Genomic DNA, 92,807 nt, shown 5'->3' on the forward strand with positions numbered 1-92,807 from the left:
TACAAAATATATTTATCTTTGGCGAGACTTGTGCAACAGGCACAATGGCTATAAGCAATTGCTTGTTCTCCCCTACTTGATAAACCCGTAGATTTTCTGTTTGGTCTGTGTATGCTAGATTGGTTTAAAAACAATATCCCACAAATGAAAAAAATACATTTACTACTATTTATATTTTTGGGTTTTAATTTAATGCAAGCTCAAGATTTTGATCAAAAAGACCTTCTTGAAAAAAGAGAAACTGCCAATTGGCTTTTAAATTATGATTTGGCCGCTTGGTATTCTACCGATATGCTAATCACAAAAGACAAAGAACGATTAGGAGAACTAGGAAGAGAATGGTTTTGTTTTCAAGACGCAACAAATACTTGGCATTCTGTATATGGTAAATATGAAAATGGAAAATACAATCAAGTTTTTCATTTTATTATAAAATCTCAAACAGAAATAATCGAAACAGATGCACAAATTGATCAGAAGTTTCTTAATAAACACGGCCAAGCATTGTCGAAAGCTTTTAATGAAATGAAGTCGGTTAGAGACTCGACATCAATACGATTTAACCACTACATAAAGGAAAATGAAAAAGGAAATTTAGATGTTTTTGTTTTTCCAGCCTTTCAACCAGACGGCACAGCAATTTATGGTGGAGAATTTGTTTACGAAATATCACCAGAAAACGAAATAGTAAATGACAAAAGCTATTATCAAGGCAAATTCTTAGGATTTAAAACGGACAAACCAGGAGAGATTTGGCTAAATTATAGAGAAAAAGAAAAACCGACTTTGGGCAGCGTTTTCTTCGTATGGTATTATAAAGACTATTTTACTAATATCTATATTGACAACAAAACAAGCTTTACAACCCTCATAAATGATGAAACGAGCTTACATTGGACAACTGTTATAAAAGACCCAAAAGAAGAAGCTAAAAAGAAAAGGCAGAAAGAACGTGAAGAAAGAAAAAAGGAAGATTAGATAGGTGTGATAAAGATGGGAAAACTAATAAATCTACATAACCTACCCTCAAAAACATCTCCTATTATATATGTGAAGTTAAAAATAATTTGTCCATTTAAAAGAAACCTGTATATTGACAAGCGTTAGTATGTAAGCTTTCATGTTCAGGAAACCGTTTTCATTTAAAGGCCGAATACGCCGTACCGAATTTGCAGTAAGTTATCTACTGCTTATGGTAGCAGTCTTCTTTATTTCTCTTTTAAATGAAATTGTTGATATTGGTACCTTAAACGTTTTTATATACTTTATAGCTTTATACTGGTTTTTCTTTTCACAAAGTCCCCGCCGTTGTCACGATTTGGGACAAAATGGGTTTTACCAATTAATCCCTTTTTACTTTTTTGTTTTATTGTTCAGTGAGGGTGAAAAACGAAAGAACAAATACGGTCAAGACCCTAAATTAACCGAACTGGAGGAGCAACAAAAATCACAATTTTCTATAAAAGAAAAAACTGTCCTTCCTGAAAAAAAGACGCTCCAAATAATAGGAAGTGAATTGCTCGCAGGAATTTTACTTACTACCTTGTTAATTGCCTTAACCGATGTATATATTAATGAAGGTATTTTAATTTTTATATATCTTGCCGAAGTTGTTGCAATTATCACTGGCTATTTTCTGCTTTTATACTTTTCTAACAGTGGAAAACCACAACCCAACCTCCCCTACTACAATTTAATTTACAGAGGACTGTTCTCTTTAGCATTAATGATTTTTATAGGATTGTTCCGGTACTTTTTCCTTAACAATATAGAAGTAAATGCTCTTGAAATAGTACAACAAGTGTTTTATGCTGGGTCTATTTTCTGTTGTACATATATTTCCTCATTAATCTATTCAGCTTCCCGAAAGCGTGTCGTATCGTATGTTAAAGCTTAAATACAATTTATTAATATCGCTTGTTTTGTTGGGCATTTTAATAGCCTTTGGTTGGTCATTTAAAACAGAAGCAAAAGAATTTATCAACTGGAATGACCGTGCCTTAACTTGGGATGACTTTCCTGAAGTTACAAGCATAGAAGGTGGTTATGATGCATCTGTCTATTCTAACTTTATATATGATGTTGATATAGACAACAAGTATTTTAAAGTATATGCGTATATGAACCCCAATAAATCGGGATATAAAAAGATTGATACTATTGGGAGTGAGCAATTATTAATACACGAACAGTATCATTTTAATATAACAGAATATTGCGCTCGCCGGTTAAGAAAAGACCTTATAAAACTTGGAGAAGATCAATTAACACAAGAAAAGCTTGAAAATCTAGTTGATAAATACAGCACGCTTCGCGATAGCTTGCAATATGTTTATGATACCGAATCTGATCACAACGTAATTCAAGATAAACAACGTTATTGGGAGTTATACGTTGATGGTCTACTACGCGAAACCGCCTATTATGAAAATGACGACATCTATAGCTATCAAGTTTTTACAGGAAAAGAAGAAGATTATTATAGATCACTTAATTATACGATTACTTGTAAGCTACAATCTGCAATTCCTGAATCTAAAGCTAAAAGCAAGTATGGCGCTGTTTATCATATAGAAAACAAAAATGACAGTACGATTATTTCATATTATAACAATGGAAAGCTTACCGAAGGAGGGTATTTTGAATCTCCTATTACAATACTCGTTAAAAAAGACAAACATCATTTTGAATCTCATTTCTATAATGAAGATATGGTGTATAGAAATAGTAAGGAACATTGCATTGTTAAAACAACTTTTGATGAAAAAGGAAACATACTTACAAAATACTATAATGATCAAGGAAAATCTGTAGAAAGAGATGGCATAGCTATAATAAAGCGTGAATTTAATACAGAAACAAACAGTTATTTTTCTTCATATTACAATGCTCAAAATAATCAGATAAAAAGAGAAGAAGGTTTTTATTACGAAAAACGAATATTAGATAATCTAGAACGTACTAAAAAAATATCGTATTTCAATTTTCACAAAAAACCAACCTACAACACCGATTTTGTTTCTACATATGAATATGAATTCAATGAAAACCATAACATTAGCAAAATAACATGTTATGATACAAAGGGAGAGTTGGCTTTCCATATTGATGGATATCAAACTGAATATCTTTATGATGAAAGAGGATACTTGCGAGAAACAAAGTTTTTAAATAAGTTCTCTCAACCAACTTCCGATATGTATGGAATAGCCCGATATCAATATACCTACGATATCTATGGAAATGTTACAGATACGAGAAATTTCAATATAAAAAACAATGCAGCAATAGGCTCGTATGAAGCTTTTCAAAACGTACAATTATTTAATAGCGATGGGCAAATAACCTTTGAAGCTGACTATTTACCAAACTACGTGCTTCAGTTTAATGAAAACAAATGGGGTGCTACCAAATACACGCACATAAACGATACTAAACGTATTCGGCATAATGTAGATGCCTTCGGCGATGAGTTCAATAGCACTATGGGCATTGGTTATGTAGAAGAATCGATGGACAGTAAGGGCAATCTACTCGAAGAAACGTATAGAGATATTGATGGAAGTTACGCAATAACACAGGATAGTATTATACAGTATCGATACAAATATGATGACCACGGAAATAATATTGAAACAACATCATATAGTTCACGTTTAGAAAAACACCCTTTTGAAAACGATGTAGCTACTACCAAATGGGAATACGATAAAAACAACAACAAAATAAAAACAACCTATTACACAACCGACAACAAGTTGGCCAATGCACTTCAAAATGTAACATACAATATATTTAAATACGATAATACCAACACTCTTATCGAACGGACAAATTATGATCGGGATATGCAACCTGCTTTATGGGATGGTGTATTTAAAACTCATTTCCAAGTAAACCGTTTTGGAAAAGATTCTTTAGTAACATACTATAATCAAGATAATAATTTACAAGGGATAGCTAGTAAGGTTTTATCTAAATACAATGAGTTTGGCACCTTAATTTCCGAACAATTTTACGATAAGCACAATCGCCCAACTTACAATGATTTTAATGCCCACCAGATAGTATATCTGTATGATAAATATCAACGTGAGATAGGATACGAATACTACGGAAAACGCGGAGAGAGAATAAATAATACGTATGGATATTTTAAAGAAGAAAAAGAGCTCACGAGTGCTGGCTTTGTAAAAAATATATCTTACAAAGATAAAAACGATAGAGCTGTATTAGGACCCGATGGGTATCACAGTATAGAATATCTGTGGAATAAAGCTGATGAAGTAGTGCGAATAAGCACTTTTGACACTCTTAAAAATTTAATAAACAACAGTGATGGTATTGCCGATATCGTTTTTCAAAAGAATAAATCTGGAATGAGTACCCGCATTTCTTATTACAATGCAGACAGAGTCTTAACAGAAGACGTTGATGGTGTCGCAGAATACTTTTACACCCCATCTCGCAATGGATTATATTATCTAGAAGAAATGAGAGATGCGTCTGGCAATCTTGTTAAAGAAGCCATTACCGAAGATGAGTTTTTAGAATAAACACTTAAAGAACGGCTAATATCGCTAGTCTTTATTTTGAGAGAGAGAATTCAAGCTTCTCAATAAAAAAGAGCCAAGTACAATTGTAGACACTATATTTTGAGCTAATTGGAATCACACTACGAAAAATACTGTGGGCAAAAATGTTGCCTTAAGAAAAGCATTGGTTTAGTTCTTTAACGGTACTACACAAATAAATAAAACACTTTTACTATTACACTATTGGTAGTAGTTTCCCGTGCTTAATAACATGTAATTTACAAAAAGAGGCAACACAAAATACAATCATCACCTTCCCTCCTTACCCGAAAAAATTCATATTATCGCTGTGATATTATATATAGTTAATGTTTTCCTTTATAAATGATCAAAAAAAGGAAAGTTTCCCTAAAAATTTGTGACTATCATAAATATTTCTATTTTTGGTAAACCAATCTGGTAAACCAGTTTTATATACTGCACATTATCAAAAAACTACACCATATATGTCTTTAAAATCCCTTATTGTTATTTATTCATCACTTGTTCTTTCTTTTGTTTCTTGCAATATTGAGTCGGAAAAAGGAATCTATGTAAAAGACTTAGCAGAATTTAATGAAGCAACTGCTAATGCGGTTCCTGGTGATCTTATTGTTCTAAAAAATGGAGTTTGGAAAGATGTTGAACTACTTTTTGAAGCAGAAGGAACTGCAAAAAACCCCATAACATTAACTGTAGAAGAAAAAGGAGAAGTAACTTTAGAAGGATCTTCAAACTTACGAATCGCTGGAAATCATCTTGTAATTGATGGACTTGTTTTTAAAAATGGGTTTACCCCAACTAACGAGGTTATTACATTTAAAAAAGACAACGAAACACTTTCAAATAACTGTCGGTTAACCTCATGTGTGATCGATAATTATAGCAATCCTGAACGCCACGAAGCTGATACTTGGGTTGCCATATATGGTAAAAATAATCGCATTGATCATAATCATTTGGCAGGTAAGAAAAATAGAGGTGTAACGATGACGGTTAGGTTAAACACCGAGGAAAGCCGTGAGAATAATCACCAGATTGATCATAATTACTTTGGTCCTCGTCAAAATTTAGGTTCTAATGGTGGTGAAACTTTACGTATTGGTACAAGCCATTATTCTCGAACCAATTCAAATACTGTGGTTGAATCTAACTATTTTGATCGGTGTAATGGAGAACATGAGATTATTTCGAACAAGTCTGGACAAAATACCTACAAAAACAATGTGTTTTATGAATGTACAGGTACATTGACAATGAGACACGGAGAAGAGACACTTGTAGATGGGAATGTTTTTATAGGAAACGGTAAACCATCAACAGGTGGAATACGCGTAATAAACGGAAAACAAACCGTTACAAACAACTACGGTATTGGTTTAACAGGGTATCGTTTTAGAGGTGCATTTGTAATAATGAATGGCATCTATAATTCGCCAATTAATCGTTATGATCAAGCTAAAGATGCGGTAGTTAAAAACAACACGTTTATTAATTGTGACCATATACAACTTTGTGCAGGTGCAGATGAAGAGCGGAGTGCGCCTCCCGTAAATTCGGTTATGGAAAATAATATTTTCTATAATGAAAGTAAGGACAGCATCTTTACTGTCTATGATGATATAAGCGGTATTGCATTTACTAATAATATTTTAAGCAAAAACATAGCACCAATAACTCCCTCTGGATTTAAAAAAAAGCAATTAAACTTGGTTAAAAATAATGCTGGATTATTAGTACCTGAGGATGCCCCTACAAATACAGGCGCTACGTTACCCGAAACAATTCTTACAAAAGAAAAAACAGGTGTTACTTGGTACTCAAAAGAAATAACAAATGCTACACTAGGTTCAGGAAAGACTATTTCTGTAGCTGCGGGATTAAATACTTTGTATGATGCCGTTAAAACCTCATCCCCTGGTGATATTATAGAGTTGAACGCATCAAAAACCTATTCGCTGTCAAAATCAATATCTATAAAACACGCATTAAGTTTTGTATCCTCTTCCGAAGAAAAACCAACTATTTTATTTGAAAAGAGATCACTTTTTGAAATTGAAAATGGTGGAAGCCTTTCACTTAAAGGTATTCGGGTAGATGGTGAAGCCTGTCCAGATAGAACGGGTAATTCGGTTATAACAACCAGTAAATATTCTATGAATAAAAATTACAAATTGTTTGTAGACGATTGTGACTTCGTTAATCTAGATGTTAATCATTCGTTTGATGTTCTTAAAGTCTATAAAAATACGTTTGCAGATACCATTAGTGTTAAAAACTCCAACTTTAACACAATTAGCGGCCATGTCATGGCACTAGATAGGGAAACAGACGATATTGGTATTTATAATGCCGAATATATTATTATGAAAAATAATAAATATGAAGACATTGGCGGAGCCGCACTTCGTTTGCACAGAGGCGGTAAAGATGAAAGTACTTTTGGCCCATTTTTAGAAGTAGATCATTGTACTTTTAATAATGTTGGTTTTAATGAAAGGAATAAATACAATTCGGCAGTTTCATTGTATGGTGTACAAGTAATACAGATTCAGAATAATATATTTAATAAAACTAAGGGAATTAATATGCACTTAGTTGTGGGCGAACCTATTGTAAATATTGTAAATAACAATTTTTATGATTCTGATAAAACTGAAATTACAGGCGATGAGAAATTCACCATTAAAAACCGATGGAATCTTAAACCAGAATTTAATGATGAAACACTCGTATTAGTTTCAAATTCAAAATTATCGGGTAAAGCAACAGATGGTTTAGACCTAGGTATTATTTCAAATAATCTTTAATGAAAAAGTTTAAAAGGTTTACAAATCCTGCCATTTTATGTACCCTATTGTTTGTTATTACTTCTTGCGATAATAAGGAGGAATCACGTCCAAATACGCTAGAAATAAACAACAGCACGCACCCTTCTCTTATTTTAACGCAAGATGGCGTTGCAAAAATAAAAGCTGAATTGGGAAACATGCCTATTTTTTCTAAAGAGTTGCAAACTGTAAAAAATGAAGTAGATGCCGAAATCGCTTTAGGGATCAATACTCCGGTGCCTAACGATTATTCTGGAGGCTATACTCATGAGCGCCATAAAACTAATTTCTTCATTATGAGAAAAGCGGGCGTGCTTTACCAATTATTAGAAGATGAAAAATATGCCAAGTACGTGCGCGATATGCTATTTCAATACGAAGATATGTACAAAAACCTACCTCCGCATCCGCAAACAAGATCGTATGCCAGAGGAAAACTATTTTGGCAATGTTTAAATGATTCAAATTGGTTAGTTTATGTTAGTCAAGCCTATGATTGTATTTATAATTACTTATCTGCGGAAGAACGTGAAAAATTAGAAACTAACCTTTTTAGACCTTTTGCAGATTATATTTCCATAGAAAATCCTCAATTCTTTAATCGTGTACACAACCATAGTACTTGGGGGAATGCTGCTGTAGGAATGATTGGTTTAGTAATGGATGATGAAGAGTTAGTAAACCGTGCTTTATACGGAATTAAAAATGACAAATTAGATGCAAGTGCAAAGGATAACGATGGAGGGTTTATAAAAAATGAAGATGGAAAAGCTGGATTTTTAGCAAATTTAGAAGAACCTTTTTCCCCAGATGGTTACTATACCGAAGGACCTTATTATCAACGATATGCTATGTATCCCTTTTTAGTTTTTGCTGAAGGACTTCAAAACTTAAAACCAGACCTGAAGATTTTTGAACATAAAGACAGTGTTTTAATCAAGTCGGTACATACTTTATTAAACCTTACCGATGCAGATGGCGAATTTTTTCCGCTAAATGATGCCCAAAAAGGTATGTCCTTTCACTCAAGGGAGTTAGTAACGGCAGTAGATATCGCTTACCACTACGGTGGAAGAGATCCAGAACTTTTAAGTATCGCCAGAAAACAAGGAAAAGTCCTTTTAGACGATACAGGGTTATCTGTGGCGCTTGGCATTAAAAACGGAAAAGACGAAGAGTTTAATAAAAAGTCAATAAAGTTAACAGACGGTTCTAACGGAAAAAAAGGAGGTCTCAGAGTTTTAAGATCTGGTAATCAAGATTTTTCTTTAGTCTTTAAATATTCTGCTCAAGGGCTTAGTCATGGGCATTATGACAAATTATCATTTTTACTTAATGAAGATGGTGATGAAGTAATTCAGGATTATGGTATGGGCCGTTTTGTGAATATAGAACAAAAAGGAGGCGGTAATTATTTAAAAGAAAATACTACTTGGGCAAAACAAACCATTGCCCATAACACAGTTACTGTAAATGAAAGTTCACATTTTAACGGGAAATATGAAATAGGAAGTAAACACCATTCAAACCTATATCTTTTTGATGCTAATAAAAAATCCATCCAGTTAGTGAGTGCTAAGGATACAGTTGCTTATCCAGGTACAGAAATGCATAGAACTATGGTGGTTATTACTGATGAAAACTTCGAAAAACCTTATGTTTTAGACATTATGAGGTTAACATCTAATGAAAATAACCAATATGACCTCCCCTACTATTTTATGGGTCAATTAATAGACACAAATTTTGAGTATAATGTTCCAAAAAGCTTAAAAGCACTTGGAACTAAGAATGGTTATCAGCATTTGTATTTAGAAGGCTTAGGATCCCCTTTTGAAGGTAACACGAAAATTTCATGGCTTAACAAAGGGCGCTTTTACACGCTTACTTCGGCACTTAAAAAAACAGATGAGCTTTTATTCACAAGAATAGGAGCTAATGATCCAGACTTTAATTTAAGAAGAGATGCCTCTATCCTATTTAGACGAAAAAATACCAAAAACACGCTGTTTGCATCTACAATAGAATCACACGGAGGCTATAGTCCCGTTTCTGAATTTGCTGTAAATACCAAAAGTACTATTTCAGAAATAAAGATCCTACTCGATACAGAAGACTATATAGCGATTCGCATTGTAGATGTGTACGACAATACTAAAGACTTTATTATGGCAATTAACAATGCCTCAGAAAACGAAAAACATATATTAATCATAGATAATAGAGAATACCAATGGACAGGTGCCTATTATTTTAAATAAGTAAAGAAAGATGAAAACATTTGGTTCAAGTAAAGAATTTTTATTGGTTGACGAAATCCCTTGGGAAACCGTTGGAGAAGGCGTTAAGCGAAAAATTATGGGATATGATGACAAAATCATGTTAGTCAATGTACATTTTGATCAAGGAGGAATTGGTCCAATGCACGAACATCACCACTCTCAAGTTACGTATGTAGTCAGCGGCGAATTTGAATTAACTATTGGTGAAGAAACTAAAATAATGAAAGGTGGAGATGCATTCTATATTCCTCCTCATGTAATGCATGGAGCTATTTGTAGAAAATCAGGGGTATTAATTGATGTATTTAGTCCTATTCGTGAAGATTTTATGGAATAACCTCATTTTTTTTGCCAATATTATTTGCACGTTAAGAAAAAGTTAATATATTTGGTAAACCAAACTGGTTAACCAATTTGGTTTACCAATAAAAAAAGGACGGGTGCACGCCCATCCTTTTTAACAAATTACTCCTTGGAGGGAAGTAATAATACACGTCGTAACTTAATAAAACATGTATTGTAAAAGTAATAAAACTATTTTTTACTAAGGCACTGAATGTTGTTTAAAGTTATCACTATTGAAAATTCGAGTAATAATCTAAACAGCTAACTTATGAACTTCAAAACAAAGCTTACTTTATCAATACTGCTTTTTAGTAGTATTATTATGGTAGCTCAAGACAAATACCTTTTAGAAGGTAAAGTGGTTTCTGCAGCAGATCAAATCCCCATTGTAGGTGCAAATGTTATCATTGAAGGAACCTCTACAGGAACCTCTACAGATTTTGATGGAAACTATCAAATTCAAGTAAAAAGTGGTGATGCGTTACAATTCTCATATGTAGGGTATGTTACCCAAACGGTAAACATTACTAATCAAACAACGCTTAACATTGGTCTAGACGAAGACGCTAATACCTTAGACCAAGTAATTGTAGTTGGTTACGGTACCCAGAAAAAGAGTCATGTTACAGGTTCTGTTGCTAGAGTTGGAGGTGAAGATGTGGCGGCGATTCAAGCTACCCGTGTGGACGAAGCATTGGCAGGTAAATTAGCCGGTGTTTTAATTCAAAACCAGGACGGATCACCAGGAGCAGATCCTAAAATCCAAGTAAGGGCAGCTTCGTCTATTAATGGTAATTCTAACCCGCTAATAGTTGTAGATGGCTACCCTATTTCGGGAAGCTTAGCAACCGTTAATCCAAACGACATTAAAAGTATAGAGGTGTTGAAAGACGCGGCTTCAGCTGCTATCTATGGCTCTAGAGGAGCAAATGGAGTTATTTTAGTTACAACCAAAAAAGGAAAAGAAGGCACTCCAAAATTCAGCTATAACACTTACACGAGTATCTCTAGTAAATATAAAAGTGACAGAATAAATATGACAGCTGGAGAATGGGCAAACACGTTAGAAGATGGTATTGCCAGTGGTAGATTTGATGTTTCTGAATTGGACCCAGAGTTTGTAAATTATAAAATAAGCGCCTACAGAAATTCTCCTGATGTTTTGGCTGTAGAAGATTGGCTTTATGGAAGTGGTTATAGCACAAACCATGATTTTAGCTATAGCGGAGGTACAGAAAAAGCAAAATATTTTGCTTCCATTGGTTATCAAAATACTGATGGTATCGTTAGGACGGAAGCTTATGAAAGACTTAATGCTAGGTTAAATATCGATGTTGACTTGGGAGACAAATTCAAAACAGGATTAAGTTTCAATGGTTTTGCATCGGATAGAGACATCATCGCTCATGACCAGAGAGACCTTTTAAGAGCTTATAATGTTAGCCCTATTTATCATACAGCAGCATCTATTGCATTTGTTCAGCAACTCGATCAACAAGCCCAGGCTTTAGGACTAGATCCTTTTGACGATGGTTATAGAGGAGGCAACGCACCATTTAACAGCAGCATTTATACATTAGAACCCGGCGATACCGCTCAAGACTGGCATTATGGTAGAAGTGGTAATGGTATTGGAGGAACTGGAGATGCAGGTCCCGCAACGAAGCTTGACAATACAGACCGATATCAAAAAACTTATTTCGCTAACTTAACTACTTTCTTTCAATACAACATCATCGATGATTTAAACATAAAGGCTGTTTTAGGAGCAGATATTCGAGATACTAAAGACTATTTTTGGAGAGGACTTGAATTTGATTCTCAAGCTCGTAGCAATCAAACTGCCTTAGATGAAACAAATGTAAAACAGAGTTCAACCTTAAGTGAAACTACGTTGAATTATGCAAAAGAAATAGGGAGTCATAATATATCTGCAGTAGCTGGAATTGAATTTCAAAAAATTCATTTTAAAGGTACAGCTCAAGCAGGTACAAATGTGCCTTTTAGCGATATTGTAAATTATAACCTATTAAAACCTGAAGATATCACAGTAACGGAAAGAGATGAAACTATTTCTAGATGGAGCTATTTTGGAAGAATTAATTATGCCTTTGACAATCGGTATTTGGTATCGGCATCACTGAGAAGGGATGGTGATTCTCGTTTCGGGGCTAATAATAAATACGCAACATTCCCTGCGTTCTCTATAGGGTGGAATGTGCATAACGAATCTTTTTTCAACATTGATTTTATAAGCTTATTAAAGCCAAGATTTAGTACTGGTTCTTTAGGGTCTACTTCAGATTTAGGAGCATACAATTCATTGAGTTTATTAAATCCTCAAGCTACAGTGTTAGGCACTGGGTTTTTAATCCCTTCAGATGTAGCAAATTCAAATTTAACTTGGCAAACTAATACAGAGACTAATTACGGTATCGATTTAGGATTTGTAAACAATCGTATTAGAATGGGAGTAGATTTCTACACCTCAGATATTGAAGATATCTTAATTAATCAAAGTGTATCTGAAGTCTTCGGAACCCCTTCAATAAGACTTAACTCTGGTGATGTAAGAAGTTCTGGTGTAGAAGTTGAGCTATCAGCAGGCATTATAAGAAAAGAAGATCTAAGTTGGGATTTTAGCGCAAACATATCTACAGTAAAAACAGAAATTACAGATCTAGGGGGGCTAGATGAATTACCTCAGGCTATATACGGTCAAAGTGGTAGAGGCCCCGTATTTAGAAACTATGTAGGTGGAGAAATTGGTGAGATGTGGGGTATAGAAACTATTGGAATGGTTGAAGATAGCTTTATAGAAGATCCAACAAGAGCCATCGATGTTAATAGTTCAGCATACTACGTGGTAGATCAAAATGGAGATGGTGTAATTGACAAGACAAAAACAGTTGAGGAAGGTGGCGATTTAGTAAAGATTGGTCAAAATACACCAGAATTTTACTACGGTTTTAATAGTACACTCAACTTTAAGGATTTTGATATGTCATTCCAATTTCAAGGAGCTCAGGGAGGCGATGTTTGGAACGTAGACCCCATTTATTATAATTCTGAATTTGGAGGAAGAGTACGTGATAGTTTTGATACTAATAGTGATGGTATTGCAGATCACAATGGTGAATTTTATTTAGACTCAAATAATCAACTAGATGCACAACTACAAGATGCCTCTTTTTTAGCCTTGAGAAACTTGACTATAGGCTATACTTTTAAACCAGAGTTGACTAATAAAATTGGTATTAATTCAGCAAGAGTATATGTTGCAGCTACCAATTTACTGTACCTATGGGGAGATGATTATACCTCATATAACCCAGAGGGTGTAGACACTACGCAAAGTGATTATCTAGGACCAACTACTTATGGGGTTCAAATAGGATCAAGTCCTATTGTTAGAAGCTTTACGTTTGGTTTTAATGTTAATTTTTAAAGTAAGAAAAAATGAAACATATATATATATTATTTTTAGGATCATTATTTTTAACACTATCATGTAGCACAGATTTAGATGAATCTCCACCAAATATTGCTAGTTCAGATTCATTGACAGATTTTGAGGGAGTTTTAAGTGCCGCATATTATTATCAACTTGGTGCTGTTACACCAATGGCAGTGATGGGCGACTTTAGAGCAGATAATGCTTTAATGTTAGAATCTCCCTATACTGAATTTGATACGTACGGACCTGGTTTAACAGCAATGGAAGATCAATATTTTGGCCCCTTCTACACGGCTTTATATAGATCAGTATTAAGTGCCAATAACGTAATTGAAAATTCAACAAATACTAGTCAAATAGGTGAAGCTAAATTTTTAAGAGCGCTATCCTACTTTAAACTAGTACAAGTATTTGGTGATGTTACTATAATTCTAACTTCACCAGATATTGGCGACATCCCTACGTTTGATTTAACAAGACAACCAGCTGCAGAAGTATATAACAATGTAATCATTCCAGATTTACAAGATGCAATTAGTCTTTTAAATATTACAAATACAAATGGTAGAGCATCAAAACTTGCGGCGCAAAGTTTATTAGGTAAAGTCTATGTGCATATGGGCAATTTTGGTAGTGCGCAACCACATCTAGCTGATGCTGTAAACGGAGCTGCGGCTGGAGACGTTAGTTTACTAGAAAACTATGCAGACATTTTTGTAACTGACTTAAATTCTGAAATTATTTTTGCCACCCAAATATCTAGTTCTTTAGAAGATGAGTATGGTTTTTCAGACTTTTGGTCGTGGTATTTAGGAAATGACACAAAATCTCCTAGACCATTAGATGCAAGTTTAATTACTGCTTTTGATGCAAGTCCTGGTGATTTAAGAAGAGCAGTAAATATAGATGAGGTAAACGCAAGATCTCCAAAATACCCTCAAGTGGGAGGTCCAGATCACGACTGGATAGAATTAAGATTAGCAGATGTTATCCTCTTATACGCAGAAACATTGAATGAAAATGGAGCCTCCCCTGAGAATGTACTTGATCTTTTAGATCCTATACGAACTAGGGCTGGATTAGCTCCATTGGATCACACTGTTATTAATACTCAAGCTTTAATTAGACAGGCTATTTATGACGAAAGAAGATTAGAGTTGGCCTTTGAAGGACAAAGATGGTTTGATTTGGTCAGAACAGGTACTGCTGAAGCTGAAATAGGAGAAACGATTAACCCTAATTACTATTTGTTTCCAATTCCAATTTCAGAAATCCTTGCTAGTGATGGAGTAATTACTCAAAATCCAGGCTATTAATAATACTTGGATAAATATGAATATTGTTGTGAGTTTTGATGTGAGTAAGTGAGTTTATATAGTATTATAACTAGATAATAACTAAAAGCATCAAAACATCCCAATTAGAATTAAAATTGTAGTAAGAATATAATTAACAGATATTTAGTTATATTTTAAATATTTAAAAAGAATGAATGTTAACCTTAGGATCGTATTGAATTATTTAACTTTAAATCATATTAGTCTGGTTAACCAATTATTGAATATATAGTTTTATGAAAGTAAAAATCCATACTACAAATGAAAATCACATACTTCAAAAGGAAGTGATTGTTAAAATAAGGGAGCTTATAAATCACAAAAATTTAGAACCTGGAGATAAGTTACCCTCTGAAAGAATGTTATCAGAGAAATTTGGAGTTACAAGAAGTATTATTCGTAACTCAATTCAAAAGTTAGAATTATATGGGTTATTAAAGTCTATTCCACAAAGTGGGACTTTTATTGCTAACATTGGTGTAATTGCAATGAACGGAATGATCGATGACATATTACGTTTAGAAGATCCCGACTTTAAATCGCTCGTTGAAACAAGAATACTTTTAGAATTGAAGACCTCAAGACTGGCTGCAATACGTAGAACCGAGGAAGACATAATAGCAATGAAAGAAACATTAGATGCATATGCAACTAAAGTTGAAAAAGGTGAAGATGCGGTTCAAGAAGATCTATTATTTCATTTAGCCATAGCCAAAGCTAGTGGAAACACTACCATGAATACTTTTATGTTAATTATTACCCCAGAAATTATAACCAATTTTAAAAAGTACCATGTCTGTGATAAAGAGCTTGCTTATCTAGGAATTGAAGAACATAGGCTAATTTATGAAGCAATAAAGGAAGGTAATCCTCAATTAGCTAAAAAAAGAATGAAAGAACATTTTGGAGAACTTTATAAATACTGCTACAATGTAGAAATGTAATGTTAGATACTATGTTGCACGCTTGTATCTAAAAATCAAAATATAAATTGGAGGGAGTTAATATTCATGTTAAAGATTATTTCTACACGATATTAAGCTTTTCTACTTATTAATTATAAAACCTTTTCAACCTACTTAAATAGGTTGGAATAGAAACTACACGCCTTATTCTAAGAATATGGATGTAACTGAAATAAAAAAGCATGAAAATAAAAGGACTTAGATGGTGGATTATTGGGCTTGTTTGCCTCGCCACAATTATAAATTATATAGACAGGTCGGCCTTAGGTATAATGTGGCCTAAAATGAGTAAAGATTTAGGTTTAACAGAAGCAGATTATGCGTGGGTTATAAACATATTTACAGCAACCTATGCCGCAGGTAAATTCATCTCAGGAAAAGTCTATGATAAAGTGGGTACAAAAATTGGATTTATATTATCCATTGCACTTTGGTCTCTTGCTTCTGCACTTCACTTCTTTGCTAAAAGTGCCGCTTCACTTGGTATATTTCGAGGACTTTTGGGATTAGGTGAAGCAGGAAATTGGCCTGGCGCCGTAAAAAATAACGCCGAATGGTTTCCTATACAAGAACGAGCTTTAGCTCAAGGTATTTTTAATGCTGGAGCAGGAATAGGATCTATTGTTGCTGCCCCTACAATTGCAGAACTATTTGGAGCCTATGGATGGAAATTAACCTTTGTAATCATTGGTTTACTTGGGTTTCTGTGGATAATCCCTTGGTCAATAATAAACAAAAAAATACCACTCCTCCACCCTTGGATTACAGATAAAGAACGAAACCATATTGTAGCTGGTAGGCATATAAGCAGACAAAACGAAGTAGCCGGAAAAGGACTAAGTGTGAGAAAAATTTTATCTAAAAGAGAATCCTGGGGGGTAATTATCTCAAGACTTTTCATTGAGCCTATCTGGTGGTTATTTGTATTCTGGATGCCTATCTATCTTTTTAAAGAGTTTAATTTCAATGTAAAGGAAATTGGCTATTACGCCTGGTTTCCTTATGTAGGAGCTATGATAGGAAGCCTCGCGGGTGGATGGTATGCACAAAGACTTATTAAAAGAAAGACGGTAGATTATAGCAGAAAAAAAACGATAACTATTGGGGCTATCATTATATTCATTTCAATCATTGGCGCTATCTTTTTCGCAGACACCCCATTAAAATTTGTGTCTTTTGTTTTTGTGGTCTTATTTGGCTTCCAATTTTCAATTAGTAATATCCAAACAATTCCAAGTGATCTCTTAAGTGGTAAATCTGTTGGAACTTTAGCCGGTTTAGCAGGAAGTATTGGAGCCGTATCAGTTATAATTATGAATTGGCTAATACCTATAATTACAACAGAATCATACACCCCAGCATTTATTATCCTTGCGGTGCTAGCCCCATTAGCAGTACTATCCATTTTAATATTGGTCAAAAAAATTGAGCCTATAGATATTGAAGAATAAAAAAGAAAAATTAATAAAAACTAAATTAATGTATTATGAGTAACTTAAAAGAAAAAATAGCAGTAGTAACAGGAGCCACAGGAGGTATTGGTTTTGCCGTAGCTAAAAGGTTAGGCAATGATGGTTACACAGTAGTAATAAATGGTATCGATAATGAAGCAGGTGACAAAAGAGTAAAAGAACTTAAAGAAGATGGAATCAATGCCGAATATTATGGATTCGACGTTACAAGCGAAGAATCTGTAACATCTAACATACATGCAATCGGAAAAAAGTACGGTAAAATTGATGTTCTTGTTAATAATGCAGGTGGTTTAGGAGGTAGATCCAGGTTTGAAGATATGACAACTGATTTTTACAGATCCGTAATGGCATTAAACCTCGATTCTGTATTTTTTGCTTCCAGGGCAGCAATACCATACCTTAAAAAAGGCGAACACGCTTCTATTATTAACTATACCTCAAATGCAGGATGGACCGCTGGAGGACCAGGAGCAGGAATTTACGGAACATCTAAAGCTGGTGTACACGCTATAACAAGAGCACTTGCAAAAGACCTAGCGGAATATAGTATTAGAGTAAATGCAGTATCTCCCGGCACGATTGATACTCCATTTCATGCTCAAATTAAAGCAACAAAACCAGAGGTTTTTGCTTCTTGGGCAAATAATATAATGTTGGGTCGTTTAGGTCAGCCAGAAGATGTAGCTTCTGTAGTTTCATTTCTTGCAAGTAAAGATGCTGCATTTTTAACAGCTGAAACCATTCAAGTTGGTGGTGGACAAGCGCTGGGGATTTAAAAAACAGGTTAAGTTATAAAACTATTCAACTAGTGTAAATTCAGTAATTAAATTCAAACGATGAATAAAGTTGTCACATTTGGTGAAATTATGTTAAGACTCTCAACAGAGCGTCATTTAAGGTTTTCTCAAGCAAAAACATTTGCAGCCTCCTATGGAGGTGGAGAGTTTAACGTTGCAGTATCCTTAGCAAACTATGGAGTTCCCGTTGAATTTGTTACTAGATTACCCGATAATGAAATTGGAGCTTGCGCCTTAAAAGAGATGCGCAAATTTAATGTGGAATCTAAAAATGTTTTATATGGAGGAGATAGACTAGGCATCTATTATTTTGAAACTGGTGCAGGAACTCGTAGTAGTAATGTAGTGTATGATAGAGCAAATAGTTCTATGGCAACAATTACAGTAGGATCTATTGACTGGGAGTCAGTATTAAAAGATGTAAAATGGTTTCATTGGAGCGGAATTACTCCCGCTATTTCAGAAACTGCTGCCGAAGTTTGTTTAGAAGCATTAAAAGTTGCACATAAATTAGGAATTACAATTTCTTCAGATCTAAATTATAGATCCAAATTATGGCAATATGGCAAGGAGCCAAGTGAAGTAATGCCAGAACTTTTAAAATATAGCAACATTATTTCAGGAGACATTGATACCGCGTTATTTATGTTAGGAAAAGAACAAGCAAGCCCTAACTATCAAAACGAAACAACATTACCTATTTTATACGATCAAATTTTTAAATTATGTCCTAATTTAAAAATTGTAGCTACCACAATAAGATATTCTGTGAGTGCTTCGCATCAAAGAATAGGAGGAGTTTTATACGATCGTAAAACCTTGTATAGTGCAGATGTAAAAGAAGTAACGCCTGTAGTTGACAGGGTTGGAAGTGGCGATGCATTTATGGGCGGATTAATCTACGGAATACTTAAAGACAGTAACGATAAACAAAAGGCATTAAACATTGCTGTTGCTGCTTGTTGTTTAAAACATACTATATCTGGCGATTGTAATTTAATTACCCTTAAAGAAATTGAAAAACTATTAAGCGGAGACGCTTTTGGGGAAGTTTCAAGATAAACGAAAATTTAATGGCACAATACTCAAGAATTGAAGTTGCAAATACCATGAATAAAACGGGGTTAGTCCCGCTGTTCTACAACAATGATATTTCAATTTGTAAAAAAATACTAGATGCTTTATATAGTGGTGGAGCAAGATTGTTCGAGTTTACCGCTAGAGGTGACTTTGCTGAAGATATTTTCAGTGAATTGAATAAATATGCAATAGCAAAGCTACCTGGAATGATTTTAGGCGTTGGCTCAATAACCGATGGCTCATCAGCATCACGGTACTTAGCATTAGGCGCAAACTTTATTGTAACACCAGTTTTAAGAGAAGATATAGCTTTAGTTTGCAACCGAAGAAAAGTATTGTGGTCCCCCGGTTGTGGTTCCTTAACCGAAATTGCAAAAGCTGAAGAGCTTGGCTGTGAAATTGTTAAGTTATTTCCTGGAAGCGTATATGGTCCCAAATTTGTAAAAGCGATTAAAGGTCCGTGTCAATGGACCAGTATTATGCCTACAGGAGGGGTCTCCCCTACTCGTGAGAACTTAGAAGGTTGGTTTAAAGCTGGCGCCACCTGTGTGGGGATGGGTTCAAAATTAATTAGTAAGGACGCTCAAGGAAATTATGATGTATCTCGTATTGAAAAACTCACTAAACTATCCTTAGAAATAATTTCAGATTTGAAAAAATAATACTAAGAAAAACAACTATTTATCTAGAAGAAATATCCTATTGAAGTGGGGGTTTTAGTAAATTTTACTTTAAAGTTCTTACAATTTTATAAAACTTAAGAATTAAACGAGTGTTATGCTTTCACAACTAGTTATTAAATAATCACATTGAAAACTATCTAAACAATTAAAAAATTAAAATAATGAAGAAAGTAGCAATAAATGGTTTTGGCAGAATAGGTCGAGCAGCATTTAAAGTAATCGGAAGTACTACAGATTTAGAAGTGATAGCTATAAACGATTTAATGAGCATCGAAAATGCAGCGTATGCTTTAAAATATGATAGTGTGTATGGCACCTATAATAAAACGATTACGCACGATACCGACCACCTCATTGTTGATGGGGTAAAAATTAAATACACATCAATTAAAGAACCTGAATTATTACCTTGGGCAGCCCTTAATGTGGATGTAACAATAGAAAGTACTGGCTTTTTCACAAATATGAAGGATGCACAAAAACATATTCAAGCAGGAGCCAAATTTGTTATAATTTCAGGCCCTACAAAAGATACCCCCATGGTTGTTCATGGAGTAAATAATAGTAAGGATAAAATGACTGTTTTTTCTTGCGCAAGTTGTACTACAAATAATACCAGTCCGATTATAGAAATTCTAGGACGCCGTGTTGGTATTAAAAAAGCAATTCTTAATACCATTCATGCATATACTACTTCTCAGTCACTTGTTGACGGACCTTCAAATAAGAATTTTAGAATGGGAAGAGCTGCTGGAGTAAACCTTGCTCCATCTACCACTGGAGCAGCAATTGCAACTACTAAAGTAATCCCTAAATATGAAGGTAAATTTGATGGTGTCGCCATTAGGGTTCCCGTTCCAGTGGGCTCAATCTCTGATATTACTTTTATAACGGAAAGACCAACATCACTTTCTGAAATAAATTCAATATTAAGGGAAGAGTCAAAAACGAAAAGGTATGATGAAGTAATTGCCGTTACTTCAGACCCTGTAGTGTCTAGTGATATTATTAAAAGTCCATTTGCCGCGACAGTAGACTTGCAAATGACCAAAGTGGTTGATGGAGACTTAGTTAAAGTTATGGCATGGTATGATAATGAATGGGGGTTTACTAATCAAATGATTCGTTTAGTTCAAGAAATATAATTTATTTAGTGCTTAAAGGTTAAACAGTATAGAAGCTCACTTTAAATTACTTCGATGTCAACTAAGTAGGGACATTTAAAAACAGAAGAGTTTGAGTCCTTTTTTAGTAGAATAAAAAAGAAATTCATTAAATAGTTTTTACGCCAAGAATAGAAAAAAAGAGATTATCATTATTAGACAATCTCTTTTGTCGGGATGAGAGGATTCAACCCTAATCTATAACACCTTGTTAACCAATAAATTGGACTTCACATTATTTCAAAGGTCACCGAATCGGACATATTTTACTAAACACAACAATAACTTTTGCAGTTCTCTACGCAATTTCAAATTTAATATTTTTTACTTATAAGTATATATAAAACCCCTATATTTTAAGATAGATTAAATTAAAAAAAATATTTATCATATTAATTACCTGTCAAAAACATTTAAAACCATCCCATTGTCGTCAGATTCCTTTCTTTTTTTGATAGCAAAACACCAATATTTTGGAATTGACCGGACTGCATAAAGCCGGTCACAAGTTCCCTTTTTATAAGTCCTCTTCAATCCAAAATATTGAATACGTATCAGCAACAAAAAAAGGTAACGTGAAGGCGCTACGGGAAGTAAATCTAAAATGGTGTATTATGAAGTCTTTACAAAAACATTTAAAAGGAAGCAGAACTAAACAAAAAAAGGCAAACGCTCTAGATACAATAAGTAAATCACTAAAAATACCTTCTACTTTTAAAAGAAAGAAAGCTATCTAAAATTTGATATTAATATTAATGCAATCAGTTGTACCAAAAATAAATAGATAGTCGTACAATTTTGACTTTCGCTGATTACTCCATCCATCTAAAAATTTATTTTTTAAAATGTAATATTTCAAAAAAAAGCAATTAATGCTTGGCAAAGTTGTACGAAATTTTTGTCCATTAGCCGGACAAAATGGTGTAGCAAGAGGGTAACACGCTACGCGATGTTACAAGTTTTACTTAATATTTATCATTCTGATTTTCAAATGTTTAAGAGTTAGATATGATATTTAATTTTATGTATTTGCGTCAAACAGCCTGTGAAGACCTGTTATTAGCAATGGATTTGCGTCAAAAACACTAAATCAAAATAAACTCTCCTTGGATAAATTATATAATATGATCCAAGTAAAGAATAAATACACCGTTAAATGGACTATTACAAGCTCAACTAATTTATGGCAATATAATTGAAGGTTAATTTTATAGCACACCTAAATGCAACTAATTGAACTATAGTTAAATAATTCTACTAAAAACTCCTAAAAGAATTTTTACTTGTGATTACCCCTATTAACGCATATTGAAATTTTATTTTTTATTAATAGTAAAAAAATCTCATATATTATTCAACTGATTATTATTATTTCCATTTTTATAAACAAAAATATTAACGTATTAAGTAAACGGTCTATAGTAATACGTTTAAAGATAATGAAATGTGTTATATGGTTAAATAATAATTTTTACTATGCCCATTTATAAAGAATTAGAAAAAAAATTCCTTTTTCTAAAAAGGATAATAACTAATAGAATCACCAATATTAATAGTAATGCCATAACTAAAATTGTTTGTGTCCAAAATGGCTCTGAAAAATGAATGGGAGCATTGTCTCCTGAAAGTACAAACCCTGCCCAATAGAAAGGATGTTGCAGTTTTTCGGTTTTCGTGTTTTTCAGGTAGCCTAATTTAGCTTGTTGAAGTGCTTGGGCCTTACTTTGTCCTTGCTTGAGGTTTTTATAAAAGGACACCATGATTTCTGGAGTTTCTCGATCGGGCGCAGGCCATAGGCTCATGACCGTACTTTTTACCCCAGCATATGTAAATGCTCTTGAAAGACTTTGTATTCCTTCACCTCTTTTTATTTCGCCAATGCCCGTGTTGCAAGCACTTAAAACAGCGAGTTGTGCGGGAATTTTCATCTTATAAAACTCAGGAAGGTAAAGCTTTTCATTGTCCTTAAAAATGAGGCTGGACTTGTCGGGATTGTTCTCGTCCAAGACTGCGTGCATCGCTAAATGTATTACATCATAGCTTGATGCATTTGATACAAAGTTGGTTTTTGTTGCTTCATCCGCCGAAAAAAGCGTTCCGTCAAAAAGCGCATTTATTGTTTTTGCTTCTCTTTCCGCGCCCAACAGCTCGTAATTTCCTTCTCGGACTAGTTCTTTGATGGTTTTGTCTTCAGTATTCGCAGCGAATGACATTTCATATTTTGGTGAAAAGGCTGTAAATTCGGTCGAGGAATCTTCATTGTTTTCGTTTTGGATGCTCCAAAGTTTCAGGGAAGAAGAATAACTTATTTGATAGTTTTCCAACAAAAAGCTTTTGTTTTCATTGATTAAGGTTTCAAAAGGAAGGTAGCCTAAAAACCCATCATTGATAATAGCTAGTTTTTCAAATTTTTCGACAGACATTGGCTCAATCAAAGACGCAAATAACTTTTTTGATTTTTCGAGATAGGAAATTTTACGGTTTTTGAGATCTGAAAGGTAATCGTCAATGGATTTTCGTAATTCTACTTTGTCAATTGGCAGGCGATGCAGTAATAGGTCGTTTTTTGTAATGCTATATCCAAAGACCATTGAATCTGTTACTATATAACGGAGAATCAATTCGTTTTCTCCAATTTGACTTTGTAGACTTTTTAAATCAAAACCCTTCTGTGAAAATTCATAAAAAGAGGGATGGTTTTTCTCTATTTTTGTTTGTCCTGCAGTAATTGCATCGGTGAGTTTCCCCAATTTTATTTCCAAAGAATCTACTGTTGCCCCCGAATTTTTTTCAGCTGCGAATTCGGTTTTTTTCTTTTCTGTGATTAGCGAATCTATTTTAGCCTGAAGCCTTGTACCTTCTATTCCTAAACCCTTTTGATTGTTTAAAAACCGTGACCAAAGCAAATCTGAGTTATTAATTTCCACCCGCTCGGCGGTTTCTTGAAAATGTTCATCCAGCATAGTAGCACATAAAAGCATACCTTCGTTTATTTGACCCTGATAAGTCGCCAATCGGTCATTAAATTTGCCTCCCCGATAGAGCCGTGAGAATATCACCGAAGAAAGATGATAGGCTTTGTAAGCCTCTTCCAAATATTTACTGTCCGATTGCTTTTGGTGCATTTTCAAATAAACCCCTGCAATTTCATTAAGGTTTTGAATGGCATGGAAATTGTTAATTTCTTCATCTTCAGAAAAATAATGCTTCAATACTTTGTTGAAAACAGCAAAAGCTTTGTCGTAATTTTCTTTCCCAAAATATGCATGCCCTAAGTTCTTGCGCATCGTCATAGATTGATTGAATTTTTCAATTTCAGGGTTTTCAAAAGCTAGATCTACATACTGAATAACATCATCCCATTTTTGATTGTCAGCTGCAGCCGTACTCAAAATCCAATAGGCTTGTAACACGCCGAAATTATAGTTGATGCTTTGGGAAAACTTTAGGGCATTAGAATAATATTTTTTCCCTTTCCTGTAATTCCCTGAACGGTGGAAAAGTGAGCCGGTTTCTAGACTGAATTTTGAAAGGGTATTTCGTTCTCTAGCAGAATAAGGTTGGAGCTCTTTCGGCATAACTTCCCTTTGAAAACGGGCATAGACCTGTTCGGCTTCATTAAAATCTTTCCGTGCGGTGGCATATTCCAATTTCCGGTATAAATAAATGCATTTGGCAGCGTTCAAGTTTGGAAAATCTTGATGCTCGTAATTAACAAGGTAGGTTTTATTCTTATTGAAATATGCTGTTAATTTCTCTAACAATTCTTCGGTCTTTTCCATGTCGCCATATTGCTTAAAACCAGATAAATTATTTGCATATTGCTGGAACAACAGAAATTTGTCTTCGGGTCGAACTTTCTCGTAAATTTCCTGTGCCTTAAGCCCGTAATCTAAACCGGTATTAAAATCGGAGGTGAAAGTGTATAAAGTAGAAAGCAACCTACAGTTTTTTGCAGTTTCTACCGAATAATAACCATAGACCTCTGTGGTTTTTTCAATAGCTTTTTTGAAATATGGAATTGCGGTTTCCCATTCTTGCATAAACCATTTAATATTTCCAAGGCCTTGAAAGATTTTGGCTAGTTGTGCTCCATATTTTTCGTCAATATGTTGAGTGAGTGTAAAATCATAGGCTTCTGAAGCCACTTGCCATGCTTTTTTCAAATTCCCAGTGGGTATCAGCACATTGAAATATTCAATATTTATTTCGATCTTTTCTAGGGCTGATGGTTTTTCTATGTCGTTAAACACTTCGATAGCCTCTTCCACCAAGCTCAACATCTCAGTATAATCGGAAGTAAGGTAGGATTCTGTGATTTTTATTTTATAAAGTTGTCTTTTATAGGCATCTGAATCTTTGTCGTCAATGGATTTCAGAATTTCTTTCCGAACAGATATAGTTTCGGCATAAGCTTCATTGGAAAAAAGCAGTTCTGCCTTCTTATTTTTGGGGTTTTGAGCAAATAACGACTGAAAAGAAAAGAAAAGTAAAAGGAGTAACGTAATTTTTTTCATAATGGGGCACCATAATTAGTATACCCAAAGGTAAAAAAAAGACGATGTTATTCTATTTTTTGTAGGATTTCTTTTGCTTGTTTAGCAAGGGGTTTACCCGAAACCTTTACATTTTTTAAATGTAATTTGGCTTTTTCCTTATTTTTCAGTTTCAAATAACCTAGGCCTACATACCATTGTGTAATGGTTTGGTAGTCTTTTGGCTCATTCCAGTTATGTTGCTCTAAGGTGGTTATAGCTTTGCTGGTTTTTCCTACTGCCATTAAACTTACCGACTGGTAAAAAAAAGCATAATCTTCACCAGTTTCTTTATATAATGTTTTAAACAGCTCGGCAGCTTTAGCATAGTTCTCGTTGTCATAATACTGAAAAGCCAAAGCCACCTTACTTTCTTTGGGAGCTTCAGTACCACGAACTGTAGGAGCTATTACATTGGGGTACGCTTCAAAGTTATTGGCGTACAAATCTTGATAATCCGGTTGCGAATTGTAAAAAAAAGAACCAATAACAATAAGGATGGTTATGGCCGCTGCATAAAGATACCACTTGGTTTTGGGGATAGACTTCTGGTTCAGCTGGTTAAATCGCTCTTTTAAGGGAGCGTTTTTTTCTTGGCCGATAGTTTGTTGAACTTCTAGCTGCGCGTAAAAATCTTTCTTAAACGCATTGTCTTCTTCCAGTAAGGTTTTTAACTGTAAAAAGCCCTCTTTTGAAATCTGTCCGTTAAAATAATGCGCTATTAATTCTTCCTTATTCATACCTCTTTTCCACAAGTTCTTTTAAATGTTTTAAACATCTTGATTTTTGGCTTTTCAATACATCTTTAGAGCTGTATTTCAAGTAATTTTGTATTTCATCCAGCGTCAAGCCTTCGTAAAAAAACAGCTCCAGTACTTTTTTACATTTCTTTCCTAAACTGTTAAATGCTTTTTTTAAAACCTTTTGGCGTTCATTACTTAGCGCTATTTCAAAGGTTTGTATTTCTTCGTCTGCATGAATAACTAATTCATCCTCGTAGCTTACCTTATTTTTTTTTGCTTGCTTGTAAATTTTAAACTTCCCGATAGCAAACAAGTACGTTTTTAAGGAGCTAGTCAATTGGTTCAACTTTCCTTTTTGGATGTTTTCATAAAAACTAATAACAGTTTCTTGATACACATCTTCTATATCTTCTTCTGAAATGGAAAACCCCTTGGCAAACAAGAAAAACTCTTCTTTATATGTAAGGTAAACCTTGTCTAAGGCTTTTAAGTCTTTTTGTTTGAGTTGCTTTATTAAATACTGGTCTTCAATCATTAATACTAAGTAGGTTGAAAAGTAAACAAAAACAAAGTTAAACTTTTTACATCTGATATAATGAGGCAACTTAGTAAAATGTATTTGCTACTATTTTTTTTTAAGTTCAACTTACTTATTAGTAGTGTTATAAGTCTTTATTCCAACAATTTTTACCAAAAATGTTTACTTCTCTTTTTTTGCTGTATTAATTGGTAGAGGGTTGAAAATCGAATAGGAAGTAGCCTATAGTTTAATGACTACAACACTAATTTTTAACAAACTAAATAATATGAAGCCTAAAAATTACCCAACACCAAATAAAACAAATCGAAATTATGACATACCCGTATAAACACAAAGCAAGGAAAAAGTCAATTCTCCTTTTCGCTATCTTACTATCTATTGTAGCGTGTAAAAATTCAGACAAATCTTCTTCTGAAGAGGTCGAAATGTCTTCACATAAAAGCACCGAACAGTCACCGTGCCAATTGTTGACTGACTCTGAAATAAAAATTGCATTGGATATCCCTGCTGATGTTGAAACAAACAAGATAAAAAAAAGCACCACATACCCTGTTTGTTATTACAAATGGGAATCCATAAGCTTTCCTCATAAAGTTTTTAATGACCGTATGGCTGATCGCCCTGCCGAAATGAGCATTGTTTGGGCCATAAACGTAAATAAGAAATTATACGAGCAATCCATCTCTGTCTATAAGGATGGCAAGACCATAAATAACGTGGGCGAAATGGCAACGTGGAGCCAAAAAATGGGTCAAATTACCTTTTTAAAAAATGGGAATTTAATTCATGTAAAAGCAAAAACCTCTGCCAATGTAGGTTCTAATAAAACTAAGTCTATAAAAGTGGCCAAACTTTTTGCCGAGAAACTATAACTCAATTTTTAAACTAAATAACAAACTATTATGAAAACAAAAAAATTAATTATCGCTACTGTATTATTTTTTGCAGGCTTTATGGTCTCACAAGCACAAATCGACACCCGTATTGGTGCTGAACTTGCCTACGGTACCGAAATTGAAAACCTAGGGATTGGCGCCAATGCAGAATTTGGTGTGCTTGACAACCTTAGTGTTTCACCAAGTTTTATCTATTACTTGCCTAAGGAAGAAAGCTTTATTACGGTAAACTGGTGGGAAGTGAATGGAAATGTAAATTATTATTTCATGCAGGACGAAGGCTTTCAGCTATATGGCTTGGGAGGGCTTAACTACACCAACGTTAGTGTAGATGCAGATATTGATTTTGGTGAATTTGGCAACTTTTCTAGTAATGCTTCAGATGGACGGTTTGGACTTAACGTCGGTGCTGGAGCTAACCTAGATTTAGGGAGTAGCATCATGCCATTCGCAGAATTGAAATATGTTATCATAGACGGGGGACAGCTTGTACTGTCAGCCGGTGTTAAATTCAGTATTTAATCAACAAAATTAGGATCGTTTAACTCCCCTAAAAACAATTAAAACTTTAAAATTATATTTATGAAAATCTTAAAATCAACACTTTTAGCCCTTTTGGTAATAAGTGTATTCTCGTGTAGTAAAGACGATGATAATCCAAACTCAGGTAATCAGTCGCCTGACAGTTTTAACCTAATAACAGTGCCTGATGGCGCCACCGATGTAGATTTAAACCCCACTTTTTCGTGGGAACCTGCAATAGATCCTGATGGTGATGCCGTGAGTTATGATGTATATCTTGATACTGAAAACCCGCCAACTACAGTGGTTGCTTCAGATTTAAGTGACATTACTTACACGCTACAGGATAATTTAAATGCTGGTGAGACCTACTATTGGGCGGTCAAGGCTAAAGATGGTAATCAAGGAGAGACATTGAGCAACGTAGCCTCATTTGTAACTTTGGACCAGCCAGCTCCTATTGTATTGAGTTGTGACTCATTTCAAAGGAACAATGCTGATGCTATTACTCTACTTGAGAATAGAAACAGCGATGTAGATTATATTATTGACTGCGTAACTTCGGTAGAATTAGACCTAGAAATTGAACCAGGAGTAGTTATTGAGTTTGCTGATGGAGCAGGAATGAAAATTAGAGACGATGGATCATTGAATGCTGTTGGAACCCAAAATGACCCCATAATATTAAGTGCAACTACAAAGATAAAAGGAGCTTGGAAAGGAATACTCTCTAGCAGTGAAAGTGTAAAAAATCAATTTGAGTATGTAAATATTGAATATGCAGGTGATGGTGGTTTGACCAGTAATAGTGAGCCAGCCAGTTTAATTTTAGCATCTGAAGCATATTTTAGATTAAATAATGTAAGCATAAAGAACGGATTAAATAATGGTATAGCGGCCACAGCTTATAATTATAATGTCGAAATTAATAATTGTACGATCACAAATACAGATATACCAATTTATACCATTCCTATTGTAGCCAGCAATATTTCCGGAGGCGATTTTACAGGAAATAATACTGATGTCATAAGATTAACTGGTACTGGTGTGCAATCTATTAACGAATCTCAAACTTGGAATAATTTAGGAGTACCCTATAGAATGGCAAGCGATCTAGTAATTATAGATGGCGCAAAATTTACCATCGAACCGGGGGTTATTATTGAATTTGAAGATACAAAAGGTATTGAAATTGATAAACTGTTTGATGAAGGAAGTGCCATCATTGCCGTGGGAACAGAAGCAAAACCGATAACTTTTACAGGAGTCACTAAAGTATCTGGTGCTTGGAGCACAATTTCCGTTCGCCGCACTACCTCTGTTCAAAATAAAATAGATAACGTTTTAATTGAGTATGCTGGCGGTGCAGGAGCTGGTGGTGCTATTGAAATGTGGGTAGATCCAGTGTTAAGTGTTACAAACACAACTTTTAAAGATATTGATGCTTGTGCATTATATAACCGGTATGGACCAACTAATCCAAACCTTACTGAAGGTGATAATACCTTAGTAAATGTAAACGGTGGCTATATGTGTCATGATTAAATAATTAAAATCATTACCTATAAAAATTCTCACTAAATTTTTACCCTGTGCCAATTTCAATTGGACTTGGCACAGGTTTTTATCTTAACTTTTGTTGCATAGTTAATTATACTTGATAACCAAGTGTTCATTATTAAAATGTGATGGAGGGGGTATAAGAAATTATAAATCAAAATTAAATTAATTATTATGAAAACAATATTTACATTTTTAAGTATGCTACTCTTTACAGTAGCAATGGCACAGGACAAAGTTTTTGTGCACACGGCAACAACAGGCAATATTAGTCTTGATGCCACCGAATTGGACCATCCCGACCTCAACGGTAATCCCAGTGCTATCATTATGGTTACGCATAACCTTAACTATGGTGGAGTACAGTACAACGACCATGTAACGGGTACCTTTTATAACAATGGTACATCTAGATGGATGGTGTACAATGAAAACAATGACCCTATGGTAGAAGGCTCGTCTTACAATATTTATATCATTGATGGTGGTGATGGGGATGGCGTAGTGGCATCTGGAACTGACTATAGAGTTAGAGTGAATAACCCGAGCATTAATGGTAACCCAGATGCCATAATTCTATATGCCAACTATTACAATACTTTTCAAGTACGCAACGATAATAATTACGGGGTGTATTACGATACTGGCGACGAGTATTGGTATGTATTTAATGAAGATACCGATGAAAATATTCCTGCTCAAGCTGCTTTCGATGTATTAATTGGTGAAGGCACTGGAGAGGCCACGGCTTTTAAACATACAGCTACAGCTGGGAATATATCTTCCAACTATACCGTAATAGACCATCCAAGCCTAAACGGAAAGCCGGAAGCCTATCCCGTTATTACCCACAATTGGGGAGTTGCTGGAGATCTTAGTAATGTATTATTAGATCATACTATAGGGGCCTGGTACGATGGTAGTAAATGGAACATATATACCGAAGACATCTCCGCAATGCCAGAAGATACCATGTTTAATATATATGTTGCCGATGAAGTATTAGGAGTTAGTGATAACGAAACCATCGCTGAAATAACCTCATACCCGAACCCAACAACAGAAGAAGTTACTTTCAGTTCAAAAGAAATAATTTCAAATATTATTATTTACAATTTATTAGGACAAGAAGTAAAACAAATAATTGGAGACAACAGTAACAGCTTTACTATAAATATATCTGAACTTTCAGCAGGCAACTATATTGCAAAGGTTCAAGCCGGAAAAGCAGTTAAATCTATAAAGCTAATCAAACAATAATTTGGTGTAATTTTTGGCCTGTGTCAACAACGTATGGGGTTGGCGCAGGTTTTTTAAATAAGAAAACATTTTACTTAGTGAAATGCTTTAATTATAGAGATATATTAATTAGGTCTAAAAATAAAAGTATAATTACCTAAAAACTCAGATTTAAATGAATTTAATGAATAATAATTGTCAAAATAACATACTAAAATAGCTAATATTAACTCTTCTTCTCTTGTAAATGGGATTATTTCATTTGAATATATTTTAAATACAAATTAATGTTATAATACTATTCTTATTTTACTTCTATATTAAATAATCGTTTTTTTTAAAATCTCCATATTATCACTTACCTTTCGTTCTACTACACACGCATAAATTTGAGTAGTAGATAGCTTTCTATGTCCCAAAAGTTTTGAAACCGTTTCTATTGGCACCCCGTTAGAAAGGGTTACCGTGGTTGCAAAAGTATGTCGGGCTATATGGAAGGTAAGTTTCTTTCGGATGTTTAATATTCTGGCAATCTCCTTCAAGTATTCATTGACTTTTGGTTGGAATAAGCAGGCAACAACAAACCAGTTATTTTTTCTTGTGATTTATATTTAAACAAAATCTCTTGTATTTTTGGGAGAATAGGCTTTTTCACAGGTGTTGCTCTTTTTTCTCTTGCAGTGTATATCCATTGATTTCATCTATGCCCCAAACAATATGATCTGTTGTAAAGTGTTTTACATCAATGTAGGAAAGACCGGTAAAACAAGAGAAAATAAATATATCACGCGTCTTGGATAAAGTGAACTTCTTGGAATCTAAATTAATAATCTGATCCAACTCACACTTGCCTAAAAATTCCCGCTCAACTCTGGTGAATTTCAGTCTGAATTTAGCAAAAGGATCTTTTTGAATCCATTCTAATCTCTGAGCTAGATTGAATAGTTTTTTTTAATCGCTCTAAATGTTTCATAAACCCTTATTAGATGGAGTAGGCCGGTGAAGTTTGTAAAAAATGTTCAAAACAAACTATAAAACGATAGTTGATTTGCTTTAGATAGATATCATCAGACTTTAAGCTGCTATTTAAAAAACTCATAGAGATACTTTTCAATAGTACATAACTCTTATGTGTTCCGGGTTTGAGAACTGTTTTCATGAAAGAGAGCAAACGATTGCTTTCGGCGACTGTAAATTCACGAGCTATTGCCGCTTCCAAGAGCCCGTCCGATATTTTTGTCGAACTTTACAAAGGCAACCCAATACAATTTTTCTTCTTCCTTAGAATAGCTTCCATGGTAGTCTCTCCAAGCTTTTGCTTTTAATTCGTAAAGTTGGGCCTTTTTAACTCAGCAAGTATTAAAATGGAAACGCCCAAAAGGGCCGATCAAAACACTTATTTTATAGACTATCAAGACACCCAAGCCGTGATTTTGGGCATAACCTATAATTTTGGAAACCAACAGGTAAAAAACAATCCAGGTAAATACAAATAGAGGAATAAGAACGGTTGTAACCTCCACACTTTCCAGAAGTAACTTGATTACTATAATTCAAAGGCTTTCAGCATTTCTCTAAAAAGTACATTTTTTTGTTAACTTTGACAACTGTCTTATTAGAATCTGATGCTTCTATCGAAAAATAGGGCAAGAATATTCTTTAAGTGTCTACATTAATAATTCCTAGATTAAACCTTAATTTTTTGAGAAAAACGGCGCATTATATTTTATTTTTAGTAGTAATATACGGGTGTTGCATGCCGTTATTTGCTCAAGAAAGGGTATCTCGTGTTTATACGCCAAACGACGGTTTGTCTGGAGCATACATAGGCCATATTGACCAAGATTCACAAGGGTATATTTGGTTTAGCGGTGATGCTAGTTTGAGCCGGTATGACGGGCATGAGTTTAAAAATTATATTGGCGGCAAAGACCTTACGGGAAAACGGATATTTGATAGTCACGAAATGCCTAATGGAGAACTCTATGTAATTGCAGTGCCTGCAATTGACGCTATTAAAAAAGACGGTAGGGTAAGAAAAGGTGTCATTCAGCTTGCCCCTCATATTTATGAATTTTACCCGCAAGAAGATGGTAGTGTTTATGCTACTTCCGCAGGAGACCTCGGCTTGTTTGAGCTTAAAAAAGATACTCTTGTCCGTTGGAGCCAAACAGGAAAAATACCAGAAGAGGAGGTTTATTTCCCCAATGCATACCTTAAGTTGTCCGATTCGCTCCACTTAGTGGGTGGGCAATTTTATATTAGCGAAAACAAAGCAAAACAATCCATCTACCCTAGTTTGCTGTTACTGAACAATAGGGGCGACACCTTGGCCTATGACGACAAAAACCAGTCTAAACTCGTACAACGTTTATACAAAGATCGACAAGACCGTATTTGGGTCTGTGGTCGTGAGGGGTTACACCTGTTTAACCCCAATGTAACCTTGGAAACTTCTCCAGAGGACATGTATTTACCTCTACCAGCCGAGTTTGATCGTTCGGAACTTACTGATGTTTATATTATCGATATGCTGCAAGACCGCAACGGCAATTATTGGTTTGCTACAAAAAAAGGCTTGGTAAAAGTAGGACCAAAAAATAACTTTTTTGTTTATGGACGTAAAGAAGGATTACCTTCTAGCGTAGTTATTGATTTGTGTGAAGACCGAGAAGGGAATATATGGGCCGCTACCTCTGATGGGGCCGCAAAAATATCTTTGGGCGGGAACCATTTCTATTTAACAAAAAAAGATGGCTTGTATAGCGACTTTATTATAGACCTGTTACCAGGGGGCAACGACGTGCTCTACGTTTCCACTACGAAGGGGGACAAAGGAGCGGTGCAACAACTGGAGTTGAGCTCTGGGGAACTCAAAACCTGTATAGAGGGTCAAGGGGCTTATAACTTGATAAAGCCGGGTGACGGAAAGGTCTATCTCTCCAAAGGAGAAGGAAGGACTATGCAGCAACAGCTTTTTGAATTTGATACCATAACAGGCCTTGTGGGACATAAAGTTTTTGATGTCAAAAAAGATTGGGTGTACAAAACAGCCATAGCGGCAGACGATAAAGGCTACTTCTTTACCGGATCCACCGAGCTGCAAGTGATACCTCCTCATAACGGAATGCAATATCCCCTTAAAGTACCTTCTTTACAAGGGCAAATAAGCCACGTTAAACTTGATTCACAAGGCCGTCTGTGGGTGGGAAACCTTCACAATCAGTTGTTCCGTCTTACGCTTTCTTATAAAGATGATGGCACCATTAAAGTGGAGAAGGTCGATAACTTAAGTCACCTTATAAAAGGCTATGTTATAGAAGAGCTTTTTTTTGACCAAAATAAAACACTTTGGGTAGGAACCGAATCAGGCGATTTGTTGCATATCGAGAAATCGAACAAGTATAATGAAGCTTTTGTCTATCCCAGGCTATCGGCTGCTTATGGAGAAACAAGCCAACTCAATGAGGATAGTAACGCCGTGATTTGGAACACCTCCTCCACCGGAATTTATAAATACACTCCCCAACAAAGTGAAACAGGAGAAAAAGGACAAACTACCTATCGGTCTTTTGATTTTGGAAAAGCAAACACACTTAGCAATTGGGTAAGCACCCCGGTATTTCAAACCGGAAATAATGAATATTACGCCGGCACCTCAAACGGTCTGCTCTTTTTTAAAGACAACCAAACAGATACCTTGCCCCCGCCACGAGTAATCCTTACCCAAGCTGCAGTAAACGACAGTTTGCTTTACGGTTTTGGTGAAGAAAAGCAGCGTTTAAAAGATCACCAAAACAACTTAAATTTTATGTTTTCGGCCCTTTCGTTTACAAATGAAGAAGCTGTGGAGTACAGTTACCGGTTGGTAAGTCGAAATGCCAAAAAAAACGCTTTGGGCTGGAGTACTCCGTCTGGTCAAAACATAGTAAACTTTGCCAACTTAAAGCCCGATAATTATATTTTTGAAGTACGTGCCTTAGGCCTTAACGGAAAATGGGGACGTCCTACCATAGCAACTTTTAGCATTGCTCCGCCTTGGTATCAAACGTGGTGGTTTACCCTGCTTTGGATTTTGGCAGTTGCTTTGGCCGTTTACAGTATTTTTAAAATGCGTTTACGGAGCATAACCCGCCGGAGAGCCAACCAAAAACTGAGGGAAATGGACTCCTTTAAGTCACATTTTTTCGCTAATATTTCACACGAGTTCCGCACGCCGCTTACTTTGATAACTGCCCCGGTGGAAAAATACTTGAGCCAACCTAACCTCCCAGTCGAACAGAAAAAGACTTAACTACCATAAACCAAAATGTAGACCGCCTTTTGGGCTTGGTCGACCAGTTGCTCGATTTATCGAAACTGGAGTCAGGACACAGAAAACTACAAGTCGAAAAAGGTGATTTGTACCGTTTGATGTGCCAGTTGGCCGGTGCGTTCCGGTATCAAGCAGAACAAAAACAGATTGATTACTCCGTGGAACTGGAAGAAACCGATGTGGTTTGGTTTGACCGTGACATTGTAGAAAAATCCATCATCAACCTTTTGGGCAATGCTTTTAAATATACCGTCAAGGGTGGAAGTATCATTTTTTCTTCGGAACGGAGAAACGGAACTTTTACACTCTCAGTAGAAAATACGGCCCTGCATTTTTCAGAAGAAAAAATGAAACAGCTTTTTAACCGTTTTCACCAAGAGGACGAGAATGTCGAGGGCACGGGCATAGGTTTGGCCTTAGTGAAGGAGTTAATCGCACTTTCTCACGGCACTATTTCTGTGACCAACACAGGAACGGACAAGGTGCGTTTTACCCTTGCTTTTCCTATTGAAGAAAAGGCTTACGCCCCTGAAGAACGTATTGAAAAAAGCACGGAAACACTTCCGAAATTAGAAGTGAAGAGCATTAAGGAGATATCGGTAGAAGAAAGAACGGCTGCTAAAAAACCGTCCCAAAAACTGAACGAAGACAGCCGTATCTTACTCGTGGTAGAAGACAATGCTGACCTGCGGGCTTATTTGTGCGATATTTTTTCAGACGCTTTTGCCGTGATTGAAGCTCAAGATGGGGAAGAAGGCTGGGAAAAGGCCTTGAAATGGGTGCCCGATATGGTTATTTCAGACGTGATGATGCCCAAAAAGACTGGATTGGAACTTTGTGATGACCTCAAGACCGACCCCCGCACTAGCCATATTCCCGTAGTGTTGCTCACGGCCAAAAGTGGTGAGGAAAATCAAAATACCGGACTGCAAACCGGAGCCGACGACTACATTGCCAAACCATTTAAGACCAAAAACCTAAAGCAGAAGGTGCAAAACATTATTGCCACGCGGCAACGTTTGCGCGAACGTTATCGCCAAGAAATAGTGCTGATGCCAAAAGACCTGGCCTTTTCTTCAACAGACGAGGATTTTCTCAAAAAGATACAGGACGTATTAGAAGAGGAACTTACCTCTCCCAATTTTGGCCCTGATGCATTTAGCAAGGAATTGGGAATGAGCCGTATGCAGTTGCACCGCAAACTCAAATCACTTACAGGGCAATCTACTTCGGTCTTTATCCGTAACCAACGATTAAAACTTGCCGCCAAGCTGTTGAAAAAGTCTGATACCAATATAGCGCAGGTAGGTTATGCTGTGGGATTTAGTTCGCCGTCCTACTTTTCACGCTCCTTTAAAAAAGCCTACGGGCAGAGCCCGAAAGAATTTTCTGGGCGGTAAATAACTTTATGGTTTGTCATTAATAAAGAGGTATGGGTTGTGGGTTTTGGTACTTCAAGTCTTACCTTCGGCGCTCTAAGCACCAATCACCACAGAGCATTTTTCTTCCATCTTAGTGTTCTGCATTTCCATTTTTATCCTTTTTGAGCCATTGACTTAGGGACAAAAGTTAAATACTCATACCGTCTTGATTGTTAATGTATTAATAGTTATTCTGTTACAATACTACACGTGTTTGTTACAATAGTGTAGGCGTTTAAAAAAAAGTGCAAGTATCTGTTACAATAGTGAAAGCCTTCTGCCTCGGCACACTACTACTTTTGGAGCAACAAAAACGCAAAGGGAATCCTGGATTTTGAAAAAATACAAGTGCAAAAGCGAATCAGAAACCTCCTTAGGTCACCTTCAGGAGCAGGACATTTATATCAATGTGGATTATATAGAACAAGGGAATCACACATTGAACATAGTACATAAAAACAAGGTGGTGGTGCAGGTATCTTTTCAAATAAAATAATTGATTTTTCCTATTGTACTAACCAACCATGGAAGAATGGTTTAAGAAGATTTAAAAAATAGAAGAACGAATAGAAAATTAAATAACTGAAAACCTAAATACAATGAAAACAACTACAATTTTAAAACAAGTAATCTTGCTTTGGGCTTTATGCTTCGGTATAGGCATCAATGCTCAAGATGTGTATATAGCCGGTTATGACAATGCTGGCTCATCTGAGGACGTTGCTCAAATCTGGGACGGAGATGGTGCCGAGCATCAGCTTACCGATGGAAACTATCGTGCTGGAGCCCTTGATATATTTGTCTATGAGGGCGATGAATACGTGGCAGGATATGAAGAAAACGGTTCAAGGTATGTTGCTAAATTATGGAAAAACGGGAATGAACAAATCCTTACCGATGGTAGTGACTTTGCTGGAGCCAGTTCAGTCTTTGTTTCCGATGGTGATGTATATGTGGCAGGACACGAGTTTATTGGTGAATATTATGTTGCTATCGTATGGAAAAACGGAATAGCTCAAAACTTGACCGATGGTTCAACTGAAGGTATAGCTTATTCGGTATTTGTATCCGGCAGCGATGTATATGTGGCGGGACATGAAGGCTACGAAACAAATGTTGCCATGCTATGGAAAAACGGAACGCCACAAGCCCTTAGCGATGGTTCAACCGACGCTGTGGCCAGATCCGTATTTGTTTCTGGTAGTGATGTCTATGTGGCCGGCTATGAAGACAACGGAACACATGATATCGCCAAACTATGGAAAAATGGCAATGCACAAAACCTGACCGATGGGTCTTCAACAGCTAAAGCCAATTCCGTATTTGTTAATAATGGTGATGTGTACGTGGCTGGCTATGATGGAGATGACCCCAAACTATGGAAAAATGGAGTGCCGGAACCATTAAGCATAAATAGTGCTTTTGACGGCGCAGAGGCTAAATCGGTGTATGTTACTGGCAATGATGTTTATGTAGCGGGCACTTCAACTGCAACTAATGGTAATGATGAATGTACGTTCGCTACGTTATGGAAAAATGGGACTATAGTTGTTACTAGCTTCGCTTGTCCAGAAAATAATGCCATGAATTCCGTATTTGTGGATGATGGGCAATTGGGCACCGAGAACCTAGAAAATCCGAAAAACCTGTTTAGCCTGTACCCCAATCCGGTAGAGGACGTATTGCATATCCAAATGCAAGAGCCCACTAAATTACAATTGTACAGCCTACAGGGACGGTTACTGAAAGAAATAGAAGGCGGTGGTCAAGATATCCAATTAGATATGAGCGGCTTAGCTTCCGGGGTGTATTTTCTGAACAATAAAAACGGGGATAGCCGTAAAGTGGTAAAAGAATAAGGATGAGGATTGGCCATTTTTGGGGAAAGATAGCAAATGGTAAATGAGCCTGCCTTACCAAACTATCAGGCAAGCAGACTCAAAATTACTATCGTTGCTGCTTTTCTCAATTTCCAATACTTAATACGCAATACGAATTTATAAAACCAATATCATGGCATTAGACAATTTAATAAGCATCAGCTTTACCGAAGCAGAACTGGAACAAATAAACCAAAACATTGCCCAGATCAAACAAGTGCTGGAAGGAAAGGTAGTGAACCTTACTCCTGAAGAGTGCCAACAATACGGCTCTGTGGCCGACCGAAATAAAATATTGGTCAACAAGTGCAAAGATTATATGGAGCAAGCCCCGGAGACCCTCCCCGGCACGGTGGAGAAAACCGAGTTTGATGCCGATTATGTGGCACGCAAGCAACTGGAAAGCCCCTTTCACGAACTCAACCGTATTGCAGAAAAATTGAACGATACCAAGATATTGTTAGATCACGACAATTTTCACAACGCCATAGCCTATAGGGGCAAAACAACCCGCCCTGGGAACGTTCCAGGCCCACCGATGCCCCGTCGGGGAAATGTGAAGGGACATTTACTTGAATTCCTTACAAGGAACATTGAATACCGGAAACAGAAAACAAATATCAATTATTGAACAGTAAAAAAAACCATAATTAAAACACCCCCTCCCCAAGCTTTGGCATTAAAAACAAACAACAATGAAACTAAGATTAACTAAAGAACAAGTAATTATGAAAAATGCAATTACCCTTTTACTGTGTTCCCTCTTTGTTTTTACGGGGATGGCACAAACAGCTTCCAGTGGAACGCAAATGGATGTTCCAGAAAGAACAACAGAACTAAAAGCGCTGTACCAACAGGCAAAACAACTTGAAAACAATGGTACGGCGGCAGAGATCAACGCCAACCGTCTTGCCATTAAAAATGCTTGGCAAGAGGTAAATCCTGCGATAGCCGCACTCTATAAACCAGTGGAAACCGGCAATTTGAACGGGCTAACAATTCTAGAAAATGAAATTAGCACAGAAGATGCCCAGCCCATTGCCCGATCCCCAGAAGATTGGGGCACCGATATCCTTATTCACGATGATTTTGTTGACGGATTGGATATGGACGTAACCGGCGATGGCGATATTTATATTACCAGCTATAAAAACTTAGTTGGTGGAGGTGTTGACGTTAACACATATCGATCGCTCAACGGCGGTATTAGCTTTTCTTTATGGAAATCCATCAGCTTTGGTAACATCAACCTCTTAAAACTACAAACAATTTTGATGGACGGAAACGGTGAGGAGTATTTGCTTCTTTATACATTGGGCGATAATGGCATACTTTCTCCCATTAGATTGAAAATAAGCAACGGCAATATTGAAGCTGGCCCTGCCATAGTAGGTAATTTAACCGATTTTAGCATGGACCGCAACTACCCCATCAATACCAGCAACCAGCGTATTTTTGCTATCTATTTAAAAGAAGATACGGCCTGTTCTGAAGGGGGGCGGCTATTTTCCGCAAGGAGTACGGCAGGCAGTTATGGGTTTGACTGGCTAGATGAAACAGAAATACCTGTATGTGCAAAACAGGTTGACTTTGCTTATGGTAGGGACGGCGGTTGCTACACCACGTTTATAGGGGGTAACTCTGGCAAATTGTATGCAAATTTTAACCCTAATTATAACGATCCGGGCTCATGGGCTGGAGATGAAGTGATAATTAATCCATCTTCAAACCAAGAACTTTCAGAACCTACCATTAGGGCAGCGAGAAAAATCCCTGCCAATGACCACGTTATTATTGGGGTGTCCCTTTTTTCACAATCAATCGGTAAGGTAAGTAACGAAACCCTTTTAAGAGAAAATGGCGGTTCTTATTCGTCCATAAGCACCATAACCCCCTCTAATGATGGTGATTTTTTACATATAGATGGTTGGGTGCGCCGGCAAAACACTGTAGATGTAATACAAACAGCCTATCTCAATACAGATAATACCGCAAACAATATAGCGGTATCCCGTACCTATGAAGGCGATGGTACTTTTGAAAGTTCTGAAATAGTTTCAGACCCTAATATCGATGTTTTTGAAGGCCTTCCCACTGTAGTTGCCGAAACAGCAGACGGAGAACCCTGTATGGCTTACGCCAGCACCAGTAGCGATGGCACCCGGGGCTATGGTCTTTATTTTGATAGTAGATCTACCTTAGGTGTAGGGAAAAACAAAATAGACCACATAACCATGTACCCAAACCCAGCAAAGGATATTGTAAACCTTAAAACAGAAAACACGATTGAAAACATTTCAATCTATTCGCAATTGGGGCAAAAAGTGATACAGGTTTCCCCTGGGCAAAAAAATACAGCCCTCAATGTTACATCACTTGCCACAGGAAGTTATTTTGTAGAAATCACCACGACCACACATCAAACCGTGGTCAAACAGATTGTCAAAAAGTAACAAAACAAACTGAAGCCATGACAAACCTTTATAAATCTAAAACCATGAAAAAGACGTTAGTCTTATTAGCTATTTTAACCTACACGTTCGCATGTAAAAACTCAGAAAAATCTTCTGCTGAAGAGATTGACGCTAACTCGCATACAAGCATAGAACAGTCACCGTGCGAAGTATTGAGCGATATTGAAATAAAAATTGCATTAGCCATTCCTGCAAATGCTGAGACGAGTAAGGTAAAAGAAAGCACCCAATACCCTGTCTGTTATTACAAATGGGAATCCATAACGTTTCCATACGAAGTTTTTAATGGCCGCATGGCCGATCACCCTGCTGAAATGAGCATTGTTTGGGCCATAAACGTAAATAAGAAACTATACCAGCAATCTATCGCTGTCTATAAGGATGGCGAAACGATAAATAACGTAGGTGAAATGGCAACTTGGAGCCAGAAAATGGGTCAGATTACCTTTTTAAAAGATGGGAATTTAATTCATATAAAAGCAGAAACCTCTGCCAATGCAGCTTCTAATAAAGCTAAGTCTTTAAAAGTGGCCAAACTTTTTGCCGAGAAACTCTAACTTAATTTTAAAATTAAATATTAAATCTATAATGAAAACAAAAAAATTATTTTTCGCCACAGTATTATTTTTTGCAGGCTTTATGGCCTCGCAGGCCCAGATTGATACCCGTATTGGTGCTGAACTTGCCTACGGTACCGAAATTGAAAACCTCGGGATTGGTGCCAATGCAGAATTTGGCGTGCTGGACAATCTTAGTATTTCGCCAAGCTTTATTTATTACCTGCCCAAAGAAGAAAGCTTTATCACGGTAAACTGGTGGGAAGTCAATGGAAATGTAAACTATTATTTCTTGCAGAATAAAAGCTTTCAACTCTATGGTCTGGGAGGGCTAAATTACACCAATGTTAGTGTGGATGCAGATATTGATTTTGGTGAATTTGGCAACTTCTCCAGTGATGAATCAGACGGGAGGTTTGGCCTTAACCTCGGTGCAGGCGCTAACTTAGACTTAGGAAGTAGCATCATGCCTTTCGCAGAGTTAAAGTATGTTATTATAGACGGCGGACAGCTCGTGCTAGCAGCCGGTGTTAAATTCAATATTTAAAGAATTATGACTGTTTAACTCCCCTAAAAACTTTTAAAAATTCAAAAAATATTATGAAAACTTTAAAATCAACACTTTTAGTCCTTTTGGTAGTAAGTGCATTCTCATGCAATAAAGATGATGGCGACCCAATCCCAGATAACCCTGATAATAATGGTGAAAGTTCCTACAGCATAACGTTAAACGGTACAGAATATTCCAATTTTTGGGATTCAGAGGGAGAACATGAAGGCCAAGCAATATTCAGCACCTATGTTGATAACAGTGCTGGAAATAAAGGATTGTCATTAAACCTTGCCGATGAAGATAATGTAGTGGTGATTGACGCTGGGTTAACGTTAAAAAATAATGGTCAACCCTTTCCCATGTCACACCCTTCCGAAGGATGGAACGAAAGTTCAGAATTTTCCTTGGTAACAATATCAGTAGGTGATAAAGATTATGTTGCGGAATCTGGTACGGCCACAATAGCTAATTTAGAAACGAAGGTGATAACCGGAGTCGCAGGAATAGCAGCTTACGATCTGGAAATAGAGGGCAGTTTTAACGATCTTGACATGGAAGAACAAGGGGTTCAAATTACGGCCACCGTTCATATTCAACCAAATTTTATTCAATAAGATATTTAAAAAATCGAGATTGTTTAACTCCCCCTAAAAACTTTTAAAAATTCAAAATCAAATTTATGAAAACATTAAAATCAACACTTTTAGCCCTTTTGGTAATAAGTGTATTCTCATGTAGTAAAGACGACGACAGTCCAAATCCGGGCAATCAAGCACCGAGCAGTTTTAACTTGATAACGGTGCCCGATGGTACTACCGATGTAGATTTAAAACCCACTTTTACCTGGGAACCCGCAATAGATCCTGATGGCGATGCCGTAAGTTATGATGTATATCTTGACACTGAAAATCCGCCTACCACAGCGGTTGCTTCAGGTTTAAGCGACATTACGTACATGCCACAGGATAATTTAAATCCTGACGACACCTATTATTGGGCGGTCATGGCCAAAGATGGTAATCAAGGAGAGACCTTGAGCAATGTAGCTTCATTTACAACGAAAGAAGAAATAGCTCCTATTGTACTGGATTGCAATTCTTTTCAAAGCAATAATAATGATGCTATACTTTTATTAGAAAACAGAATCGATGGCGTAGATTATATTATTGATTGTGTAATTCCTGTTGAAATTGACCTAACAATTGAACCAGGAGTGGTCATTGAGTTCGCTGATGCAGCAGGGATGAATGTTAAAGAATCAGGATCTGTAAGTGCAATTGGTTCTCAAAGTGCCCCAATAACCTTTACTGCTTTAACTAAAACAAAAGGAGCATGGAAGGGTATTATTTCTAGCAGTGAAAGTGTTAAAAATCAGTTTGATTATGTAACCATCGATTATGCCGGAGGTGGTACTTTAGGTGGAAATAATGAGTCTGGAAGTTTAATTTTTAGACCAGGTATTTATTTCAGACTAAATAATGTATCAATAACAAATGGAGCGACCAATGGTTTAAAAGCCACTTGGTATGATTATAATGTAGAAATTAATAACTGTACAATAACTGGCTGTGATACACCTATATACGCAGAAGCCAATGTTGCAAGCCATATTTCTGGCGGAGATTTTACTGGAAATACTATTGACGCCATTCGATTAATTGGCGATGCAGGATCCAGAAAAATTGGAAATTCTCAAACTTGGAAAAATTTAAGCGTCCCTTATAGGATTGCTGAAAGTTTATCCATAGAAGATGGTGCCAAGTTCACTATAGAACCGGGTGTTGTTGTCGAGTTTGAAGACGGCAAAGGGATAACATTAGACAAGACCTTTAACGATGGCAGTGCTCTAGTTGCTGAAGGAACACCAGAAAATCCAATTGTATTTACTGGGGTAACCAAAGCACCAGGAGCTTGGCATTCTATTTCTATTCGCCGGACTTCTTCCGTACAAAATAAAATAGATAATGTTTTAATTGAGTATGCTGGTGGTGCAGGAGCCGGTGGTGCTATTGAGATGTGGGTAGATCCAGTGTTAAGTGTTACGAACACAACTTTTAAAGATGTTGATGCTTGTGCATTATATAACCGTTATGGACCAGCCAATCCAAACCTTACAGAAGGTAATAATACTTTAGAAAATGTAAGTGGGGGTTATATGTGTTCAGAATAGTATTGAATCTAATTGTTAAGAAAAGTACCTCTGTGTGGTGGAGTAAAAACTACTCCTCAAAAATCCAGAGGTGCTTAATATAGGAAAGCATAAAAATATTTTTTTTGAAAAGTTGAATAACGAAATTATAGCATTTCTGAAAATATTTGAATGAAAATTATTATCAATAAAAAACTCCCCTTTGTTAAGTTAGTTTTTTATTCTTACCCTATGCCAATTTCAATTGGACTTGGCACAGGTTTTTTATTTTAACCTTTGTTGCACAGCTTATAACACCTGATAATTAAGTGTTTATAATTGTGGGGTGACGGGGGTAAAAAAATTATATCTCAAAAATTAAATTAATTATTATGAAAACAATATTTACATATTTAAGCTGCTTGCTTATAACAATGGTAGGCTTTTCACAGACCGATACCGCTACAAACGGTACAGCGTTTCAGGTGCCCGAACGTACCGCGGAGCTTCAACAATTGTACGACCAAGCAAAAACTCTGGAGACTACGGGGACTGCTGCAGAGATTAACGCCAACAGGTTGGCAATTAAAGCCGAGTGGCAGAAAATCAATCCAGAAATCGCCGCCTTGTACAAACCGGTGGCCAACAATGGGACTTTTATAGGAATAGGCGACGGTACACCCTATGTGCCATCCGTAATAAAAAAACGCCCAGAAATTACACCCACTCGAGATTGGGGCGACGATAATTTAATTCGTGAGGGTTTCATTGATGGTGTAGATATGGTAGTGACCCTAGATGGGGATATTTATATAGGCGTCTATGAAAATGAAATAGATTTTGGAGGGTCCGAAGACCATATCTATATTTATAAATCTACCGATGATGGTGCTTCTTTTAACTTATGGAAAGATGAGCCTGTTACCGTGCCTATTCGTGGGATGCAATTGATTTCCATTGATGGTAATGGTGATGGTTACCTAATTGCCTATACCCTATTTGATGATGAAGCATTTATAGCATTACGATGGGATTTTGCTACAGCAACCTTTGACGTATCACTCGTAGCTACCGATGTGAAAGATTTCTCTATTGATCGTAATTACCCAAGCGACACATCCCAACAAAGGGTTTTTGCTACGTACCTTAAAGACGATGGAGGTGGAGAACTTGTGTATTCTGCAAGAAGTACCGCCGGTAGTTATGGGTTCGACTGGGTGGACGAAACCAATGTCGATAATGTCTTTGGTGCACAAATAGACTTTGCCTACGGCTTAAATGGTGCTACCTATACCACCTATACTGGCGGAAGCAGCGGCAACCTGTATGTAAATGTAAACAACGACTACAACGATCCCGCTTCATGGACACCCCGCGAAACATTAGAAGATGGCAGCAACCAGGAAACCTTGAACCCCTCTATTGCAGCGGCTAGAAAAGGATTGACAGAAGACAAAGTAATTATATGGGCTTCGGACCGCGCCACGGGATCAAGCGATAATTTTAACGGGGTAGGTTACCTGCGCGAAAACGAGGGAACTTTTTCTATATTTAGTAATTTTGATTCAGGCGGTGCCGACTGGAACATAGCCCATACCGATGCTTGGGTACGTAAGGGGAATGGTGTCGAAACCATCCGCACTTCATATGTTCGAGACCGTATCGATGATATGGAAAACGACACAAACCGATCACTTACTTTCAATGGAACCGATTTTGATGCGTTTGAAGCAGTGGGCGATTCAGATATAGATGTTTGGGATGGCTTTGCCTCCGCTACTGCAGAAACCAATGATGAAAAACCTTGTTTTGCCTTTGCAGGAACATCGAGCGATGGACTTTATGGAGAAAATCTCTATTTTGATGCCAAAAGAGAAATATTGAGTACGCAGGATATTGAATTTGACCACCTGTCCGTTTATCCGGTTCCTGTAAAGGAAAACTTGTATATAGATGCGATTAACCCTATTGATACGGTACGTATATTTTCAATATTGGGCAAAAAGGTGCTGGAAACAGACCCAAGTCTTGCGAAAATACAGATCAATACTGCCTCATTAAAAAAAGGCGTGTATCTGATGCAAATTGAATTTGACGGAAAAATCAAAACTCAGAAAATCATAAAACAATAATTTTGGTTTGAATTTTTGTCCTGTGCCGACAACGCATGAAGTTGGCACAGGTTTTTTTAAATTAATACAAGTATATTGGTAAATTTGATAGGTTTTAAAAATAAAACAAGACATAAATTTCTTCAAATGGAAAAAAACAATTATCTGAAATTAAATAGGAATTCTAAAATAGCCAATGTAAATGATATTATTTCCTCTGAACTGTATTTTCCACAAGAATATAAATAGTAATATTATATTATCATTATAAATTTATTTTTCAATTCAACAACCGCTTTTTCAAAATATCCATATCATCACTTACCTTTCTCTCCACTACCCGCGCATAGATCTGTGTGGTAGATAACTTAGTATGCCCTAAAAGTTTTGATACCGTTTCTATAGGGACCCCATTAGAAAGTGTTACTGTGGTTGCGAACGTATGCCGTGCTATATGAAAGGTTAGTTTCTTTCGAATGTTTAATATTTTGGCAATCTCTTTTAAGTATTGATTGATTTTTTGATTAGAGTAAACAGGTAGCAATAAATCGGTTATTTTCTCTTGTTCTCTGTATTTAATTAAGATTTCTTTTGCTTTGGGAAGAATAGGAATTTTTACGGGGGTAGCTGTCTTTTCTCTTGCGGTATGTATCCATTGATTTCCATCTATTCCACGTACTATATCGTCTTTGGTAAGATGCTTTACATCAATATAGCATAAGCCTGTGAAACAGGAGAAAACAAATACATCACGAGTTTTGGCTAAAGTAGTTTTATTAGTTTCCAAATTGATAATTCTTTCTAACTCCAATTCATCTAAAAATTCACGCTCTACCTTTGTGAATTTTAATTTAAATTTGGCAAAAGGATCTTTTTGAATCCATTCTAGCCTTTGTGCCAAATTGAAGAGCTTCTTTAACCGCTCCAAATGTTTCATAACTCCGTTATTAGATGGTGTAGGACGGTGAGTTTTGGATTTGAAGGTGCGTAAGAAGTGCTCAAAGTCCACTATAAAACTGTAGTTAATTTGTTTTAGATAAATATCATCGGTCTTTAGTTTACTCTTTAAAAACTCATAGAGATATTTTTCTGTTGTAACATAATTCTTAAGTGTTCCAGGCTTAAGGACAGTACCCATATTTGCTTTATGATAATTGAGAATATCAGAAATTTTTTTCGACACATCGTCAATACCTAAGTATCTTGCTTTAATAGCCTGTGCACTTAATATTTTATTTTCATCTTGTAACTGGCGGAAAGACTCATAGATTTGATTATAAGTCCTATCAATAGACCTGTTTACTTGAATGCTTTCAGCACTGCTACCAATTAGGCGATTCTTTTGTTCGTCCCATAGATCACGGGTAATTCTACGTTGTAGACTTAATTCTATACGATCACCGTTTAAAGTGATTCGTGCATAAAGTGGTGCAGTTCCATTTTTTGTTTTGCTCGTTTTTAGGATAAAGGTAATCCCAAAGGTCACCGGATTGTTCATAATTTATTCGTTTTCAAGTTAGACAACATGCGTGAAAACGAAAGTCAAATCAGCGTTTAGACAATATACGAACTTTTTTTGGAGGTCACCGAATAGGTCACCGAATCGGACTCATATAGGGTGGTTTTACACCAAATCTTATGATATGCCAAAAAACATAAAAACCTGTAAATCATGATATTAACAGGTTTTTGACACCATTTGATAATGGCTTGGTCGGGATGAGAGGATTCGAACCTCCGATCTCACGGCCCCCAGCCGTGCACTTTAACCGGACTAAGCTACATCCCGTAGGGCTTGCAAAAATAAGTAATTCCTATACCTGCGCAAATCAAACAGAGGGTTTATTGTATAAAAAAAGGGATACTGTTACATATCCCTTCAATATATTTTATGTAAAAACTACTGCTTTTGTGTAGTATTTGCCATCATCATCTTTTGAAAACGCTGTTGTAAACTTTTATCTTGTTGCAACGCGGTACCAATAGCTTGATAACGTTCTATAGTAATTCCAGAATCTGCTACTGCTTTTTCCATTTTTGCTTCAATAGCAGGCTGCATTTTTTTAATTTCAGCCATAATTGCACCGTGCTTTTTCATCTCTGCATCGGTTGCATCTACATCTTGATTTGGATTAGCTGTCGCTTGCTGGATAGTAGAAAAACGCTCTACTTCCATTCCATTATCAGAAATCACAGTTGCCATTTTTTGTTGCGCCTTTTGGTTTTCCATCTGTACTACCTGAAAAGCTTTAGCAAACTTCCCTAATTCAGCATCAGTTACTTTTGATTGCGGCTGCGGCTGCATTGTATCTTGAGCTTGTGCGAAAGACAAACCGCCTAATAGAGTTACAAATAATACTAATGTTGTTGCTTTAAATCTTGACATTATTTCGTTTTTTAATTTATAATTAATGTATAAAGCACAATGGTAACCAAACATATTCCGAATTAAAAATAATGAATAGTCTATCTATCTGTTTTTAAAAAATATTTAACAAAACAAGTCGCTATTACTAGCTATTTACTAATAAAATTAACTACAAACTAAACTATTTTACAATGGAATATTACCGTGCTTGCGTTTCGGTCTTTCTACTGTTTTAGTTTCTAACATTGAAAAAGATTTTAAAAGCTTTCTTCTCGTCTCTTTTGGCTGAATTACTTCGTCTATAAATCCACGTTGTGCAGCTTTAAACGGATTGGCAAAAGTTTCGGCATATTCAGCTTCTTTTTCTGAAAGTTTCAACTCTGGATCATCGGCAGCAGCGATCTCTTTTCTAAAAATAATTTCACTGGCTCCTTTTGCTCCCATAACGGCAATTTCGGCCGTAGGCCAAGCATAGTTCATATCCGCTCCAATATGTTTACTGTTCATAACGTCATACGCACCTCCATAGGCCTTTCTTGTAATAACCGTAACTCTTGGCACCGTTGCTTCGCTTAACGCATACAATAGTTTAGCTCCGTTTAAAATGATACCGTTCCATTCTTGATCGGTTCCCGGTAAAAAGCCAGGTACATCCACCAATACTAACAACGGAATATTAAAGGCATCGCAAAAACGGGTAAAACGTGCTCCCTTTTTACTGCTATCCACATCGAGAACGCCGGCAAGGCTCATTGGCTGATTGGCAACAATACCAATACTTCTTCCACCTAATCTGGCAAAACCGACAATAATATTATCGGCATAATCTTTATGTACTTCAAAAAAGGAATCTTTATCTATGATACCGCCAATTACCGTATGCATATCGTACGGCTTGTTTGAAGAATCTGGCACAATGCTTTCTAATTCTTCTCGCACCTCATCCCCCATTTCATAGGGAAGAGATTCGGGTGCAGTTTGGTTATTTTGCGGCAAATAGCTTAGTAATTGTTTTATCTGCTCTAAGCATACAATATCGTTACTCGCTGTAAAGTGCGTTACCCCACTTTTTGTTGCGTGAGTATGAGCGCCACCTAATTCTTCTGAAGTTACATTTTCATTCGTAACAGTTTTCACTACGTTAGGTCCCGTTACAGACATATAACTACTGTCCTGCACCATCATCGTGAAATCGGTCATCGCTGGGGAATATACGGCTCCACCGGCGCAAGGCCCCATTATTGCTGAAATCTGCGGAATCACTCCGGAAGACTGCACGTTTCGGTAAAAAATATCGGCATAACCACCTAACGAACGTACCCCTTCTTGAATTCGGGCCCCACCTGAATCGTTAAGCCCAATTAAAGGGGCTCCTACTCGTAAGGCGTGATCCATAATTTTACAAATTTTCTCAGCGTGTGTTTCAGATAAAGCGCCGCCAAAAACAGTAAAATCTTGAGCAAACACGTAAATAAGTCGGTTGTCTATTGTTCCGTATCCTGTTACAACTCCGTCACCGTAATATTTTTGCTTGTCCATGTCAAAATCGGTGGTACGGTGAGTAACAAGAATGCCCATTTCTTCAAAAGAGCCTTCGTCTAATAGATATTCTATTCGCTCACGCGCTGTGAGTTTCTTCTTTTCGTGTTGTTTTTCTATTCTTTTTTCGCCTCCGCCTAATTTTGCTTCGGCTATCTTTTTCTGTAATTCTTTATTCGTATCGCTCATAAACTCTATCGCTATTAATGTTTTGGTACTCGTAATTGCTCCACTTCTTTCAGGTAGGTTTTCAAGGCAATTTTAGCTGCTATTTCGGCTTCTTCTTTAATTTCTTCCTTAAGCAAATCTTCAGAATAAAATTTCTTTACAAAATGCGTGTCAAAATTCCCACTTCGAAAAGCTTCATGCTCGCAAACAAATTTCCCGAAAGGCAAGGTAGTACTTACCCCTTCTACTTCATAATCAGCAATAGCTTCAATCATATGTTGAATGGCTTCGTTACGGGTTTTTCCGTAGGTAATCAGCTTGGCCAACATAGGATCGTATTGAATAGGAACTTCCATTCCTTCTTCAAAACCATCGTCCATTCTAATATGTTTTCCTTTTGGTGGTTGATACACATCTAATGTACCAACACTCGGCATAAAATTATCAAGGGAATCTTCTGCATACACACGCAACTCGAGAGCGTGACCGTTTATTTCTAAATCCTCTTGTGTAAACGATAGTTCTTGTCCGTCGGCTATTTTAATTTGCTCTTCTACCAAATCAATACCGGTGATAAACTCCGTTACGGGATGTTCCACTTGCAAGCGGGTGTTCATTTCTAAAAAGTAGAAGTTATGATTTTCATCGAGTAAAAACTCAACTGTTCCGGCACCCACATAATCACAAGCTTTAGCAACTTTTATCGCAGCTTCGCCCATTTTTTTTCGCAATTGAGGCGTTAAAACCGCCGAAGGTGCTTCTTCTACAACTTTTTGATGTCTTCGTTGTACACTACATTCACGTTCAAATAAATGCAACACATTACCATGTGTATCGGCTAATACTTGAATTTCAATATGTCGTGGCGATGCAACGTACTTTTCAATAAAAACGGCACCATTACCAAAAGCAGATTCCGCTTCACTAATAGCTCGTTTCATTTGTTCGGCCAGTTCTTTTTCCTCTTCTACAACACGCATCCCTTTTCCACCGCCACCGGCAGCGGCTTTTATTAAAATAGGGAAACCAATATCTTTTGCAATTTTTGTTGCTTTCTCTACATCTGTAATAGCTTCGTCTATTCCAGGTACCATCGGGATATCGTAATCTTTCACAGCATCTTTAGCCGCCAACTTGTCCCCCATTACTTTAATAGCGTACGATTTTGGACCCACGAAAATTAATCCTGCTTTTTCTATTGCTTCAGCAAAATCTGCATTTTCACTTAAAAATCCATAACCAGGATGTATCGCATCAGCTCCTAACTCTTTTGCTGTTTCAATAATTAAATCACCTTTTAGATAAGATTCTGAAGAAGGTGGCGGGCCAATACATACGGCTTCATCTCCAAATTTAACGTGTGGGGCATTGCGGTCTGCTTCCGAAAAAACAGCTACCGTTTTCAAGCCCATATTTCGAGCGGTTTTCATAACGCGAAGGGCAATTTCCCCTCGGTTAGCAACCAATATTTTTTTAATATCCATTAGTCTTCTAGTTCAATTAACAATGCATTTTTATCTACCGTTTCTCCGGTAGCAATGTGTACGGCTTTTACCACACCGTCTCTCGGTGCACCTAGAGCGTTTTCCATCTTCATAGCTTCTAGTACACAGAGCGAATCGCCTTCAGTCACCGAATCGCCTTCTTTTACGTTTACTTCTAAAATTAATCCCGGCATCGGGGCGTGAATTTCATTCTCAACGGAATCATTCCCAAGGGAAAGTCCTATTTCAGCAATAAGCGCATCGAGTTCGTTTTCAATTTTAACAGTATACCTATTTCCGTTTACTTTAATCGTATAGGTTCTATTAAGAAGGTCTTTGGAAATCACTTCGGCAGTGACCGATTTATTTTTTTGAAGTAGATGTACTTTGTTTTTAGTTTCAGAAACGCTATCTAACGTTTTTATAGCATCGCCAGGCATTGAAAACTCAAACGAGTCGTTAACCATGGCTTTATAAGTTGCACTCATAGAAAAGAATTTTCCGTAAATATACGGTTTTGAAAAATTGTTACAACAGAATGTAAAAAACCCATGTTTAAAAACTCATCTTTTCAGAAAACTTTAAGAGAATGTATTTTTAAGAAATTGAAAAAACAAGTAAGTTGTAAATTAACTCGGACTTCGGCTCACTTCGACTCCGCTCAGTGACCGCCACTCAGTCTCCATAAGAGAAATCTTTTTTTAAAGATTTAAAATTGATAAATAAACTTAATAACCTCAAAAATGGCAGGACATAGTAAATGGGCAAATATTAAACACCGAAAAGGCGCGCAAGATAAAAAACGAGCCAAGCAATTTACACGCGTTATTAAAGAAATTACTGTCGCAATAAAGGAAAACAATCAAAATGGCGACCCAGAAACCAATCCATCATTGCGTAATGCCATACAAAATGCAAAAGGTGTAAATATGCCTAAAGACACCATTGAACGAGCTATAAAAAAGGCTTCGGGCGCCGATGCTGATAGTTATGAAAAAATGACTTTTGAAGGCTACGGCCCTCACGGTATTGCAATTTATGTTGAGTGTACAACAGACAACACTAATCGTACAGTAGCATCGGTTCGTTCTATTTTCACCAAGCATAATGGTAGTTTGGGCACCAATGGTTCATTGGAGTTTCTCTTTGACCGAAAAGGTGTTTTTACTTTGAAAAAAGAAGGTTTAGACTGGAATTTTGAGGAACTACAGCTAGAGCTTATTGAAGCTGGCGCAACTAAGTTTGAAAATGAAGACGACTTTTTTGTAATCTATACGGATTTTACGGATTTCGGCAGCATGTCTGAAAAACTAGAATCTTTAAATATCGAAACTCATAATGCTGAATTACAACGCATCCCCTTAAATACAGAAACTTTACCCGTTGATGAAGCAAAGCAAATTGTTAACCTTATTGAAGCGTTTGAAGATGATGATGACGTACAAGATGTGTTTCATAACCTTGGAATGACAGATGAGTTGGAAGCCGCTTTAGAAGAGGATTAAAAAATAGTTTGTAAGATAAAACCGACCCTATAATTTTTCCGTATATATAATTGAAGTCAGAGATCCATCAATTAGAATGGTTAGGCTTTTAAAATAATGCCCCCCGCAGAGTCTCTTTGGTTAATTAACTAGGGGGACTTTTTTATTTTAAAAACCCCTTATAAGTTCCCTCTAAACTCATATGTTCTCATCTATTATTAAACCCATACTTTCAAATATCCTCAGTATTTTATAGTATCTTTTCAAAAAAAATTGGATTAGAAAAAACTACATGTCCGTAATGAATAAACTGAAATACTTTAAATAGGTTTATAAAAAATCACACGTAGTCAAAGTGCTTTTTCAAGTAAATAATCTACCTTACATTATTGATGCTAATTTAAAAACAACCTAACATTTCAGAAACTATGAAAAAAAGCGTACCCCATACTCTTGCAAAACGTTTTGTATATCTTTTAGCAGTAACTACCTGTTGTTTGACGCTTGTATTTTTGTACCAAAAATATGACTATGAGCAACAAAAACAAGAAGAGTTTGAGAGCCTTAAAAGTAACCTTATAACTGAACTAAAACTAAATTACACTCAACAGGTCCAGTTTGAGACCAATTATTGGCGTAAGTTTTATAAAAAATTTCAAAACCAAGATCGTTCTTTAAAGTATAGCATGACTAAGACTGAATTTAAGGAGCTATTTCTACACCAATCCCCACTTCCTGAGCCAGATCTTTTCTTTAAGGATTCCTATTGGAGGGTGGTCCAAAAAAAACCATATTTCATGAACCGTCTGACGGTAAATCAGTTAAAAAGTCTTCAACAGTTATATAGCGAACAAAGAGCTTGCATTCTGTATTACAACAGAGTAAATGACGCTATAAAAACAGTGTTTCATAACCGAGATAGTGAGCAAGCTTTTGAAGAAATATACCAAAGGTTAGGTTCTTTTAGGGATAACGCCTTTCAACTTGATCTTATTAAGTCCAATAACCTAATGTATATAGAAACCATCATTAAAAATGATTTTGACATACCGTTGCCTGACTATTTTGAGTCTAAAAAACAAGAGTTTTACAACTCCATAGACCAAAGCAAAGAAATAATAGATACCATAAAACCGCAATGAAAAACCTAAAAATTGTTTGCGTACTTATAAGTTTGTTTTGTCTTTCTGCCTTACAAGCACAAGAAACACTTTCTCAAGCTGCCATACAGCTTACCCAACAAGATGTAACCTATGACCCCAGTTATTTTTCAATTGATTATCCCAATGGAGATGTTCCCGCAGACAAAGGTGTATGCACCGATGTAGTGATACGTGCTTACCGTATATTAGATGTTGATCTACAACAATTAGTACACGAGGATATGAAAGCAAATTTTCACAAATACCCACAAAACTGGGGCTTGAATAATACCGATTCGAATATAGACCATCGTCGTGTTCCTAACTTGATGACTTTCTTCTCACGTTTTGGAACAATAAAAACAAATACCAAAGAACCAGAAAAATTTATCCCTGGGGATATTGTGGCTTGGAATCTTGGTCGTGGTCTTACGCATATTGGAGTTGTAATTAATAAAAAATCAATTGACAAAAAACGAAATCTCGTAGTACATAATATTGGTGGCGGGCAAGTTATAGAAGATGTTCTGTTCAATTGGAAAATAATAGGCCATTATTCATTTAAAAAAATAGAACTTTAAAATAGTTACAATTAAAAACAAGCCCTTTTAGGTTTCAGCGTATTTTAGTATCTTTTCAGAAAAGAAATCTACTATGAAAAAACTCCTAGTCCTCCTACTTTCATTTACGGTTATGGCTTCTTGTGCACAACGTAAAAAAGAAAATGACGTAGTTCTAAAAACACAAAACACCCGAGACTATTCTACAGAAAAAGTAGTTAACAACCTCGACAACCCATGGGGGATGACCTGGCTACCCGACGGAAGCATGCTAATTACCGAAAAAGCTGGACAGCTCATTCACTTTAATGACGGAAACAAAACAGAAATAAAAAATGTGCCAGAAGTTTACAATCGAGGACAAGGAGGTTTATTAGATATAGAACTACATCCTAGTTATTCTGAAAATGGCTGGATTTATATAACCTATGCTTCTACCGAAGGGGAAGGTGACGGCGGAAACACAAAATTAATACGCTGTAAATTGGAAAATGAAGCATTAACAAATATTGAAGAATTGTATAAAGCAGGTCCCAACACAACAAGAGGACAACACTTTGGTTCGCGCATTGAGTTTGATCGCGACGGCTATCTTTACTTCTCTGTTGGAGAACGTGGTAATCGTGATGTAAATCCGCAAGACATTACCCGCGATGGAGGCAAAATATATCGTTTAAATGACGACGGAAGCATCCCTGATGACAACCCTTTTGTAAATGAAAACAATGCAAAAAAAGCAATTTTCACCTACGGAAATAGAAATCCGCAAGGAATGGCAAAAAACCCTACAACTGGAAAAATTTGGATTCACGAACACGGTCCCAAAGGTGGAGACGAAATCAATATTGTAGAAAAAGGAGCTAATTACGGATGGCCAGTAGTTTCATACGGTATAAATTACAGCGGCACAAAATTTACCGATATCACATCAAAACCCGGAATGAAACAACCCGAATATTATTGGGTACCTTCCATAGCACCTTGCGGGATGGATTTTGTAACAGGAGATAAGTATCCCGACTGGAAAGGACATTTGTTAATAGGCTCCTTAAAATTCAATTATGTTGAATTAGTAAAATTAGATGGCGATAAAGTAATAGGTCGCGAAAAAATTGCACAAGATATTGGTCGAGTTCGTAATGTAAAAATGGGCCCAGATGATTATATTTACATCGCCGTAGAAGGACAAGGAATATTCAAAGTTGTTCCTCAATAATTCTTTTCAATTAAAACAAGTATCAATCAATATTTTATAATTTAAATTATGCAAAAAATTGCTGTTATCCTATTCACTTTGTTTTTTTTAACCGCTTGCAATAATTCAAAAAAAGAAAAGAAAGAAGCTTTAAAAATAGGAGATTACACTGCTGAATCATCACAAAAAGATCAAACTTCACAACAATCCAGCAAAGAACGAGGAGCATTAATCTACACAGATTTCTGTATGCAATGTCATTTAGGGAACGGTAAAGGTGTTCCAAATACATTTCCCCCATTGGCAGGCTCTAATTGGCTAAGCGATAAAAGAGAGGAAAGCATTCATGCTGTAAAATTTGGACAACGTGGAGAAATAGAAGTTAACGGTAAAAAATACGACGGTGTCATGGTACCCATGGGATTAAGCGACAAAGAAGTTGCCGATGTATTAAACTACGTCATGACCTCTTGGGGTAATACCCAAGAAAAACCCGTAACGGAAGAAGAGGTGGCAAATATTAAAAAGTAGATAAAGACTTTTCTTTATTCTGTCCGCTATATTCTATATTCTTATTTAATCCCTACTTTTGTAAAAACTAAAAAAACATGCTCATAATTGGCATTGCCGGCGGTACCGGAAGCGGAAAAACAACCGTTGTGCAACAAATTGTTGAAGAATTACCAGCAGATGAAGTTTGCATCATCTCACAAGATTCTTATTATAAAGACACATCTCACCTATCGTTAGATGAACGGGTGAAAATTAATTTTGATCATCCACAAGCCATCGATTTCGACTTGTTAGTGAGTCACTTAAAAGAGCTAAAAGAGGGAAATAGTTTTGAGCAACCTGTGTACAGTTTTGTAGATCATAACCGCACCGGAGAAACGCTTACCACACATCCTCGAAAAGTAGTTATTGTAGAAGGAATATTGATTTTAACCCACCCAGATATTAGGGAGTTATTTGATATTAAAATATTTGTCCATGCTGATAGTGATGAGCGCTTAATAAGAAGGTTAAAACGGGATATCGCAGAACGGGGCAGAGATTTGGACGAAGTGTTAACTCGTTACCAAACCACCTTAAAACCCATGCATCAGCAGTTCATTGAACCAACAAAAGAATTTGCTGATATTATTATACCAACGAATCGATATAACACTGTTGCCGTTAATTTAATACGCAGTATTATTAATCAAAAATTAGCAAAAACCGAATCGTGAAATTTTCAGAAATAAAACAAAAAAAATGGTTCAAAATACTGAGCAACAAATACATGCTCATTGTTTTGGTCTTTCTGGCTTGGATGGTTTTTTTTGATACTAATTCGTGGTTTATTCACGAAGAATTAGACGAAGATATTAAAGGGTTACAAGAAAATGCTGAGTTCTATCAATCTGAAATAGAAAAGGACAAAGCCTTTATCGAAAAAATGAAAGATAGTGACGAAGTAGAGAAGTTTGCGCGCGAAAAATACTATCTTAAAAGAGAAAACGAAGATATTTATATTATAGAACACGAAGACAGCCTTAAAAACAAGGAAGACGATGAGTGATTTATTTAAAGATTTTGATTCCGTTTCCGCTAAAGAGTGGAAACAAAAAATACAAGCCGACCTAAAAGGTGCCGATTATAACGAAACGCTCGTTTGGCAAAGTCGGGAAGGTATTCACGTAAAACCTTTTTACCATCCTGATGATTTTGAAGAAGCCTTCACCCCTATTCCCGGTCAGCCAACTACTTGGCATATTGCACAGCATATTTTTATCGATGATGAAGCAATTGCCAATAATTTAGCAATCGATGCCATAGAAAGAGGTGCAGAAGCGATTGTTTTTGAAGCAGAAAATGAATTTGATATTTATAAAGTATTTAAAAAATATCCTTTTGAAAAAGCCCCTATTTATTTCAACCTTACCTTTTTTTCAAAAGATTTTATAACCAAGTTGAAACAGTTTTTTTCAGAAAAAAAGACGACTGTTTTTTACAATATTGATTTAATAGGAAATCTTACTCGTTCCGGAAACTGGTTTCATAATTTAAAAGAAGACCATAAAATTTTAGAAAATATTCTTTCTGAAAATTCTTCCGAAGCAATTATAAGTGTTGATACAACCGGCTATCAAAATGGCGGAGCAACTATTGTACAACAATTGGCCTATGCGCTTGCCCACGCCAATGAATACTTAAATCATTTTGACAATGTCACCCTGAGTGCAGTCGAAGGGTCCAACTCACAGCAATCTCTTGAAATCACTTTCAAAGTCGCCGTAGGATCTAACTACTTCTTTGAAATTGCAAAGATTAGGGCGCTTCGCAAATTATACGCCGCATTAGCTTCAGAATATAAAATTTCTGAAACGTGCCATATTATCGCAATGCCTTCAAAACGTAATAAAACATTATATGATTATAATGTAAACCTGTTAAGAACTACCACCGAATGTATGAGTGCCATATTAGGAGGAGCCGATACTATATGTAATTTACCGTACGATGCTTTGTACCATAAAAGCAATGAATTTGGAGAGCGTATAAGCCGTAATCAATTATTGGTTTTGAAAGAAGAAAGCTATTTTGATACGGTTAGCAATGCAGCCGATGGAACATACTACATAGAAAGCTTAACCGACGAACTCGCCGAAAAAGCATTAGAGTTATTTAAAACCATTGAAAAAGGCGGCGGATTTCTACAACAGTTGAAAGAAGGGAAAGTTCAACAAAAAATTAAAGAAAGTGCTGAAAAAGAACAGCAACTTTACAACGAAGGGAAACTTAAATTGTTAGGTACAAATTATCATACCAATCCTGAAGACCGTATGAAGGATGATTTAGATTTATACCCTTTTGTAAAAACAAAGCCAAGAAAAACAATTATTGAGCCAATTATAGAAAAAAGATTGGCAGAGCAAACGGAACAAGAACGCTTAAAACAAGAGTAATGAGTAGAGAAGCACTTGAAATAATCTTAGGCATTGGGTTTGCTATTATAGGCCTTGCCTTATTTTTAAGAAGGGACACCTTAAGCAAATCGAAATATTATAGAGTTATAATGATTATTGCCGCTATATTGTTTGTAGCATTTGCGGTCTATTTAGGAGTTAGAAGTTTTAATAGTTATGAGTAGAAAAAATGTTCAACATATTAGCTTAAAAAAAACGGAATGTAAAAATCCGAAACCGAGTGTAGTGAATAAAACGTACACCACTGCTGAAAAAATCGATGTTAAAAATCGGTATTCGGCTAAAGATTTAAAAAATTTAGATCATTTGGAGTTTGCAGCTGGTATTTCACCGTATTTACGAGGCCCCTACTCTACTATGTACGTTCGCAGACCTTGGACCATCCGTCAATATGCAGGTTTTTCAACTGCGGAAGAGAGCAACGCCTTTTACCGTAGAAACTTAGCTGCTGGACAAAAAGGGCTTTCGGTAGCGTTTGATTTAGCAACCCACCGTGGATACGACAGTGATCACGAACGTGTTTTTGGCGATGTAGGAAAAGCAGGAGTTGCCATTGATTCAGTTGAAGATATGAAAATTCTTTTCGACCAAATTCCGTTGGACAAAATGAGTGTTTCTATGACTATGAATGGGGCTGTTTTACCTATTATGGCATTTTATATTGTCGCTGCCGAAGAACAAGGCGTTTCACCCGAAGCCTTGGCAGGAACCATCCAAAACGATATTTTAAAGGAATTTATGGTGCGGAACACTTACATCTATCCGCCTACGCCATCGATGAAAATAATCAGTGATATTTTTGAATTCACGTCCAAAAATATGCCGCGCTTTAATTCTATTTCCATTTCCGGCTACCATATGCAAGAAGCAGGAGCTACTTGTGACATTGAATTGGCATACACCTTAGCAGATGGATTGGACTACATTCGCACCGGTATCGATGCTGGGATGGACATTGACACCTTTGCCCCTCGCCTTTCTTTTTTCTGGGCAATCGGGATGAACCATTTTATGGAAATCGCAAAAATGCGAGCCGCTCGTATGTTGTGGGCAAAATTGGTAAAGCGATTCAATCCAAAAAACCCAAAATCATTATCCCTTCGAACACACTGTCAAACCAGTGGTTGGAGTTTAACCGAGCAAGATCCTTTTAACAACGTAGCTAGAACATGTGTTGAAGCTTCGGCTGCCGCTTTTGGTGGTACACAATCATTACATACGAACGCGTTGGACGAAGCAATCGCTTTACCTACAGACTTTTCAGCAAGAATTGCACGAAACACACAAATTTACCTTCAAGAAGAAACTGAAATCACTAAAACTGTCGATCCTTGGGCAGGGAGTTACTACGTAGAAAAATTGACCGACGACATCGCAAAAAGTGCTTGGGCGCTGATTGAGGAAGTGGAAGAATTAGGCGGGATGACAAAAGCGATTGAAAAAGGGATTCCGAAATTACGTATTGAAGAAGCTTCTGCAAGAAAACAAGCTCGTATTGATAGTGGTCAAGACGTTATCGTTGGGACTAACAAATACCGACTTGAAAAAGAAGATCCACTTCAAATTTTAGATGTGGACAACCAAAAGGTACTCACCTCTCAAGTAGAACGCTTAGAGCGCATTAAAAAAGAACGAAACACTCAAAAAGTAAAAGAGACACTTCAAAAATTAATCGAATGTGCTAAAACAGGTGACGGAAATTTATTAGCTTTAGCCGTAGATGCAGCTCGGGAACGCGCTACATTAGGTGAAATTTCAGATGCTCTAGAAGAAGTATTTGGAAGGTATAAAGCACAAATAAAATCATTTAGTGGCGTGTATAGTAAAGAAATAAAGAAAGACCCATCCTTTGCAAAGGCAAGAGAATTAGCAGATAATTTTGCCGAAATAGAAGGTCGACGTCCTCGAATTATGATTGCAAAAATGGGACAAGACGGTCACGATCGCGGCGCGAAAGTAGTCTCTACTGGTTATGCCGATGTAGGGTTTGATGTAGATATTGGCCCTTTATTTCAAACACCTGCAGAAGCAGCCAAACAAGCGGTTGAAAACGATGTACATATTTTAGGGGTTTCCTCATTAGCTGCAGGACACAAAACCTTGGTTCCGCAGGTTATTGAAGAATTAAAGAAACACGACCGTGAAGATATCATGGTAATTGTAGGAGGGGTAATCCCTTCGCAAGATTATCAATATTTATTTGATGCTGGGGCTACTGCTGTATATGGCCCAGGGACTAAAATAAGTGATGCGGCCATTGAAATACTTCAAATTTTAATTGATGCATTTTCAGAAGAATGAATAACTATATCCTGAAAACAGAGCGATTAGGATTACGAAATTGGAAAGCTTCAGATATAGAACCCTTCATTGAAATGGGAAAAGACCCTGAAGTAATGCAATATTTCCCTAGCCTACTTTCAGGAGAGGAATCACGTAATCTCATTCAGAAACTACAAAACCATTTTATTCTACAAAGATACTGTTATTTTGCTGTTGATATATTAGAAACCTCAGAATTTATCGGCTTTACTGGGTTTATGAATCAAACGTGGGAAAGTAAGTTTACACCTTGTGTAGATATGGGTTGGCGTTTAAAACGCAGCGCTTGGGGAAAAGGCTACGCAACAGAAGCCGCCAAAGCCTGTTTGGAAGCCGCTCTGCCAAAATTCAACCTAAAAGAAGTGTATGCTTTTACCCCAGATAAAAATATCCCATCACAAAAAGTAATGCAGAAAATTGGGATGAAATATACAGGTGATTTTCAGCATCCAAAATTAATTGGGGATGATCGGTTTAAATACTGTGTGGCTTATAAGAAAAGCTGGTAATTATTTTACTATGCACGCATACTAATTAAAACCGATTCCCTATTTTTACAAGACTAATAAAAAAAACAGCTATGGATACTTCAGCAAAAATGCTTCGTGACGATGCACTTAAAGGAAAAACAATAGTCGTTACCGGTGGTGGTAGCGGATTAGGAAAATCAATGACTACCTATTTTCTAGAATTAGGTGCCAATGTGGTAATCACTTCTAGAAATATTGAGAAACTAGAAACCGTTAAAAAAGAACTAGAAGAACAGACGGGCGGTACTGTTTTACCTGTACAATGTGATGTACGTAATTATGACGAAGTTGAAGCCATGGTACAAGCTTCGGTTAAAGAATTTGGAACAGTGGACGTTTTACTAAACAACGCCGCAGGAAACTTTATTTCCCCTACCGAGCGTCTTTCAGCCAATGCTTTTGATACGATTATCGATATCGTTTTAAAAGGAACAAAAAACTGTACGCTTGCCTTTGGAAAACATTGGATAGATAAAAAAGAAGAAAATAAAACCGTTTTAAACATTGTAACAACTTACGCGTTTACGGGATCTGCCTACGTAGTACCTAGCGCAACTGCAAAAGCTGGAGTTTTAGCCTTAACACGTTCGCTAGCGGTAGAATGGGCAAAATATGGTATTCGCTTTAATGCCATTGCGCCAGGCCCATTCCCTACAAAAGGTGCGTGGGATCGTTTATTACCAGGCGATTTAAAAGAGAAATTTGATTTAGCTAAAAAAGTACCTTTAAAGCGTGTGGGTGACCACCAAGAATTGGCAAACTTAGCAGCATACTTAGTTTCAGATTTTTCGGCTTATTTAAATGGCGAAGTAGTTGTAATTGATGGTGGTGAATGGCTAAAAGGTGCTGGACAAATGAATTTACTCGAAGATGTACCAGACGAAATGTGGGATATGCTTGAGATGATGATTCGTTCTAAAAAAAACAAATCTTAATCACTTACAATAAATAGCTTATCTATTAAAATCTCAAGTTTGTAATCTGGCAATCATTATAAAAACATAAAATGTTTACTTCCTGTTAACAAAAATGATTTTATGTCCGCATAATTAATCGTATTTTTAGCCTTTAAACCATAACTAACTTAATGGGTAAAATAATAGCAATTGCCAATCAAAAAGGAGGCGTGGGCAAAACCACTACCTCGGTAAATTTAGCTGCCTCTCTAGGCGTATTAGAAAAAAAAGTTTTACTTATTGATGCCGATCCCCAGGCCAATGCGACTTCGGGATTAGGTATTGATGTAGAAGAAGTTGAAAAAGGCACCTACCAAATTTTGGAACACACAATATCTGCTGCTGATGCCATTATGGAAACTTCTTCGCCAAATTTGCACCTTATTCCGGCGCATATAGACTTAGTGGCTATAGAAATTGAACTCGTAGATCAAGATAAGCGCGAATCAATGTTAAAAAATGCCATTATAGGCTTAAAAGAGCAATACGATTATATTTTAATAGACTGTGCGCCATCACTTGGACTGCTTACGCTTAACGCCTTAACAGCAGCTGATTCTGTTATTATTCCAATTCAATGTGAATATTTTGCATTGGAAGGACTAGGAAAGCTCTTAAATACGATTAAAAGTGTTCAAAAAATACACAACAACAATCTTGACATTGAAGGATTGTTATTGACCATGTATGATTCACGGTTACGTCTTTCCAACCAAGTGGTAGATGAAGTAAAAAAGCATTTTGACGAAATGGTATTTAAGACAATCATTATGCGAAATGTGCGTTTAAGTGAAGCACCAAGCTATGGCGAAAGCATAATTAGCTATGATGCTAGTAGTAAAGGCGCCAATAATTACTTAAGTTTGGCACAAGAGTTAATTGAGAAAAATTAGAAACGATCGATGGCGAAAGCAACTAAAAAACAAGCCTTAGGGCGAGGACTTTCAGCTTTACTGAATGACCCTTCGAAAGATATAAAATCTGCTGAAGATGAAAACGCAGACAAAGTTGTTGGTAATATTGTTGAGTTAGAATTGGAAACAATTGAAGTAAACCCATTTCAACCTCGTACCAGCTTTAACGAAGAAACCCTTCGAGAATTAGCTTCTTCTATTAAAGAACTAGGCGTTATTCAACCTATAACTGTTCGAAAATTAGGGTTTAACAAATACCAATTAGTTAGTGGGGAACGTCGTTATAGAGCTTCCAAACTAATAGGCTTAGAGCGTATTCCTGCATATATTCGAATTGCAAACGATCAAGAGTCATTAGAAATGGCTTTGGTTGAAAACATTCAACGCCAAGACTTAGATCCTATTGAAATTGCACTTTCATATCAACGGTTAATCGAAGAAATTGAAATTACTCAAGAAGAGTTAAGTGATCGCATAGGAAAAAATAGATCGACTATTGCTAATTATCTTCGCCTTCTCAAACTAGACCCAATAATCCAAACGGGAATGCGTGATGGTTTTATTTCTATGGGACATGGGCGAGCACTAATCAATGTTGATGATCCCGACCATCAATTAGATATTTACGAAAAAATACTTAGCAATAAATTATCCGTTCGAGACACCGAAGCTCTAGTGCGTTCGTACAAATCTGGTGATGAGAAACAAACAAAACCAGCTAAAAAAACTACACCTCAATTTGCCAATAAAGGCAGAAAGGAGTTGGAAGATCTCTTAGAAACTAAAGTTAATGTAAAAGTTTCAAAATCAGGCAAAGGACAATTGGTGGTTCCTTTTAAAAACAAAGAAGATTTTCAACGTATTCTCAAGGTTCTGAAAAGTGAACAATAAGCTTTTAAATATCCTATTTCTTATAATAGCAACAGCAGCTTTTGCACAAGAAGTTGATTCTACAGCTGTACAAAAAGATAGCGTGGTTCTTTCTGAAAAAAGGGAAGGTATTGTTATTAAAGACACCGTTGTAGACAAAAAACCTTATAATCCTCTAGCACCTTCAAAAGCTGCATTTTATTCTGCTGTAGTACCAGGTTTAGGACAAGCCTACAATAAAAAATACTGGAAAATTCCGATAATCTATGCTGGAATGGCCACAGGCGTATATTTTTATTTGAAAAATGACGATGATTATAATCAGTTTAGAGATGCTTATAAAAGAAGATTAGCTGGTTTTGAAGACGATGAATTTCAAGGCATTTCTACCGAACGGCTAATTGATGCCCAACGTAATGCGAAAACGAATAAAGATTACAGTATTATTGCCGTTGTTTTAGTTTATATGCTAAATATAATTGATGCCAATGTGGACGCTCACCTACAGCAGTATAACGTTACCGAAGATCTTTCAATTTCCCCCAATTTTGAAGTAAATTCAATTAATACACAAGCCAATTACGGTTTGTCATTTCGATTTAAATTATAATGAAATTAGCACTCTTAGGATATGGAAAAATGGGTAAAACCATTGAAAAGTTAGCCATTAAAAAAGGTCATGAGGTTGTTTATAAACTAGGCAGTGATTTTGAAGAAGGCACTTTAAAAGAAGCAGATGCTGCGATAGAATTCTCAATTCCTGAAGCTGCTGTTGAAAACATAACTCGATGCTTTAAAGAAGGAATTCCTGTAGTTTCTGGCACAACTGGATGGTTAGATGATTATAAAAAAGTGCTAAAAAAATGTGAAAACCGTAACGCACGTTTCATTTATGCGTCCAACTTCAGTGTAGGTGTTAATTTATTTTTCAGCATTAATGATTACGTTGCTAATTTAATGGCTCCGTGGAATGAATATGATGTTTCAGTAGAAGAGATTCATCATACTCAAAAAAAAGATGCCCCAAGTGGCACTGCCATTACCATTGCGGAAGGAATTATAAAACATACGAATAAAGAAAATTGGACGTTGGAGGAAACTTCAGAAAAAACAATACCTATCACTGCAAAACGAGAAGGTGATGTTAAAGGAACACATAGTGTGGAGTATAGTTCAAAAATTGATACTATTTCAATAAAGCATGAGGCACATACCCGCGATGGATTCGCTAAAGGTGCTATCCTTGCTGCTGAATGGCTTGCTAAAAAGGAAAGCGGTGTTTACACGATGAAAGATGTCTTGGGAATTTCGTAGTATTGCAAGATGTTTTTAAATTAAAAAGACTAAAAGAAGAAATACATTTCTTCAGAAAAATATAAAATATGAGTTGGACAGGTTGGTTATTATTTTTCCTATTAGTACAAGTAATCCACTTTTTGGGTACTTGGAAGTTATACGTTAAAGCTGGAAGACAAGCTTGGGAAGCGGCTGTTCCTGTATACAATGCAGTAGTTTTAATGAAAATTATTAATCGCCCTTGGTGGTGGACTATTCTACTCTTCATCCCCATTGTAAACTTAATTATGTTTCCAGTAGTTTGGGTAGAAACCTTACGTAGTTTTGGACGAAATAGCAATGCAGATACTTTTTTAGCTATCATCACATTAGGATTATACCTCTATTATATAAACTACACTCAAGATGTAACTTATATTGAAGAAAGAAGTTTAAAACCACGCACTGCTGCTGGAGAATGGGTTAGTTCTATTTTATTTGCAGTTGTTGCTGCAACCATTGTACACACCTATTTTATGCAGCCGTTTACCATTCCAACAGCATCTCTAGAGAAAACGTTGTTAGTTGGTGATTTTCTGTTTGTAAGTAAGTTCCATTATGGAGCTCGAGCGCCAATGACGCCACTTTCATTTCCTATGGTTCACGACACGATACCGGTAGTAAAAACAAAGTCATACATCCCAAAACCTCAAGTACCGTATTTTAGATTTCCAGGTTTTCAAGATATTGAACGCAATGACATTGTTGTATTCAACTGGCCAATTGATGAGTTTGAAGATATAGGTCCACCACCTAAAGGCCATGCCTATAAACCAATTGATAAAAAATCGAATTACGTAAAACGCTCTGTTGGTTTACCAGGTGATTCTTTAGAAGTTCGTGATGGTTACGTTTATATTGACGGAAAACTAAACGACTTACCCGATCGTTCTAAGATTCAGTTTTCTTATGCATTTAGAACCAAAGGTAAAATAAATCCGAACATATTTAGGGATCAATACGATATCACTGATGGCATTGGATATGACGAAGATTTAAAAGCATACATTTTACCCGCAGTTTCTGAAGAAGCGCTGAGCATGCTCAAGAAAAACCCAAATATTGCCGAGGTTTTTCGTTATAAATCTGATGCGGGAGAGTTTGACGCTGGGGTTTTTCCACAAGATGATCGTTACAAGTGGAATGCTGATAATTTTGGACCTATCTATATTCCGAAGAAAGGTGCAACAGTTGACATAAACCTTGAATCATTACCTTTTTACCGTCGTATTATCGAAGTATATGAAGGAAGCGAATTAGGGATTGACAATAAAATTACAACTTCTGGAAACCAAGTACTGCTCAATGGAAACCCTATAAGCAACTACACCTTTCAACAAGATTATTATTGGATGATGGGTGACAACCGTAACAACTCGCAAGATGCAAGAATGTGGGGTTACGTACCTTTTAACCACGTAGTTGGTAAACCTGTGTTTATCTGGATGAGCTGGGATGGAACCAAGCAAGGTATTATGAATAAAGTTCGGTGGGAACGTTTATTTACAACTGTTGGCGGTAGCGGAAAACCTGTTTCTTATCTTTCTTATTTCTTAGTTCTATTAGGTATTTGGTTTGCTTTTGATTTCTTCAGAAAAAGAAGAAAGAAGAGCGCTAAAAAATAAGTGAATAGAAAATTCTTCTGTATTTACAGTAGCTAATTTTGTTAAAATGGAATCCATTTTAGTACATCCTACTTACTTCCCTTCCATTGCACAGATGGTGGCTATAAGTCAAGCTGAAAAAGTAATTTTTGAAGTATCGGGCAATTACCAAAAACAATCGTACCGAACGCGGGCATACATTGCACATAGCAATGGAAAGTTGTTATTGAATGTTCCTATAAAACATACCGGCGAACGCCAAAAGTCTAAAGATATAATCGTTGAAAATGAATTCCCTTGGCAATCACAACATTGGAAATCTCTCGAAACCGCCTACCGTACTTCACCTTTCTTTGAGTTTTATGAAGATGAACTGTATCCATTATTCAACCAAAAAGTTTCAGGTCTTTTAGATCATAACCTTCAAATTTTTGACACTATTTGTGAATTAATAGAGTTAGAACCTTCTGTTTCTTACACAGAAGAATATAGTAAACAACCAGAGAACGTTAAAAACCTACGGTATTTGGCAAAGGCTAAAAAAGAAAAGCCATTTCAATTAGCCCCATATTATCAAGTTTTTGAAAGCAATCATGGGTTTCTACCCAATTTATCCATTTTAGATTTGCTTTTTAACGAAGGGCCTAATACACTTAATTATTTACAGCAACAGGAAATAAACCTTTAAAGCTCCTTTTCTTTTTATTTCTTCTAACGTTTGCAGTTAATTTTTTACTAAATACAATTTCATAAATCGTAGTTGAATGTTAATTGTAGTAAATTTAATTACTATGATTTCACAAAAGCTAATCAACACCATCTGCAAAAATCTTGAAGAAGAACTTCCAGTCAGTGAGACAATTGCTGAAGGAGGAGAATTACACATAGACAAACTCCTTCCCTACATATGCGTGTACAGGTATAAAGAAAAAGACACTAATTTTTCAGGCCTTTTAAAAACACAAGCCTCCTATCTTGTGGTAAAGGATACTGTTGATGTTACAAACTTGTTAGAATGTATCTCAAAAACCATTTCTAAACAATTAAATGCTTTTTTAATTATTGAAATGTGGCCCTTACGAAAGGATCACGATGCAGAGTTTGAAATTTTCTGTCCTGAAGCTAAAGCTCCAGCAACCATAGCCGCTTTTAAAGAAGGGTTTGATGAACTTCGTGTTATTTACCCAGAAATATCTGCTACTGTAAATGATACGCATTCTCGGCACCCAGAACACTTGAATGCACTTATTGAAATTGATGAAAGTAAAGAGTCTGGTGCACTTATAATTGGCTTAGGCATTCCAACTATTTATGAACGTCCAGAGGAAAACCAACTGTTTTCTATTTTTTATAGGAAATTCAGTTCTCGTTTTTCAGAGATAGTAAAACGTGCGGTCTATGAGTTTATTCGGGTACAAACCTCGAATCCCTTTAATCATTACCTAATGCTAGGCAAAACCAATTTAGATAGAATTACGTTACAAGCAGATCAAGAATTAGCTGAAATTAGCGAACGCATGTCTTTTTTACTTCGCACCACGCCAGTAAATGCTACGCACGAATGGGAACGATTTAAAGAGAATAAATTTCAAGAAAAACCTGCTTTTAATTACCGGCTTATTGCGTTAGACCCCGAACAAGAAAAGCGAAAATTATATCAGCTACCCATTGATAAAGTAGACGACCCTACACTGTCATTTATTTTACGGGATAAGCGTCTGGAAATTGAAAAGCAATTGACAATGCTTGAAGAACGAGGCACCGATAATTTTCGTTTTATAGGAGAAAGCCTGTATGGTACTATTAAACCTGAAGTACTAGAAGGTGCCGCAGCTATTTTGAAAAAATTCCCAAGGTCAGATGATCGAAGTGACATGAATCGATTTGATTGTCACGAATTTGCTAAACATGCGCAAGAAGAAATTGATTACTACCAAGAAAAGTTCCCAAAACTTGAATTAGGTCTTCAAATACGAAAAGACGTTGCAGGAATTATGGTTTCAAAAACCAAATTATTAATTAGTGATAAACTCTCTATGGATGCTAGTCGCTGTGATGCTTTGGTTCAACACGAGGTAGCTACACATATTCTGACCTATTGCAACGGAAAAAGACAACCTTTACAACAAATGTATGCAGGTTTTTCTGGGTATGATAAATTGCAAGAAGGATTAGCCGTTTTAGCCGAATATTTAGTAAATGGGCTTACCATTAATAGATTACGCCTGTTGGCCGGTCGTGTGGAAGCCGCCAATTCATTAGTTAATGGAGCTTCATTTATTGAAACATTTTCTATGCTTCACAACACTTACAACTTTACCGAATACACATCCTATTACATTACCATGCGAATTTACCGAGGCGGCGGTCTCATTAAAGACGCTGTTTACCTTGCCGGATTATTAAACATTATGGATTACATCAAAGACGGTGGAAATATAGAAACCTTATACACCGGTAAGTTTAATACCAATCACGTGAATTTAATTGAAGAGTTATTACACCGAAATATTATTAAAAAACCTGTTTTACCACGCTTTTTAGAGCGAGATATCGCCAAAGAACGCCTTCAAAAATTAAAAGACGGAATACACTTAACCGAATTGCTAAATTAGAAACCTATGAAAATTGCATTTATTATTAACGACCATAAAACCGAAAAGCCTAATTATACAACTCCAGCACTAGGCTATGCTGCCTATAAAAGAGACCACGATGTATTTTTTATTGGCGTAGGCGAATTGGCATATGCCAGTGATGGTCATCTTTCCGCTCGTTGTAAAACTATAACTGGAAAAAAATTCAATAACCAAGAAACGTATTTTAAAGCTGTTCAAAAAGAAGAGTTTACTAAAATTACCTCAGCAGAATTAGATGTTCTTTTTCTACGTAATGATCCTTCTGATGAAATTGATGAACGTGAATGGGCACAGAATGCAGCCTTTATTTTTGGAGAAATCGCTATGCAAGATAAGGTGTTGGTATTAAACCATCCTAGTACACTAGCCAGTGCCGTAAACAAAATGTATTTTCAGCATTTTCCTGAAATATTACGCCCGAAAACTATAATTACACGTGATCAACAAGAAATAAAAGATTTTTTTAAAGAACAAAAGCAAAAAATGATTTTAAAGCCTTTGCAAGGTTCGGGAGGGAAAAACGTATTTATGATGGATAGTAAAAGTGAAAAAAATCTTTCCCAAACTATTGATGCTATCTGTCGTGACGGATTTGTAATTGCTCAAGAATATCTTCCAGAAGCTAAAAATGGTGACACTCGGTTATTTTTAATGAACGGCGTTCCGTTACAATCTGAAGATGGAAAATACGCCATTATGCAACGTGTAAATGCTAGCGGTGATATTCGAAGTAATATTCATGCCGGCGGAAAACCACAAAAAGTGAAAATGACAGATCAAATTCTAGAATTAGCAGAAATTGTTCGTCCAAAATTGGTGCAAGATGGTATGTTTTTAGTCGGTATTGATATTGTGGGTGACAAATTGATGGAAATAAATGTGTTCAGTCCCGGTGGACTTAATGTAATGGGCGAAATGTACAAAACCGACTTTGCTGTGGAAGTTATAAAATCAATTGAGAAGAAAGTACACTATAACAATACTTATGAAGATTATCTCTTTAACAGTAGATTAGCAACTATGTAATTTCAACACTATTCTTTTAATTATCATTTCAATAAGATTGTATCGAAGCCCTACAATTCCAACACTGTAAACTCATTCACCAAAGGATCTAAGTTTTCTTTAATTTCTGAAAGTAATGCATCATCATATTCCAGATAAAATTCTGAAAAGTTCATAGTGCGTTCCTGCAAACTTTGTTTTGGGAATAAGGTATCTTGGATATTTGTTAACCGTTCTAACTCATCAGCAAGTTTGCGTTTTTGAGCTTTTAATAAGCGTTTTTCAAGATTATCTAAACCGTTTAATTGCTTTTTTTCTTGAGCACCCACGGCCCCTAAAAAGGAGACATCTGTTTTTTCAGCTATTGAATATAAATCTTTAAATTGTTGCTGAAGATGCTCGCGCTGTTTTGAAAAATCAATATTAATTTCTGAAAGGTATTTTGTATGATTTGTTTTCAATTCGTGTTGTTTCAAAAATAAATTTTCTACTGAAACATCCAACTTTTCTAATTTTTCTGAAAGCTTAGAAGACATTAGCAATACAGAATTCCGAAGTAACAACATGGGAAACGGCACTTCCATTGCTTCAAAATAATCTTTTAACTGAAACCAATAAGCCAATTCGCCTCCACCACCGACGTAACACAAATTAGGCAATACCACTTCTTGAAATAGCGGTCGTAATAACGCGTTTGGAGAAAACCGCTCAGGATAATTTTCCAACTCTTCAAGTAATTCTTCTTTTGAAAAAAATATTTCAGTTTCGTTAACATAGAAAGTTCCATCTCTTTCAATAATACGCTCACGGAGTTCTTCTTTTAAATAAAATAAATTGATTTCTCGTGGGTGTACTTGTTCGGAGTAGCCTAAATCGGTTAGTTTTTTGGTGGTTTCTGTTACTTTTCTAAAGGATAAATTTTCGGTTAGTTCTTTTTCAGCATACGGAACAAAAGCCTTTTTTAGCAAAGTATCATTTCCGTCTACAATTACTAACCCATATGTTTTAAATAACTCATTAGCCAGATAACGAGTTGCTTGAGTCAATGTTTTGTGCTTTGTATACGCCTCCGTAAAAAGATCTATAAGGTATTGAGCGCTTTCACTGTTTGCTAATTTAGCCTGCACTACTTCTAAAACTTCGTCTAGTCCTTGGGTTGACAACTCCCCTACCGCACCAGAAGCATCTTTATTCCATTGTATTTTTTTTCCTTTGAAATTGAAATAATTAATTTCTTCAAAATCGTGATCTTCGGTTGCCATCCAGTAAACGGGCACAAAATGGTTTTCAGGATGTTCTTTGTTTAATTTTTCTGAAAGGTTAATTACTGAAAATATCTTGTACAAAAAGTAAAGTGGGCCCGTAAATAAGTTAAGTTGATGTCCGGTAGTAATGGTGAACGTTTTCTCATTTGAAAGCGATTGAATGTTATCACGTGTTTCTTTTGAAATGGAAACGTTTATATATTGCTTTTTTAAGGCTTCAACTAACATCTCCCTAGATTCCTGTGTAAAACCTTGCTTTTTTTCAATCTGTTTACCGAAATTTTCCAGTTTTGGGAAATTTCCGAAGAACGGGTTTAACGCATCTTTTTCAGCAAGATAATCACAAATTAAACTTGAAAAATAATTGGTTTCTTGGTACGGGATAGTTTTTGTTGGCATACAGTCTGTAACGATTCACACAAATGTAACTACTTTACATGAGTTGTGATTTTAAAGATACGTTAATGTTAATTTGGTTTTAAGGTATTAGATCAAAAATATATATTTTCTTAATCTGAAAGTCAATCCCTCAAGAAACTACAAAACTTTTGTTGTTTAATACATATTGAAATTGTACATTTAGTTTATGACCGAAGCTGTTATAGAAGCCGAAAAGAAACAACTCGCCAAGGAGTATAAGAAACTGCTTAAAATTAGTTACCGCAACCTTACTGCGGATGATAAAAAACTAATTAGAAGTGCTTTTGATGTAGCTGTAGATGCTCACAAGGATCAACGACGTAAGAGTGGTGAGGCGTATGTATTCCACCCGATAGCCGTAGCGAAAATAGTAGCTGCCGAAATTGGACTGGACGCAACCTCTATTGCTGCAGCTTTACTTCATGATGTAGTAGAAGATACCCAATACACTTTAACAGACTTAGAACAACTGTTTGGAGAAACTGTGGCTCGTATTGTAGATGGTTTAACTAAAATCTCTAATATGCCGTACGATAAAGACGTATCGTTACAGGCTGAGAATTTTAGAAAAATGCTACTCACGCTTAATGAGGATATCCGGGTTATCATTATAAAGATTGCTGATCGTTTGCATAATATGCAGACAATGGATAGCATGCCAGCACACAAACAGGTTAAGATTGCTTCGGAAACATTATACATTTATGCTCCAATGGCTCACCGCATTGGATTATATAACATTAAAACTGAACTCGAGGATTTAGGCTTAAAATACACAGAGCCCGAAGTTTACAATGATATTCATAGTAAAATAAGGGATAGCAAGGAAGAACAAGATGCTTACATTGAAGCTTTTTCCAAAACTCTGAAAGATTCGTTTGATGCTGAAAATTTAAATTATGAAATAAAAGGGCGCCCAAAATCAATTTTTTCAATTCGCAGAAAAATGATTGCTCAAAACGTAAGCTTTGATGAAGTGTACGATAAGTTTGCTGTGCGTATTATCTATAAAAGTGATCTTGAAAATGAAAAATTCCTCGCTTGGAAAATATACTCAATTGTAACCGATCACTTTAGACCTAATCCCATGCGATTACGAGATTGGATTTCTTCCCCAAAGTCTACTGGTTATGAAGCACTTCATATTACCGTAATGGGACCAAAAGGCAGATGGGTAGAAGTACAGATTCGTAGTGAGCGTATGAATGAAATTGCTGAAAAAGGGTATGCTGCACATTATAAATACAAAAACAAAGAAAAAGAAGACGGCGGTCTTGATGATTGGCTAAATAAGTTACAAGAAACGCTTGAAAATTCTGAAATCAGTGCTGTAGATTTTGTAGAAGAGTTTAAACTAAATCTGTACGCGAAAGAAATATTTGTCTTTACACCTAAAGGAGACTTATTTTCTTTACCCAAAGGCTCCACAGCTTTAGATTTTGCTTTTCAAGTACATACCGAAGTAGGAATGCACACTAGAGGGACAAAAGTAAATGGAAAGTTAGTCCCTTTAAGCCACGTGTTAAAAAGTGGCGATCAAGTAGAAATTATTACTTCAGAAAAAAGCAACCCCTCTGCTAACTGGCTTGATTATGTAACCACGGGTAGGGCTCGCTCAAAAATAAAATCATCTTTAAAAGACGAGAAAAAGCAAATTGCCGAAGAAGGGAAAGCTGTATTAGCACGTAAATTAAAGTCGCTAAAAATTACTTTAGATGAAAAAACCATTAATCAATTAGTTGTTTTCTTTAAAGTAAAAACTAGTTTAGACCTCTTTTATCGCGTAGGCGCTGGTATTATTGATAATCAAAAGTTGAAAGATTTTGCTGCATCGCGAAGTAATGCTTTTGTAAATTTCTTTAAAAATAAAATACGAAAACCAGATAAACCTCAAGATGTAAACAAAGAGGAAATTACCGAAAAATATGATCAACTCGTCTTTGGCAAGGAAGAAGAAAGGTTGGATTATAAAATGGCAAATTGTTGTAACCCCATTCCTGGAGACGATGTATTTGGTTTCGTTACCGTAAACGAAGGCATAAAAGTACATAAACAAAACTGTCCCAATGCGCTGCAACTGCAAAGTAACTACAGTTACCGTATTATGAAAGCCAAATGGATTGACTCTACCCAACGCGAGTTCAAAGCTAAGTTGGTGATAACAGGAATCGATGCCGTTGGACTTGTTAATAACGTTACAAAGCTAATATCAAATAATATGAATATAGATATGAGGGGTGTCCATTTTGATAGTGATGACGGGGTTTTCAACGGAAAAATAACTGTCGTGGTAAAAAATAAAAATGTATTGGACAATCTAGTCTTGAAATTGAAAAAAATAAACGGAATAGATAAAGTTACACGAGTTTAAAATGAGTAACTTTGCATCTTTGATATGAGTACCAAAACTGAGAAAAATAACCAGGCAATAGTTAAAAATGTGTTTACGGCCTACCTTGAAGAAAAAGGTCACCGTAAAACACCAGAACGCTATGCCATACTTCAAGAAATATACGACCACAAAGAACATTTTGATATAGAATCCCTTTATATCAACATGAAAAATAAAAACTACCGCGTTAGTCGTGCAACATTATATAATACTATTGAGTTGTTACTAGAGTGTGGTTTAGTACGTAAACATCAGTTTGGTCAAAATCAGGCGCATTACGAAAAATCATATTTTGATAAACAACACGATCACGTAATTTTATCTGATGGTGAAGTGATTGAATTTTGCCATCCGCGTATACAAACTATTAAGAAAACAATCGAAGAGGTTTTTGATATTGAAATTACAAAGCATTCTCTTTATTTCTACGGAAACCGAAAACAGACCAATCAATAATACATTATGGCAGTAGACTTACTACTTGGATTACAATGGGGCGACGAAGGAAAAGGAAAAATCGTCGATGTTCTCACCAAAAACTATGATATAATTGCACGTTTTCAAGGTGGCCCAAATGCAGGTCACACACTTGAATTTGACGGCATAAAACATGTTTTACACACTATTCCCAGTGGTATTTTCCACAAAGATGCCGTAAACTTAGTTGGTAACGGAGTAGTTATAGATCCTGTTATTTTCAAAAAAGAATTAGACAACCTCTCTCAGTTTAATCTTGATATTAATAAGAAACTGCTTATTTCACGTAAAGCACATCTTATATTACCAACACACAGATTATTAGATGCTGCTAGTGAAACTTCAAAAGGAAAAGCAAAAATAGGTTCTACACTTAAAGGTATTGGTCCAACTTATATGGACAAAACTGGACGTAATGGAATTCGCGTAGGAGATTTAGAGTTAAGTGATTGGAAAGAAAGATATCGTACCCTTGCTAATAAGCACGAAGCGATGATTGATTTCTATAATGTAGACATACAATACAATTTAGCCGAATTAGAATCTGAATTTTTTGAAGCAATCGAAGTTTTAAAATCATTAACCTTCATTGATAGTGAAGAGTATCTACATAAAGCTCAAAAAGAAAATAAAACCATTTTAGCCGAAGGAGCCCAAGGGTCATTATTAGATATTGATTTTGGCACCTACCCGTTTGTAACCTCATCAAACACCACAGCTGCTGGAGCTTGTACAGGTTTAGGAGTTGCACCAGGTAAAATTAAGGAGGTTTATGGAATTTTTAAAGCCTACACCACGCGTGTCGGAAGTGGTCCCTTCCCTACCGAGCTTTTTGATGAAGACGGTGAGCGAATGGCCAAAGTAGGAAACGAATTTGGTGCTACAACTGGTCGTCCTAGACGATGTGGTTGGCTCGATTTAGTAGCGTTAAAGTACGCAGTGCAAGTAAACGGAGTCACCCAACTAATGATGATGAAAGGTGATGTGTTAAGTGGTTTCAAAAAACTAAAAGTATGTACTGCCTATAAATACAAAGGTGAAACGATTGAACATTTACCGTACAATATCGAAGCGGAAAATATAACTCCGGTTTATACCGAAATGAAAGGTTGGAAAGAAGATTTAACTAAAATGAACGATGCATCACAGCTTCCAAAAGAGCTAAATGACTACATCGAATTTTTAGAAAAAGAACTAGAAACTCCAATTAAAATTGTTTCCGTAGGCCCTGACAGAGTACAAACAATTGAGCGATAGTATACTTTTTCTAGGTTAAGGCACGTTACGTAAGCGTATAAAAGCAACTACATATTGAAAGTATCCATAAACATACTACTTTGTTTTTTCTTCGGAATGACACTATATGCGCAAGAGGAACCTGAGAAAACAAAAGTGGACATAGAGTCTGGCTACCTTGAAATCAGACCCGAACTACCCGATGCTGCTATTTACACAAAAGATGATACTGGACAAGTGTATATTGTTCATGAAGGAGTCGAAATGTGGTGTGACCAAGCGTATGTATACTTAAAAGATAATTTTGTAAAAGCTTATGGTAATGTAAAGATAAACCAAGCTGATACGGTTACACTAGACAGTAAATATGCTGAATACAATGGTAACACTCAGTTTGCTTTTGCCAGTGGAGATGTGCTCTTCAAAGACCCAAAAACAACATTAAAAACAGATACTCTTTATTTTGACCGTATAAAACAACAAGCGTATTACCGAACAGGTGGAACCGTTAGAGACACTTCAAGTACCTTAACAAGCCAAGTTGGACGTTATTATGCCGAAACTAAAAAATACCAATTCCTTTCAGATGTAGTAATCAATAATCCTGATTACACAGTAAACTCACCCCAACTAGATTTTTATTCTGAAACGGGAGGCGCTTATCTATATGGTCCTTCAACAATAAAGACTGAATCTAGTACCATATATTGCGATCGTGGCTATTATGACACCCGTGCAAAAACCGGTCATTTTGTAAAAAATTCTCGTGTAGATTACGAAAATAGAATTTTATACGGCGATAGTATTTATTTTGACCAAAACAAAAGTTTTGCTTCGGCAACCAACAATATTAAGGTGCTCGATACTGTAAACAAAAGTATTATTCGTGGGCATTATGCGGAAGTGTTTCGTGAAAAAGATTCCGTTTTCATTACAAAACGTGCTGTGGCGGTTACGCTACGGGATCAAGACTCCATTTACGTACACGCCGATACATTACAAGTTACAGGAAAACCCGAAAACCGAATTATAAAAGGATTTTACCGGGCGCGATTGTTTAAAAGAGGTGCAGAAGGAGAACAACCTACTAGTGGCAAAAGTGACTCGATCTATGTAAACCAAAAAAAAGGTATTACCAAATTACTTCGAAATCCAATTTTATGGAGTGGTGAAAATCAAATGACGGGTGATACAATTCATATACTTTCCAATAGTAAAACGGAGAAATTGGATACCCTAAAAGTTTTCAATAATGCGTTTTTAATTCAAAAAGACAGTGCGGGATACAACCAAGTAAAAGGCGAACGCCTTATAGGGTTATTTACAGATAATGAATTAGACACTGTCAATATTCATAAAAATGCCGAGGTAATCTTTTTCTCTAGAAATGAAAAGGATGAATTAGTAGGCATTAACAATACGCTTTCTAGTGATATACAAATGTATTTGGAAAGTCAGGAAATCACTGGGGTCCGTTTCTTAAAGAATGTTGACGGAAAATTATACCCTCCGTCTCAATTCCCAGAAAACGCACGTATTTTACCAGGTTTTAACTGGCGAGGTGAAGAGCGGTTACAAAAAGTAGAAGACCTTTTTAAAGACAAACCTGCTCCTATTCTACCAAAAATTAAAGGAATTCGTTTGCCTGAAGACGAAGGTGAATTTTTTGATGATGTTCCCGAAGATGGGATGGAGATCCCTGAACAATCTAAACTTAAAGCGAAAGACTTTCAAAATCGAGAAGACGGCCCGAAACCAATGACACGGGAGACAGATAGTATTCAAAACGATTTAATACGAAAACCTCCCGATCCTAAAAAGGATGCACAAGACAACTCTTCCGAAGAACAAGAGAATTAAAAAAGATGCAGAAAGACCATGAAAGAAGACTTTTTTAAATATCAAACCCAAACCACACCACATCCGTTGGCCGTCGAAATTTCCCATGCCGAAGGAAGTTATATTTTCGACAATGACGGCAACAAACACTTAGATTTTATTGCAGGGGTTTCAGCTTGTAGTTTAGGACACCGTCATCCACGCATTATAAAAGCTATAAAACACCAACTTGACAAGTATCTGCATGTAATGGTATATGGCGAGTATATACAACAACCAGCAGTAAAGTTAACCAAACTTTTAGCAAACCTATTACCCGTTCCTTTAGAGACTACTTATTTAGTTAACAGCGGCGCTGAAGCTATCGATGCTTCTTTAAAGTTAGCACGCCGAGTAACTGGGCGGTCTGAAATTTTATACGCCCATAATGCATACCATGGAAACACGTTTGGCGCGTTGAGCGTAATGGGCTACGAAGATCGAAAAACCCCATTTGCACCTTTAGTACCTGATTGCCTCCCGATACGTTTTAATAATATTGACGACCTTGATAAAATAACACAAAAAACTGCGGCGGTAATTCTGGAAACCATTCAAGGCGGTGCCGGGTTTATTTTCCCTGAGAATGGGTACCTACAGGAAGTCCGTGAGCGTTGTAATGAAACAGGAACGCTTTTAATTTTAGATGAAGTTCAACCAGGCTTTGGTCGTACGGGTAAACTTTTCGGATTTCAGTATTTTAATATAGTTCCCGATATTTTGGTCATGGGAAAAGGTATGGGCGGCGGATTGCCTATTGGTGCATTTACAGCTTCACAAAAACATATGGCTCTACTGAAGGATAACCCAAAATTGGGACACATTACCACATTTGGCGGAAATCCTGTTATTGCCTCTGCTGCTTTGGCAACCTTGCTAGAAATAACCGAAACTGATTTAATTCCGAAAACGCTTCGGAAGGAACAATTATTCAGAAAGTATTTAACACACTCTTCAATTAAAGAGATTCGCGGTAAAGGGTTAATGCTGTCTTTAATAATGGACTCTGCTGAAATCGCTTCCGAAGTTATTTTACGCTGTAAAGACAATAATTTGATTCTTTTTTGGCTCCTTTTTGAACCACGAGCTGTCAGAATCACCCCACCTCTAACCATTTCAGAAGAAGAAATTAAGCAAGGCTGTGACATTATAACAGGCATCCTTAATGAGATCTCAAAACAACAAATTAAACTCAAGTAGCTGTTTTTTAGACGTTTAAAAATAAAAACAACTGTTAATAAGCCTGTTAACAACAAACACGGCATAACTATTGAATAGCCTATTACATTAGTATCTTTAAAATAGAAGAAACTGTAAAACGTTCCGTATGCAATTACCTCCAAACGAGCACGACAACTTCTCCCTCTCCCGCTTTGAATCTATGTTGAAGACAAACAGTGTCTTTTTTTTCGATTCGGAAGAGTTTGAGGACATTATTCAATTTTATCTTGAAAATGGAAAAATAGCCCTTGCAAAAAAGGCTACCAAGTTAGGATTGGAACAACACCCTTCTGCGACCAATTTGAAGTTATTTCAGATTGAAATGCACATTTTTGAAAATGAACTGGACGTAGCAGAATCAATGTTAGACGAACTGTATTCCTTAGAACAGTCTAATCAAGAGGTCTATATACAAAAAGCGAACATCTTTTCGAGACGTGACGATCATAAAAATGCCATCCAATTATTGGAGCAAGCATTAGAAATCACGAATGATGAAAACGATGTTATGGCCCTCATTGGGATGGAATATTTGTTTTTGGAAGATTTTGAAAATGCCAAGCTATTTTTCATGAAATGTCTTGAAAACGACGAAGAAGATTACTCGGCTTTATACAATATTATTTACTGTTTTGAATTTTTAGAACAACATGAAGAAGCGATAGATTATTTAAACGATTTTCTAGATAAAAACCCTTACAGTGAAGTCGCTTGGCACCAAGTAGGAAAACAGTACTACATTTTAAAAGACTTTAAAAAAGCGTTGGCAGCTTTTGATTTTGCAATAATTAGCGATGATCGTTTTATCGGTGCTTATCTTGAAAAAGGAAAAGTTCAAGAAAAATTGAAGCAATATGAAGACGCCATTGAAAGCTACACCATAACATTAGGATTAGACGACCCTACTTCCTTTGCTTTATTACGAATTGGTAAATGTTATGAAAAACTAGGAAATAGCGAGTTAGCACTTCAGTTTTACACAAAATGTGTAGAAGAAGATGGGCTACTCGATAAAGGGTGGATAGCGATTACCGATCACTATTTTAAGAAGAAGAACTACAAAAAATCCCTTTATTATATTGAAAAAGCAATCAATATAGACAGTGAAAATGTACGATACTGGAAGCGGTATGCCCGTATTAATCTGAGGTTGCATTTATTTGAAGAGGCAGAACACGGGTATCGTAGAACTTTAGAACTTGGAAACTATGAGCTAAACACTTGGCTTAGTCGTTGTGACCTCTTGTTGAAATTAGGTGAGTTTGAAGCAGCTGTAAAAAATCTCTTGCAAGCTTCTGAGTTTTATCCAGAAAATGCCGAAATAGAGTTTAGGTTTGCAGGTTTGTACAATATTTTAACTGAAGAAAGAAAGGCGGTCTATCACTTAAAAAATGGACTGAAGTTCAACCGGGAATATGTAATCATCATAGAAGAGTTGTTCCCTAACTTTTTTCAGCGACCTTCCGTGCAGCAAATAATCGAAAAACACAAAAACCCTTCTTTGTAATTTACGTATTTTTGGCATTCAGTAAATTTTTGCTATGCCAAAACGTAATTTTATACAATATCTAGTTATCACTGCAAAAGGCCTAGCTATGGGAGCTGCCGATGTGGTGCCGGGAGTATCGGGCGGTACCATCGCTTTTATCTCGGGCATTTATGAAGAGTTAATTGAAACCATTCACAAACTCGACCTTGGTTTTTTCAAACTTTGGAAAAAAGAAAGCTTTTCAAAAGCTTGGAGAGCCTATAATCTTCCTTTTTTGGTTGCTTTGTTTGCAGGAGTTGCAATCAGTATTTTATCGCTGGCCAAAACAATTACTTGGTTATTGAGCAACCACCCTATTTTGGTCTGGTCCTTCTTTTTTGGTTTGGTAATAGCAAGTATTTTATATGTAGGGAAACAAGTTACAAAATGGAATGTAATCGTCAGTATCGCACTAATTATAGCCGCTGTTGCCGCCTACGCTATCACCTTGGCAGAACCTTTGGGAACAGCAGATAGTACCTGGTTTTTATTTTTTGCGGGTTTTGTAGCAATTATAGCTATGATTTTACCCGGAATTAGTGGTGCTTTTATACTGCTGTTATTAGGAGCCTATACGGCTATTATTGGAACTATTTCGCAATTGGGAGAAGGCATTGCCAATTTCAATTGGCAGCTTATTTCGCAAGCCTTATTGAAAATAGGAATATTTGCAGTAGGTGCCATTGCAGGCTTAAAAGTGTTCTCTCGTGTATTAAACTGGATGTTTAAAAACCATAAGAATTTAATTTTAGCTGTCTTAACAGGTTTTATGGTTGGAGCGCTAAATAAAATATGGCCCTGGAAAGAAGTTTTAAAATATCGATTAAACTCTCACGGGGAAGAAGTACCTTTTATTGAACGTAGCATTATACCCACACAGTATCCTGAAGATCCACAAATTCTATATGCTCTTATTTTTATGGTCTTAGGCTTTTTGAGTATTTTTATATTGGAGCGTGTAGCCGTTTCAAAAAACAAAAAATAAATGTACGAAGAAAGGTCGTTTAGCGATAAAATGTGGCTAATTCTTAAAGGACTAGCTATGGGTGCTGCCAATAAAGTTCCGGGTGTTTCTGGTGGGGTGGTCGCTTTTGTTGCAGGCTTTTACGAAGAGTTCATATATTCTCTTCAAAAAATAAACCGAAAAGCTATTGGTTTACTATTTGATGGTCGCTTTAGGAGTTTTTACCAATATATAAACGGACGTTTTTTAGGACTTCTTTTACTGGGGATGATAATCAGTTATTTCAGCATCTCTATACTGCTAGATATGTTATTATTACATTTCGAGCTATACGTTTGGAGCGCCTTTTTTGGTATGATTATCGGTTCTATTTATTATATAGCTAAGGATTTTGGTGACTGGAACCGAAAATACGTCGCCTACCTTTTATGCGGTATTATCGCTGGAATTAGCATTAGTTTTCTAGAACCTGCCAAGGAGAATAGCAATTTACTTTTTGTATTTTTTTGTGGTATTATAGGAGTTTCCGGTATGACTTTGCCCGGACTTTCGGGCTCTTTTATACTAATCCTCCTAGGTAATTATGTTTTATTATTAGTAGATTCGGTCAATGCTTTATACGATACGTTTATAGATTTGGCACAGTTAGATTTCAGCTTTGTAAACAACCCAGAGCGTATTGAGTTGCTTAAAGTCTTAGCTTCTTTTTCATTTGGTTCCTTAGTAGGTTTGGTATCGCTTTCACATCTCTTGGCGTATGTACTAAAACGTTTTAAAAAAGCCACCTACGCTGTTATCATTGGTTTTATTTCGGGCTCTTTAGGGGTAGTTTGGCCCTGGAAAGAAAAAATATATGCACTTGATGCCTTCGGAAAGATAAAATACGATGCCAATGACCGTGTAATAATCACTGGATACGACCGCTATTGGCCATCAGAATTTTCTTTCGATACCTTTTGGGCTATTTTCTTTATTTTCGCAGGCATACTAATCGTACTAAGTTTAGATTGGTACCATAAAGCAAGAACCAAAAATAATGGCTAAATACGGACTGATAGGAAAAAACATTTCCTATTCTTTTTCAAAAACTTTTTTTTCTGTAAAATTTGAACAAGAAAACAGAGCAGACACTTACCAAAATTTTGATATTGAAGACATTAATGAGTTTCCAAAATTAATTTCTAATACTAAAGATTTAAAAGGCTTAAATGTTACCATTCCGTATAAAGAAGCTATTATCCCTTTCTTAGATAGAATTGACAAAGAAGCTTCAGAAATAGGAGCCGTAAATACCATAAAATTTCAGAACGACGGAAGCCTTAAAGGCTTTAATACCGATCACTACGGCTTTGCAAAATCTCTTGCCAATTTTTTACCTATTGAAGAAAAAACAGCTTTAATACTAGGTACTGGCGGTGCTTCAAAAGCTATTAAATATGTCTTAGAGACTATGGGTTTTCAGTATAAAATCGTCTCCCGTAAAAAAACTGAAAATACTATTACATATCAAGAGTTAACAAGGGAAGTACTAAATAAATACTTTTTAATTATAAATTGCACCCCTCTTGGCACGTTCCCGAACGTATCAGAATACCCAAACATTCCCTATCACTACATCACTGACAATCACGTGCTTTTTGATTTAATCTACAACCCGTCGCAAACAGAATTTCTAAAATTAGGGCAAGCACAAGGTGCACGAACAAGTAACGGATTGAAAATGCTGGAACATCAAGCAAAAAAAGCTTGGAAAATTTGGCGATCGTAAGTTTCTACTAAATCTTTTCAAAAAAAAGACCGAACCTTTGTCGTTTGCTTAGTTGTTAGTATCTTGACCCTTTAAGGATAACGAACCTAAACATTGAAAGATATGTCTGACAAAAAAACGGCAAAAGAAGAAGAAACAGTTTCAGAAAACAACGAAACAATCAATTCTTCAAAAAAAGAAGTAGAAAAAGTTGAAAATACTGACAAAGCAGATTCTAAAGAGGATACCGAGGTATTAGAAAATGCACTAGTTGATGAATCTACTAAAACTAAAGCACCAACAGAAAAGCTTTCTGCAGAAGAAAATTCTTCCGAAGAACAAGTAGAAAAGCCATCCGAGGAAAGTTCAGAAAAAGAAATTGCACCTGAAGAAGAAGTCACTTCTGATAAAGCTGAAACTGAAAAGGTTTCAAATGAAAATACTGATGAGGAAGAGGAAGAAGAAATCACTTCTTCAGATGAGGAAGAAAAAGAAGATGAGGAAGAAGACGAGGGAAAAGACTACAGCGAACTTTCTAAAAAAGAGCTGATCAATGAGTTTAAGTCGTTACTCAAAAACAATCCGGTTCAAAAAATTAAAAATGAAGTTGAAGAGATAAGATCAGAATTCAACTCAAAATTTAATGAGCTTTTAGAGCAAAAAAAGGAAGAGTTTTTGGCCGATGGTGGAAACATAATCGACTTTCAATATACCACTCCACTAAAGAAAGATTTTAATTCACTTTACTTTGATTATAAAGAAAAACGCAATAAGCACTACAAAAACTTAAAGCGCGACCTCCACGCCAACCTTGAAAAAAGGCAAAATCTTATTGAGGAATTAAAAGGGTTGTTAAATGCTGAAGAAAGCATGGGCAAAACTTACAATCACTTTAAAGATATACAAAAACGTTGGCACGAAGCGGGAGCTATACCAAGGGATAAGTACAATTTAGTATGGAATAATTATCACCATCACGTTGAAAATTTTTACGATTTTCTACATTTAAATCGTGAGTTCAGAGATATGGATTTTAAACATAATCTGGAACAAAAACTTAAGCTAATAGGCAGGGCCGAAGAGTTAGCTCAAGAAAAAAACATTAATAAAGCATTTAGAGAATTACAAATGCTCCACAAAATGTGGAAAGAAGATGTGGGCCCTGTTGCTAAAGAATACCGGGAAGATGTTTGGGATAAATTTAGTGAAGCTACTAAAGTTATTCACGATAAACGCCACGCACACCTAGAAGAGCAAGAAAAGGAATATGAAGCTAATTATGAGGTAAAGAAAGACCTTATTAACCAGATAAAGCAAGTTACAGAAAATACCAAGCCTAGTCATCAAGCTTGGCAACATGCCATTAAAAAAGTACAAGAATTACGTGATGCCTATTTTGCCGCTGGAAAAGTACCAAGAGCTTTAAATAAAGGAATTTGGAATGCATTTAAAGACGCTACTCGTACTTTCAATAGGACTAAAAATGCTTATTATAAAGATCAGAAAAAAGAGCAATATGCTAATTTAGAAAAGAAACGTAAGTTAGTGAAAATTGCCGAAGACAATAAAGACAGCGACGACACAGAGACCACGACTCCGTTAATGAAAAAAGTCCAAGCAGATTGGAAAAAAATTGGTCACGTACCACGAAAATACAGTGATAAAATCTGGAAACAGTTTAAAGCAGCATGCAACCATTACTTTGATAGATTACACGCTCAAAAAGACGAAGAAAAGGAAGAAGAAAAAGAACATTTTGCAGCTAAAGAAAGTCTGCTAGAAAAAATGAACAACCTTGACCTTTCTGGAGATCATAAAAAAGATTTAAAAATCATTAAAGCAAATATAAGCGAATGGAAAAAAATTGGTCGTGTCCCTTATAAAAAGCGAAACATTGAACAAAAATTTAATAAAACCTTGGATGGTTTGTTCAATAAATTAGACCTGAGCAAAAAAGATGCTGAGCTTATTAAATTTGAAAATAAGCTTAACACCCTAAGTAACCGGGATGATGAGCGAAAACTTAAAAATGAACACTTCTTTATTTCGAAAAAGATAAATGAAACTAAAGATGAGATTAGACAATTAGAAAATAATTTGAGCTTCTTTAAACATGTTGATGACGATAATCCTTTGGTGAAAGAAGTACATAATAACATTGCCAAACACAAAGAGCAGTTAGAAGTTTGGAAAGCCAAACTTTCTAAAATAAAATCGGTTAGAGATGCCTAACCACCCAATTTGCCCATTATGTAAGCTTAATGATAATTTTGAATACCATAATGGCAATGAAGGTATATTTTACAGATGCAACACTTGTGATTTGGTTTTTAAAGCAAGTATCCATTACCCGTCTCAAAAAACTGAAAAGGAACGTTATTTAACGCATAATAACGATATAACGGATATTGGGTACCAAAACTTTGTTTCCCCTATTGTTGAAGCTGTAGCCACAGACTTTCCTACCAATGCTCTTGGGTTAGACTTTGGCGCCGGAACCGGCCCTGTTATTACCAAAATGCTATCCGATAAAGGGTATTCTTTAACCTTATACGATACTTTTTTTCATCCAAATCGAGAAGCATTAAAGCTATCATATAATTTTATAGTGTGTTGTGAAGTGATGGAGCATTTTCACAATCCAGATAAAGAGTTTGCACTTTTAAAAAGTTTGTTGAAACCGAATGGAAAGCTCTATTGCATGACAGATCTCTTTTCTACCACAACCAATTTTGAAAATTGGAATTATAAAAACGATAAAACACACGTAGTATTTTATTCAGAAACTACACTCAAATGGATACAGCAGACTTTTAATTTTTCTGAAGTAAAAATTGACGGAAGATTGATTGTTTTTACTAGTTGACTTTTAAAGAATTATAACTGTTTCGCTTCTTCCCAAAAAACATCCATTTCGGATAGCGTCATATCTTTTAGAGCTATTCCTTTTTCTTTAGCCTTACTTTCCAGATACTGAAACCTAGTAATAAACTTTTTATTAGTTCGTTCTAAAGCATTTTCAGGGTTTATATGTAAGAAACGGGCGTAGTTAATCATAGAGAATAAAACATCCCCAAATTCGGCTTCTATTTTATCTTTATTGTTATCTGCTACTTCATGTTGTAGCTCTTCTAGTTCTTCTTTTAGTTTTTCAAAAACTTGCTGCGGCTCTTCCCAATCAAAACCTACTCCAGCTACTTTATCTTGAATCCTATTCGCTTTCACCAATGACGGAAGCGATTTCGGCACACCCTCCAGCACACTTTCTTTACCTTCTTTTAGCTTTAAGTTTTCCCAGTTTCTTTTTACTTCTTCTTCATCAGCCACATCAACATCACCATAAATATGTGGATGACGAGATATCAATTTTTCACAAATTTGGTTGGTGACATCAGCAATATCAAAATCATTAGTTTCACTACCAATTTTAGCATAAAAGACAATATGTAGCAACAAATCGCCCAATTCGCCTTTAATTTCCTCAAGATTATTATCCAAAATTGCATCACCTAGTTCGTATGTTTCTTCAATAGTGAGGTGTCGCAAGGTCTGCAAGGTTTGTTTTTTGTCCCAAGGGCATTGTTCACGAAGTTCGTCCATGATGGTTAGAAGGCGGTCAAATGCACGCAATTGGTCTTTTCTGGAGTTCATAAATATGTATTTCAAAAGTTATAAAACAAAGCTACTGGAAATCGTTTTTATAACGTAAAAAGCGACCATAAATAAAAAAATATATACCAAAATTCGTATTTTTAAGGTTTGTAAATTCGGTATAAAATCAGACTCTGACGGTAAGTATTTGGCAGAAAAACAGTTGTTTTTTAACCTAAAAAACAATGAATGCTACTCACATAACTTAGCGCCGTAATTAGCATCTTTATTATATGATTAAAAAAGCTCTTGTAACACCTTTCAAAAAATTTATAAAAATTGAAGCCTTTAGTGGAATCTTGTTGCTTGTTGCAACTATTATTGCTTTAATATGGGCTAATTCGCCTTATGCAGATACCTACCAAGCAATATGGGACTATAAACTTGGTTTTTCAATTCAGGATTTTGAACTAAACAAACCCCTTATACTTTGGGTTAATGATGGATTAATGGCCATTTTCTTTTTCTTGATTGGTTTAGAAATAAAAAGAGAGTTTTTAATTGGCGAATTAAATACCGTTAAGAAAATTGCCTTTCCACTTTTTGGAGCTATTGGAGGGATGACTATCCCTGTATTGTTTTTCTTTTTACTTAACAAAAGCCCTGAAACTACTGAAGGTTGGGCAATACCAATGGCTACCGATATTGCATTTGCCTTGGCAGTACTAAACCTTTTAGGAAATAGAGTACCGCTAAGTCTTAAAGTTTTCTTGACTGCATTTGCCATTGTTGATGATATTGGGGCCGTTCTAGTAATTGCTCTTTTTTATAGTGAAAGTATTAACCTTGGTCTATTAGCAGCAGCTATGGCACTATTAGGTTTCTTGTATTTTGTTTCGTACCGAGGGTATTATTCAAGGTTTATGCTTCTTATTTTTGGTATCGTTATTTGGACCTTATTTTTAAAATCTGGTATTCATCCTACAATTGCAGGTATCTTATTAGCGTTTTCCATTCCTGTACGCCAAAAGATCCATACTCCAGATTTTATTGATAACCTAATGGACATAACCAATAACATTAAAAAAGCTGAAGTAATAAATAAACCCATTCTGTCCAAGGAACAAATTAGAGAAATTGACGATTTAGAAGATTGGACCAGTAAGTTTCAAAGTCCACTGCAACACTTAGAGCATGGGTTGCACGGTTGGGTAGCTTATTTTATCATTCCTATTTTTGCTTTTGCCAATGCAGGAGTTATGCTTAATAGCGATGTTCAACTAGAAACTAGTTTAATAACGGTTATTGCCGCATCATTGGTTTTAGGAAACAGTATTGGCGTTACTACTATTATCCTTTTTGCACAGCGTATACGGTTAATTTCAATACCAAACGACATAACTTTTAAACACATTATAGGAGTTTCCTTTCTAGCTGGGATTGGATTTACCATGTCCATTTTTGTGGCTAGTTTAGCATTTAAAAATAATCCTGCCTATATTGATTCTGCTAAAATAGGCATCCTTCTTGGCTCCTTTATTTCTGCATTGATTGGATTCTTTATACTAAGGGTAGGTTCAACTAAAAAATACAGACGTACCAAAAAATAAGGAAATTTCAATTTATAAAAAAGCCCGTACCAAATTATGATACGGGCTTTTTTATAATTTATTATATAGTAATTACTCTTCTTCTGAAGCAGCTTTTTCTTTAGACTCTTCAGGTTCGGAGAAATCTGTAATTTCATTTTTTTGAAGTAAGTTATACCACTGTATTACTTTCTTGATATCACTTGGGTATACACGATCTTCATCATAATCTGGTAAAACCTCAAAAAAGTATTCTTCCAATTTTATTTTAGGTTCTTTATGGCTAATGGCCGCTCCCCCATTTTCTTTTTCTGAAATTTTTGAAAACACCTCTCTAATTGGAACTTCTTCAGTTAACGTGTAGATCGCTATCTCGCTCAATAAACTTACATTATGACGTCCGCTTACGTTAATTTTTTTTCCGTCTAATAATGATTCGGCTAAAAAACCACTACGCGTTTGTGTTTTTAACTTGTACAATCCGGGCTTACCGGCAATTGATAAAATTTTTTCTAAGCTCATAAACTATCTTTTTCAATTTTTGAAAGGTGCAAATATGCACGGTTTCATTATTCTTTGCAATGCTATTAACGTTTCTTTTTGGCTTTAGGGAATTTCATTCTATAATCAATGTTGATTTTCCCTGCTGAAATTTTACTTAACTTACTTTTAATCAGCCGTTTCTTTAATGGCGAAAGTTTATCGGTAAATAAAATCCCTTCAATATGGTCGTATTCGTGCTGTACAATACGAGCAGCAATTCCTTTTAAAGTTTCCTTATGGGTTTTGAAGTTTTCGTCCTCATATTCAATAACAATTTCTGGCTGGCGAAATACATCTTCCCGAACCTCCGGAATACTCAAACACCCTTCGTTAAAAGCCCATTCGTCACCAGATTCTTCTAAAATACGAGCGTTGATAAATGTTTTTTTGAAACCTTCAAGTTGTTTGCGCTCTTCTTCAGTTAAATCTTCATCATCGGCAAAAGGGCTTGCATCTACTAAAAATATACGAATAGGAAGCCCTACTTGTGGCGCAGCTAGGCCAACGCCTCTTGCAGCGTACATTGTTTCGTACATGTTTTCGAGCAATTCATCCAGTTTTGGATATTCTGCATCAATCTCTTTTGCTTCCTTTTTTAAAACGGGATCGCCGTATGCTACAATTGGTAAAATCATTCGTATGGGTTTAAATCTAACTATTTATTGTATAAATATTCTTGAAGGATAATGGTAGCGCTAATTTCATCAATCAAAGCTTTATTTCTGCGTTTCTTTTTCTTTAACCCACTATCAATCATCGTTTGGAACGCCATTTTACTTGAGTATCGTTCATCTACCCGTTTTAGTTCCAATTCTGGAAATGCTTTGGAAAACTTCAGAATAAATTCTTTAATATGAACCTCTACATCACTCGCAGTACCATCTTTCTGCTTCGGTTCGCCCACCAAAATCAATTCAACTTTTTCTGAAGCTATATATTTTTTCAGAAAATCGAATAGTTCTTTTGTGGGTACCGTTGTCAATCCGGAAGCTATTAACTGTAATTCGTCAGTTATAGCAATTCCAGTGCGTTTAGTACCGTAATCTATGGCTAAAATTCGTCCCATTCGGCTGCAAAAATACGGGTTTGTAAAATAGTATGCCAAAAAAGGGAAGTTAATTGCATTGGACTTTTATCTTTGTGATTAAATTTTGATTGAAATATGAGCCAGTTACAACAAATAATAGAAAAAGCTTGGAACGATCGTTCCTTATTACAAGATACCAAAACCATAAATGCTATTCGCGAGGTAGTGAAACTTTGCGATGAGGGGAAACTTCGTTGTGCAGAACCCACCAACGATGGATGGCAAGTAAATGAATGGGTAAAAAAAGCAGTGGTTTTATACTTCCCAATTCAAAAAATGGAAACTATGGAAGCTGGTATTTTTGAATACCACGATAAAATTCCGTTGAAAAAAGGCTATAAAGAAAAAGGGGTACGCGTAGTACCACATGCGGTTGCACGTCATGGAGCATACGTTTCAAAAGGAGTAATAATGATGCCCAGCTATGTAAATATTGGTGCTTATGTTGATGAAGGTACGATGGTTGATACGTGGGCAACTGTGGGAAGTTGTGCTCAAATTGGTAAAAACGTTCACCTAAGTGGCGGGGTTGGAATTGGTGGCGTTTTAGAACCCTTACAAGCCGCCCCAGTAATTATAGAAGACAATGCTTTTATTGGTTCACGATGTATCGTTGTGGAAGGCGTACGAGTTGAAAAAGAAGCTGTTTTAGGTGCAAACGTTGTTTTGACTGCCTCTACAAAAATAATCGATGTAACCGGTGATGAACCTGTTGAAACAAAAGGTTTAATTCCATCGCGATCAGTAGTAATTCCTGGAAGTTATACCAAAAAATTTCCTGCAGGAGAGTTTCAAGTGCCTTGTGCTTTAATTATTGGTAAAAGAAAAGAAAGTACCAATAAAAAAACATCGCTTAATGACGCACTTCGCGAGTATAATGTAGCGGTATAATTAGATGAAAGTACTCGTAATACAACAAAAAATGATTGGTGACGTGTTAACGTCCACCGTGCTATTTGAGGTATTACGAAACCATTTTCCAGAAGCTGAGTTACATTACTTAGTCAATTCGCACACCATTCCCGTAATTGAAAATAACCCTGTTATTGATAAAGTGATTCCATTTACCAATGAAGTGGAGTCTTCTAAGAGCGAGTTTAAGGCCTTGCGGGAGAGTGTAAAAAAGGAAGGCTACGATGTGGTGATCGATGCGTATGCTAAAATAAGCAGCGCTTGGATAGCAAAAAGCTCGGGAGCAAAATACCGTATTTCATATAAAAAATGGTACACCCAGTTTGCATACACCCACACGTTTTCTCGGCACACCATGTCATTAACACAAGCTGGATTGGCGATTGAAAACAGGTTAATGCTACTA

General features: G+C 36.1%; 77 protein-coding genes and 1 tRNA gene. 63 read left to right on the plus strand and 15 right to left on the minus strand.

Annotation, left to right across the window (positions count from 1 at the left end):
- Positions 1-144 precede the first annotated feature (144 nt).
- The 14 genes from AACZ92_RS02520 (at position 145) to AACZ92_RS02585 (ending at position 20,971) form a co-directional block, all read left to right on the plus strand.
- Positions 145-978: a hypothetical protein gene (locus AACZ92_RS02520; RefSeq protein ID WP_339696754.1), complete on the plus strand. Its 834-nt coding sequence runs from the start codon at positions 145-147 to the stop codon at positions 976-978.
- A gap of 142 nt (positions 979-1,120) precedes the next feature.
- Entirely contained in the window at positions 1,121-1,897 is a 777-nt protein-coding gene (locus AACZ92_RS02525) for a DUF805 domain-containing protein (RefSeq protein WP_339696757.1), read from the plus strand.
- The gene (locus tag AACZ92_RS02530) at positions 1,884-4,556 is read left to right on the plus strand and encodes a hypothetical protein (protein WP_339696760.1); all 2,673 of its coding nucleotides are present in this window, start codon (positions 1,884-1,886) and stop codon (positions 4,554-4,556) included. Before AACZ92_RS02525 ends, AACZ92_RS02530 begins: the two co-directional genes overlap by 14 nt.
- A gap of 485 nt (positions 4,557-5,041) precedes the next feature.
- On the plus strand, positions 5,042-7,384 hold the full coding sequence (locus tag AACZ92_RS02535; protein ID WP_339696763.1) for a chondroitinase-B domain-containing protein: 2,343 nt from the start codon (positions 5,042-5,044) through the stop codon (positions 7,382-7,384).
- Positions 7,384-9,666 carry an alginate lyase family protein gene (locus AACZ92_RS02540; RefSeq protein ID WP_339696765.1) on the plus strand — a complete coding sequence of 761 codons (2,283 nt, stop codon included), beginning with the start codon at positions 7,384-7,386 and terminating at the stop codon, positions 9,664-9,666. Before AACZ92_RS02535 ends, AACZ92_RS02540 begins: the two co-directional genes overlap by 1 nt.
- A 10-nt stretch (positions 9,667-9,676) precedes the next feature.
- On the plus strand, positions 9,677-10,024 hold the full coding sequence (locus AACZ92_RS02545) for a cupin domain-containing protein (protein ID WP_339696768.1): 348 nt from the start codon (positions 9,677-9,679) through the stop codon (positions 10,022-10,024).
- Positions 10,025-10,300: 276 nt separating this feature from the next.
- Positions 10,301-13,480 carry a TonB-dependent receptor gene (locus AACZ92_RS02550; RefSeq protein ID WP_339696771.1) on the plus strand — a complete coding sequence of 1,060 codons (3,180 nt, stop codon included), beginning with the start codon at positions 10,301-10,303 and terminating at the stop codon, positions 13,478-13,480.
- An 11-nt stretch (positions 13,481-13,491) separates the two neighbouring features.
- On the plus strand, positions 13,492-14,805 hold the full coding sequence (locus AACZ92_RS02555; protein ID WP_339696774.1) for a RagB/SusD family nutrient uptake outer membrane protein: 1,314 nt from the start codon (positions 13,492-13,494) through the stop codon (positions 14,803-14,805).
- A gap of 257 nt (positions 14,806-15,062) precedes the next feature.
- Positions 15,063-15,770, plus strand: a complete 708-nt coding sequence (locus AACZ92_RS02560) for a FadR/GntR family transcriptional regulator (RefSeq protein WP_339696776.1) — start codon at positions 15,063-15,065, stop codon at positions 15,768-15,770.
- Between the two features lie 203 nt (positions 15,771-15,973).
- Positions 15,974-17,242 carry an MFS transporter gene (locus tag AACZ92_RS02565; protein ID WP_339696778.1) on the plus strand — a complete coding sequence of 423 codons (1,269 nt, stop codon included), beginning with the start codon at positions 15,974-15,976 and terminating at the stop codon, positions 17,240-17,242.
- A gap of 35 nt (positions 17,243-17,277) precedes the next feature.
- Positions 17,278-18,042, plus strand: a complete 765-nt coding sequence (locus AACZ92_RS02570) for an SDR family NAD(P)-dependent oxidoreductase (protein WP_339696781.1) — start codon at positions 17,278-17,280, stop codon at positions 18,040-18,042.
- Between the two features lie 60 nt (positions 18,043-18,102).
- Complete coding sequence (locus AACZ92_RS02575) at positions 18,103-19,125, plus strand: sugar kinase (RefSeq protein ID WP_339696784.1); 1,023 nt, start codon at positions 18,103-18,105, stop codon at positions 19,123-19,125.
- Between the two features lie 11 nt (positions 19,126-19,136).
- Positions 19,137-19,805 carry a bifunctional 4-hydroxy-2-oxoglutarate aldolase/2-dehydro-3-deoxy-phosphogluconate aldolase gene (locus AACZ92_RS02580; protein WP_339696787.1) on the plus strand — a complete coding sequence of 223 codons (669 nt, stop codon included), beginning with the start codon at positions 19,137-19,139 and terminating at the stop codon, positions 19,803-19,805.
- Between the two features lie 182 nt (positions 19,806-19,987).
- Positions 19,988-20,971: a glyceraldehyde 3-phosphate dehydrogenase NAD-binding domain-containing protein gene (locus AACZ92_RS02585; RefSeq protein ID WP_339696789.1), complete on the plus strand. Its 984-nt coding sequence runs from the start codon at positions 19,988-19,990 to the stop codon at positions 20,969-20,971.
- Between the two features lie 1,502 nt (positions 20,972-22,473).
- Here the strand turns inward: AACZ92_RS02585 and AACZ92_RS02590 are convergent.
- From AACZ92_RS02590 to AACZ92_RS02600, 3 genes are read right to left on the minus strand one after another with little or no spacing between them, the layout of a single operon-like run.
- Positions 22,474-25,506, minus strand: a complete 3,033-nt coding sequence (locus AACZ92_RS02590; protein ID WP_339696792.1) for a CHAT domain-containing tetratricopeptide repeat protein — start codon at positions 25,504-25,506, stop codon at positions 22,474-22,476.
- 47 nt (positions 25,507-25,553) lie between these two features.
- Positions 25,554-26,264: a hypothetical protein gene (locus tag AACZ92_RS02595; protein WP_339696794.1), complete on the minus strand. Its 711-nt coding sequence runs from the start codon at positions 26,262-26,264 to the stop codon at positions 25,554-25,556.
- Positions 26,257-26,802 carry a sigma-70 family RNA polymerase sigma factor gene (locus tag AACZ92_RS02600; RefSeq protein ID WP_339696797.1) on the minus strand — a complete coding sequence of 182 codons (546 nt, stop codon included), beginning with the start codon at positions 26,800-26,802 and terminating at the stop codon, positions 26,257-26,259. The genes AACZ92_RS02595 and AACZ92_RS02600 overlap by 8 nt, the downstream gene beginning before the upstream one ends.
- A 317-nt stretch (positions 26,803-27,119) precedes the next feature.
- On the opposite strand from AACZ92_RS02600, the gene AACZ92_RS02605 reads away from it, so the two are divergent.
- The 4 genes from AACZ92_RS02605 to AACZ92_RS02620 all read left to right on the plus strand — a co-directional run bounded on the left by AACZ92_RS02605 (position 27,120) and on the right by AACZ92_RS02620 (position 31,049).
- Complete coding sequence (locus AACZ92_RS02605; protein WP_339696799.1) at positions 27,120-27,680, plus strand: hypothetical protein; 561 nt, start codon at positions 27,120-27,122, stop codon at positions 27,678-27,680.
- Positions 27,681-27,710: 30 nt separating this feature from the next.
- Positions 27,711-28,226 (plus strand): outer membrane beta-barrel protein, encoded by a 516-nt coding sequence (locus AACZ92_RS02610; protein ID WP_339696802.1) that lies wholly within the window; start codon positions 27,711-27,713, stop codon positions 28,224-28,226.
- Positions 28,227-28,286: 60 nt separating this feature from the next.
- Positions 28,287-29,774 carry a hypothetical protein gene (locus tag AACZ92_RS02615; RefSeq protein ID WP_339696804.1) on the plus strand — a complete coding sequence of 496 codons (1,488 nt, stop codon included), beginning with the start codon at positions 28,287-28,289 and terminating at the stop codon, positions 29,772-29,774.
- Between the two features lie 189 nt (positions 29,775-29,963).
- Positions 29,964-31,049, plus strand: a complete 1,086-nt coding sequence (locus AACZ92_RS02620; protein ID WP_339696806.1) for a T9SS type A sorting domain-containing protein — start codon at positions 29,964-29,966, stop codon at positions 31,047-31,049.
- A 299-nt stretch (positions 31,050-31,348) separates the two neighbouring features.
- Here the strand turns inward: AACZ92_RS02620 and AACZ92_RS02625 are convergent, their stop codons facing one another.
- On the minus strand, positions 31,349-31,570 hold the full coding sequence (locus AACZ92_RS02625; protein ID WP_339696809.1) for a tyrosine-type recombinase/integrase: 222 nt from the start codon (positions 31,568-31,570) through the stop codon (positions 31,349-31,351).
- 822 nt (positions 31,571-32,392) lie between these two features.
- Between AACZ92_RS02625 and AACZ92_RS02630 the strand changes: the two genes are divergently transcribed.
- From AACZ92_RS02630 to AACZ92_RS02680, 11 genes are all read left to right on the plus strand, one after another.
- Entirely contained in the window at positions 32,393-32,524 is a 132-nt protein-coding gene (locus tag AACZ92_RS02630; protein ID WP_339696811.1) for a hypothetical protein, read from the plus strand.
- Between the two features lie 206 nt (positions 32,525-32,730).
- Positions 32,731-35,322 carry a two-component regulator propeller domain-containing protein gene (locus AACZ92_RS02635; protein WP_339696813.1) on the plus strand — a complete coding sequence of 864 codons (2,592 nt, stop codon included), beginning with the start codon at positions 32,731-32,733 and terminating at the stop codon, positions 35,320-35,322.
- A gap of 29 nt (positions 35,323-35,351) precedes the next feature.
- Positions 35,352-36,743 carry a response regulator gene (locus tag AACZ92_RS02640; protein ID WP_339696816.1) on the plus strand — a complete coding sequence of 464 codons (1,392 nt, stop codon included), beginning with the start codon at positions 35,352-35,354 and terminating at the stop codon, positions 36,741-36,743.
- 620 nt (positions 36,744-37,363) lie between these two features.
- The gene (locus AACZ92_RS02645; RefSeq protein WP_339696819.1) at positions 37,364-38,623 is read left to right on the plus strand and encodes a T9SS type A sorting domain-containing protein; all 1,260 of its coding nucleotides are present in this window, start codon (positions 37,364-37,366) and stop codon (positions 38,621-38,623) included.
- Positions 38,624-38,777: 154 nt separating this feature from the next.
- On the plus strand, positions 38,778-39,275 hold the full coding sequence (locus AACZ92_RS02650) for a hypothetical protein (RefSeq protein ID WP_339696821.1): 498 nt from the start codon (positions 38,778-38,780) through the stop codon (positions 39,273-39,275).
- A 64-nt stretch (positions 39,276-39,339) separates the two neighbouring features.
- The gene (locus tag AACZ92_RS02655; RefSeq protein WP_339696824.1) at positions 39,340-41,097 is read left to right on the plus strand and encodes a T9SS type A sorting domain-containing protein; all 1,758 of its coding nucleotides are present in this window, start codon (positions 39,340-39,342) and stop codon (positions 41,095-41,097) included.
- Positions 41,098-41,141: 44 nt separating this feature from the next.
- Positions 41,142-41,675, plus strand: coding sequence for a hypothetical protein (locus tag AACZ92_RS02660; protein ID WP_339696826.1), 534 nt, complete (start codon positions 41,142-41,144; stop codon positions 41,673-41,675).
- Positions 41,676-41,757: 82 nt separating this feature from the next.
- The gene (locus tag AACZ92_RS02665; RefSeq protein ID WP_339696829.1) at positions 41,758-42,222 is read left to right on the plus strand and encodes an outer membrane beta-barrel protein; all 465 of its coding nucleotides are present in this window, start codon (positions 41,758-41,760) and stop codon (positions 42,220-42,222) included.
- A 53-nt stretch (positions 42,223-42,275) separates the two neighbouring features.
- Positions 42,276-42,842, plus strand: coding sequence for a hypothetical protein (locus AACZ92_RS02670; protein ID WP_339696831.1), 567 nt, complete (start codon positions 42,276-42,278; stop codon positions 42,840-42,842).
- 65 nt (positions 42,843-42,907) lie between these two features.
- Positions 42,908-44,398, plus strand: coding sequence for a fibronectin type III domain-containing protein (locus tag AACZ92_RS02675; protein WP_339696833.1), 1,491 nt, complete (start codon positions 42,908-42,910; stop codon positions 44,396-44,398).
- A gap of 350 nt (positions 44,399-44,748) precedes the next feature.
- Positions 44,749-46,488, plus strand: a complete 1,740-nt coding sequence (locus AACZ92_RS02680) for a T9SS type A sorting domain-containing protein (RefSeq protein WP_339696836.1) — start codon at positions 44,749-44,751, stop codon at positions 46,486-46,488.
- Positions 46,489-46,747: 259 nt separating this feature from the next.
- Here AACZ92_RS02680 and AACZ92_RS02685 read toward each other — a convergent pair whose 3' ends face one another.
- The 6 genes from AACZ92_RS02685 to AACZ92_RS02710 form a co-directional block, all read right to left on the minus strand.
- Positions 46,748-47,965: a site-specific integrase gene (locus AACZ92_RS02685; protein WP_339696838.1), complete on the minus strand. Its 1,218-nt coding sequence runs from the start codon at positions 47,963-47,965 to the stop codon at positions 46,748-46,750.
- 213 nt (positions 47,966-48,178) lie between these two features.
- Positions 48,179-48,256: transfer RNA gene (locus AACZ92_RS02690), tRNA-Pro, on the minus strand.
- Between the two features lie 111 nt (positions 48,257-48,367).
- Complete coding sequence (locus AACZ92_RS02695) at positions 48,368-48,853, minus strand: DUF4168 domain-containing protein (protein ID WP_339696841.1); 486 nt, start codon at positions 48,851-48,853, stop codon at positions 48,368-48,370.
- A 168-nt stretch (positions 48,854-49,021) separates the two neighbouring features.
- Complete coding sequence (locus AACZ92_RS02700) at positions 49,022-50,563, minus strand: acyl-CoA carboxylase subunit beta (protein ID WP_339696844.1); 1,542 nt, start codon at positions 50,561-50,563, stop codon at positions 49,022-49,024.
- A 14-nt stretch (positions 50,564-50,577) separates the two neighbouring features.
- Positions 50,578-52,020: an acetyl-CoA carboxylase biotin carboxylase subunit gene (gene accC / locus AACZ92_RS02705; protein WP_339696947.1), complete on the minus strand. Its 1,443-nt coding sequence runs from the start codon at positions 52,018-52,020 to the stop codon at positions 50,578-50,580.
- Between the two features lie 5 nt (positions 52,021-52,025).
- Positions 52,026-52,514 carry a biotin/lipoyl-containing protein gene (locus AACZ92_RS02710; protein WP_339696847.1) on the minus strand — a complete coding sequence of 163 codons (489 nt, stop codon included), beginning with the start codon at positions 52,512-52,514 and terminating at the stop codon, positions 52,026-52,028.
- A 255-nt stretch (positions 52,515-52,769) separates the two neighbouring features.
- On the opposite strand from AACZ92_RS02710, the gene AACZ92_RS02715 reads away from it, so the two are divergent.
- The 20 genes from AACZ92_RS02715 to AACZ92_RS02810 all read left to right on the plus strand — a co-directional run bounded on the left by AACZ92_RS02715 (position 52,770) and on the right by AACZ92_RS02810 (position 71,572).
- On the plus strand, positions 52,770-53,531 hold the full coding sequence (locus tag AACZ92_RS02715; RefSeq protein ID WP_339696849.1) for a YebC/PmpR family DNA-binding transcriptional regulator: 762 nt from the start codon (positions 52,770-52,772) through the stop codon (positions 53,529-53,531).
- Between the two features lie 407 nt (positions 53,532-53,938).
- Entirely contained in the window at positions 53,939-54,652 is a 714-nt protein-coding gene (locus AACZ92_RS02720) for a hypothetical protein (RefSeq protein ID WP_339696851.1), read from the plus strand.
- Positions 54,649-55,233 (plus strand): DUF1287 domain-containing protein, encoded by a 585-nt coding sequence (locus AACZ92_RS02725; RefSeq protein WP_339696854.1) that lies wholly within the window; start codon positions 54,649-54,651, stop codon positions 55,231-55,233. Before AACZ92_RS02720 ends, AACZ92_RS02725 begins: the two co-directional genes overlap by 4 nt.
- Positions 55,234-55,306: 73 nt before the next feature.
- The gene (locus AACZ92_RS02730; RefSeq protein ID WP_339696857.1) at positions 55,307-56,428 is read left to right on the plus strand and encodes a PQQ-dependent sugar dehydrogenase; all 1,122 of its coding nucleotides are present in this window, start codon (positions 55,307-55,309) and stop codon (positions 56,426-56,428) included.
- Between the two features lie 48 nt (positions 56,429-56,476).
- Complete coding sequence (locus tag AACZ92_RS02735) at positions 56,477-56,938, plus strand: cytochrome c (RefSeq protein ID WP_339696860.1); 462 nt, start codon at positions 56,477-56,479, stop codon at positions 56,936-56,938.
- A 77-nt stretch (positions 56,939-57,015) separates the two neighbouring features.
- A complete protein-coding gene (udk, locus tag AACZ92_RS02740) occupies positions 57,016-57,636 on the plus strand; it encodes a uridine kinase (protein ID WP_339696862.1) in 621 nt (206 codons plus the stop codon).
- Positions 57,633-57,968, plus strand: coding sequence for a septum formation initiator family protein (locus AACZ92_RS02745; RefSeq protein ID WP_339696864.1), 336 nt, complete (start codon positions 57,633-57,635; stop codon positions 57,966-57,968). Before udk ends, AACZ92_RS02745 begins: the two co-directional genes overlap by 4 nt.
- Positions 57,961-59,355, plus strand: coding sequence for a methylmalonyl-CoA mutase subunit beta (locus tag AACZ92_RS02750; protein WP_339696867.1), 1,395 nt, complete (start codon positions 57,961-57,963; stop codon positions 59,353-59,355). The genes AACZ92_RS02745 and AACZ92_RS02750 overlap by 8 nt, the downstream gene beginning before the upstream one ends.
- On the plus strand, positions 59,355-59,540 hold the full coding sequence (locus AACZ92_RS02755) for a hypothetical protein (protein WP_339696870.1): 186 nt from the start codon (positions 59,355-59,357) through the stop codon (positions 59,538-59,540). The genes AACZ92_RS02750 and AACZ92_RS02755 overlap by 1 nt, the downstream gene beginning before the upstream one ends.
- Positions 59,533-61,677, plus strand: a complete 2,145-nt coding sequence (gene scpA, locus AACZ92_RS02760; protein WP_339696873.1) for a methylmalonyl-CoA mutase — start codon at positions 59,533-59,535, stop codon at positions 61,675-61,677. The genes AACZ92_RS02755 and scpA overlap by 8 nt, the downstream gene beginning before the upstream one ends.
- Entirely contained in the window at positions 61,674-62,207 is a 534-nt protein-coding gene (locus AACZ92_RS02765) for a GNAT family N-acetyltransferase (protein ID WP_339696876.1), read from the plus strand. Before scpA ends, AACZ92_RS02765 begins: the two co-directional genes overlap by 4 nt.
- Before the next feature lie 71 nt (positions 62,208-62,278).
- Entirely contained in the window at positions 62,279-63,163 is an 885-nt protein-coding gene (locus AACZ92_RS02770) for an SDR family oxidoreductase (RefSeq protein ID WP_339696879.1), read from the plus strand.
- Positions 63,164-63,315: 152 nt separating this feature from the next.
- On the plus strand, positions 63,316-64,077 hold the full coding sequence (locus tag AACZ92_RS02775) for a ParA family protein (protein WP_339696882.1): 762 nt from the start codon (positions 63,316-63,318) through the stop codon (positions 64,075-64,077).
- 9 nt (positions 64,078-64,086) lie between these two features.
- Entirely contained in the window at positions 64,087-64,989 is a 903-nt protein-coding gene (locus AACZ92_RS02780) for a ParB/RepB/Spo0J family partition protein (RefSeq protein ID WP_339696885.1), read from the plus strand.
- Positions 64,979-65,578 (plus strand): DUF5683 domain-containing protein, encoded by a 600-nt coding sequence (locus AACZ92_RS02785; protein ID WP_339696887.1) that lies wholly within the window; start codon positions 64,979-64,981, stop codon positions 65,576-65,578. Before AACZ92_RS02780 ends, AACZ92_RS02785 begins: the two co-directional genes overlap by 11 nt.
- Entirely contained in the window at positions 65,578-66,282 is a 705-nt protein-coding gene (gene dapB, locus AACZ92_RS02790) for a 4-hydroxy-tetrahydrodipicolinate reductase (protein WP_339696890.1), read from the plus strand. The genes AACZ92_RS02785 and dapB overlap by 1 nt, the downstream gene beginning before the upstream one ends.
- Positions 66,283-66,350: 68 nt before the next feature.
- The gene (lepB, locus tag AACZ92_RS02795; protein ID WP_339696893.1) at positions 66,351-67,928 is read left to right on the plus strand and encodes a signal peptidase I; all 1,578 of its coding nucleotides are present in this window, start codon (positions 66,351-66,353) and stop codon (positions 67,926-67,928) included.
- A gap of 46 nt (positions 67,929-67,974) precedes the next feature.
- Positions 67,975-68,595 carry a WbqC family protein gene (locus tag AACZ92_RS02800; RefSeq protein WP_339696896.1) on the plus strand — a complete coding sequence of 207 codons (621 nt, stop codon included), beginning with the start codon at positions 67,975-67,977 and terminating at the stop codon, positions 68,593-68,595.
- A gap of 103 nt (positions 68,596-68,698) precedes the next feature.
- Complete coding sequence (locus AACZ92_RS02805) at positions 68,699-70,522, plus strand: tyrosine/phenylalanine carboxypeptidase domain-containing protein (protein ID WP_339696899.1); 1,824 nt, start codon at positions 68,699-68,701, stop codon at positions 70,520-70,522.
- 6 nt (positions 70,523-70,528) lie between these two features.
- Positions 70,529-71,572, plus strand: coding sequence for a glutathione synthetase (locus tag AACZ92_RS02810; RefSeq protein ID WP_339696902.1), 1,044 nt, complete (start codon positions 70,529-70,531; stop codon positions 71,570-71,572).
- 50 nt (positions 71,573-71,622) lie between these two features.
- Here AACZ92_RS02810 and bshC read toward each other — a convergent pair whose 3' ends face one another.
- Complete coding sequence (gene bshC / locus AACZ92_RS02815) at positions 71,623-73,215, minus strand: bacillithiol biosynthesis cysteine-adding enzyme BshC (protein ID WP_339696905.1); 1,593 nt, start codon at positions 73,213-73,215, stop codon at positions 71,623-71,625.
- Positions 73,216-73,402: 187 nt separating this feature from the next.
- Here bshC and AACZ92_RS02820 point away from each other — a divergent pair, with 187 nt between their 5' ends.
- The 11 genes from AACZ92_RS02820 to AACZ92_RS02870 all read left to right on the plus strand — a co-directional run bounded on the left by AACZ92_RS02820 (position 73,403) and on the right by AACZ92_RS02870 (position 87,545).
- Complete coding sequence (locus AACZ92_RS02820; RefSeq protein WP_339696907.1) at positions 73,403-75,607, plus strand: RelA/SpoT family protein; 2,205 nt, start codon at positions 73,403-73,405, stop codon at positions 75,605-75,607.
- Positions 75,608-75,631: 24 nt separating this feature from the next.
- Positions 75,632-76,084: a transcriptional repressor gene (locus AACZ92_RS02825; protein WP_339696910.1), complete on the plus strand. Its 453-nt coding sequence runs from the start codon at positions 75,632-75,634 to the stop codon at positions 76,082-76,084.
- A 6-nt stretch (positions 76,085-76,090) separates the two neighbouring features.
- Positions 76,091-77,362, plus strand: coding sequence for an adenylosuccinate synthase (locus tag AACZ92_RS02830; RefSeq protein WP_339696913.1), 1,272 nt, complete (start codon positions 76,091-76,093; stop codon positions 77,360-77,362).
- A gap of 54 nt (positions 77,363-77,416) precedes the next feature.
- Entirely contained in the window at positions 77,417-79,201 is a 1,785-nt protein-coding gene (locus AACZ92_RS02835; protein ID WP_339696916.1) for an OstA-like protein, read from the plus strand.
- An 18-nt stretch (positions 79,202-79,219) separates the two neighbouring features.
- Entirely contained in the window at positions 79,220-80,419 is a 1,200-nt protein-coding gene (locus tag AACZ92_RS02840) for an aspartate aminotransferase family protein (protein WP_339696919.1), read from the plus strand.
- Positions 80,420-80,546: 127 nt separating this feature from the next.
- Positions 80,547-81,947: a tetratricopeptide repeat protein gene (locus AACZ92_RS02845; RefSeq protein WP_117159712.1), complete on the plus strand. Its 1,401-nt coding sequence runs from the start codon at positions 80,547-80,549 to the stop codon at positions 81,945-81,947.
- A 34-nt stretch (positions 81,948-81,981) separates the two neighbouring features.
- Positions 81,982-82,953: a DUF368 domain-containing protein gene (locus tag AACZ92_RS02850; protein WP_339696927.1), complete on the plus strand. Its 972-nt coding sequence runs from the start codon at positions 81,982-81,984 to the stop codon at positions 82,951-82,953.
- The gene (locus tag AACZ92_RS02855; RefSeq protein WP_339696929.1) at positions 82,954-83,976 is read left to right on the plus strand and encodes a DUF368 domain-containing protein; all 1,023 of its coding nucleotides are present in this window, start codon (positions 82,954-82,956) and stop codon (positions 83,974-83,976) included.
- Complete coding sequence (locus tag AACZ92_RS02860) at positions 83,969-84,700, plus strand: shikimate dehydrogenase (protein WP_339696930.1); 732 nt, start codon at positions 83,969-83,971, stop codon at positions 84,698-84,700. Before AACZ92_RS02855 ends, AACZ92_RS02860 begins: the two co-directional genes overlap by 8 nt.
- Positions 84,701-84,802: 102 nt before the next feature.
- The gene (locus AACZ92_RS02865; protein WP_339696931.1) at positions 84,803-86,911 is read left to right on the plus strand and encodes a DUF349 domain-containing protein; all 2,109 of its coding nucleotides are present in this window, start codon (positions 84,803-84,805) and stop codon (positions 86,909-86,911) included.
- Positions 86,904-87,545, plus strand: a complete 642-nt coding sequence (locus tag AACZ92_RS02870) for a class I SAM-dependent methyltransferase (protein WP_339696932.1) — start codon at positions 86,904-86,906, stop codon at positions 87,543-87,545. Before AACZ92_RS02865 ends, AACZ92_RS02870 begins: the two co-directional genes overlap by 8 nt.
- An 11-nt stretch (positions 87,546-87,556) precedes the next feature.
- Here the strand turns inward: AACZ92_RS02870 and mazG are convergent, their stop codons facing one another.
- On the minus strand, positions 87,557-88,330 hold the full coding sequence (gene mazG / locus AACZ92_RS02875) for a nucleoside triphosphate pyrophosphohydrolase (RefSeq protein WP_339696933.1): 774 nt from the start codon (positions 88,328-88,330) through the stop codon (positions 87,557-87,559).
- A gap of 233 nt (positions 88,331-88,563) precedes the next feature.
- Here mazG and nhaA point away from each other — a divergent pair, with 233 nt between their 5' ends.
- Positions 88,564-89,880 carry a Na+/H+ antiporter NhaA gene (gene nhaA, locus AACZ92_RS02880; RefSeq protein WP_339696935.1) on the plus strand — a complete coding sequence of 439 codons (1,317 nt, stop codon included), beginning with the start codon at positions 88,564-88,566 and terminating at the stop codon, positions 89,878-89,880.
- A gap of 72 nt (positions 89,881-89,952) precedes the next feature.
- On the opposite strand, the gene AACZ92_RS02885 is transcribed toward nhaA, so the two are convergent.
- From AACZ92_RS02885 to ruvX, 3 genes are all read right to left on the minus strand, one after another.
- Positions 89,953-90,381, minus strand: coding sequence for a DUF5606 domain-containing protein (locus AACZ92_RS02885; RefSeq protein ID WP_339696937.1), 429 nt, complete (start codon positions 90,379-90,381; stop codon positions 89,953-89,955).
- A 65-nt stretch (positions 90,382-90,446) separates the two neighbouring features.
- Positions 90,447-91,037, minus strand: coding sequence for a peptide deformylase (gene def, locus AACZ92_RS02890; RefSeq protein WP_339696939.1), 591 nt, complete (start codon positions 91,035-91,037; stop codon positions 90,447-90,449).
- Between the two features lie 20 nt (positions 91,038-91,057).
- Positions 91,058-91,468 (minus strand): Holliday junction resolvase RuvX, encoded by a 411-nt coding sequence (gene ruvX / locus AACZ92_RS02895; RefSeq protein WP_339696941.1) that lies wholly within the window; start codon positions 91,466-91,468, stop codon positions 91,058-91,060.
- 96 nt (positions 91,469-91,564) lie between these two features.
- Between ruvX and AACZ92_RS02900 the strand changes: the two genes are divergently transcribed.
- Both AACZ92_RS02900 and AACZ92_RS02905 read left to right on the plus strand, forming a co-directional pair.
- Positions 91,565-92,380 (plus strand): 2,3,4,5-tetrahydropyridine-2,6-dicarboxylate N-succinyltransferase, encoded by an 816-nt coding sequence (locus tag AACZ92_RS02900; RefSeq protein ID WP_339696943.1) that lies wholly within the window; start codon positions 91,565-91,567, stop codon positions 92,378-92,380.
- A 4-nt stretch (positions 92,381-92,384) separates the two neighbouring features.
- Positions 92,385-92,807: glycosyltransferase family 9 protein (locus AACZ92_RS02905; protein WP_339696945.1), on the plus strand; the 423-nt coding region annotated here is incomplete at its 3' end.

Origin of the sequence: uncultured Marixanthomonas sp., assembly GCF_963974425.1 — a bacterium.
Taxonomy (GTDB): Bacteria; Bacteroidota; Bacteroidia; order Flavobacteriales; family Flavobacteriaceae; genus Marixanthomonas.

Excerpts from the sequence above, each read along its gene's own strand:
- AACZ92_RS02520 (WP_339696754.1), top strand. The coding sequence starts at position 145 with ATGAAAAAAATACATTTACTACTATTTATATTTTTGGGTTTTAATTTA.
- AACZ92_RS02525 (WP_339696757.1), top strand. The coding sequence starts at position 1,121 with ATGTTCAGGAAACCGTTTTCATTTAAAGGCCGAATACGCCGTACCGAA.
- AACZ92_RS02530 (WP_339696760.1), top strand. The coding sequence starts at position 1,884 with ATGTTAAAGCTTAAATACAATTTATTAATATCGCTTGTTTTGTTGGGC.
- AACZ92_RS02535 (WP_339696763.1), top strand. The coding sequence starts at position 5,042 with ATGTCTTTAAAATCCCTTATTGTTATTTATTCATCACTTGTTCTTTCT.
- AACZ92_RS02540 (WP_339696765.1), top strand. The coding sequence starts at position 7,384 with ATGAAAAAGTTTAAAAGGTTTACAAATCCTGCCATTTTATGTACCCTA.
- AACZ92_RS02545 (WP_339696768.1), top strand. The coding sequence starts at position 9,677 with ATGAAAACATTTGGTTCAAGTAAAGAATTTTTATTGGTTGACGAAATC.
- AACZ92_RS02550 (WP_339696771.1), top strand. The coding sequence starts at position 10,301 with ATGAACTTCAAAACAAAGCTTACTTTATCAATACTGCTTTTTAGTAGT.
- AACZ92_RS02555 (WP_339696774.1), top strand. The coding sequence starts at position 13,492 with ATGAAACATATATATATATTATTTTTAGGATCATTATTTTTAACACTA.
- AACZ92_RS02560 (WP_339696776.1), top strand. The coding sequence starts at position 15,063 with ATGAAAGTAAAAATCCATACTACAAATGAAAATCACATACTTCAAAAG.
- AACZ92_RS02565 (WP_339696778.1), top strand. The coding sequence starts at position 15,974 with ATGAAAATAAAAGGACTTAGATGGTGGATTATTGGGCTTGTTTGCCTC.
- AACZ92_RS02570 (WP_339696781.1), top strand. The coding sequence starts at position 17,278 with ATGAGTAACTTAAAAGAAAAAATAGCAGTAGTAACAGGAGCCACAGGA.
- AACZ92_RS02575 (WP_339696784.1), top strand. The coding sequence starts at position 18,103 with ATGAATAAAGTTGTCACATTTGGTGAAATTATGTTAAGACTCTCAACA.
- AACZ92_RS02580 (WP_339696787.1), top strand. The coding sequence starts at position 19,137 with ATGGCACAATACTCAAGAATTGAAGTTGCAAATACCATGAATAAAACG.
- AACZ92_RS02585 (WP_339696789.1), top strand. The coding sequence starts at position 19,988 with ATGAAGAAAGTAGCAATAAATGGTTTTGGCAGAATAGGTCGAGCAGCA.
- AACZ92_RS02590 (WP_339696792.1), bottom strand. The coding sequence starts at position 25,506 with ATGAAAAAAATTACGTTACTCCTTTTACTTTTCTTTTCTTTTCAGTCG.
- AACZ92_RS02595 (WP_339696794.1), bottom strand. The coding sequence starts at position 26,264 with ATGAATAAGGAAGAATTAATAGCGCATTATTTTAACGGACAGATTTCA.
- AACZ92_RS02600 (WP_339696797.1), bottom strand. The coding sequence starts at position 26,802 with ATGATTGAAGACCAGTATTTAATAAAGCAACTCAAACAAAAAGACTTA.
- AACZ92_RS02605 (WP_339696799.1), top strand. The coding sequence starts at position 27,120 with ATGACATACCCGTATAAACACAAAGCAAGGAAAAAGTCAATTCTCCTT.
- AACZ92_RS02610 (WP_339696802.1), top strand. The coding sequence starts at position 27,711 with ATGAAAACAAAAAAATTAATTATCGCTACTGTATTATTTTTTGCAGGC.
- AACZ92_RS02615 (WP_339696804.1), top strand. The coding sequence starts at position 28,287 with ATGAAAATCTTAAAATCAACACTTTTAGCCCTTTTGGTAATAAGTGTA.
- AACZ92_RS02620 (WP_339696806.1), top strand. The coding sequence starts at position 29,964 with ATGAAAACAATATTTACATTTTTAAGTATGCTACTCTTTACAGTAGCA.
- AACZ92_RS02630 (WP_339696811.1), top strand. The coding sequence starts at position 32,393 with ATGGAAACGCCCAAAAGGGCCGATCAAAACACTTATTTTATAGACTAT.
- AACZ92_RS02645 (WP_339696819.1), top strand. The coding sequence starts at position 37,364 with ATGAAAACAACTACAATTTTAAAACAAGTAATCTTGCTTTGGGCTTTA.
- AACZ92_RS02650 (WP_339696821.1), top strand. The coding sequence starts at position 38,778 with ATGGCATTAGACAATTTAATAAGCATCAGCTTTACCGAAGCAGAACTG.
- AACZ92_RS02655 (WP_339696824.1), top strand. The coding sequence starts at position 39,340 with ATGAAACTAAGATTAACTAAAGAACAAGTAATTATGAAAAATGCAATT.
- AACZ92_RS02660 (WP_339696826.1), top strand. The coding sequence starts at position 41,142 with ATGAAAAAGACGTTAGTCTTATTAGCTATTTTAACCTACACGTTCGCA.
- AACZ92_RS02665 (WP_339696829.1), top strand. The coding sequence starts at position 41,758 with ATGGCCTCGCAGGCCCAGATTGATACCCGTATTGGTGCTGAACTTGCC.
- AACZ92_RS02670 (WP_339696831.1), top strand. The coding sequence starts at position 42,276 with ATGAAAACTTTAAAATCAACACTTTTAGTCCTTTTGGTAGTAAGTGCA.
- AACZ92_RS02675 (WP_339696833.1), top strand. The coding sequence starts at position 42,908 with ATGAAAACATTAAAATCAACACTTTTAGCCCTTTTGGTAATAAGTGTA.
- AACZ92_RS02680 (WP_339696836.1), top strand. The coding sequence starts at position 44,749 with ATGAAAACAATATTTACATATTTAAGCTGCTTGCTTATAACAATGGTA.
- AACZ92_RS02685 (WP_339696838.1), bottom strand. The coding sequence starts at position 47,965 with ATGAACAATCCGGTGACCTTTGGGATTACCTTTATCCTAAAAACGAGC.
- AACZ92_RS02695 (WP_339696841.1), bottom strand. The coding sequence starts at position 48,853 with ATGTCAAGATTTAAAGCAACAACATTAGTATTATTTGTAACTCTATTA.
- AACZ92_RS02700 (WP_339696844.1), bottom strand. The coding sequence starts at position 50,563 with ATGAGCGATACGAATAAAGAATTACAGAAAAAGATAGCCGAAGCAAAA.
- AACZ92_RS02710 (WP_339696847.1), bottom strand. The coding sequence starts at position 52,514 with ATGAGTGCAACTTATAAAGCCATGGTTAACGACTCGTTTGAGTTTTCA.
- AACZ92_RS02715 (WP_339696849.1), top strand. The coding sequence starts at position 52,770 with ATGGCAGGACATAGTAAATGGGCAAATATTAAACACCGAAAAGGCGCG.
- AACZ92_RS02720 (WP_339696851.1), top strand. The coding sequence starts at position 53,939 with ATGAAAAAAAGCGTACCCCATACTCTTGCAAAACGTTTTGTATATCTT.
- AACZ92_RS02725 (WP_339696854.1), top strand. The coding sequence starts at position 54,649 with ATGAAAAACCTAAAAATTGTTTGCGTACTTATAAGTTTGTTTTGTCTT.
- AACZ92_RS02730 (WP_339696857.1), top strand. The coding sequence starts at position 55,307 with ATGAAAAAACTCCTAGTCCTCCTACTTTCATTTACGGTTATGGCTTCT.
- AACZ92_RS02735 (WP_339696860.1), top strand. The coding sequence starts at position 56,477 with ATGCAAAAAATTGCTGTTATCCTATTCACTTTGTTTTTTTTAACCGCT.
- udk (WP_339696862.1), top strand. The coding sequence starts at position 57,016 with ATGCTCATAATTGGCATTGCCGGCGGTACCGGAAGCGGAAAAACAACC.
- AACZ92_RS02750 (WP_339696867.1), top strand. The coding sequence starts at position 57,961 with ATGAGTGATTTATTTAAAGATTTTGATTCCGTTTCCGCTAAAGAGTGG.
- AACZ92_RS02755 (WP_339696870.1), top strand. The coding sequence starts at position 59,355 with ATGAGTAGAGAAGCACTTGAAATAATCTTAGGCATTGGGTTTGCTATT.
- scpA (WP_339696873.1), top strand. The coding sequence starts at position 59,533 with ATGAGTAGAAAAAATGTTCAACATATTAGCTTAAAAAAAACGGAATGT.
- AACZ92_RS02765 (WP_339696876.1), top strand. The coding sequence starts at position 61,674 with ATGAATAACTATATCCTGAAAACAGAGCGATTAGGATTACGAAATTGG.
- AACZ92_RS02770 (WP_339696879.1), top strand. The coding sequence starts at position 62,279 with ATGGATACTTCAGCAAAAATGCTTCGTGACGATGCACTTAAAGGAAAA.
- AACZ92_RS02775 (WP_339696882.1), top strand. The coding sequence starts at position 63,316 with ATGGGTAAAATAATAGCAATTGCCAATCAAAAAGGAGGCGTGGGCAAA.
- AACZ92_RS02780 (WP_339696885.1), top strand. The coding sequence starts at position 64,087 with ATGGCGAAAGCAACTAAAAAACAAGCCTTAGGGCGAGGACTTTCAGCT.
- dapB (WP_339696890.1), top strand. The coding sequence starts at position 65,578 with ATGAAATTAGCACTCTTAGGATATGGAAAAATGGGTAAAACCATTGAA.
- lepB (WP_339696893.1), top strand. The coding sequence starts at position 66,351 with ATGAGTTGGACAGGTTGGTTATTATTTTTCCTATTAGTACAAGTAATC.
- AACZ92_RS02800 (WP_339696896.1), top strand. The coding sequence starts at position 67,975 with ATGGAATCCATTTTAGTACATCCTACTTACTTCCCTTCCATTGCACAG.
- AACZ92_RS02805 (WP_339696899.1), top strand. The coding sequence starts at position 68,699 with ATGATTTCACAAAAGCTAATCAACACCATCTGCAAAAATCTTGAAGAA.
- AACZ92_RS02810 (WP_339696902.1), top strand. The coding sequence starts at position 70,529 with ATGAAAATTGCATTTATTATTAACGACCATAAAACCGAAAAGCCTAAT.
- bshC (WP_339696905.1), bottom strand. The coding sequence starts at position 73,215 with ATGCCAACAAAAACTATCCCGTACCAAGAAACCAATTATTTTTCAAGT.
- AACZ92_RS02820 (WP_339696907.1), top strand. The coding sequence starts at position 73,403 with ATGACCGAAGCTGTTATAGAAGCCGAAAAGAAACAACTCGCCAAGGAG.
- AACZ92_RS02825 (WP_339696910.1), top strand. The coding sequence starts at position 75,632 with ATGAGTACCAAAACTGAGAAAAATAACCAGGCAATAGTTAAAAATGTG.
- AACZ92_RS02830 (WP_339696913.1), top strand. The coding sequence starts at position 76,091 with ATGGCAGTAGACTTACTACTTGGATTACAATGGGGCGACGAAGGAAAA.
- AACZ92_RS02840 (WP_339696919.1), top strand. The coding sequence starts at position 79,220 with ATGAAAGAAGACTTTTTTAAATATCAAACCCAAACCACACCACATCCG.
- AACZ92_RS02845 (WP_117159712.1), top strand. The coding sequence starts at position 80,547 with ATGCAATTACCTCCAAACGAGCACGACAACTTCTCCCTCTCCCGCTTT.
- AACZ92_RS02850 (WP_339696927.1), top strand. The coding sequence starts at position 81,982 with ATGCCAAAACGTAATTTTATACAATATCTAGTTATCACTGCAAAAGGC.
- AACZ92_RS02855 (WP_339696929.1), top strand. The coding sequence starts at position 82,954 with ATGTACGAAGAAAGGTCGTTTAGCGATAAAATGTGGCTAATTCTTAAA.
- AACZ92_RS02860 (WP_339696930.1), top strand. The coding sequence starts at position 83,969 with ATGGCTAAATACGGACTGATAGGAAAAAACATTTCCTATTCTTTTTCA.
- AACZ92_RS02865 (WP_339696931.1), top strand. The coding sequence starts at position 84,803 with ATGTCTGACAAAAAAACGGCAAAAGAAGAAGAAACAGTTTCAGAAAAC.
- AACZ92_RS02870 (WP_339696932.1), top strand. The coding sequence starts at position 86,904 with ATGCCTAACCACCCAATTTGCCCATTATGTAAGCTTAATGATAATTTT.
- mazG (WP_339696933.1), bottom strand. The coding sequence starts at position 88,330 with ATGAACTCCAGAAAAGACCAATTGCGTGCATTTGACCGCCTTCTAACC.
- nhaA (WP_339696935.1), top strand. The coding sequence starts at position 88,564 with ATGATTAAAAAAGCTCTTGTAACACCTTTCAAAAAATTTATAAAAATT.
- AACZ92_RS02885 (WP_339696937.1), bottom strand. The coding sequence starts at position 90,381 with ATGAGCTTAGAAAAAATTTTATCAATTGCCGGTAAGCCCGGATTGTAC.
- def (WP_339696939.1), bottom strand. The coding sequence starts at position 91,037 with ATGATTTTACCAATTGTAGCATACGGCGATCCCGTTTTAAAAAAGGAA.
- ruvX (WP_339696941.1), bottom strand. The coding sequence starts at position 91,468 with ATGGGACGAATTTTAGCCATAGATTACGGTACTAAACGCACTGGAATT.
- AACZ92_RS02900 (WP_339696943.1), top strand. The coding sequence starts at position 91,565 with ATGAGCCAGTTACAACAAATAATAGAAAAAGCTTGGAACGATCGTTCC.